The 113,345-nt window shown below is 59.2% G+C and carries 112 protein-coding genes, 3 tRNA genes and 2 pseudogenes (2 of these 117 only partly in view); 70 read left to right on the top strand and 47 right to left on the bottom strand.

What is annotated here, in order from left to right; genetic code table 11:
- The 8 genes from BLW01_RS05245 to BLW01_RS05210 form a co-directional block, all read left to right on the top strand.
- Positions 1-255, top strand: partial view of an aspartate kinase gene (locus BLW01_RS05245; RefSeq protein ID WP_092568430.1) — the 3' end only. The gene continues 996 nt to the left of window position 1, outside the view; the window shows 255 of its 1,251 coding nt (coding positions 997-1,251); its start codon lies beyond the left edge, outside the window; the stop codon is at positions 253-255.
- A gap of 202 nt (positions 256-457) precedes the next feature.
- Entirely contained in the window at positions 458-649 is a 192-nt protein-coding gene (gene csrA, locus BLW01_RS05240) for a carbon storage regulator CsrA (RefSeq protein WP_092568429.1), read from the top strand.
- Positions 650-726: 77 nt separating this feature from the next.
- A tRNA-Ser gene (locus tag BLW01_RS05235) sits at positions 727-819 on the top strand.
- Positions 820-870: 51 nt separating this feature from the next.
- A tRNA-Arg gene (locus BLW01_RS05230) sits at positions 871-947 on the top strand.
- 81 nt (positions 948-1,028) lie between these two features.
- Positions 1,029-1,105: transfer RNA gene (locus BLW01_RS05225), tRNA-Arg, on the top strand.
- Positions 1,106-1,684: 579 nt separating this feature from the next.
- The gene (locus BLW01_RS05220; protein ID WP_092568428.1) at positions 1,685-1,930 is read left to right on the top strand and encodes an OadG family protein; all 246 of its coding nucleotides are present in this window, start codon (positions 1,685-1,687) and stop codon (positions 1,928-1,930) included.
- 93 nt (positions 1,931-2,023) lie between these two features.
- Positions 2,024-3,856 carry a sodium-extruding oxaloacetate decarboxylase subunit alpha gene (gene oadA / locus BLW01_RS05215; protein ID WP_092568427.1) on the top strand — a complete coding sequence of 611 codons (1,833 nt, stop codon included), beginning with the start codon at positions 2,024-2,026 and terminating at the stop codon, positions 3,854-3,856.
- A gap of 10 nt (positions 3,857-3,866) precedes the next feature.
- Positions 3,867-5,189 (top strand): sodium ion-translocating decarboxylase subunit beta, encoded by a 1,323-nt coding sequence (locus BLW01_RS05210; protein WP_092568426.1) that lies wholly within the window; start codon positions 3,867-3,869, stop codon positions 5,187-5,189.
- A 60-nt stretch (positions 5,190-5,249) separates the two neighbouring features.
- On the opposite strand, the gene BLW01_RS05205 is transcribed toward BLW01_RS05210, so the two are convergent.
- The 8 genes from BLW01_RS05205 to lexA all read right to left on the bottom strand — a co-directional run bounded on the left by BLW01_RS05205 (position 5,250) and on the right by lexA (position 12,475).
- Complete coding sequence (locus BLW01_RS05205; protein ID WP_092568425.1) at positions 5,250-6,857, bottom strand: gamma-glutamyltransferase family protein; 1,608 nt, start codon at positions 6,855-6,857, stop codon at positions 5,250-5,252.
- Positions 6,858-6,883: 26 nt separating this feature from the next.
- Positions 6,884-8,395, bottom strand: a complete 1,512-nt coding sequence (locus BLW01_RS05200) for a tripartite tricarboxylate transporter permease (RefSeq protein ID WP_092568424.1) — start codon at positions 8,393-8,395, stop codon at positions 6,884-6,886.
- 16 nt (positions 8,396-8,411) lie between these two features.
- The gene (locus BLW01_RS05195; protein ID WP_175529775.1) at positions 8,412-8,882 is read right to left on the bottom strand and encodes a tripartite tricarboxylate transporter TctB family protein; all 471 of its coding nucleotides are present in this window, start codon (positions 8,880-8,882) and stop codon (positions 8,412-8,414) included.
- Positions 8,883-8,957: 75 nt separating this feature from the next.
- Positions 8,958-9,947: a Bug family tripartite tricarboxylate transporter substrate binding protein gene (locus BLW01_RS05190; protein ID WP_229806386.1), complete on the bottom strand. Its 990-nt coding sequence runs from the start codon at positions 9,945-9,947 to the stop codon at positions 8,958-8,960.
- A gap of 166 nt (positions 9,948-10,113) precedes the next feature.
- Positions 10,114-10,644 (bottom strand): chromate transporter, encoded by a 531-nt coding sequence (locus BLW01_RS05185; RefSeq protein WP_092568423.1) that lies wholly within the window; start codon positions 10,642-10,644, stop codon positions 10,114-10,116.
- A complete protein-coding gene (locus tag BLW01_RS05180; protein WP_092568422.1) occupies positions 10,644-11,204 on the bottom strand; it encodes a chromate transporter in 561 nt (186 codons plus the stop codon). The genes BLW01_RS05185 and BLW01_RS05180 overlap by 1 nt, the downstream gene beginning before the upstream one ends.
- Positions 11,205-11,390: 186 nt before the next feature.
- Positions 11,391-12,005, bottom strand: coding sequence for an IMPACT family protein (locus tag BLW01_RS05175; protein ID WP_092568421.1), 615 nt, complete (start codon positions 12,003-12,005; stop codon positions 11,391-11,393).
- Complete coding sequence (gene lexA, locus BLW01_RS05170) at positions 12,005-12,475, bottom strand: transcriptional repressor LexA (RefSeq protein ID WP_092568420.1); 471 nt, start codon at positions 12,473-12,475, stop codon at positions 12,005-12,007. The genes BLW01_RS05175 and lexA overlap by 1 nt, the downstream gene beginning before the upstream one ends.
- A gap of 253 nt (positions 12,476-12,728) precedes the next feature.
- Between lexA and ccmA the strand changes: the two genes are divergently transcribed.
- The 13 genes from ccmA to BLW01_RS05105 all read left to right on the top strand — a co-directional run bounded on the left by ccmA (position 12,729) and on the right by BLW01_RS05105 (position 27,600).
- On the top strand, positions 12,729-13,367 hold the full coding sequence (gene ccmA / locus BLW01_RS05165; protein WP_092568419.1) for a cytochrome c biogenesis heme-transporting ATPase CcmA: 639 nt from the start codon (positions 12,729-12,731) through the stop codon (positions 13,365-13,367).
- Positions 13,360-14,076, top strand: a complete 717-nt coding sequence (gene ccmB / locus BLW01_RS05160; RefSeq protein ID WP_092568418.1) for a heme exporter protein CcmB — start codon at positions 13,360-13,362, stop codon at positions 14,074-14,076. Before ccmA ends, ccmB begins: the two co-directional genes overlap by 8 nt.
- 43 nt (positions 14,077-14,119) lie before the next feature.
- Positions 14,120-14,857 carry a heme ABC transporter permease gene (locus BLW01_RS05155; RefSeq protein WP_092568417.1) on the top strand — a complete coding sequence of 246 codons (738 nt, stop codon included), beginning with the start codon at positions 14,120-14,122 and terminating at the stop codon, positions 14,855-14,857.
- The gene (gene ccmD, locus BLW01_RS05150) at positions 14,857-15,060 is read left to right on the top strand and encodes a heme exporter protein CcmD (RefSeq protein ID WP_092568586.1); all 204 of its coding nucleotides are present in this window, start codon (positions 14,857-14,859) and stop codon (positions 15,058-15,060) included. Before BLW01_RS05155 ends, ccmD begins: the two co-directional genes overlap by 1 nt.
- The gene (gene ccmE, locus BLW01_RS05145; protein ID WP_092568416.1) at positions 15,050-15,517 is read left to right on the top strand and encodes a cytochrome c maturation protein CcmE; all 468 of its coding nucleotides are present in this window, start codon (positions 15,050-15,052) and stop codon (positions 15,515-15,517) included. Before ccmD ends, ccmE begins: the two co-directional genes overlap by 11 nt.
- A gap of 10 nt (positions 15,518-15,527) precedes the next feature.
- Positions 15,528-17,525: a heme lyase CcmF/NrfE family subunit gene (locus BLW01_RS05140; RefSeq protein WP_092568415.1), complete on the top strand. Its 1,998-nt coding sequence runs from the start codon at positions 15,528-15,530 to the stop codon at positions 17,523-17,525.
- Entirely contained in the window at positions 17,522-18,049 is a 528-nt protein-coding gene (locus BLW01_RS05135) for a DsbE family thiol:disulfide interchange protein (protein WP_092568414.1), read from the top strand. The genes BLW01_RS05140 and BLW01_RS05135 overlap by 4 nt, the downstream gene beginning before the upstream one ends.
- Positions 18,040-18,507 (top strand): cytochrome c-type biogenesis protein, encoded by a 468-nt coding sequence (locus tag BLW01_RS05130; protein WP_092568413.1) that lies wholly within the window; start codon positions 18,040-18,042, stop codon positions 18,505-18,507. The genes BLW01_RS05135 and BLW01_RS05130 overlap by 10 nt, the downstream gene beginning before the upstream one ends.
- A complete protein-coding gene (gene ccmI / locus BLW01_RS05125) occupies positions 18,504-19,748 on the top strand; it encodes a c-type cytochrome biogenesis protein CcmI (RefSeq protein WP_092568412.1) in 1,245 nt (414 codons plus the stop codon). The genes BLW01_RS05130 and ccmI overlap by 4 nt, the downstream gene beginning before the upstream one ends.
- Positions 19,748-23,248: a chromosome segregation protein SMC gene (gene smc, locus BLW01_RS05120; RefSeq protein WP_092568411.1), complete on the top strand. Its 3,501-nt coding sequence runs from the start codon at positions 19,748-19,750 to the stop codon at positions 23,246-23,248. The genes ccmI and smc overlap by 1 nt, the downstream gene beginning before the upstream one ends.
- A gap of 160 nt (positions 23,249-23,408) precedes the next feature.
- Positions 23,409-25,175 (top strand): cell division protein ZipA, encoded by a 1,767-nt coding sequence (zipA, locus tag BLW01_RS05115; protein ID WP_229806385.1) that lies wholly within the window; start codon positions 23,409-23,411, stop codon positions 25,173-25,175.
- 125 nt (positions 25,176-25,300) lie between these two features.
- Positions 25,301-27,337, top strand: a complete 2,037-nt coding sequence (gene ligA, locus BLW01_RS05110; RefSeq protein ID WP_092568409.1) for an NAD-dependent DNA ligase LigA — start codon at positions 25,301-25,303, stop codon at positions 27,335-27,337.
- The gene (locus BLW01_RS05105; protein WP_092568408.1) at positions 27,334-27,600 is read left to right on the top strand and encodes a YheU family protein; all 267 of its coding nucleotides are present in this window, start codon (positions 27,334-27,336) and stop codon (positions 27,598-27,600) included. Before ligA ends, BLW01_RS05105 begins: the two co-directional genes overlap by 4 nt.
- A 76-nt stretch (positions 27,601-27,676) precedes the next feature.
- Here the strand turns inward: BLW01_RS05105 and BLW01_RS05100 are convergent, their stop codons facing one another.
- Entirely contained in the window at positions 27,677-28,978 is a 1,302-nt protein-coding gene (locus tag BLW01_RS05100) for a 2-hydroxycarboxylate transporter family protein (protein WP_092568407.1), read from the bottom strand.
- Between the two features lie 242 nt (positions 28,979-29,220).
- Here BLW01_RS05100 and BLW01_RS05095 point away from each other — a divergent pair, with 242 nt between their 5' ends.
- Together BLW01_RS05095 and BLW01_RS05090 are read left to right on the top strand one after the other, a co-directional pair.
- The gene (locus tag BLW01_RS05095) at positions 29,221-30,831 is read left to right on the top strand and encodes an ATP-binding protein (RefSeq protein ID WP_175529774.1); all 1,611 of its coding nucleotides are present in this window, start codon (positions 29,221-29,223) and stop codon (positions 30,829-30,831) included.
- 3 nt (positions 30,832-30,834) lie between these two features.
- Positions 30,835-31,551, top strand: a complete 717-nt coding sequence (locus BLW01_RS05090) for a response regulator (protein WP_092568406.1) — start codon at positions 30,835-30,837, stop codon at positions 31,549-31,551.
- Here BLW01_RS05090 and mnmC read toward each other — a convergent pair.
- On the bottom strand, positions 31,546-33,570 hold the full coding sequence (mnmC, locus tag BLW01_RS05085) for a bifunctional tRNA (5-methylaminomethyl-2-thiouridine)(34)-methyltransferase MnmC2/FAD-dependent 5-carboxymethylaminomethyl-2-thiouridine(34) oxidoreductase MnmC1 (protein WP_229806384.1): 2,025 nt from the start codon (positions 33,568-33,570) through the stop codon (positions 31,546-31,548). The two genes, BLW01_RS05090 and mnmC, sit on opposite strands and share 6 nt — an antisense overlap.
- 164 nt (positions 33,571-33,734) lie before the next feature.
- Entirely contained in the window at positions 33,735-34,034 is a 300-nt protein-coding gene (locus BLW01_RS05080; protein WP_092568405.1) for a YciI family protein, read from the bottom strand.
- Between the two features lie 127 nt (positions 34,035-34,161).
- Here BLW01_RS05080 and BLW01_RS05075 point away from each other — a divergent pair, with 127 nt between their 5' ends.
- From BLW01_RS05075 to BLW01_RS05065, 3 genes are all read left to right on the top strand, one after another.
- Positions 34,162-35,058, top strand: a complete 897-nt coding sequence (locus tag BLW01_RS05075) for a PHP domain-containing protein (protein WP_373294049.1) — start codon at positions 34,162-34,164, stop codon at positions 35,056-35,058.
- A 114-nt stretch (positions 35,059-35,172) separates the two neighbouring features.
- Positions 35,173-35,796 carry an L-threonylcarbamoyladenylate synthase gene (locus tag BLW01_RS05070; RefSeq protein WP_092568403.1) on the top strand — a complete coding sequence of 208 codons (624 nt, stop codon included), beginning with the start codon at positions 35,173-35,175 and terminating at the stop codon, positions 35,794-35,796.
- A gap of 94 nt (positions 35,797-35,890) precedes the next feature.
- Positions 35,891-36,676, top strand: coding sequence for a 5'-nucleotidase, lipoprotein e(P4) family (locus BLW01_RS05065; protein WP_092568402.1), 786 nt, complete (start codon positions 35,891-35,893; stop codon positions 36,674-36,676).
- A gap of 30 nt (positions 36,677-36,706) precedes the next feature.
- Here the strand turns inward: BLW01_RS05065 and BLW01_RS05060 are convergent, their stop codons facing one another.
- Both BLW01_RS05060 and BLW01_RS05055 read right to left on the bottom strand, forming a co-directional pair.
- Complete coding sequence (locus BLW01_RS05060; protein ID WP_175529773.1) at positions 36,707-37,594, bottom strand: ion transporter; 888 nt, start codon at positions 37,592-37,594, stop codon at positions 36,707-36,709.
- Positions 37,595-37,625: 31 nt separating this feature from the next.
- Positions 37,626-38,504 carry a CYTH domain-containing protein gene (locus tag BLW01_RS05055; protein WP_092568401.1) on the bottom strand — a complete coding sequence of 293 codons (879 nt, stop codon included), beginning with the start codon at positions 38,502-38,504 and terminating at the stop codon, positions 37,626-37,628.
- A gap of 115 nt (positions 38,505-38,619) precedes the next feature.
- Between BLW01_RS05055 and BLW01_RS05050 the strand changes: the two genes are divergently transcribed.
- From BLW01_RS05050 to glrR, 8 genes are all read left to right on the top strand, one after another.
- Positions 38,620-39,300, top strand: a complete 681-nt coding sequence (locus BLW01_RS05050) for a TIGR00153 family protein (RefSeq protein WP_092568400.1) — start codon at positions 38,620-38,622, stop codon at positions 39,298-39,300.
- Positions 39,301-39,379: 79 nt separating this feature from the next.
- Entirely contained in the window at positions 39,380-40,645 is a 1,266-nt protein-coding gene (locus tag BLW01_RS05045; protein WP_092568399.1) for an inorganic phosphate transporter, read from the top strand.
- Between the two features lie 94 nt (positions 40,646-40,739).
- On the top strand, positions 40,740-41,753 hold the full coding sequence (locus tag BLW01_RS18455) for a hypothetical protein (RefSeq protein WP_175529772.1): 1,014 nt from the start codon (positions 40,740-40,742) through the stop codon (positions 41,751-41,753).
- Between the two features lie 5 nt (positions 41,754-41,758).
- Positions 41,759-42,415, top strand: a complete 657-nt coding sequence (locus tag BLW01_RS05030) for a Fe2+-dependent dioxygenase (protein ID WP_092568582.1) — start codon at positions 41,759-41,761, stop codon at positions 42,413-42,415.
- Between the two features lie 82 nt (positions 42,416-42,497).
- Positions 42,498-43,811 (top strand): amino-acid N-acetyltransferase, encoded by a 1,314-nt coding sequence (argA, locus tag BLW01_RS05025; protein WP_092568397.1) that lies wholly within the window; start codon positions 42,498-42,500, stop codon positions 43,809-43,811.
- A 922-nt stretch (positions 43,812-44,733) separates the two neighbouring features.
- Positions 44,734-46,218 (top strand): sensor histidine kinase, encoded by a 1,485-nt coding sequence (locus tag BLW01_RS05020; protein ID WP_092568396.1) that lies wholly within the window; start codon positions 44,734-44,736, stop codon positions 46,216-46,218.
- A 25-nt stretch (positions 46,219-46,243) separates the two neighbouring features.
- On the top strand, positions 46,244-46,783 hold the full coding sequence (locus BLW01_RS05015; RefSeq protein WP_092568395.1) for a hypothetical protein: 540 nt from the start codon (positions 46,244-46,246) through the stop codon (positions 46,781-46,783).
- Positions 46,780-48,156 carry a two-component system response regulator GlrR gene (glrR, locus tag BLW01_RS05010; protein WP_092568394.1) on the top strand — a complete coding sequence of 459 codons (1,377 nt, stop codon included), beginning with the start codon at positions 46,780-46,782 and terminating at the stop codon, positions 48,154-48,156. The genes BLW01_RS05015 and glrR overlap by 4 nt, the downstream gene beginning before the upstream one ends.
- On the opposite strand, the gene xseA is transcribed toward glrR, so the two are convergent.
- The 5 genes from xseA to BLW01_RS04985 form a co-directional block, all read right to left on the bottom strand.
- Positions 48,157-49,497 carry an exodeoxyribonuclease VII large subunit gene (gene xseA, locus BLW01_RS05005; RefSeq protein WP_092568393.1) on the bottom strand — a complete coding sequence of 447 codons (1,341 nt, stop codon included), beginning with the start codon at positions 49,495-49,497 and terminating at the stop codon, positions 48,157-48,159.
- 117 nt (positions 49,498-49,614) lie between these two features.
- Complete coding sequence (locus BLW01_RS05000) at positions 49,615-50,874, bottom strand: TRAP transporter large permease (RefSeq protein WP_092568392.1); 1,260 nt, start codon at positions 50,872-50,874, stop codon at positions 49,615-49,617.
- Positions 50,874-51,329, bottom strand: a complete 456-nt coding sequence (locus BLW01_RS04995; protein WP_175529771.1) for a TRAP transporter small permease — start codon at positions 51,327-51,329, stop codon at positions 50,874-50,876. Before BLW01_RS04995 ends, BLW01_RS05000 begins: the two co-directional genes overlap by 1 nt.
- Before the next feature lie 16 nt (positions 51,330-51,345).
- Positions 51,346-52,332: a TRAP transporter substrate-binding protein gene (locus tag BLW01_RS04990; protein WP_092568390.1), complete on the bottom strand. Its 987-nt coding sequence runs from the start codon at positions 52,330-52,332 to the stop codon at positions 51,346-51,348.
- Positions 52,333-52,391: 59 nt separating this feature from the next.
- Positions 52,392-53,129, bottom strand: a complete 738-nt coding sequence (locus BLW01_RS04985) for a GntR family transcriptional regulator (protein ID WP_175529770.1) — start codon at positions 53,127-53,129, stop codon at positions 52,392-52,394.
- A gap of 88 nt (positions 53,130-53,217) precedes the next feature.
- Here BLW01_RS04985 and BLW01_RS04980 point away from each other — a divergent pair, with 88 nt between their 5' ends.
- Positions 53,218-54,009, top strand: coding sequence for an amidohydrolase family protein (locus BLW01_RS04980; protein ID WP_092568388.1), 792 nt, complete (start codon positions 53,218-53,220; stop codon positions 54,007-54,009).
- A gap of 136 nt (positions 54,010-54,145) precedes the next feature.
- Here the strand turns inward: BLW01_RS04980 and BLW01_RS04975 are convergent, their stop codons facing one another.
- From BLW01_RS04975 to BLW01_RS04965, 3 genes are read right to left on the bottom strand one after another with little or no spacing between them, the layout of a single operon-like run.
- On the bottom strand, positions 54,146-55,675 hold the full coding sequence (locus BLW01_RS04975) for a tripartite tricarboxylate transporter permease (protein WP_092568387.1): 1,530 nt from the start codon (positions 55,673-55,675) through the stop codon (positions 54,146-54,148).
- A 12-nt stretch (positions 55,676-55,687) separates the two neighbouring features.
- Positions 55,688-56,137, bottom strand: a complete 450-nt coding sequence (locus BLW01_RS04970) for a tripartite tricarboxylate transporter TctB family protein (protein ID WP_092568386.1) — start codon at positions 56,135-56,137, stop codon at positions 55,688-55,690.
- Positions 56,134-57,123: a Bug family tripartite tricarboxylate transporter substrate binding protein gene (locus BLW01_RS04965; RefSeq protein WP_092568385.1), complete on the bottom strand. Its 990-nt coding sequence runs from the start codon at positions 57,121-57,123 to the stop codon at positions 56,134-56,136. The genes BLW01_RS04970 and BLW01_RS04965 overlap by 4 nt, the downstream gene beginning before the upstream one ends.
- A 138-nt stretch (positions 57,124-57,261) precedes the next feature.
- Here BLW01_RS04965 and BLW01_RS04960 point away from each other — a divergent pair, with 138 nt between their 5' ends.
- From BLW01_RS04960 to BLW01_RS04935, 6 genes are all read left to right on the top strand, one after another.
- Positions 57,262-57,930, top strand: coding sequence for a response regulator (locus BLW01_RS04960; RefSeq protein WP_092568384.1), 669 nt, complete (start codon positions 57,262-57,264; stop codon positions 57,928-57,930).
- Positions 57,927-59,330: a sensor histidine kinase gene (locus BLW01_RS04955; protein ID WP_092568383.1), complete on the top strand. Its 1,404-nt coding sequence runs from the start codon at positions 57,927-57,929 to the stop codon at positions 59,328-59,330. Before BLW01_RS04960 ends, BLW01_RS04955 begins: the two co-directional genes overlap by 4 nt.
- Positions 59,327-60,355 carry an ABC transporter substrate-binding protein gene (locus BLW01_RS04950; protein WP_229806383.1) on the top strand — a complete coding sequence of 343 codons (1,029 nt, stop codon included), beginning with the start codon at positions 59,327-59,329 and terminating at the stop codon, positions 60,353-60,355. Before BLW01_RS04955 ends, BLW01_RS04950 begins: the two co-directional genes overlap by 4 nt.
- Positions 60,356-60,571: 216 nt before the next feature.
- Complete coding sequence (gene guaB, locus BLW01_RS04945; RefSeq protein WP_092568382.1) at positions 60,572-62,041, top strand: IMP dehydrogenase; 1,470 nt, start codon at positions 60,572-60,574, stop codon at positions 62,039-62,041.
- Between the two features lie 160 nt (positions 62,042-62,201).
- Positions 62,202-63,779 (top strand): glutamine-hydrolyzing GMP synthase, encoded by a 1,578-nt coding sequence (gene guaA / locus BLW01_RS04940; RefSeq protein ID WP_092568381.1) that lies wholly within the window; start codon positions 62,202-62,204, stop codon positions 63,777-63,779.
- A 75-nt stretch (positions 63,780-63,854) separates the two neighbouring features.
- On the top strand, positions 63,855-64,859 hold the full coding sequence (locus BLW01_RS04935) for a virulence RhuM family protein (protein ID WP_092568380.1): 1,005 nt from the start codon (positions 63,855-63,857) through the stop codon (positions 64,857-64,859).
- A gap of 310 nt (positions 64,860-65,169) precedes the next feature.
- Here BLW01_RS04935 and BLW01_RS04930 read toward each other — a convergent pair whose 3' ends face one another.
- From BLW01_RS04930 to BLW01_RS04910, 5 genes and pseudogenes are all read right to left on the bottom strand, one after another.
- Entirely contained in the window at positions 65,170-65,778 is a 609-nt protein-coding gene (locus tag BLW01_RS04930) for a hypothetical protein (RefSeq protein ID WP_092568379.1), read from the bottom strand.
- Position 65,779: 1 nt separating this feature from the next.
- Positions 65,780-66,265, bottom strand: a complete 486-nt coding sequence (locus BLW01_RS18340) for a hypothetical protein (protein WP_139243915.1) — start codon at positions 66,263-66,265, stop codon at positions 65,780-65,782.
- Positions 66,217-66,552 (bottom strand): PAAR domain-containing protein, encoded by a 336-nt coding sequence (locus BLW01_RS18960; protein WP_092568377.1) that lies wholly within the window; start codon positions 66,550-66,552, stop codon positions 66,217-66,219. Before BLW01_RS18960 ends, BLW01_RS18340 begins: the two co-directional genes overlap by 49 nt.
- Positions 66,553-66,727: 175 nt before the next feature.
- Positions 66,728-67,114 (bottom strand): annotated as a pseudogene (locus BLW01_RS04915) (IS30 family transposase); the annotation flags it as partial.
- Positions 67,115-67,339: 225 nt separating this feature from the next.
- Complete coding sequence (locus tag BLW01_RS04910; protein ID WP_092568376.1) at positions 67,340-68,179, bottom strand: EamA family transporter; 840 nt, start codon at positions 68,177-68,179, stop codon at positions 67,340-67,342.
- Between the two features lie 100 nt (positions 68,180-68,279).
- Between BLW01_RS04910 and BLW01_RS04905 the strand changes: the two genes are divergently transcribed.
- On the top strand, positions 68,280-69,215 hold the full coding sequence (locus BLW01_RS04905; protein WP_092568375.1) for a LysR family transcriptional regulator: 936 nt from the start codon (positions 68,280-68,282) through the stop codon (positions 69,213-69,215).
- Positions 69,216-69,275: 60 nt separating this feature from the next.
- On the opposite strand, the gene BLW01_RS04900 is transcribed toward BLW01_RS04905, so the two are convergent.
- Complete coding sequence (locus tag BLW01_RS04900) at positions 69,276-70,145, bottom strand: LysR family transcriptional regulator (RefSeq protein WP_092568374.1); 870 nt, start codon at positions 70,143-70,145, stop codon at positions 69,276-69,278.
- Between the two features lie 89 nt (positions 70,146-70,234).
- On the opposite strand from BLW01_RS04900, the gene BLW01_RS04895 reads away from it, so the two are divergent.
- Positions 70,235-71,467: an MFS transporter gene (locus BLW01_RS04895; RefSeq protein ID WP_092568373.1), complete on the top strand. Its 1,233-nt coding sequence runs from the start codon at positions 70,235-70,237 to the stop codon at positions 71,465-71,467.
- A gap of 385 nt (positions 71,468-71,852) precedes the next feature.
- Here BLW01_RS04895 and BLW01_RS04890 read toward each other — a convergent pair whose 3' ends face one another.
- The gene (locus tag BLW01_RS04890; RefSeq protein WP_092568372.1) at positions 71,853-73,034 is read right to left on the bottom strand and encodes an MFS transporter; all 1,182 of its coding nucleotides are present in this window, start codon (positions 73,032-73,034) and stop codon (positions 71,853-71,855) included.
- 111 nt (positions 73,035-73,145) lie between these two features.
- On the opposite strand from BLW01_RS04890, the gene BLW01_RS04885 reads away from it, so the two are divergent.
- From BLW01_RS04885 to BLW01_RS04870, 4 genes are all read left to right on the top strand, one after another.
- Positions 73,146-73,997: a helix-turn-helix transcriptional regulator gene (locus tag BLW01_RS04885; RefSeq protein ID WP_092568371.1), complete on the top strand. Its 852-nt coding sequence runs from the start codon at positions 73,146-73,148 to the stop codon at positions 73,995-73,997.
- Between the two features lie 211 nt (positions 73,998-74,208).
- Entirely contained in the window at positions 74,209-74,790 is a 582-nt protein-coding gene (locus BLW01_RS18955) for an MFS transporter (protein WP_092568370.1), read from the top strand.
- The gene (locus BLW01_RS18855) at positions 74,759-75,442 is read left to right on the top strand and encodes an MFS transporter (protein WP_092568369.1); all 684 of its coding nucleotides are present in this window, start codon (positions 74,759-74,761) and stop codon (positions 75,440-75,442) included. Before BLW01_RS18955 ends, BLW01_RS18855 begins: the two co-directional genes overlap by 32 nt.
- Positions 75,443-75,728: 286 nt before the next feature.
- Entirely contained in the window at positions 75,729-75,932 is a 204-nt protein-coding gene (locus BLW01_RS04870; RefSeq protein ID WP_229806382.1) for a hypothetical protein, read from the top strand.
- Between the two features lie 34 nt (positions 75,933-75,966).
- Here the strand turns inward: BLW01_RS04870 and BLW01_RS04865 are convergent, their stop codons facing one another.
- On the bottom strand, positions 75,967-76,893 hold the full coding sequence (locus tag BLW01_RS04865) for a LysR family transcriptional regulator (protein ID WP_229806381.1): 927 nt from the start codon (positions 76,891-76,893) through the stop codon (positions 75,967-75,969).
- Between the two features lie 104 nt (positions 76,894-76,997).
- On the opposite strand from BLW01_RS04865, the gene BLW01_RS04860 reads away from it, so the two are divergent.
- From BLW01_RS04860 to BLW01_RS04830, 7 genes and pseudogenes are all read left to right on the top strand, one after another.
- On the top strand, positions 76,998-77,990 hold the full coding sequence (locus BLW01_RS04860) for an IS30 family transposase (RefSeq protein WP_092568367.1): 993 nt from the start codon (positions 76,998-77,000) through the stop codon (positions 77,988-77,990).
- Between the two features lie 148 nt (positions 77,991-78,138).
- On the top strand, positions 78,139-78,879 hold the full coding sequence (locus tag BLW01_RS04855) for an SDR family oxidoreductase (RefSeq protein WP_092568366.1): 741 nt from the start codon (positions 78,139-78,141) through the stop codon (positions 78,877-78,879).
- A gap of 29 nt (positions 78,880-78,908) precedes the next feature.
- Entirely contained in the window at positions 78,909-79,130 is a 222-nt protein-coding gene (locus tag BLW01_RS04850) for a tautomerase family protein (RefSeq protein ID WP_092568365.1), read from the top strand.
- 293 nt (positions 79,131-79,423) lie between these two features.
- Complete coding sequence (locus tag BLW01_RS04845) at positions 79,424-80,038, top strand: LysE family translocator (RefSeq protein ID WP_089683708.1); 615 nt, start codon at positions 79,424-79,426, stop codon at positions 80,036-80,038.
- A gap of 98 nt (positions 80,039-80,136) precedes the next feature.
- Positions 80,137-80,307 (top strand): annotated as a pseudogene (locus BLW01_RS04840) (PhzF family phenazine biosynthesis protein); the annotation flags it as partial.
- Between the two features lie 286 nt (positions 80,308-80,593).
- A complete protein-coding gene (locus BLW01_RS04835; RefSeq protein ID WP_092568364.1) occupies positions 80,594-81,058 on the top strand; it encodes a YchJ family protein in 465 nt (154 codons plus the stop codon).
- Between the two features lie 50 nt (positions 81,059-81,108).
- The gene (locus BLW01_RS04830; protein ID WP_092568363.1) at positions 81,109-81,942 is read left to right on the top strand and encodes a CPBP family intramembrane glutamic endopeptidase; all 834 of its coding nucleotides are present in this window, start codon (positions 81,109-81,111) and stop codon (positions 81,940-81,942) included.
- 111 nt (positions 81,943-82,053) lie between these two features.
- On the opposite strand, the gene BLW01_RS18450 is transcribed toward BLW01_RS04830, so the two are convergent.
- Together BLW01_RS18450 and BLW01_RS04825 are read right to left on the bottom strand one after the other, a co-directional pair.
- Positions 82,054-82,218 carry a hypothetical protein gene (locus BLW01_RS18450; protein WP_175529768.1) on the bottom strand — a complete coding sequence of 55 codons (165 nt, stop codon included), beginning with the start codon at positions 82,216-82,218 and terminating at the stop codon, positions 82,054-82,056.
- Positions 82,219-82,488: 270 nt separating this feature from the next.
- The gene (locus BLW01_RS04825; RefSeq protein WP_092568362.1) at positions 82,489-83,496 is read right to left on the bottom strand and encodes a Rossmann-fold NAD(P)-binding domain-containing protein; all 1,008 of its coding nucleotides are present in this window, start codon (positions 83,494-83,496) and stop codon (positions 82,489-82,491) included.
- Between the two features lie 106 nt (positions 83,497-83,602).
- Between BLW01_RS04825 and BLW01_RS04820 the strand changes: the two genes are divergently transcribed.
- Positions 83,603-84,232, top strand: coding sequence for a TetR/AcrR family transcriptional regulator (locus tag BLW01_RS04820; protein WP_092568361.1), 630 nt, complete (start codon positions 83,603-83,605; stop codon positions 84,230-84,232).
- Entirely contained in the window at positions 84,232-84,309 is a 78-nt protein-coding gene (locus BLW01_RS04815; protein WP_092568580.1) for a DUF2256 domain-containing protein, read from the top strand. Before BLW01_RS04820 ends, BLW01_RS04815 begins: the two co-directional genes overlap by 1 nt.
- A 329-nt stretch (positions 84,310-84,638) precedes the next feature.
- Here BLW01_RS04815 and BLW01_RS04810 read toward each other — a convergent pair whose 3' ends face one another.
- The 3 genes from BLW01_RS04810 to BLW01_RS04800 all read right to left on the bottom strand — a co-directional run bounded on the left by BLW01_RS04810 (position 84,639) and on the right by BLW01_RS04800 (position 87,855).
- Positions 84,639-84,926, bottom strand: coding sequence for a sll1863 family stress response protein (locus tag BLW01_RS04810; RefSeq protein WP_092568360.1), 288 nt, complete (start codon positions 84,924-84,926; stop codon positions 84,639-84,641).
- A gap of 205 nt (positions 84,927-85,131) precedes the next feature.
- Positions 85,132-85,872 (bottom strand): dienelactone hydrolase family protein, encoded by a 741-nt coding sequence (locus BLW01_RS04805; protein WP_092568359.1) that lies wholly within the window; start codon positions 85,870-85,872, stop codon positions 85,132-85,134.
- Positions 85,873-86,058: 186 nt separating this feature from the next.
- A complete protein-coding gene (locus tag BLW01_RS04800; protein ID WP_092568579.1) occupies positions 86,059-87,855 on the bottom strand; it encodes an NAD(P)/FAD-dependent oxidoreductase in 1,797 nt (598 codons plus the stop codon).
- 326 nt (positions 87,856-88,181) lie between these two features.
- On the opposite strand from BLW01_RS04800, the gene BLW01_RS04795 reads away from it, so the two are divergent.
- Positions 88,182-90,161 (top strand): sigma-54-dependent Fis family transcriptional regulator, encoded by a 1,980-nt coding sequence (locus BLW01_RS04795; protein ID WP_092568358.1) that lies wholly within the window; start codon positions 88,182-88,184, stop codon positions 90,159-90,161.
- A 65-nt stretch (positions 90,162-90,226) separates the two neighbouring features.
- On the opposite strand, the gene BLW01_RS04790 is transcribed toward BLW01_RS04795, so the two are convergent.
- From BLW01_RS04790 to BLW01_RS04775, 4 genes are all read right to left on the bottom strand, one after another.
- On the bottom strand, positions 90,227-90,433 hold the full coding sequence (locus tag BLW01_RS04790; RefSeq protein WP_092568357.1) for a cold-shock protein: 207 nt from the start codon (positions 90,431-90,433) through the stop codon (positions 90,227-90,229).
- Between the two features lie 251 nt (positions 90,434-90,684).
- Positions 90,685-91,347, bottom strand: a complete 663-nt coding sequence (locus tag BLW01_RS04785; RefSeq protein WP_092568356.1) for a metal-binding protein ZinT — start codon at positions 91,345-91,347, stop codon at positions 90,685-90,687.
- Positions 91,348-91,585: 238 nt separating this feature from the next.
- Positions 91,586-92,215 (bottom strand): Vgb family protein, encoded by a 630-nt coding sequence (locus tag BLW01_RS04780; protein ID WP_092568355.1) that lies wholly within the window; start codon positions 92,213-92,215, stop codon positions 91,586-91,588.
- 35 nt (positions 92,216-92,250) lie between these two features.
- Positions 92,251-93,471, bottom strand: coding sequence for a helix-turn-helix domain-containing protein (locus BLW01_RS04775; RefSeq protein WP_092568354.1), 1,221 nt, complete (start codon positions 93,469-93,471; stop codon positions 92,251-92,253).
- A 119-nt stretch (positions 93,472-93,590) separates the two neighbouring features.
- Here BLW01_RS04775 and BLW01_RS04770 point away from each other — a divergent pair, with 119 nt between their 5' ends.
- Positions 93,591-94,388 (top strand): DUF899 domain-containing protein, encoded by a 798-nt coding sequence (locus tag BLW01_RS04770; RefSeq protein WP_092568353.1) that lies wholly within the window; start codon positions 93,591-93,593, stop codon positions 94,386-94,388.
- Positions 94,389-94,417: 29 nt separating this feature from the next.
- Here BLW01_RS04770 and BLW01_RS04765 read toward each other — a convergent pair whose 3' ends face one another.
- Positions 94,418-95,515 (bottom strand): putative sulfate/molybdate transporter, encoded by a 1,098-nt coding sequence (locus BLW01_RS04765; RefSeq protein WP_092568352.1) that lies wholly within the window; start codon positions 95,513-95,515, stop codon positions 94,418-94,420.
- Positions 95,516-95,697: 182 nt separating this feature from the next.
- Between BLW01_RS04765 and BLW01_RS04760 the strand changes: the two genes are divergently transcribed.
- The 3 genes from BLW01_RS04760 (at position 95,698) to BLW01_RS04750 (ending at position 98,174) form a co-directional block, all read left to right on the top strand.
- Positions 95,698-96,177 (top strand): nucleoside deaminase, encoded by a 480-nt coding sequence (locus BLW01_RS04760; protein WP_092568351.1) that lies wholly within the window; start codon positions 95,698-95,700, stop codon positions 96,175-96,177.
- 118 nt (positions 96,178-96,295) lie between these two features.
- Positions 96,296-97,171 carry a glutathione-dependent disulfide-bond oxidoreductase gene (gene yghU, locus BLW01_RS04755; protein ID WP_092568350.1) on the top strand — a complete coding sequence of 292 codons (876 nt, stop codon included), beginning with the start codon at positions 96,296-96,298 and terminating at the stop codon, positions 97,169-97,171.
- A gap of 109 nt (positions 97,172-97,280) precedes the next feature.
- Positions 97,281-98,174, top strand: a complete 894-nt coding sequence (locus tag BLW01_RS04750; protein ID WP_092568349.1) for an alpha/beta fold hydrolase — start codon at positions 97,281-97,283, stop codon at positions 98,172-98,174.
- A gap of 153 nt (positions 98,175-98,327) precedes the next feature.
- Here BLW01_RS04750 and BLW01_RS04745 read toward each other — a convergent pair whose 3' ends face one another.
- Positions 98,328-99,158, bottom strand: coding sequence for an arginase family protein (locus BLW01_RS04745; RefSeq protein ID WP_092568348.1), 831 nt, complete (start codon positions 99,156-99,158; stop codon positions 98,328-98,330).
- A 286-nt stretch (positions 99,159-99,444) separates the two neighbouring features.
- Here BLW01_RS04745 and BLW01_RS04740 point away from each other — a divergent pair, with 286 nt between their 5' ends.
- The 3 genes from BLW01_RS04740 to BLW01_RS04730 are packed head-to-tail and all read left to right on the top strand — an operon-like array spanning position 99,445 to position 101,997.
- Positions 99,445-100,416 (top strand): DUF2157 domain-containing protein, encoded by a 972-nt coding sequence (locus BLW01_RS04740; RefSeq protein ID WP_092568347.1) that lies wholly within the window; start codon positions 99,445-99,447, stop codon positions 100,414-100,416.
- Positions 100,413-101,483 (top strand): DUF4401 domain-containing protein, encoded by a 1,071-nt coding sequence (locus BLW01_RS04735; RefSeq protein WP_092568346.1) that lies wholly within the window; start codon positions 100,413-100,415, stop codon positions 101,481-101,483. The genes BLW01_RS04740 and BLW01_RS04735 overlap by 4 nt, the downstream gene beginning before the upstream one ends.
- Positions 101,476-101,997, top strand: coding sequence for a GDYXXLXY domain-containing protein (locus tag BLW01_RS04730; protein ID WP_092568345.1), 522 nt, complete (start codon positions 101,476-101,478; stop codon positions 101,995-101,997). Before BLW01_RS04735 ends, BLW01_RS04730 begins: the two co-directional genes overlap by 8 nt.
- On the opposite strand, the gene BLW01_RS04725 is transcribed toward BLW01_RS04730, so the two are convergent.
- Positions 101,978-102,748 carry an HAD-IIA family hydrolase gene (locus BLW01_RS04725; RefSeq protein ID WP_092568344.1) on the bottom strand — a complete coding sequence of 257 codons (771 nt, stop codon included), beginning with the start codon at positions 102,746-102,748 and terminating at the stop codon, positions 101,978-101,980. The two genes, BLW01_RS04730 and BLW01_RS04725, sit on opposite strands and share 20 nt — an antisense overlap.
- A 157-nt stretch (positions 102,749-102,905) precedes the next feature.
- Here BLW01_RS04725 and BLW01_RS04720 point away from each other — a divergent pair, with 157 nt between their 5' ends.
- Both BLW01_RS04720 and BLW01_RS04715 read left to right on the top strand, forming a co-directional pair.
- Complete coding sequence (locus BLW01_RS04720; protein WP_217635489.1) at positions 102,906-104,147, top strand: dicarboxylate/amino acid:cation symporter; 1,242 nt, start codon at positions 102,906-102,908, stop codon at positions 104,145-104,147.
- Between the two features lie 9 nt (positions 104,148-104,156).
- On the top strand, positions 104,157-104,714 hold the full coding sequence (locus tag BLW01_RS04715) for a sugar O-acetyltransferase (RefSeq protein WP_229806379.1): 558 nt from the start codon (positions 104,157-104,159) through the stop codon (positions 104,712-104,714).
- 57 nt (positions 104,715-104,771) lie between these two features.
- Here the strand turns inward: BLW01_RS04715 and BLW01_RS04710 are convergent, their stop codons facing one another.
- Positions 104,772-105,890, bottom strand: coding sequence for a class I SAM-dependent methyltransferase (locus tag BLW01_RS04710; RefSeq protein WP_092568342.1), 1,119 nt, complete (start codon positions 105,888-105,890; stop codon positions 104,772-104,774).
- Positions 105,891-106,124: 234 nt separating this feature from the next.
- On the opposite strand from BLW01_RS04710, the gene BLW01_RS04705 reads away from it, so the two are divergent.
- Complete coding sequence (locus BLW01_RS04705) at positions 106,125-106,754, top strand: TetR/AcrR family transcriptional regulator (protein WP_217635484.1); 630 nt, start codon at positions 106,125-106,127, stop codon at positions 106,752-106,754.
- Positions 106,755-106,819: 65 nt separating this feature from the next.
- Here the strand turns inward: BLW01_RS04705 and BLW01_RS04700 are convergent, their stop codons facing one another.
- Complete coding sequence (locus BLW01_RS04700) at positions 106,820-107,950, bottom strand: aldose epimerase family protein (protein WP_092568341.1); 1,131 nt, start codon at positions 107,948-107,950, stop codon at positions 106,820-106,822.
- Between the two features lie 215 nt (positions 107,951-108,165).
- On the bottom strand, positions 108,166-109,209 hold the full coding sequence (locus BLW01_RS04695) for an aldo/keto reductase (RefSeq protein ID WP_092568340.1): 1,044 nt from the start codon (positions 109,207-109,209) through the stop codon (positions 108,166-108,168).
- A 258-nt stretch (positions 109,210-109,467) separates the two neighbouring features.
- Here BLW01_RS04695 and BLW01_RS04690 point away from each other — a divergent pair, with 258 nt between their 5' ends.
- Both BLW01_RS04690 and BLW01_RS04685 read left to right on the top strand, forming a co-directional pair.
- Positions 109,468-110,361, top strand: a complete 894-nt coding sequence (locus BLW01_RS04690) for a helix-turn-helix transcriptional regulator (protein WP_175529766.1) — start codon at positions 109,468-109,470, stop codon at positions 110,359-110,361.
- Between the two features lie 110 nt (positions 110,362-110,471).
- Positions 110,472-110,870: a DUF4870 family protein gene (locus tag BLW01_RS04685; protein ID WP_092568338.1), complete on the top strand. Its 399-nt coding sequence runs from the start codon at positions 110,472-110,474 to the stop codon at positions 110,868-110,870.
- Positions 110,871-111,039: 169 nt separating this feature from the next.
- Here BLW01_RS04685 and BLW01_RS04680 read toward each other — a convergent pair whose 3' ends face one another.
- The 3 genes from BLW01_RS04680 to BLW01_RS04670 form a co-directional block, all read right to left on the bottom strand.
- A complete protein-coding gene (locus tag BLW01_RS04680) occupies positions 111,040-111,426 on the bottom strand; it encodes a septal ring lytic transglycosylase RlpA family protein (RefSeq protein ID WP_092568337.1) in 387 nt (128 codons plus the stop codon).
- A gap of 201 nt (positions 111,427-111,627) precedes the next feature.
- The gene (gene thpD / locus BLW01_RS04675) at positions 111,628-112,578 is read right to left on the bottom strand and encodes an ectoine hydroxylase (protein WP_092568336.1); all 951 of its coding nucleotides are present in this window, start codon (positions 112,576-112,578) and stop codon (positions 111,628-111,630) included.
- A gap of 230 nt (positions 112,579-112,808) precedes the next feature.
- Positions 112,809-113,120 (bottom strand): hypothetical protein, encoded by a 312-nt coding sequence (locus tag BLW01_RS04670; RefSeq protein ID WP_092568335.1) that lies wholly within the window; start codon positions 113,118-113,120, stop codon positions 112,809-112,811.
- Between the two features lie 221 nt (positions 113,121-113,341).
- On the opposite strand from BLW01_RS04670, the gene BLW01_RS04665 reads away from it, so the two are divergent.
- A protein-coding gene (locus BLW01_RS04665) for a transglycosylase SLT domain-containing protein (protein ID WP_217635488.1) crosses the window boundary here: on the top strand, positions 113,342-113,345 show its beginning. It continues 605 nt past the right edge of the window; 4 of the gene's 609 nt are visible here — the first part of the coding sequence; its start codon is at positions 113,342-113,344; the stop codon falls past the right edge of the window.

Here is a 113,345-nt window from a genome sequence, read left to right as displayed (position 1 = left end):
GACCTGGGCAGCGGTGAGCTACGTGGCGACGATAATATCGCCAAGGTATCACTGGTTGGTGTGGGGATGCGCTCCCACGCCGGGGTGGCGTCGCGCATGTTCCGAGTCCTGGCAGATGAGAATGTCAATATCCGTATGGTATCGACATCGGAAATCAAGATCTCCGTGGTGATCGATGAAAAGCATATGGAGCTGGCGGTCCGTGCCTTGCATACCGCGTTTGGTCTGGATAAACAGGACATCGAGCCCGAGTGATCCGGACAAACGGCATCGCCGACGGGGGGCTACGCTAGAGAAAGAGAGCATAAAGGGCGATGCCTGGGCTTTCTTTCAACGTCATTATCGTCTGTTATTGTACTGAGCATTTGGCCGTAAGCGATGCATGACGCATAATCGTCCGCCACACATCGCAGTAAGCTAGGCATCCCGTTGGAACAGTCTGAGAAGGAGATCAGCTATGCTCATCCTGACCCGCCGAGTCGGCGAAACCTTGATGATCGGTGACGACATTACCGTGACGGTATTGGGAGTCAAAGGCAATCAAGTACGTATTGGAGTCAACGCACCCAAGGACGTCGCCGTCCATCGTGAAGAGATCTATCAGCGCATCCAGCGTGAACAAACCGACGATGATGACGTACCGTCCTGAAATCGCCCGGCAAAAAGTTCCGGTGAGTGTTGGACAACGAGCGGTATAAACGGTAAGATGCGCGCCGTGTTGATGAGGGAGAGATGGCCGAGTGGCTGAAGGCGCTCCCCTGCTAAGGGAGTATGGGGTTGATAGCCCCATCGAGGGTTCGAATCCCTCTCTCTCCGCCATTTCCGCGCTCACTCAGAGAGTGAGCCATCAATACAGTGCAGGAATGATCCGCGCCCGTAGCTCAGCTGGATAGAGTACCTGACTACGAATCAGGTGGTCGGAGGTTCGAATCCTCCCGGGCGTGCCATCATCCTCTCGGGATCTTGCTTCCCTTTACCTGTGTTTGCGAGCCATTACTGAATGGTTGTCAGCTCAGGTCGTGTATTAGGCGCCCGTAGCTCAGCTGGATAGAGTACCTGACTACGAATCAGGCGGTCGGAGGTTCGAATCCTCCCGGGCGCGCCAGATTGCGACCCGTCCTCACTATGAGGGCGGGTTTTTTGTTATTGGTCAGTCGAATCCGCCGGACCTTTCCCTCAGATGCCCGTGGCGCCCCGCCTTGATTCCCTATGCTCTACTCGCCAACGCGGTATCCAGTCCGGGGCAGTGGCTCGTGCTGAAACCTTGCGGTTCCACCATCGTTTTACTTGCAAGGCCTTCACTTGTTTAGGAAGTATGCTACGCTGCAATGCGGTATAACTGCTGACGATTCTTGATGGATCGTGACGATCAACGACCGGTAGTAAGCGAGGTGTGCGCCTGCAATCCCGATCATATCGCGAATGGTGGCTTATCAGGTGTCGTTCTGTTGCCTCCGGGAGTGTTAGCCTTATACTCTGTAAATGTAGTAATTTAACAACGTAATGGTTGGCTTCAGCTTCAATCGATGCATTGTCGGCATCATGATATTTGCCGTCGCGGAGGGGTACGCCACCAAGGTGCCATTGCATGACGCGGGAAATCAGGCAAGTTATTGTATGAGTCGGTGATGGCCTGTCGTGTCGTCACGGTTGGCCACAACTATCAGTCAGGGGAACCATAATCATGCAGGATCCGCAGCTGCTACAGGAAGGTCTGAGCCTCATGGCCTTCGGTATGGGCTTCGTGTTCGTTTTCCTTACCGTCTTGGTCGTGGCGACGACCTTGATGTCGTCCTTGGTGAGCCGTTTGACACCGGCGCCGGCACCCACCGAGTCCGGCTCTCGAGAGGCCGGGGCTGCCGATGACCATGACGGCGAGTTGATGGCGGTGATCAGTGCCGCCCTGCATCGCTATCGCCGCCGCCGCTAGTTCAGTAGAGAGCGCCGAACTGTCGTCCTCCACCGAACGGTCTCGCGGTCTCCAACGCCATTTCATGAGAGAGATATACATAAGGACAAGGTCATGAGTGAGACCCAACGCCCGCTAGGCATCACTGACTTGGTGCTGCGTGATGCGCATCAGTCGCTGTTCGCCACTCGCATGCGCCTCGATGACATGCTCCCGATCGCCGCTAAGCTCGATCAAGTCGGTTTCTGGTCGGTGGAGTCCTGGGGTGGCGCGACCTTTGATGCCTGTATCCGTTATCTGGGGGAGGACCCGTGGGCACGGATACGTGCGCTGAAGGAAGCGATGCCCAATACGCGGCAACAGATGCTGCTACGTGCACAGAATCTACTGGGCTATCGCCACTATGCCGACGATGTAGTCGATAAGTTTGTCGAGCGTGCGCGGGTCAATGGCGTCGATGTCTTTCGTGTGTTCGATGCCATGAACGATCCCCGCAACCTGGAGCGGCCGATCAAAGCGGTGGTCGATCAGGGGGGGCACGCACAGGGGGCGATTTCCTACACCGTGAGTCCGGTGCACACGATCGAGGGCTGGATCGATCTGGCCCAGCGACTCGAGGGGATGGGTGCCCATTCCATAGCGATCAAGGATATGGCCGGGCTGCTGACGCCATATACCGCTTTCGAGTTGGTCTCCCGGCTCAAGAAGGTGTTGTCGGTTCCGGTCCATCTACATAGCCATGCAACTACCGGCATGTCCACGGCGGCGGCCGTCAAGGCCGTCGAGGCGGGCGTCGACAATGTCGATACCGCGATCTCTTCGATGTCCATGACCTATGGCCACAGTCCCACCGAGTCGATAGTGGCCATCCTCAAGGAAACCGAACGCGATACCGGTCTCGACCTCGAGCTCCTGGAAGATATTGCCGCCTATTTCCGTGAAGTCCGTAAGAAGTATGCCGCGTTCGAGGGGGCGCTCAAGGGTATCGATTCCCGCATTCTGGTCGCCCAGGTTCCCGGCGGCATGCTCACCAATATGGAGAACCAGCTCAAGGAGCAGGGGGCTGGTGACAAGCTCGACGACGTGCTCACCGAGATTCCCAAGGTACGAGAGGACCTGGGGTTCATTCCTCTGGTGACACCGACGTCGCAGATCGTCGGGACCCAGGCGGTGATGAATGTGATGATGGGCGAGCGTTACAAGTCGATCTCCAAGGAGGTTCAAGCACTCTTTCGTGGTGAATATGGCGCGGCCCCTGCACCTTACAACAGTGAGCTTCAGCAACGCGTGCTGGACGGTGAAGCACCGATAACCTGTCGTCCGGCCGATCGCCTGGAGCCGGAAATGGAACGCTTGCGCGAAGAACTCAAGGGCAAGGCGCAGGATGAAGGAATCCGCCTGGAAACGGGGGAGCGCGAAATCGATGATGTGCTGACCTATGCCCTGTTCCCGCAGATTGGCCTGAAATTCCTGCAGAACCGGGATGATCCCGATGCCTTCGAGCCTGCGCCTCAGGCACCGGGGACGGAGGATAAGGCCGGTACACTTCCTGCTACGACAACGACGGCCTCGGTTCCCTCGGCCTCGTCAGGACCCGAAACCTATACCATTACCGTCAACGGCAAGCAGTACGTAGTCGAGGTGGCCGAAGGGGGCCAGATCGAGCAAGTCCAGGCAGCGGGTGAGCCAAGTGGCCAGCCAGCCCAGTCGGCCGGGCAGACAGCGCCTGCACCAAGTGGAGAGGCCATCACTGCACCGCTGGCCGGCAATATCTTCAAGGTCAACGTCAAGCCCGGGGACAGCGTGGCCGAAGGGGATGTCGTGATCATCCTCGAAGCCATGAAGATGGAAACCGAGGTGCGCGCGGCCGGTGCCGGTACCGTGTCCGATGTCAAGGTCAAGGAAGGCGACAGCGTTGCCGTTGGCGATACGCTGATCGTGCTTTAAGGACAGCCGCATGGAAAAACTGCTGACACTCTGGTACGGATCGGGGCTCTACAACCTGGATTGGGGACAGGCGGTGATGATCGTCATCGGCCTTCTCCTGTTGTATCTGGCTATCAACAAGAAATTCGAGCCGTTGTTGCTTGTACCGATAGGTTTCGGTGGCATCCTGGCCAATATTCCGGAAGCCGGGTTGGCGCTGTCTGCTGCGGAGCAGGCGGCCCACCTGGCCCGCCCCGAGATGATCGAGCGACTAGCCGATATCCTGGATGTGCGCCTGGAGGCCGGTGCCGGAATCGATGCCTGGCGACATGGGGTATCAGAAGCCCTGCATGGCGAGCTATCGCCGGTACAGTTGCGTGAAGCCAATGACATTGCCAAGGAAGCCGGATTCACCCATGGCATGCTGTATCAGTTCTACAGCGTTGCCATTGCCTCGGGTGTCGCCCCGCTGGTGATCTTCATGGGCGTGGGCGCCATGACCGATTTCGGTCCTCTGTTGGCCAATCCTCGTACGCTGTTTCTCGGTGCGGCGGCCCAGTTTGGTATTTTTGCCACGTTGTTGGGTGCCGTCGGTCTGTCAGCTACGGGCTGGATGGACTTCTCGCTCAAGCAGGCGGCGGCGATCGGTATCATCGGTGGTGCGGATGGGCCGACCTCGATTTATGTCTCGAGTATTCTGGCGCCCGAATTGCTGGGGGCGATTGCTGTGGCATCCTATTCCTACATGGCCCTGGTCCCGTTGATTCAGCCGCCGATCATGAATGCGCTGACCTCCCGGCGCGAGCGACAGATCGTCATGACGCAACTGCGCCCGGTCTCCAAACTGGAGAAGATCTGTTTCCCCTTGGTGCTATTGATTCTGGTCGTGTTGTTCCTGCCCGATGCGGCACCACTGCTGGGGATGTTCTGTTTCGGCAACCTCATGCGCGAGTGTGGTGTGGTCGAGCGTCTTTCCGATACGGCTCAGAATGCACTGATCAATATCGTGACCATTTTTCTGGGGCTGTCAGTAGGGTCCAAGCTGGTTGCCGAGCGTTTCCTGGCATTGGAAACACTGGGTATTCTCGGATTGGGAATCGTGGCATTCGGTATCGGAACGGCGTGTGGGGTTCTCATGGCCAAGCTGATGAACAGCGTCAGCCGCATGCCGATCAATCCGCTCATCGGCTCAGCAGGGGTTTCTGCCGTGCCGATGGCGGCACGTGTCTCCAATAAGGTCGGGTTGGACAACAATCCGCACAACTTCCTGCTGATGCATGCCATGGGACCCAATGTCGCTGGTGTCATCGGCTCTGCGGTGGCCGCCGGCGTGATGATCAAGTATCTCGGCTAGGCCAGCACCGGTTGTTGTCCCCATATGGCGCCCATTGGGCGCCATTGTTACCTCATTGCCTCACCAGGGTACGGCCGCACCGTCGGTCCGTGGCTCGGTGCCGGCGCTCAACACGCCGGTGACAGGATCCCGGCAAATGATCTGGCCACGGCCGAAACTCAACCCGTCGACTCGTTTGACGATGTGATGCCCGCGTCGTTGAAGCGCTTGGGCAAGGTGGTCGGGAAAATCGGGCTCCACTTCCACCGTGGTGCCTTCCGTCCATTTCCAGCGCGGCAGATCCAGGGCGGCCTGGGGGTTCAGGGCGTCGTCGAGCATGGCACTGACAACCTGGACATGTCCTTGCGGTTGCATGAAGCCTCCCATGACGCCGAACGGACCGACCGCCTCGTTGTTGCGGGTGATGAAGCCTGGAATGATCGTGTGGTAAGTGCGCTTGCCGGGAGCCAGGCAGTTGACATGATCAGGAGCCAGCGAAAACGAACAGCCCCGGTTCTGTAGACTGATGCCAGTGCCAGGTACCACGATGCCGGAACCGAACCCTTTGAAGTTGCTCTGAATGAACGACACCATATTGCCATCATTGTCGGCTGTGGCCAGATAGACGGTGCCGCCGGTGATCGGATTGCCGGGTTCCGGATTCAGGGCGCGCTCGCCGATCAATCTGGCGCGTTGCTCCAGGTAACCGGGCGAGAGCATCTGCTCGACGCTGGCCGTCATGTTATCGCGCTCGGTGATATAACGCAGACCGTCCACGTAGGCGAGTTTGGTGGCTTCGATGCGCTGGTGCAGTGTCTCGACGAGACCACGGCCAGGTTGTCCCAGGCTCTCCAGCATGCCGAGTGCCTGCAAAGCAATCATGCCGCAACCATTTGGTGGGATCTCCCAAACATCGCAGCCCCGGAAACGGGTGGCAATCGGCTCCACCCACTCCGGTCTGAATGCCGCTAGGTCCTCCTTACGCAGAAAACCGCCATGTTCGCGGAAGAAGGTATCGATTCGCTCGGCCAGCTCGCCCTCGTAGAAGTCACGCGCGTTGCTATCGGCAATGGCCTGGAGTGTACGGGCATGATCCGGTGCGCGCCACATGTCTCCGGGGGCCGGTGCGTGACCCGCAGGGGCGAAGGTATCGAACCAGGGTGCAAAGACGGCATCCTCATAGGCACGGTACTCACCGAATGCCTCAGACCATAGCTGATGAACGACGGGCGAGACCGGAAAGCCCTGCTCGGCGATATCGATGGCAGGGGCCAGCAACTCGGCGAAAGGCAGTTTGCCAAACCGCTGGGAGAGTGCCGACCAGGCAGCTGGGGCGCCGGGAACGGTGACCGGGGTCATGCCGTGGACCGGCATGCACTCGTGTCCCTGTGCGCGTACGGCGTCAGGGCTGATTGCCTGGGGGGACGGGCCACTGGCGTTCAGGCCATGCAACTTGCCATCCATCCAGACAATGGCGAAGGCGTCGCTACCAAGGCCGTTGGAGGTAGGCTCAACGACGGTCAGAGTCGCAGCGGTGGCAATCGCGGCATCCACGGCATTGCCCCCGCGAGTGAGGATGTCACGTCCGGCCTGTGCCGCCAGCGTTTGCGACGTGGCCACCATGCCCCGCCGACCGTAGGTCAGCATGCGTCGCGAGGTGCCTGGATAATAGAGTGGATCGTACTGCATGAGATGTCTCTCCTTGAACGAAGTGGTCAGCCGTTTTCGGTAGCGCTGAGTTTGTTGGCGATCTTTCGGTTCTGGATCAGGGCGACGACGACCGATACGGCGGCGAGGATGAAAAATGACGCAGACAAGGGCCGGGTCAGGAAAGTCAGCCAGCTATCATCGAGCTCCATGGCTCGGAATACTTGACTTTCCAGGTTGTTGCCCAGCACCACGCCGAGGATCAACGGTGTCAGTGGTACCCCGGCTTTCCACAACAGATAGCCAATGATGCCGAATCCGAACAGGACCCAGATGTCGAACAGGTTGTTGTTCAGGGCATAGGAGCCGACGGCACACAGCATCAGCACGACCGGCACCAGAACCTGTTGCGGGATCTGCGATATCCTGGCGAACCAGCGCACCAGAAGCAGCTGAAATATCACCATGATGACAGCGCCCAGCAACAGGCTGGCATAGATGGCTCCAACAAGAATGGGGTTCTGTTCGAACATCAGTGGACCGGGCTGGATGCCGTGAAGTATCAAGACACCCATCATGATGGCCATGGGCAGATCGCCGGGAATGCCTAGCGCTAAGGTTGGTACGAAGGCTCCTCCGACGACGGCATTATTGGAGGCTTCCGAGGCGACGATCCCATCCGGAATCCCTTTGCCGAAGCGTTCAGGATGACGGGAAAACTTACGTGCCTGGTCGTAGCTGATGAAATTGGCCACTGTACCGCCAGTACCCGGTAACGCACCGACCAGACTGCCTATCAGTGATGAGCGTAGCGTGTTGAGTTTCTGCTGGCCGATATCACGGACGATATGGCGATAGGGAATGTTGACGCTGGCATCGGGTGCTTGGGTGTCTTGGTGAGTCTCCTCCTTCAGTTTCTCGATGTTTCCCATCAGCTGGGTAAAGGCGAAGACACCGATCATCACTGGCAGGATTTCGAAGCCGGAGGAGAGGAAGGCAAGGTCGAAATCGAAACGAAGGTTACTGTTGCGATCGAGACCGACCGTGGTGATGAACAGTCCGATCAATGCTGCCAGCAACCCCTTGAGCATGGCGCCATTGGAAAGACCGGCAACCAGTGTCAACGCGAACACGATCAGCCCTGTGATTTCCCATGGCCGAAAATGCATGCTCATTTGGGCGATGAGGGGACCGAAGAAGACCAGAACGGCAATGCTGATCAAAGTGCCGAAGAACGATGCCAGCATGCCGATGCCCAGGGCGCGCCCCGGCTCGCCATTCTGTGCCATGGGGTAGCCGTCGTAGACGGTCGTGATCGACGATGGCGTTCCGGGAATACCCAGCATGACGCCGGACACGATACCTCCGGAGTATCCCCCGACAAATACGCCTATCATCAGGGCGACACCACTGATCGGGTCCATGGCAAAGGTGAAAGGAAACACCACGAGAATGGCCATGGTGACCGTGAAGCCGGGAATGCTTCCCCCGATGATACCAAACAGTACACCGATGATGATCAGTATCAGGACGCCTGGGGTACTGACTGCCAGCAGCGCTTGAAGGAATGAGTCTGCCATCGTGTTTCTCCATGGATCAGGGGAGCCAGACGTTCAGTCCGTACTGGAAAATGGCATAGACCAATGGTACCAGCGTGAACGTAATGCCCAGATTGATCAGCCATTTTCGACGTGTGTCGCACCCGAGTAGTAGTCCTTGGGAGCTGACCATGAACAGTGTGGTGCTAATCAGGTAGCCAAGCATGGGCAACAGTAGCGCATAAAGGCCGAATAGCCCGAACAGTGCGATGATGATGCGGTAGTGACGGAACCAGCCGGCCAGCGAATGGAAGGTTGCTGTGCTTTGAGGCGTCGCTGGCTTTGCCGTCAGGAAAGAACGGACCAGGAGGACCAGCGACAACAGGGCAATCAATGCCAGCAGGAATCGGGGATACATAGCCGAGCCATAAGGTTGCCAACTCGACTTGCCCGGAATGTCGCCCGACTCGATCAATAGGATACCGACGATCACCAGGGTGGCGATGGCCAGATAGCGATCCTTGTTCATGATGTTCACCATATGGGGCACGCAATGACACGCCGCCCGTCAGGGCGACGCATCAGACAGGCCGCAGACTGTATATCAGTTGTCGAATTCGATATCTTCCGCTGCCTTGGCCAGGTTGGCCTCGTTTTCATCGAGGAATTCCTGATAGTCCTCGTCGGTCAGGAAATTCGTGATCGAACCGAACTCTTCCTCGATACGGCTTTGGATTTCCTCGTTTTCCAGGGCCTTGCCGAAGGCGTCCTTGATCACATCCAGGCGCTCTTCGGGGGTACCCTTGGGAGCAAACAGGCCTCGGCTGGTAGCATGTTCGAGTTCGATGCCTTGTTCTTCGAGCGTGGCGACGTCACTGATCGCCTCAAGCCGTTCATTGTGGGCCACACCCAAGGGGTGAAGGGCGCCCTCTTCGTAGGCAGACCCACCTGAGGGCAGGTTCAGCATGGAAAAATCGATCTCTTCGGCGCGGAGTGCGGCGACCTGCTCACCGGTATCCGGATACCCGATCAACCGGACATCCGACATGTCGATGCCCGCTTCCTGGAAGAACTGTGCCCAGAAGAAGTGATCGGTGGAGCCGGGGATCATGCTGAAGCGGACATCCCCAGGGTTGTCCTCGACATATGCGGCGATCTCGTCGGCGCTTTGCACCTCGTGATCTGCGTAAGTGGAAGGGATGTTGATCGTTTGCGTCAGTAGGGCAATCGGTTCGAAGGCGTCGTAGGAGTAATCGACAGTACCGGCAAGCTTGGAGAGCGCGATGGTATCGTGACTGCCAAGCAGGGTGTAGCCGTCAGGTTCTGCGTCCTTGACCTCTCGAGATCCTCGGGTGGCACCTGCCCCCTCCATATTGACGGGGACAATGGATTCATCGAGGTATTGTTCGGCTTCTTCGGCGATCAGGCGAAAGATGATATCGGTGGCGCCGCCCGGGCCGTAGGGAATGACGAGACGGACTTCCTTTTCCGGATAATCGCCATCCTGTGCTGAGGCAGTCGTGGTGAAGGCCATACCTGAGGCAAGGCCCAGCCCGACCAGGATGCTGGTGAATCTGCTATTTGTCAGTGTCATATCGGGATACCTTTGTTGTCGATAGTCAGTATCATCATTGGCTGAAGGTGAACCGAGGGATGTCTCCGGTTCGTGGGAGGCAGAGCGTCTTGTGGTCTGCCCGTCGAGAGCGCGTGTCCCGAAAACGGTTTGTTTATTGTTGTGTCGACTCATGTTCTGGTATGAGTCAGCCCAGAAACAGGCCGCCGTATATCACGGCCCCGGCCACGACGAATGCCGGGTGGACCCTGAAACACAAGAGAGCGATGGCCGCACTGGTACCGATCACCCCGGTATGCAGGATGCCGGCACTGTCGACGCCTTCACTGAAAAAACTCCAGGCCAGCCATACCATCATCACGGCGATGACGGGTCGTACCCATTGGCTCATGCGCTTTACTCGTGGCGAGTTGCGATACCGATAAAGCACACCCAGGGCACCGAGCATCAACAGCAGTGAGGGAACGACCGTCGCGAGCACGGCAGCGACGGCGCCGCCGATCCCGGCAACCTCGAAACCGACTTGCCCCGCCATCTTGGTGGCGATCGGACTGGGCAGGGAGTTGCCCAGTGCCAGGGTTTCAGCGAACTCCTGGCCGCTCATCCAGCCATAGCGACCAACGACCTCCGCTTCGATCAGTGGAATGATTGCCGGACCACCGCCATAGCCGATGATGTTAGGGATGAAGAAAGCCAGGAACAGGTGCCAGTAGATCATCATGACACTCCCTTGCCCGAGGCGGTGGGGCGGAGCAGGGCTGCAGCGAGGAGAGCGCCGACGACGAGTCCGGGATGGATGCCGAGCCAGTAGATAAAACTGCCGGAGACGATCATCATGACCATCGTGGTCATTGCGCCGAGAGAGAGGCGGGACTTATGCCAGAAATCCCAGGCCAACTGGGCCATCATGATCATGACGACAGGGATGACGCCTTGACCCATGCCATGTATCCAGTCGACGTCTCGATAGTGGTCGAGAAGACCCAGGAGCAGAATCATGGCGAGGATCATCGGCAAGATGATCGCCAGGACGGCATTTGCACAACCGGTGATGCCACCGACGCGATAGCCGATATAGCCGGGAATCTTGGTAGCGATGGGGCCGGGCAGGGTATTGCCGATCGCCAGGATATCCGCGAACTCCTCATCGTCGACCCAGCCGTGTCGAGTCACGACTTCAGCGCGAATCAGGGGGATCATGGCCGGGCCGCCGCCGAAACCGAGCAGCCCGATGCGCAGGAAAGACCAGAACAGGGCAGGTTGCGTTGCCGACATCATCTCCAACGTTCCTTGTTGCGGATGGTCCCCGTCTGAGGGGATTCTTGATCGATTGAACTTGGTTTCACTGATTTTTCTGGTTTCATCGTTTAGATAGGAAAAAATCGATTATTTGAGGAAGCAATATAGATGCAGCCCCAATGACAGGTCAAGGGCGCATTGGGCAGGAAACCGTGCACTGATGGATCAGTCGTGTAGGGAGAGACGTCCTTTCAGGCGGGAGTGCAGTGTATCGAGCGCAGGGGCATCCCCCTCTGGCCAACCGATAGCCAGGGTGACACCGGCACTGTCGTAATCGGCCTGCTCGATGGGAATGCCCTGATCGGCCAGCCAGGCACGCGCTTCGGCTTCGCCAGCAAAATCGACCTGTAGATAACGGCGCTGGCGGGCGGTGAAATCGCGTCGAGGGACTGTCGTCAGGGCATGATTGACTGCCTGGGCATAGGCCCGGGCCAAGCCGCCGGTGCCCAGCTTGGTGCCGCCGAAATAGCGTATGACCACGCAACCGATCTGGCCCAATCCAGCGCCCTCCAGTACGCGGAACATTGGGCGACCGGCAGTCCCGCCTGGCTCGCCATCATCGGAAAAACCGGTAGCGTGCTGTTCTCCGGGGGCGCCGGCAATGAAAGCGAGACAGTGGTGGCTGGCATCCGGGTGACGTTGCCTGGCTTGTTGCAACAGCGCGTCGACGTGTGCCTTGTCGGGGGTATGGGCGATCCAGGCGATGAACTGGCTCTTCTCCACCTCCAGTTTGCTCTCGTGCCACTGCCCGGTGGCGAGGTCGGGAATGGGGTAACGCATCAGGCGGCTATGGCGGGTTGTCGCATGACGCCCATCACCAGCCCCAGGACCTGGATGTCGTCATTTTTCAGATAGATGGGCGCCATGTCCCGGTTGGCGGGCTGAAGTCTGACCCCGGACTTCTCGATGTAGAACTTCTTGAGCGTGACTTCCTGATCATTGATCATGACGACAGCCGTCTCGCCATTTTCGGCGCTTTCCCGACGTTCGATAATAATGACGTCGCCATCATGAATATTGCTGTCGATCATCGAGTCGCCACACACCCGCAGGGCATAGGTGTTCCGTTTCACCATTTGCGAGGGCACCGCGACATGGGTTTCATCGGGGCAGGCTTCGATGGGTAGACCGGCAGCGACGCGACCCAACAGGGGAATGTCGACCAGATCATCAGCTTCGACCTCTTCCCAGGCGTCTCTGATGGGCAGGTTGGGCTGTCGGTACAGGTAATGCGGTGCCGTATGTGACATGATCATTACTCCCTGAACGCAATGCAGGCCTGTCATGAAGAATGCATGGTGACCTGTTTATATTTACAGTTCTTTGCCAGCTTAGCAATTTTTTGCCATCTGGCAAGGCCAGTACGTTTCTCCCGACGCGGGACGCTCGTCGGTGAACGTTGACCTTACACTAAAGTCACCGCCTGAGGCAGGCTCGGGCACTGGTCCGGAAAACGGTTTCCATGTAGAGTGCCGGGCGGGTTATCAATGCTGGGAGAGACTCTTGAACTTTTGCCTGAGAGCCCGGGGGCTGGCCTGTGAGCGCGACGATCGCTGCCTGTTCCGTGATCTCGATATTGACGTGGGTAGCGGTGATCTTGTTCGCATCGAGGGGCCCAACGGGAGTGGCAAAACAACGTTGCTGAAAATCCTTTCCGGACAGTTGGACGATTATCAGGGAACGCTCTCCTGGTGCGATCGGGATATGACAGCGGTGCGCGGGGACTTTCATGCCAATCTGCTTTACCTGGGACATGCACCAGGAATTCATGCCGGTCTGACGGCACTGGAGAACCTGGCCTGGTATCAGGCGTTGGGCGGCGAGTCGGGCCGAGAGTCCGACCGGATGGCGGCATTGGCGTCGGTAGGGTTATCCGGGTTTGAGGATGTTCTGGTCGGACAGTTATCGGCAGGACAACAACGCCGTGTGGCACTGGCACGTCTGGAATTGACGCCTCGCCTTTTGTGGATCCTCGATGAACCGTTCACCGCGATCGACAAGGCAGGTGTCGCGGCCCTCGAAAGGCGTTTGCTGACGCATGTCCAGTGTGGCGGTGGAGTGCTGATGACGACGCACCATGAGATGCCTTCGCTGGGGGATATCCGCTCCATCCATCTGGGTGGGGGAGCTGTCGATGCGTGAGGTCGATCTTGCGGTGCTTCGGGAACCTGGCGGCGGACTGGTAGTCGCATGGATGGCAACCCTGCGCCGAGACCTGATGTTGAGACTGCGTCGGCGCAGCGAAGTGATGAATCCATTGGTGTTCTTCGCCCTCGTCATCACGCTGTTTCCCTTGGGGATTGCTCCGAAAGCGGACTTGTTGGCGACCATCGCTCCGGGGCTGCTTTGGGTGGCGGCACTGTTGGCGACACTACTTTCGATGGATTCCCTGTTTCGTGCCGATTTCGATGATGGCAGTCTTGAGCAATTGATGCTTTGTCCCCAACCGCTGGCGTTGATGGCGCTGGCCAAGGTGGCAGGGCACTGGCTGTTGACCGGGTTACCACTGGCGTTGATGGCACCGCTGCTGGGAATTCTGCTGTCATTGCCGACAGGAAGTTATGGCGTGCTGAGCCTGTCCCTTGCCGTGGGCAGTGCCAGCCTTAGTTTGGTGGGGGCGATTGGCGCGGCACTCACTGTCGGTCTGGTTCGGGGTGGGGTGTTATTGTCACTGCTGGTGTTGCCGCTCTACATCCCAGTATTGATTTTTGGCACCGGCGCGGTACAGGCAGCGGTGGCGGGAAGTGACGTTGCTCCGCATCTGGCGATTCTCGGTGCAATGCTGGCGGCGGCGCTGATGCTGGCGCCCTGGGCCATTGCGGCGTCGCTGCGCATCAGTATCAATGGGTGACTGTGTGGTCGGATTCGCCGGGACATCGAGGGCTAGCTAGGCTATGTGGCGCATCATTCATCAATTCGGCTCCCCAAAGGGGTTCTATGATTTCAGTGCCAGGCTGCAACCCTGGTTCTGGGCAGCTGCCGTGCTGTTGCTTCTGACCGGCAGTCTTTGGGGGTTGTTGTATGCGCCCGCCGATTATCAGCAGGGAGACAGCTTCCGTATTATTTATGTACATGTCCCGGCGGCTCTTCTGGCGCAATCGGCTTTTGTCGGTCTGGCGGTTGCGGCAGTGATATTTCTGGTCTGGAAGATCAAGGTCGCGGATATGGCAGCGTCGGTCATGGCCCCGTTCGGTGCTGCCATGACCTTCGTGGCGCTGTTTTCCGGTGCCGTCTGGGGCGTGCCGACCTGGGGGACCTGGTGGGTATGGGATGCCCGCCTGACCTCGATGCTGATTCTGCTATTCCTGTTCTTCGGTATCATCGCCTTGCGGGGGGCGTTTACTCATCGGGATAGCGGTTCACGGGCGGCATCGGTACTGGCCATCGTCGGCGTGATCAACATTCCGATCATCAAGTATTCGGTCGAGTGGTGGAATACGTTGCATCAACCCGCCACCTTCAGTGTCACCGAGCGTCCCTCGATGCCTGCGGAAATGTGGATGCCGCTGTTACTGATGGTGCTGGGATTTTATTGTTTTTTCATTGCCCTGACGTTGATGCGTACACGTAACGAGATACTGCGGCGGGAGTCGAATAAACGCTGGGTTCGTGAATTGGTGAGGGGGCAATGATGGCTTTCGATTCCGTGTCGTCGTTTCTCGCCATGGGGGGGTATGCCCCCTACGTATGGGCGGCCTGGGGCGTGACACTAGCATTGATGGTGGGCGCCGTGCTCCATGCTCGCGCCGAGCGGCGTTGGTTGCTGCGCGACTTGCATCGCCGGGAACGCCGTCAGGCCAACGCGGCGGTAGGGAACAACAGCAATGCATCCTAAACGCAAGCAGAAGCTATTCATTATCCTTGGCTTGCTGTCCCTGGCGGCCATCGCCATCGGGTTGACTCTGTATGCCTTGCGCAGCAACGTCAACTTGTTCTTCAGCCCGGTGCAGATAGCCGATGGCGACGCACCGGTCGGTCGCCAGATTCGAGCTGGCGGGATGGTCAAGGAGGGAAGCGTTGAACGCGACGACGAGAATCTGGACGTCGTGTTTACTGTCACTGATTACGTGGATGATCTGGAAGTACGTTATAGCGGTATCCTGCCCGACCTGTTTCGCGAGGGGCAGGGTGTAGTCGTCGTCGGGGAATTGAGTGAGTCGGGGCACTTCGAGGCTAACGAGGTCATGGCCAAGCACGATGAGAATTACATGCCCAAGGAAGTGGCAGAGGCGCTCGAGGATTCCGGTTACTCCCCCGAAGATTATGGCGTGAAGGTCGAGGGGGCGGATTAATGGAGTTGCCATGCTGACCAGGATGATTCCGGAAATCGGCCATTTTGCCCTCATCATCGCGGCATTGATGGCAGTCACCCAGGCGATCGTGCCACTTGCTGGTGCCGCTACACGGCGTCCATTGTGGATGGCGTATGCCGCCCCCATGGCGTTGGGGCAGTTTGCATTCGTGCTGTTGGCTTATCTATGTCTGACGGCCAGCTACATGCTGGATGACTTCAGCGTGGTGAATGTGGCCGACAACTCCAACTCGATGCTGCCCTGGTATTACAAGTTCAGCGCTGTCTGGGGCAATCACGAAGGTTCGGTGTTGCTCTGGAGCCTGATGCTGGCTACCTGGGGGTTTGCCGTCAGCCGCTTGTCGCGGGGATTGCCGCGTGACATGGTTGCTCGGGTGCTGGGCGTGATGGGGTCGGTATCGGCCGGTTTCCTGCTGTTCGTGCTGATCACGTCGAATCCCTTCGAACGCTCACTCCCCAACATTCCCGAGGATGGTGCCGACCTCAATCCCCTGTTACAGGATTTCGGCCTGGTCATCCATCCGCCGATGCTCTACATGGGCTATGTCGGCTTCTCGGTCGTGTTCGCTTTTGCCATCGCGGCCCTGCTCGGGGGGCGGCTGGATTCCGCCTGGACTCGCTGGGCGCGTCCCTGGACCAATGTGGCCTGGGCCTTCCTGACGGTGGGCATCGCACTGGGCAGCTGGTGGGCCTACTATGAACTGGGCTGGGGAGGCTGGTGGTTCTGGGACCCTGTGGAGAATGCCTCGTTGCTGCCCTGGCTGACGGGAACGGCCTTGATTCATTCCCTGGCGGTGACCGAGAAACGGGGTAGCTTCAAGAGCTGGACGGTACTGTTGGCGATCTTCACCTTTTCGTTGTCGCTGCTGGGCACCTTCCTGGTGCGTTCGGGCGTGCTGACGTCGGTGCATTCATTCGCCAACGATCCTTCACGCGGCCTGTTCATCCTGGTGCTGCTTGGCATCACCGTCGGCCTCTCTCTCCTTGTGTTTGCCCTCCGTGCGCCGCGTGTGAGCCACGCCGTGGGCTTCGGGCTGGTTTCACGGGATTCGTTGCTGCTGGTCAACAACATCCTGCTTGTCATCATGACTGTCACGGTGCTGCTGGGAACGCTGTATCCGCTACTGCTCGATGCGTTCGGTCTCGGCAAGATCAGCGTGGGGCCGCCGTACTTCAATGCCTTGTTCGTACCTCTGACGGTATTGATGTGTGTTTTCATGGGATTGGGGCCCATCGCTCGCTGGAAGCGTATGGCGGGCAGCGAGTTACGTCGTCGGCTCTGGCTGGCGGGGTTGGTCGCCTTGGTCATTGCTGCCCTGATGCCTTTGATCTATGGCGGGGAATGGAATCCATGGGTCTCGCTGGGGCTTGTCGCCGCGCTGTGGATTGTCCTGCCGCTGGTGCGCGACTTGATCGACAAGGCGCGCAAGGGGGCTACCCCCTTGACGGGGTTGCGGCGCCAATCGTTGGCTTACTGGGGAATGGTGGTTGGCCATCTGGGCATGGCGATAACGATTACCGGCGTCACGGTGGTGTCCAATTACAGCGTCGAAGAGAACGTGCGAATGTCACCCGGGGATAGCGTCGAGGTTGCTGGATACACCTTCTCCATGCAGGAATTGAAACAACGCCGCGGAGCCAACTTCCTGTCCGATATCGCGGTTATCGAAGTGGTCGGCAGTGATGGTGAACGCCGCTTCGTCATGGAACCCGAGAAGCGCCTGTACCTGGCTCGAGGCATGCCGATGACTCAGGTCGCGTTGCGTCCAGGTCCGTTACGTGATCTGTATGTGGCGATGGGTGAAGAGTTGGGAGACGGTGCCTGGGCCATGCGGATTCAGTACAAGCCCATGGTACGCTGGCTATGGTTGGGGGCTGTATTGATGGCTTCAGGCGGGTTGTTGGCTGTCGCGGATCGTCGCTATCGCCGTCGAGCGAGTCAGTCGCAACAGCGTGACGTATCGGCGGTGCAGGAGGCCACGGCATGAAGCGGCGTCTGCTGTTGTCGTTGCCGTTGGTCGGCTTCATCGGCCTGGCGATCTTCCTCTATATGGGACTGTCGATGGATCCCTTCGGTCGTGACTCGGCCAGGCTGTCCGATGCCTTTCCGTCGTTCGAATTGTCGACGCTCGACGATCCTGATCGTCGGGTCGATGAATCGCTGTTCGAAGGTGAGGTGACGCTGGTCAACGTGTGGGGTGAATGGTGTCCGACCTGCAAGCAGGAGATGCCGCAACTGCTCGATCTGGCTGATCGGGGCATTCGCCTGGTCGGTATCAATTACAAGGACACGCGTGACAAGGGGCGTGAGTTTCTTGATGAGTTCGGCAACCCCTTTGAGGTCAACATTTTCGATCCCGAGGGGGATCTGGGGTTCGAATTGGGCGTCTATGGGGCACCGGAAACCTTCCTGGTCGATGCGGATGGCATCATCCGCTATCACCATACCGGCTACATCAAGCCCGAAGATGTGCGCGATACCATTCTGCCGGAGGTTGAGAAATGGCAGTGATATCTCGATGTCTGGCGGTGATTTGCCTGTCATTGGTGGCCGGCATGGCGGTTGCCGATGAGGTGCGTGAATTCGGCCACCCGGTGATGGAGCAGCGATACCGTGAATTGACGGCTTCACTGCGCTGTCCCAAGTGCGAGAATCAGGCGATCGACGACTCCAACTCGCCCGTGTCGGCAGATATGCGTGACCGTGTCTATGCCCTGCTCCAGGAGGGGCGATCGGATCGTGAGATCCAGGACTTCATGGTCGATCGGTTCGGTGATTATGTACTGTATAATCCTCGCCTGGAGGGGCGAACGTACCTGCTCTGGGGACTTCCCGCCGTACTGGTTGTCGTCGGTGCCATCGTCGTGCTGCTGATTGTGCGAGCCCGCCGGCGGGCATCCGCGCAAGCGCTGTCAGCCGACGAACGCGCCCGGCTCAACGAGCTGATCGACCGCGAGAGGACTGAATGACGACACTCTGGCTTGCTTTCGCGCTATTGTTGTTGCCGGCGCTGTGGCTGATGGTTCGACCGTTACGGTTGGCAGGCAGGCTGCGCGATACCCAGGCGACCTATGAAGCCGACGATATGACGGCCCGACAGAACGTGGCCATCTATCGTCGCCGACTTGCCTCGCTGGAGGCCGCCCGCGATCGTGGTGACATCGATGCGGCGCGTTTCGAGGAGGATCGCCTCGAACTCGAGCGTAACTTGCTGGACGATACGCAGGATATCGCCCGGCGCCCCTTGAAGATTGCCACCTCGGGTCGAGTCATCGTACCGATCGCCATGCTTGCCATGGTGATCGTGAGTGCCGCGTGGTATCACCAGCAGGGCAGTGAAGGGGACCTGTCGCTGTATGCGACCCAACAACAGGTCCGCGATGCCCCCGATGCCTCGACCGCCACGATGATCTCGGCGCTGGAAGAGGAAGCGGCGTCGCAGCCCGATAATCCCAATGTCTGGTCGTCACTGTTCCCGCTTTACCGTGAAACGGGCCAGGCATCGGAAGCGATTCAGGCCCTGCAACGGTTGATCGAACTGGAAGGTCGGCACCCGTCACTACTGGCCCAACTCGCCCAGATCCAGTATTTCGCGGCTGACCGCACCATGACCGAGGAAACCCGAGCACTGGTGGACGAAGTGCTGGAAGAGGATCCCCGCGAACCCACGGTGCTCGGCATGCTGGGTATCCAGGCCTTCGATGAAGGACGCTACGAGGACGCCATCGAACATTGGCGTCGAGCGATTGCCGGCTATGACAATCCCGAGGCCGCTGCCTCGCTTCGGGAAGGTATTACCGAAGCCCAGCGTCGTCTTGGCGTCTCCGCCAGTGACATCGAGGCGGAAATGGCCGAGGGGGCGGCGGTTCGGGTTCGGGCAACGCTCGATGAGTCATTGGCTGATCAGGTCGACGATGACGATACCGTTTTCGTGATGGCCCGTGACCCTGAAGGTGAGGGGACCCCTCTGGCGGTCATGCGTGCCCGAGCCGATGAGCTGCCGCTGACGGTGACGCTCGATGACGCCAGTGCCATGAGCGAACAGGCCCGACTGTCCGATGCCGAGGAGGTCCGCTTGATGGTGCGTGTTTCTGCAAGCGGTGACGCCACGCCTCAGGCGGGCGACCTGTTCGGCGAACACGATGCCGTTCCGGTTGGCAGTGGCGATGATGAACCCGTTGAGGTGGTCATCGATCGGGTATTCGAGTAATGCGTCTGAAATCCATCAAGCTTGTAGGCTTCAAGTCGTTCGTCGATCCGGTGACGGTCCCTTTCGATGGCAACATGACCGCCATCGTCGGTCCTAACGGTTGCGGCAAATCCAATATCATCGATGCGGTGCGTTGGGTGATGGGCGAGTCCTCGGCGAAGACATTGCGCGGCGAGGCCATGACCGATGTCATCTTCAATGGATCGACGGCGCGCAAGCCGGTCGGCCAAGCCTCTATCGAACTTCACTTCGACAATCGCGATGGCAGCATGGGCGGTCCCTATGCTCAGTATGCCGAGATCGCCGTCAAGCGACAGGTCACTCGTGATAGCCAGTCGACCTACTTTTTCAATGGCCAGAAATGTCGCCGTCGCGATATCGCGGACCTGTTTCTGGGGACCGGCCTTGGGCCCCGCTCCTACTCCATTATCGGCCAGGGGATGATTTCCCGGCTGATCGAGGCGCGCCCCGAAGAGCTGCGCGCGACGCTCGAAGAGGCGGCGGGAATCTCCAGGTACAAGGAGCGTCGTCGCGAAACCGAGAATCGCATGCGACGCACCCAGGAGAACCTGGAACGTCTCGATGACATCCGCGAGGAACTCGACAAGCAACTCGAGCGACTCGAACGCCAAGCCGAGGCTGCCAGGCGCTACCAGACACTGCAACAGCAGCAGCACCGGCTGAAAGGCGAACTCGCCTTGCTGCGCGCACGAGGTCTTCGCACCGAACAGCAGGAGCAGGAACAACGTATCAGAGAGCAGGAAACAGCGATCGAACGAGAACTGCTTGGTCAGCGACAGTGCGAGACACGTCTCGAACAGGCACGAAGCGAGCATGACAAACTCGCGGAGGAACTCGAAGGACACCAAGCCCGCTTCTACGAAACCACGACGGCAATTACCCGGATCGAGCAGGAGCTGGCGCATGCCCGTACACGTGAGTCGCAACTCGCCAGTGACCTGGAATCGGCCCAGCGGGAATTGGCGGAGCTCGATGAGCTGAGCGCGGCGGATGCCGAACGTCTGGCCGAGGTGGATGAACGCCTGGCCGAGTTGGCCCCCGATCAGGAAGCGGCCGCCGAAGCCCTGGCACAACTCGAGAGCGAACTCGAAGCGGCCGAGACACGTCATGTCGACGTGGTCGAGCGCTGGGAAGCCCTCAATGAGTCGCATCGTCAGGCCGGTCACGAGGCCGAACGGGCCCAGGATCGGGTGCGTCACCTGGAGCAGGCACTGGAGGAACTCACTGCCGAAGAACAACGCCGTCGGCAGCAGTATGGTGACTTGCCCGATGTCGAGACGCTACGGGCTCAGCGTGAAGAGCTCGCCGGTCAGTTGAGCGAGGCCGAGGTGGCCTGTGAGAGCGTCGAGCAGCGGCGGCGCGAACTGCAACAGCAGCGCACGACCTTGCAGGAGCGGATCACCGATGCCGAGCAATCTCGCGAATCGCAGCGTCAGGTTCGTAGCCGCCTGCAAGGGGAATTGGCGTCACTGGAAGCGTTGATCGAAGCGGGGCTGGCCGACAATGACTCGGCGCTGGAGACGTTGCTGGCCAACCGGGGGCTCGATACCACACCGCGCCTCGGGGAGTGTCTGGATGTCGACCCCGAGTGGGAGGATGCCGTCTCCTGGGTGCTATCTCCCTGGATCGGCGCGCGTGTGGTTTCCGAGGATCGCTGGCGGGATACATTGGAAGCGCTCGATAGTGGCGAGCTTCCCTTGCTGGCGGAAAATGTCGGAGAGACCTCTTCGCCGGCCGATCACCTGGCTGCTCACGTTCGTGGGAATGATGCCGCGTGCAGCCTGCTGCTCGGCATCCGCTGTGTCGCAACGCATGACGACGCATGGCAGCAGCGTGCTGTGCTGAATCCTGGTGAAAGCGTCATCACGGCCGACGGTCTCTGGCTGGGACGTGACTGGGTCCGCCGGCGCTGTTCGACGGAAACCAAGGACAGTCTATTGGCAAGTCGTCGTCGCCGTGACGAGGTGGCCGAGGAGCTGGCTACGCTCGATGCTCGACTGCAGGAGCAGGATCACCACCTCGAAGCGGCCCGAGAGCAACTCCGGGAGTGTGAAATGGCGTTGGAGCAGTGCCATCAGGCGTCGCTCGAACATGACCAGCAACGCCAGCAACTCCAGCTGCGTGAAGGTAATCTGGCGACGCGGCTCGACCACCTTGCTTCACGCGCCAGGGAGCTCGATGACGAGTTCGAGCGACTGGCCGAACAGCGTGAAAGTCGCCGTGCCGAACTCGAAGAGGCTCGCAACCAATGGCAATCGGTAATGGCCTCTCTTGATGACACCACGCATCAACGCCAGGTTACGGACGAGGAGCGCCGTGGCGCCCAGGAACATCTTGATGCTCTGCGTGACCGTCACCGGACGTTGTCGGAGCGTTCCCAGCAGCTGGCACTCGACCACCAGCGCCTGACCACCGAGCGTTCGGGGCTGGTCCAGCAGATGCAGCGTGCCGAGCAGTCACGTGCCCGGCTGGAAGAGAAGCATGAAGCATTGCAAGCGCAACGCGAGCAGCTCAACGAGCCGGGAGAAGATAACCGAGAGCGGCTCGAAGAACTACTGGAGCAGCGTGAGCAGAATGAACGGGCGTTGAACGACTGTCGTGATCGGATTGCAGCGCTGGCGGAACAATTGCGTGAGGATGAACAGTCGCGTCATCGCCACGAGCAGGAATTGGAACGATTGCGGGAGCGGCTTCAGGAATCCCGGTTGCAGGTTCAGGCGCTGGCACTGAAGGCCGATACTCAGGATGAGCATCTCGCTGAGTTGGGCCATGATGCCGAGGAACTGGCCCGTAAAATGGCGGCTGAGGCCACCGAGTCGGCCTGGCAGAGTCGACTTGACGACGTCAGTGACAGGATTCGTCGGCTCGGCGCCATCAACCTGGCGGCTATCGAAGAATACGATCAGCAGGCTGAACGGCGTGATTATCTGGAAGCACAGCATGCTGAATTGAGTGAAGCGCTGGAGACATTGGAGCGGGCTATCCGCAAGATTGATCAGGAAACCCGGACCCGTTTCAAGCAGACCTTTGACAGAGTCAATACCGGACTGGGCGAACTTTTTCCCAAGGTCTTCGGTGGTGGAACCGCATGGTTGACGCTGACCGACGATGATTTGCTGGAGACGGGTGTCGCAATTATGGCACGCCCTCCCGGCAAGAAGAATACATCCATTCACTTGTTGTCGGGGGGAGAAAAGGCACTGACGGCATTGTCGTTAGTTTTTGCTATCTTTCACCTCAACCCGGCGCCGTTTTGTTTACTCGATGAAGTCGATGCGCCGTTGGATGATGTCAATGTGGGACGCTATGCCAACCTGGTTAAAGAGATGTCCGAGTCGGTTCAGTTCATATATATCACCCACAATAAGATAGCGATGGAATCCGCGGAACGATTGATGGGTGTTACCATGCAGGAACCCGGAGTATCTCGGATGGTCTCGGTCGGTATTGAAGAAGCCGCAGAGTTTGCCGAGGCATGAAAGGCTTGCATTAACCCACCTAACCGGTTTACAAGGAAAGACGACCGATGAAGTTCAGGGACTACCGAAGGGCGATTGCTCTGGGCGCAAAAAGTTCCCCACTAGAAAATCATGGAACTTGACATTCAAAAAAAGTGGCCCTTTTTTTGGAATTCGCGCTATGCTGTTGACGAACAATGTACAGGCATGGCGCCTTAGCAAACAGGCAAGACGACCCATGGAACTACGAGAGTGGCTTATCATCCTGGGGCTGGCGCTGGTGACGATCATCGTTATTGATGGTGTACGTCGCCTTCAGCGCCAGCGTAAAGTACCCCGCTTGGACCGTGTCGACAAAGCGTCGGCCGACCCGGACGGGGAGGAACCGGTGGATCCCGAACAGGCGGCCCGCGAAGCGGAAGTCAATTGGGAGCTGCCTAATGGTGGGGCGAGGGTCGTCAAACCGGCAGAGTATGACGTCAAGCCCAAACCCAAGATAAAACGTCAGGATCACCCGGGTCCCTCCCGGGTGCTATCGGAATGGCGGCAGCAGTATAGTGAATCATCCGAGGCGCCCTTCAGCCAGACACGAAGGCCGTCTGCCGATGCCGTGCGCGACACGCAATCGGCAAGTCAGCCTGAGTCGGCGAACCGAGCGCCGGGTTCGGAGCACGTTGAACGTGCCGACGATAACGTGTCGCAGAGCGATTCCCGAGCCGAGGCTGCCACGAAAGCGACGCATGATGACCCCGTGGCGAAAGATGCCTTGGCTAAAGAGGAAGGCATAGGCGCCGACGGTGAGTCTCGAGTCGAGACACCGCATTATCGGGATCAGGCCCAGCCGGAACATGCCCGGAGTGCTGAGCCCACGGATGATGAGCGTCGTGAACCTACCCTGACGTCTGTCTCGTCCGACGAATCCAAGCCACCGGAGAATGCCGATATGCCACTCGCGGCAGACCCCGGGGATCATGATGAGTACCATGATGCCGAGCGGTATCGGCTTGTCGACGTGGAGGGGATGGCGGATTCCCTGAAATCGAAATCGCTCAAGGTCGGCTCCTCCATGCAGCGTTTCGGCGCCTCCCTCCAGAAGGGATTGTCGGAACGCAAGGAGCAGCGAAAGAAACAGAAACTTGAGAAGGCTCAGGTCAAGGCTGAGGAGCAGGCACGCAAGAACAGCCGACGGCAGCAGGCCCAGGCCGAACAGGAAACGCGCGAGAAGGAAGCACGTCTGGCTGCGGAACGAGAGCGCCATGAACGTGAGTCCATAGAGGCACAGGATTATGACGACCCGCTCTTTGTGCCGCGTCGCCCCCGTGCAGATGAGGAAGCCCGCATGGCGTCCCGCGATGATGGCGGTCGGGACGACGAGCCAGCCATGGCACGCGGTGACGATGAGCATGTTGGTGAAGGATCATCGCGTGTTGCAACGCATCCCTCCTTCGAACGGGTGCTGCGCAATGATGTGAAAGCCGACCATGCCCGTGAAACACTGGTCAATGCCGAGGAAGTCATCGTCATCAGTGTCATGTCCCATGAAGAAGAGGGGTTTTCCGGGGCAGCGCTGCTGGATCTGATGCTGGCATGTGGCTTGCGCTACAGCAGTGATATGGGTGTCTTTCACCGGTTCGAGACCGAGGACCCCAACAGCGAACTGCAGTTCTCGATGGTCAATGTGGTGAAACCGGGCACTTTCCCTCTCCAATCGATGGATGATTTCCGCACGCCTGGGGTGACATTGTTGATGCCACTCCCGTGCGCTAGCGACACGCTATCATCGTTCGAAGCGATGGTGGAGACGGCCATGGTGGTCGTGCGCCATCTGGGCGGGGAGCTCAAGGATGAAAACCACAGCGTCATGACCGCCCAGACCGTTGAGTTCGCCCGCCAACGAGTCCAGGAATTCGAGCGGCGATACCGGCTGCACCGTTACCAGGCGACATAGTGTCGTTGCCTGCACGCATCGATGACGATAACAACCCCGTGAATTGCTCACGGGGTTGTTTTCTTGCAGGCAAATATCAAAAATCGTTGACCGACGTCATACTCCTCTGACCGAGACAGCACAGCATGACCCAGCCCGACACGGAAATGCGCGATGAAGCGGCACGCTTGCGTCGTGAACTGGAAGACGCCAACTATCGTTATTATGTCCTCGATGATCCGGCCATTCCCGATGCCGACTATGACCGCATGCTGCGTCGCCTGCAGGAAATCGAGTCCGCGTACCCCGATCTCGTAACGTCGGATTCGCCGACTCAACGGGTAGGGGCGGCACCGGCCGATGGCTTCCCTGAAGTCGAGCACGCGGTCCCCATGTTGTCGCTGGATAACGCCTTCGATGAGGAGGAACTGTCGGCGTTCGTCAAGCGCTTGGGTGAACGGCTGGAGCGGGATGCCGAACAAATCGCCTTCTGTTGCGAACCCAAACTGGATGGGGCAGCGGTGTCGCTGGTATACGAAGACGGGATGCTGGTCAGTGGTGCAACGCGCGGCGATGGTCGCACCGGCGAGGGCATTACCACTAACCTGCGCACGCTACGCTCCATTCCTTTGCGGTTGCGTGGTGAATCGCTACCGGCACTGATCGAGGTGCGTGGCGAAGTCATCATGAGTCATGAAGGATTCGAGACCCTCAACGCTCGGGCTCGGGAGCATGGTGACAAAGTATTCGCCAATCCACGTAATGCCGCAGCGGGCAGTCTGCGTCAGCTCGATCCACGCATCACGGCAACTCGGCCGCTGGAATTCTGCGCCTATCAGGTGGCGCGTCTCGATGACGACATGAGTTCGGGCAGCCACTCGGCGTTGATGGAGCGCCTGCGAGATCATGGTTTCCGCACCAGTCCTGGCCTGGAAGTCGTCAAGGGCACTCAGGGGTTGATCGATTACTGCCGCTGGCTGGGAGAGCGACGCGACAGTCTCGGTTACGATATCGACGGTGCCGTGATCAAGGTCGACGATCTGCGTCTGCAGCGTGAGCTGGGGTTCGTTGCTCGTGCGCCGCGTTGGGCAATCGCTTACAAATTCCCCGCGCAGGAGCAGAGTACATGGGTTCGGGGCGTTGAGTTTCAGGTCGGGCGTACCGGTGCCATTACGCCTGTGGCCCGGCTGGAGCCGGTCGCGGTGGGAGGTGTCACGGTTTCCAACGCCACCCTGCATAACCAGGACGAGATCGCTCGTCTGGGCGTCATGATCGGCGATAAGGTAACTATTCGACGTGCAGGCGACGTGATTCCCCAGGTCGTTCGAGTCTTGACGGGGGAACGCCCTTCGGACGCCAGGGAAATCGTCTTTCCCGAGCACTGTCCGGTCTGCGACTCGCAGATCGAACGCCCCGAGGGCGAGGCGGCGGCGCGTTGTTCCGGTGGTCTCTATTGCCCGGCGCAACGCAAGGAAGCGTTGAAGCACTTTGCCAGCCGTCGGGCGCTGGATATCGACGGTCTCGGCGAGAAGCTGATCGACCAGTTGATCGAACGCGAATGGGTCCAGACTCCGGCGGACCTGTTTCGCCTGAAAGCGGAGTGGCTGGCTGAGCTGCCGCGAATGGGCAAGAAGTCATCCGAAAACTTGATCGCGGCATTGGAGAAGGCCAAGCAAACGACGTTGCCGCGCTTCATCTATGCGTTGGGCATTCGCGAAGTAGGCGAGGCCACGGCCAATACCCTGGCACAGCACTTTGGCACCCTGGAAACGCTGATGCAGGCTGATAGGGAAGCGCTCGAGGCGGTGGAGGACGTGGGACCGGTGGTCGCTCGTCATATCCATACCTTCTTCCGACAGCAGCATAATCTCGACACCATTGCCGAACTGAGAGCGCTGGGTGTGGAGTGGAAAGAGGAGGAGGTCGACGAACGGCCTCAACCGCTGGCAGGCCAGACCTGGGTTCTCACCGGCACACTGGAATCCATGACCCGCGATGAAGGCAAGGCCCGCCTTCAGGCACTGGGTGCCAAGGTGTCGGGCAGTGTATCGAAGAAAACCGCCTGCGTCGTTGCCGGTCCTGGCGCCGGAAGCAAGCAGTCCAGGGCGGAGGAACTGGGTGTCGAGCTCCTTGATGAGCAAGAGTTTCTGCAACGTCTCAACGAATGGGAGAGCCAGTCATGAATGGGCGTTTCGTCGAGGTGCCCCATACCATGTTGCCATCCGACACCCTGGATGCACTGCTGGAGGCTTTCGTCACCCGTGAGGGCTATGACACCACTGATACCGGCGAGGGGATGCATGGCTGGGTGAGGACGTTGAAGCGCCAGCTCGAACGGGGCGAATTGCTGATTGCTCACGATCTCCAGACCGAGATGACCGAAGTGATGACGCTGGCACAATGGCGTGCGTTCGGGCGCGACATCGGAGATGACGAGGAAGGGTAATGGCTCCGGCCAGGCCAGTGATAGTGCCCCCGAGCGGGCGTGCTGCCCGCTCGGGACATCTCGGTGGTGTGGCCGGTTAGAGAAGTAGTGGAATACCCGTTCCTGCCATTAGAAGGATCAGGGCACCCCCCAGGCGGGAAGAGATCTGTGCGAACGGCATCAGCTGCATGCGGCGCGCTGCGGAGAGCACGGCTACATCACCGGTACCTCCCATGTTGGCCATGCAGAGCCCTGCAGTGATGGCCGATTCGATCGGATAGAAACCGACCACTTTCCCCAGCAGGCCAGCGCCGAGGGTGGCACCGGCCACGACCGCGAAGACGATCATCACATAGGTGGGCGTGAGCGCCTCGAGGACCGTTCCCAGGTCCGTATAGGCGACGCCGATGCCGAACAGCAGGGCAAATGTCCAGTTACGGGCGACGAAGCCATACCACTGGCTGGCGGCATCCGACAAGGTGTCGGGGACCAGACCGCTGATCTTGAACACGGCAACCAGGATGATCATCAGGGCGTATGGGTGCAGCGGCACGAGCTGACCCAGCAGTTGTCCACTGACATAGAAGCTCAATGCCATCATCACGCCGATCCCCATGGCGCCGATATCCAGCCGGGACTGGTTCTCCTCGAGCTCGACCCCGGCCATGATCTGGCCATTCCCGGTCAGATGGGGATAACGTTCGCCGAGCTTGGACAGCAGGCTGGCAACAACGATGGCGAAGACGTTACCCAGCGCCAGGGCGGGCACCAGCAGTGAAATGTAGTAACCGGCCGACTGACCCAGCAACTGTTCATAGACCTGGCTCATTGGGACAGCGCCGGCGCCCATGCCTCCCCCCAGGATCGGCAGCGTGATCACCAGCACCGCATCGCTGATACTGAAACCGACCAGCAGCCCGACCAGGGCAGCCAGCACGACGGCACCGGCAACAGCACCGAGGATCGGCACGAAATAGCGGGTTCCGATCTGTACCAGCGCCTTGGGGTCCATGCCCAGAATACTGCCGGTGATAAGAGCGGCAATATAGAAATTGAGAAAGCCGCCATCCTTCATGAAGTCGGTGATGGTGGTCTCGACACTCCCCGGCATGACCGGGAAATACATCAGCGTCGCCGCGCCGAAAATGGCAAGAATGGCACCACCGCCCAGATAGGTGCGAACGATCGGCAGTCGGTCACCGATGAAGCCCAGCGCTTCACCGAGTATCATCATGACCAGCAGTCCACCAATCATGCCTGCTGGCAGGGTGTCGGTGTAAATGGCCATCAACAGGATAACGACCATCAAGGCAAAGGCCGGTAGCGGCATGCCGGCAATACGAGGCCAGGTCGGGCTGACACCAGTCCGATCGGCAGATGGGTTCAGGGTATGATTCATGACAATTCCTCCAGACTTCCGCTACCGATGGTCAGCGGTGGGTCCGTTGGTCGGTGTGAGAATGAACGCGTGCCGGCGAGCATAAGCGCTGAGCCGCTGTAACCAAGATTGGCAAAGTTTCTAAACCGTTTTGTCATTTTTGAAAGTGTGCAGAGGTTTGACGTCAGAAGGCCGAGGAGTAGCCAATACCACCTTGGTCTGATTACCCTCGCCGGTTCGATGGGTGACACCCCTATGACGAGATGACGCCGTTGCGACTACGACTGAACATTCTGATCTCTCTTCTGGCGGCATTGATGGTGATCCTGTCGCTGGGGATGGCACTGTGGCTGTTCACGGCGCAATTGAACGAGACGGCCGAGCAGGATCAGGCGACGCGCGTGACCGACCTGGCGCGCAGCCTGGCCGATCGCGGCAGTGTCCGCCGGGCACTGCGTGGTAACGGCGAGCCGGCGTCGTTGCAGGCGTCGATCGATGGTCTGCGTCGTGAGCTGGGCGTCGATTTCATGGTGGTGATGGATGATCAGGGCATCCGCTTGACCCATCCCGAGCCGAATCGTATCGGTGAACCCTTTGTCGGCGGTGATGAACAGGCTGCGCTGGCGGGGGAGCACTATGCGTCACGGTCGCGAGGAACCCTGGGAACCAGCATTCGCGGATTTGCGCCGGTACGAGATCAGGATGGTGAAGTCCTCGGTGCCGTCGCCGTCGGAGTGACGCTGGACTCGTTGTCTTCGCTCGTGGCGGACAATCGCCAGCGTGTCGTTCTGGGGGTGTTGATCCTGATGGTGCTGGGTATCCTTGCTGCCACCTTGCTGGCGCGTTTCATCAAGCGCGTGCTGCTTGATCTGGAACCCGATCAGATCGCCCGCCTGGTGCGTGAGCACCGCGCTCTACTGAATTCGGTCCATGAAGGGATTCTCGCTATCGATGGCCAACGTCGATTGACACTCATCAATCCGGCAGCCCAGCACTTGTTGACTCGGGCTGGCGTGTCACCGCCGACGGCGGGGCAAGCGGTCGATGACTGTCTGCCGGGAACGGGGCTGGTCGAGGTGCTGACCAGTGGCCGTCAGATCTTGGACCGGGAAGTGAACGTCAATGGCTATGTGATGATCGCCAATCGTGTCCCGATCATGGAGGGAGCACGGGTGGTTGGAGCACTGGCGACCCTGCGTGAACGGGGTGAGGTGCAACGTCTCGCCGAAGAACTGACCGGCGTGCGACGTTATGCAGAAGCTCTGCGAGCGGCCAGCCACGAATTCAAGAACCGCCTTCATGTGATTCTGGGGCTCGCTCGACGCGGTGATCTCGACGCGCTGCGACAGTACCTGGGGGAAGTGAGTACACTGCGCTCTCCGGGCGAGGAGGGCGTCACTTCGCGGTTGAACGACCCGGTGTTGGCCGGCTTTCTGCTCGGCAAGCATAGCGAAGCGAGAGAGAGGGGGATCACACTGGAGATCGATGTCGACACACCGCTACCTCCACCCGCCGATAGTGCACTGACACATACATTGGTCACTGTCATCGGTAACCTGTTGGAGAATGCTTTCGAGGCCTTCGATGATCACACGCCACGCCGTGTCAGGCTGGTAATGTCGCTGGATGAAGCCATGCTGTCGTTGCAGGTGGAAGATACTGGACAAGGCATCCCCGTCGACCGACAGGCCAGTGTCCTGGAGCGGGATGTCTCCAGCAAGGGAGAAGGCCGGGGCCTGGGGTTGGCATTGGTACGGGAGAAGTTGGAGGCTTGGGAGGGTCGGCTTTCCCTGTACTCGACCCCGGGTCGGGGCACCTTGGTGGAAGTCGAGGTCCCCTATGAGATAGCCACTGGTGTCAACCGGGAGGAGTGAACGATGCGCGTGCTGATCGTCGAGGACGATCCCATGGTCATGCGGTTGAATGCCGACTACCTGCAGCGGATTCCCGGAGTCGTGATCGTCGCCCGTTGCCTGGATGTGCCTCGAGCCCAGGAGGTTCTGGAGCAGGAAGCCGTCGACCTGGTGCTGCTCGACATTTATCTTCGTGATCGCAGTGGATTGGAGATCGTGACCTGGCTGCGCAAGCGGGGGCGCGAGGAGGATGTGATTCTGATTACTGCGGCGGATGAAATGGACACCGTACGCGCGGCCCGACGGCTCGGCGTCAGCGATTACCTTGTCAAACCCTTCACCTTCGAGCGCTTCCGTAACGCCGTGCAGGCGTGTGCTCAGTCGCGAACTGCCTTGGCGTCACTGCCTGAACGCGTCGAACAGCGTGATATCGATTCTCTGTTCAATCCGCCGCGTCGAATGGCATCGCTACGCCGTGACGGCCTGCCCAAGGGGCTGACTCCGCAAACCCTGGCCCAGGTGGCCGAGGCCGTGCTGTCTCAGGGGGAGGCCCACTTCGCCACCGAGGCTCTGAATGATGCGACCGGCATGTCACGGGTGTCATTGCGCAAATACCTCAAATACCTCGTCGAGCAGGGCGTACTCGAAGAGGCTTTCCACTATGGGCAGGTGGGACGCCCCTCGTTCACCTACCGTTGTCGGGATCGTCAGGCGCTCGAAGCGTTAACGGCCTCGTCATGACCCATGGCCGCGAATGATGTCACGGAGCAGGCGTCGACCGGGGTTCAGGTGGTCGACCAGGGCACGTTCCAGCGGCATGGGTTCATCGCACAGGCGGGAGGCGATCACCTCGGCACACAACGGGGCGCTGGTCAGCCCCCGTGAGCCGTGGGCGGCACTCACCCAGAGTCCGTGATGATAACGGCCATGGGTGATAGGGACCCGGGTGGCATCCTTGGCGAGCACCGCATAATCCTCGTGCCAGGCATGGGCATCGGGAACCGGACCGGCATAGGGCGTCTTATCCGGGCTGGCGGCACGGATGGCGCTGCGGCCCTGCAGATGTTCGGCGTCGAGATCGGCACCAACCTGTCGCAGTGCCGCCATATAGTCCGGCAGAGTGCGCTCCAGTTCGACCAGGTTAGTGTCGTGGTCGGCCTGTCGTGATGTGTCGTCGGTATCGTTGGGATTGAAGGTGGCACCAAAGCTGAGGATGCCACCGCAGGGTGGGGGCACATAGCCGCCGGCACACACCACCCGCTGTAATCCAGGTGCTCCCGCGGGCAATGATAACCAGGATACCTGGCCACGTACCGGCTGGCAGGGCAGCCACGACAGCTCGGCAAAGCGGCTCGCCTGCCAGGCGGTGGCGACCACGACATGCTCGGCCGTCAGCGACTTGCCATCGGCCAGAGCGATCTGCCAGCCATCGCGATCCCGGCTCAACGCCATGACCGTCGCTTGTCGCCATGTCACCCCGGGGGCGGTTGCCAGGCGTTCGCACAAGGCATCCGGGCGAACCCACCCCGCCTGGGGATAATCGAGACCGCCATGTGTCAGCGGCGTACCGGCCAACTCGCTCGCCATCACGGCATCAACGCCCTTTACGATCTCCGGCGGCAGGGAGTGATTGGCCAGAAATCGTTGCTGACGTCGCCGCTCCTTCTCATCGAGTGCCAGTTGCAAGACGCCGCAATCGTTCCACAGCGTTCGCTCGGGATCGAGAACCGATAGCCAGCGCCGGCTGAACATGAGCCCGGCCAGGTAACAGCGGCTCTGCAGATTCGTCTCGGCGGCCAGTTTGATGTAGAGCGCGCCCTGACGATTGCCTGAGGCACCGGCCCCTGGGGTTTGCCGATCCAGCAGGGTGACCTCGACACCCCGTCGGGCCAGGGCATGGGCGACGGTTGTACCGGCCAATCCGGCACCAATGACCACGACGTGACGGGGAGTGCGGGAGCGGGGGGGCTCGTACCAGGGCGTGGCATCGTGTGCCGGATCCCGTGGCGGCGTCTCGATGGCGCCGGCCAGCATCTCACGCTTGCGGCCGTATCCGGGACGTTTGTGCCAGTCGAAACCGGCGGCCTTGAGTCCTCGCTTGACGATGCCCGCGCAGGTGAAGGTGGCGAACGTTGCTCCCGGCCGACTCTTGTGTGCCATCTGTTCGAATAACGAGGGGTGCCACATGTCGGCATTCTTCGCCGGCGCGAAACCGTCCAGGAACCAGGCATCGATCCGGCCGTCGAGGTGACTCAGGCAGGTGGTACTGTCACCGAAATGGAGATCGAGAGTGACTCGTTCATCCAGCCACAAGCGATGGACGCCCGCAACCGGAGCAGGCCACTGCTCGATCAGGCACCGGGCTTTCGCCGCGAAGTTCGGCCAGGAGGCAAGCGCGCGTGCCAGGTCTGCCTGTCGTAACGGGTAGCGTTCGGTGGAAATCAGGTGCAGTCGCGCCGTCACCGGGGCATGGCGTTCGAAGCAATCCCAGGCGCAGAGCATGTTGAGGCCGGTCCCGAACCCGGTTTCGCCAATGACGAATGGCCGTGGTGCCGTCCAGTCGGCGAGACGCTGCGGTAGATCGTTGCCTTGCACGAAAACGTGTTCGGTCTCGGCACGGCCATCGTGGCGCGAGAAGTAGACATCACCGAAGGCGGTGGAGTTGGGCACTTCCTGTCCGGTGTCGTCCTGGTGCCAGTCGAGAGTGGCGGTTTCCAGGGCGCTCAGCGGGGGCAGTTCATCGGGGCGGGCATCAGACACCGGGAGTCGGCTCCTCTCGAGGCTGTTCAAAAATTGATCGATAAAAACATGGCGGCGCCGTTTCCGGACAGGAAGAAAACGTCCGCCGTGTTTCAACAGAGTTTTCCACAGTCACTGTGAACAATGCGATTGTGGAAAACTCTGAAGGCATGTCGTCGATACGCCTAGGGAAGGACTTTCTTGAACGGTTTCACCGTCACTTTCGAATACACACCGGCGATCACGAACGGATCGGCGTCGGCCCAGGACTGGGCGGATTCGAGATCGTCGAACTCGGCAACCACCAGGCTACCGCTGAAACCGGCGTCGCCGGGTGTTTCCGCGTCGACGGCGGGATGGGGACCGGCCAGTACCAGACGACCCTCGTCGCGAAGCTTTTCGAGTCGGGCCAGATGATCGGGACGAGCCGACATACGTTTTTCGAGACTGTCTTTGACATCCTCGCTGATGATTGCGTAAAGCATCGTTGGATTCCTCGTATGAGTGGATGACATTGGGGCATGCGCTCCCGTCAGAGCCATTGACCCCTAACGTCGGGACGCGCACCATAGCCAACTTATTTTGACAAAGACGTCTCTCGGCGTCATGCCAATGACTCTTTCGAATAGACTGCCCGATACGCTCACCGACGCCCGGCATATCGACCTGCACATGCATTCCACTGCCTCGGATGGCGCCCTGTCACCAGCAGAACTGGTCGCGCTCTGCCATCAGCGAGGGCTGACGCATATGGCGTTGACCGATCATGACACGGTAGCGGGTGTCGAAGAAGCCAGGTCGGCCGCCGAGCCGTTGGGAATGGTGGTTCTGGCCGCCACTGAGCTGTCCTGCCAGTGGCGAGGCATCAATATCCATGTGGTAGGCCTGTTGCCCGATGGTGTGCAGGGAGCCTTGATCGAGGGGCTGGTCCGGCAGTCCGAGGCGCGTCGTACGAGAGCGGAAGAGATCGCCCGTCGTCTCGAAAGAATCGGCTTGGCCGACGCGCTGACACGGGCACGAGAGCAGGCCGGCACCGAGCGGCCGCTGGGCCGCCCCGATTTCGCTCGCGCCCTGGTGGATGCCGGATTGGTACCGGACATGGCTAGTGCCTTCAAGAAGCACCTCGGCGCCGGTAAACGGGGAGACGTCAAAATGCATTGGCCCTACCTCTCCGAGGTGGTGGAGTGGATCTGCAGCGCCTCGGGCGTGGCGGTCATGGCCCATCCCTTGCAGTATGGCTTGACCCGGCGCAAGCGGGGCCAGTTGCTGAATGACTTCATGGCGGCCGGAGGTGAAGCCTGCGAATTGGTCAATGGTTTCCAGAATCCCGATGTCACACGGGATCTGGCCCGCCAGCTCGATGATCGCGGCCTGTTCGGCTCGTTGGGGAGCGATTTTCACTATCCCGGAGGGCCGATTGCGCCGGGTACCATGAGCCCGTTACCGCGTACCAGCTTGCCTCCGGTCTGGACACATCCGACCTTGCTGGATGCCATGGTGTCCCGATGAATGCCGACACGTGTCGGGGTTGGAAAGCATCAGGCGAGGATCCCGCGTGGCCGAGACCGGCGGTTCTCTCTTATGCTGGTAAGTGCCATGTTCCACTGGACGCAAGGAGAGACCATGAGCCAATTCTTCCAGATGCATCCCGAGACGCCACAGAAGCGGCTGATTGATCAGGCCACGGCCATCATCCGTAACGGTGGTGTGATTGCCTATCCGACGGACTCCGGTTATGCCCTGGGGTGCCACCTGGGCGACAAGAAAGCCATCGAACGAATCAAATGGCTGCGTTCGCTGGACGACAAGCATAATTTCACTCTCATATGCTCGGATCTGTCCCAGATCGGCACCTATGCCAAGGTCGACAATGATGTCTTCCGCCTGCTCAAGACGTATACACCCGGTCCATATACCTTCATTCTCAATGCCACGACCGAGGTGCCGCGCCTGTTGTTGCACCCCAAGCGTCGTTCGATCGGCGTGCGCGTCCCCGATCACCGTATTGCGAAAGCGCTGCTGGAGGCACTGGGTGAGCCGCTGATGAGCGTGACCCTGATCCCGATCAGTGAAGAGCTGCCGATGACCGACCCCGAGGCGATCCGGGAGCGTTATGGGGCGCATCTGGATCTGGTGATCGATGGCGGTGCCTGCCATCTCGAGCCCACCAGTGTCATCGACCTGCGGGATCTGCCGCCGACGATCGTTCGTGAAGGCCGAGGCGACGTGGCACCGTTCCAATTGTAATGGTCTCTTTTTAATTTGAATGACCGATCAACTTAACGTAGGGTCAGTTGGGTAAGTGTCGATAATAATGTCCGGATAATAAGGAGGCATTCTCATGAGAATGCTGCATCACACAGCCTGGCTTGGTGCTTCCGTCCTGACCGCTCTGGCCAGTCTACCCCTGGCGGGTAACGCGCTTGCCGAGGATGACGACGACAGCAAACTGTGCGCTCAAGCCGCCTACGCCATGGGTCTTCGCTATCAGCAGCAGTCTGCCGAAGTGGTGGCCTTGCAGCGACAGGGCTATGCACTGGCCAAATATCGCCTCGAAGACAAGCTCGAGCAGCATGGCGACGACGAGGAGCTCGCGCTCATCACCGATGTGGACGAAACCGTTCTCGACAACAGTGCCCTGCTGGCTCGCGACATGGCGAAGTGCCATGACTACACCACCTGGGATACCTGGAAACACTGGGAACGTGAAGGCGATCCCCGACTGATTCCTGGCGCCAAGGATTTCCTCGAGTTCGCCGACGAGCAGGGCGTCGACATCTTCTACGTCTCCGACCGTTATGAGGAGAACAAGGACGCGACGATAGCTACGCTTGAGGATTTCGAGTTGCCTCAGGTCGGGGAGGACAACGTCCTGCTGCTTGGGCCGCCCAAGGCGGAGCGTCGGGCCGCGGTTACCGAGGATCACACCCTGGTGATGCAACTGGGCGACTCGTTGCATGATTTCGACGGTGAGTTCGCCGATGCCGACCTCGAAGGTCAGCGCGATCTGGTCGAATCGAATGCCGATCGCTTCGGTGATGACTGGATCATGTTCCCCAACGCCTCATACGGTGACTGGGATGAGGCGGAGCTCGACGCCTGGGATGCCGATCTCGAAGTCGAATGATCGACGCATGACATGCCGGCGTGATGCGCCCTATGTCTCCTCGGCATCGGGCGCATCGTCTTGCTGGGTTCGCGGATCCGGTGTGTCCTCGTCCAGCCAGGTACCACAACGCAGGCAGTAGCGTGCCTTGTGCTCGTGCCGGTCGTAGCCACAGCCAGGGCAGGCTTCGTCGGAGTAGCGGTCGGCACGAATCGAGCGAATCACCTCGGCGGAGAACACCCCGGTCGGCACCGCGATGATCGAATAGCCGAGCAGCATCACCGCCATCGAGACGAACTGTCCCAGCGGGGTGACCGGCGTAATGTCGCCATATCCTACGGTCGTCAGGGTCACGATTCCCCAGTAAACGGCGCGGGGTATGCTGGTGAAACCGGCATCGTCGGGTTCGATCAGGTAGACCAGCGACCCGAAAATGGTGACCAGCATGAATACCGTGAACAGGAACAACAGAATCTGATGTGAGCTGCGCTTGAGGGCTTCGACCAGTAGCCGTCCTTCACCGACGAACTGCATCAGCCGCAGGACGCGGAAGATGCGCAGCACACGCAGGATACGCACCATGACCAGCGATTGGGCGCCCGGTATCACCAGCAGTAGCCAGGTCGGCAATATGGCCAGAATATCGACGATGCCGTAAAAGCTCTTCAGATAGAGCCAGGGCCGCTCCAGGCAGTACACACGCACCGCCAGCTCGATGGTGAACACGATGGTGAATCCCCACTCGGCCCAGTAAAAGACCGGGCCATACGCTGCGTGCCAGACGGGAACGCTATCGAGCATGACCACGGCGACACTGGCGAGTATCAATGCCATCAGCACGATGTCGAAGCCCTTCGCCATGGGCGTGTCGGATTCGAAGATGATCTGGAAAAGCCGGGTACGCAGACCTTCGCCACCGGGCTTGAGATGGGGTAGCACGTAACGGCTCCTTATGTCTTTCCTGATACGATCAGCATGGTGTCTCGTACAGGGCGCGCGACAGTGACAGGGCAGTCCGGCCCGTCTCGTGGTTCCACCAGTGAATGTCTTGCATGGCCGCCGCCAGTGACGCTGCCAATTGGCGCGCCATCGGCGTCATGGGTGGCGTCTCGCTTTCCGCAAGCTCAGCGAGTATCGCCCGAGCCTGTGCCTGAAAGCCAGTCTGGCCACTATCTCGGGCAGCATCCAATGCAGCAATCGTGAATGCGAACTTATCGCTGGGTGTGTCGAGGCAGGTGGGCAGTGACCATGCTCCGGCAAGTAGCGACGCGCCCCGGGCGGCCTTGCTGGCAGCTGCCGGGCGAAGCGTGACTGTCCGGGCCAGTCGGTCTGCAACCTCCCATAGAGCGCCGGGATCGCCCGATTTCAGCTCCAGCTCGATTTCGTGAATCGGCAGGTGACGATCACCCGTCTGGATTTCTCCCTTGTCCCAGGCCATTTCGATCCGACTCCCATCGTGCTCGAGTTGCCATGTCGTGCGTTCGAAATCAGTGGTGAAACGAGGAGTCAACGCGTCGAGAACGCTGGCGCCGAGTGTCCGGAAGGGGGGCAATGCCGCCAGTCCAGACCTGTCCAGGTCGTCGCCCTCGATCGGCCATTCCCATTCACCCCGTACCGTGAGCCCGGAATTGGCATCGCCGGCGGTTTTCAGGGTTTGAACATGGCCGGCGTCGGTTCGGCGTATTCTCAGGGCGACTCTGGCCCGCTCTAGTGCGCCGTCCGGGGTGTCGTAATAGGTGTTGCCCAACCGTTGGTGTCGGCTTTCGGTGTTCTCCAGCCAAGCGATATCGGTCGGCGTCTCGTTATTTTGTGGAGGAAGGGCGAGTTTCAGTTCGACTTCCTGGCTCATGACGTGGGTATCCGATGGATGAATTTTTCGTGATGTTTAGGTGAATTTTTCATGACGATGGCGTTCTCAATCACTATACTGACGCCGCCATTCATCACGTGCACGACAGAACGCTATGGTGACTACCAATCCTTTTTCGGCGATGTTCGGCCGTTCGCCATTCCAGCCGCTTCTAGCGCATATCGTCAAGACGAGCGAATGTGCCGATGCGCTGGTGCCATTCTTCAAGGCCACGCTCGATGGCAATTGGGAAGAGGCGTCCCGGCATCGCGAAGCGATTACCCGTCTCGAGCATGAAGCCGACGAACTCAAGACCGATCTGCGCCTGAACCTGCCCAACACCATGTTCCTGCCGGTATCGCGCACGGATCTGCTCGACCTGATCAGTGTACAGGACAAGATCGCCAACAAGGCGCGCGACATCACCGGCATCATGATGGGACGCAGCATGCAGGTGCCTGAACCATTGGCCACGCCGATGAGTGAGTATCTGCAGACCGCCGTGGCATCCGTCTCGCAGGCACGCAAGGCACTGGAAGAGTTGCAGGATCTGCTTGAATCGGGATTCGGACGCAATGTCTCCGATGTCATGCAGAACCTGATCCGCGAACTCCATACCCTCGAACATCAGGCTGACGATCAGCAGGTGGCGATTCGTCGGCAACTCTTCGAACTCGAGAGTGAACTCCCTCCCGTGGATGTGATGTTCCTCTACAAGATCATCGACTGGATTGGCGAACTATCGGACCGCGCCGAGCGTGTCGGCAGCCGCCTGCAGATTCTGACCGCCCGTTGATCCAGACACCCGCCGATTCGGCGGGCGTTTCGTTTTTGGGTACTTCCATCTGACCGACAACCTCATAGGAACCGTCCCTATGTCGATCATTGCGCAACACGGCGATATCTTCCTCATCCTGGCATGTGCCTTCGGCTTCTTCATGGCCTGGGGCGTCGGGGCCAACGACGTAGCCAATGCCATGGGTACCTCGGTGGGGTCCCGGGCCATCACCATCAAACAGGCGATTCTCATCGCCGTGATCTTCGAGTTCCTCGGCGCCTGGCTGGCGGGGGGCGAGGTCACCGACACCGTACGCAAGGGCATCATCGATCCTGAGCTGCTTGAGGATGACCCGCAGCTTCTGGTCTATGGCATGATGGCTTCTCTGCTGGCGGCGGCACTCTGGTTGCTGATTGCTTCCAATCGCGGCTGGCCGGTATCGACCACACACTCTATCGTCGGCGCGATCGTCGGTTTCGGCGCCGTCGGTCTGGGCATGGAGGCTGTCGGCTGGGGCAAGGTCGGTCAGATCGCTGCCAGCTGGGTGGTTTCACCACTGATGGCCGGCTCCATTGCGTTCATGCTGTTCAAGAGCGTTCAGCATTTAATCTTCGAAAATCATGACCCGTTCACGGCCGCCAAGCGTTACGTACCTTGCTACATTTTCCTGGTCGGCTTCGTCGTCGCCATGGTCACGTTCACCAAAGGCCTCAAGCACGTCGGCCTCGATGTCGGTTTCGGGGCCAGTTTCCTGATTTCCGTCCTGATCGGCCTGGTGATCATGGCATTGGGCGTGGTGCTGGAGCGTCGTCTGGAATACAAGCGCGGTAAAGAGGATGTCTTCGGCTTCGGGGGCGTCGAGCGTGTCTTCGGTGTCCTGATGCTTTTCACCGCCTGTGCGATGGCGTTTGCCCACGGCTCCAACGATGTCGCCAATGCGGTCGGTCCGCTGGCAGCAGTCATCAGTGTCGTCGAAAGCGATGGTGCTGTCGACACAGCAGCCCTGGTGCCGTGGTGGGTGCTCGTCCTTGGCGGTGGCGGCATCGTGGTTGGTCTGGTGACATACGGTCACAAGGTCATCGCGACCGTCGGCACCGGTATCACCGAACTCACGCCGAGTCGTGGTTTTGCTGCGACGCTCGCGGCGGCGACAACGGTCGTTCTTGCATCGGGTACCGGCCTGCCGATATCCACGACTCATACCCTGGTCGGTGCAGTACTGGGCGTCGGTCTGGCCCGCGGCATGGCGGCACTCAATATGCGCGTCATCGGCACCATCGTGATGTCGTGGTTGATTACACTACCGGCCGGTGCCGCTCTGGCGATCCTGTTCTTCTTCATGTTCAAGGGAATGTTCGGGTAAGCCCACTGCACCGACATCATGTGGCTTGTTGGATCAGAGATGTCGTGATACTTTTTCAAATGCGAGTGTTTTTCATTGGCATGGAGAGGTAAGCATGGCAAATCACGATAACAAGCCACGACGCGTCGTGGCTGCGCGCCGCGTGTTGGCGGTAGGCACGCTGGCCGCCGCGGCATTGGGCAATATGGCTCACTCCGATAACACGACGTCGATGAACACCAGTGAGGCTTCTGAAAGCCTGTTGCTGGCCGCCGCCGAAGGGGAAGGAGAAGGTTCCGCTGCCGCGGGTGGTGAAGGCGAAAGCGCTGTTGCCGGTGAAGGGGAAGGCGCATCCACTGCCGGCGAAGGAGAAGGAGAAGGAGAAGGAGAAGGAGAAGGCGAAGGAGAAGGCGAAGGAGAAGGCGAAGGAGAAGGCGAAGGAGAAGGAGAAGGAGAAGGAGAAGGAGAAGGAGAAGGAGAAGGCGGCGGTGCCGACCTGGCACCAGAAGTCTCCTTGATGCGGGACCTGGGCTTCATGACCGGTCATCTCCGCGCAGGCATGGCGTTGTATGAAGCCGGCGACCTGGAAGCCGCCAAGACGCACATGGGACACCCTATCGAGGAAAAATACGACGCTGTTGCCGCGCCATTGAAAGAACGTGGCTTCGAGGATCTGAAAGATCGGCTCATGGCGTTGAGTGCTGCTGCAGAAGACGAAGCCGAGGTCGAGGAAGTTCGGCGCCTCTTCGATGATGTCATTGCCGGAGTCGATGACGTCCGTGCGGATTCGCCGGGAACGCCTGCAGATCAGTTGATGGGGCTGGCGGCGCTGACGCGCGTGGCGGCTGACGAATATGATGTGGCCATCGCCGATGACGGTTCGATCGAGAATCTCCATGAGTATCAGGACAGTTGGGGTTTTCTGAGAACGGTCGAACGGGAAGCGACCCAGTGGGCCGAAATCGACGATGCCGAGATCGCGGATGCTGCCAACCGGTTTCTTGAACAAATCGACGCTGTCGAGACGGTTTTCGGGGATCTGCAAGGCAACGACATCGAGACACCCGACTCCAGCCTGATCTATGGCGCGGCGGCACGTATGGAGTTGGCTGTCATTGCGATGGAATGATGCCCATGATGATCATCGGCAATGTCCTGGATCAGCATGAAGTGGTGGCCTTGCGAGAGGCCGCCGAGTCGATTCCTTATGAAGATGGTCGGAAAACCGCAGGCCGTTATGCACGCGAGGTGAAACACAACACTCAAGCCGGTGCGACGACCGAACGCGACGCCATTCTGGCCAAGGTCAAGAAGGCATTGAATCGGCACGAGGTGTTTCAGAGCGCGGCAAGACCGCGCCATTTCGCTCGCATGCTGGTATCGCGATATCGACCTGGCATGGCGTATGGGACGCACGTCGACGACCCCATCATGAAGGGCAGTCGAACCGATCTGTCGTTTACCCTGTTTCTCTCCGAGCTCGACGCATACGAGGGCGGCGGCCTGGTCATCGAAGATGCTATCGAAGAACGGGTGTTACGTCTGCAGCCGGGAGATCTGGTGCTCTATCCCACCAGTGCCTTGCATCGCGTGGAGCCCGTGTCATGGGGAGAACGGCTGGCGGTGGTCGGTTGGGTGACCAGCTGGGTCAGAGACCCGGCTCAGCGTGAGATCCTGTACGACCTTGATGAAACCACGCGGGCCATTTTCGACGCGTATGGCAAAACCGAAGCCTTCGATCGGCTCTTCAAGGCCAAGAGCAATCTTTATCGAATGTGGGCGGAAGGATAGGCACCCGCCAGTAGTGCCGTGACCAGGGGTCCTTTGCTATAGTCGGTGTTTCCGATTCACTCGTAAGCGCCGGAGAGGGCCCTTGAATACCGCGTTGCCGTTCGTTGACTGGTTCCGCCATTCATCCCCATACATCAATGCCCATCGTGGCCGAACCTTCGTCATCCTCATCGAGGGCGAGGGGATGGTCTGCGATCATGGCGAGCAACTGGTCCAGGATCTGGCATTACTGCACACCCTGGGCGTGCGACTTGTCGTGGTCTTCGGGATTCGCCCCCAGGTCCAAACCGCGCTGTCCGAGGCCGGTATCGAACCCCAGCGTCATGAAGGTCGCTGGATTGCTGATGCGTCGATCATGGCGCATGTCGAACGGGTGGCCGCCGAACAGCGCTTGTGGCTGGAAGCCCGGCTGTCGCTCGGTCTCCCCAATACACCGCTTCATGGCATCGAACTGACGGCGGTTTCCGGCAACCTGGTCATGGCTAAGCCGCTGGGCGTGCGCGGTGGCATCGATTTCGATCACAGCGGCGAGGTGCGCCGCGTTCGATCCGTCGCGATCGAAGGTCTACTCGATCAAGGCGCCATGCCGGTCCTGCCACCATTGGGCTATTCCAGTACCGGTGAGGTCTTTGACCTCGAGGCAGCCGAGGTCGCCCAGCAAGTCGCCGTCGCCCTCAAGGCCGATAAGTTGATCCTGCTTGGCGATGCCGAAGGCCTTCACGACGACCAAGGTCGGCTCTTGCGTCAGATGAGTCCTGCAGAGGCCGAGCCGCAGCGCCGTCAAGCTGACGTCGACAGTGAAATATCACGCCATCTATCCGCGGCTTGTGCCGCTGCCCGCCATGGTGTGGCGCGTACGCACCTGGTCTCCTGGCGCGATCGGGACGCCTTGCTCGGTGAACTATTCACTCGCGACGGGGTGGGTACCATGATTACCCAGCACCGCTATGAGCAGTTACGGCCCGCCGAGTTGGGGGATGTCGCCGGCTTGCTTGAATTGCTTGAGCCTCTGGAAGCCAGGGGCATGTTAGTGGCGCGCTCGCGTGAACGCCTCGAACACGAGATCGATGATTATCTGGTTATCGAGCGCGATGGCATGATCATTGGCTGTGCGGCCCTCCACACCTATCCCGACGAAGCGATGGGTGAACTGGCCTGCGTTGCGGTTCATGACGATTACCGGGGAGGCAAGCGGGGCGAAATGCTGCTGACCGAAGTCGAGCGACGGGCACGTCGGCAGGGAATGACCCGGCTGTTTGCCCTGACCACACATACCAGTCACTGGTTCTTCGAGCACGGCTTCCAACTAGCTGATCTCGCCGATCTGCCGACGCTCAAGCGGGATACCTACAATCAGGCTCGCCGGTCGAAAATCCTGCTCAAGTCGCTCGGTTGAACCTTCTGTTATCCAACATGCCGGTATCGCCGTCCGACGATCACTGACGACGTTGGGTGGTTGGTGTCGCGAGGGGTGTTGTCTTGTCGCTACAGTCGCCGCTGACATGTCTCAAATTAGAGACATTATAACTTTATGATTTTAAAGGGTTAAATAAATAGCGCTGATTTTGTGTTGCTTGTTGGCGACAGGTTGCCCCGCCTGGGTCGCAGATTTTTCCTGCTTCTTTCGGCTTCTAGAGTGGTTTGAGGTTTTTTTCATTTTTAAGTTACTGTTTTTAAATAGAATTGCTGTTTTTGGCACGATGGTCGCAATAGGTAAAGTGAGCAACAGGGAAGCGGTTCATTACGGCTCGAATCGTTTCTCGGTCGACAAAGAGAGGGGAGGTCAACACCACCCTGTGCTACCAACCCGATCGAGTCGGCCGCGTCTGCTCCACGCGATGTGTGACTTAGGTTGCGATGAGACAGGTACCGCCTACTGGCAAGGATGTGTACCGGTAGGGCAAGGATGCCCTGGCAAGGATGCCTCTCCCCTTCGGGGGATCGAATTTCGGTGGCGGCGCTACGGCGGTGTCACCTACTGAAGAAGCCGGATGGTCCGCCATCCGAGCACAGTGGAAAGTTCCTGGTCGGCTATGACTCCACTGTGCGGCTTCGGGGCCTCGGGCCCATGAGTGAATGTTGATGAGGTCTTTCGACCAGGCGAAGGCAACACGGCATTCTCTTACCCTTCAGTTCCCTGCGTACCTTGGGCCGGCCCTGCCGGCCCCCTTTTTTTGCGCAATCAGTAGCCATCGGACCTGAACCATGTTGACAGTCGGTAAATGAACAATTGGCACCGCGGTTCGGGGAAAGGTCTGTTATCCTGAGTGAATTACTCCATGACTTCGCATTTCCACCTGCTACACAGAACGATTGTCATGACCACCCAGGTTTCGCGCCGTTGGCGCCCGCGTTCGCTCTGGCAACTGGTGCTGCTGGCCTTCTTTGCGGTCATGCTGCCGCTTGGAGTGCTGATGTTCCAGGCCAGTCAGGCACTATCGGAACTGACCCGCTTGGCGGATGTCAGCGCACGTCAAGCCGTGGAAGAAACACGGCGGGCACGCACGTTGTCGACACTGGCCCTCGAAATGGAGCGCAGTGCCCGTCAGTATGCCGTGGTCGAGCAGGAAGGGTTGCTCGATATCTTTTCGGATCGGTTGCAAGAATTCAGTGACCTGCTCGATCAGCAGCGCCAGTTGTTACCCAATAACCCCGATGTAGCTGCACTCGATCGGCAGATCGACGAGCTGGAACAGCTCCCTGAGCTGCCCATCGAGGAGTTTCGTGACGCACTGCCCCTCTTCACAACCTTGGCCCAGCATACCGATGCCGTGAGAGTGGCAACCAACACCCAGATCGACAGCCGTATCGAGTCGATTCGTGAGCGAGCCAGTGCCGTCCAGACACGGGTCTGGTTGCAGACCGGCGCTTTGGTCTCGGCCAGCCTGCTGTTGATGCTGCTGTTTTCGTGGCTGATCAATCGACCGGTGCGCCAGATCGAACGCCGTATTCTCAGTCTGGGCAATATCGGCACCAAACCGGATCCGGTGCCGATCCAGGGGCCGGCCGAGCTGGTCAGTCTGGGCGATAGACTGGACTGGCTGTCGTCGCGACTCTCGGAACTGGAAGCGCAGAAACAACAGTTCCTTCGGCATATGTCACACGAGCTCAAGACCCCGTTGGCCAGTGTCCGCGAGGGGACGGCGCTGCTTGACGACGATGTGGCGGGCGAATTGACGCCCCGGCAGCGTGAGATCGTCGACTTGATCGATCGCAGCAGCCAGGAGCTCCAGACACTGATCGAGGAATTGCTGGATTACAATCTGCTGCAGCATCAGCGCGCGCTGGGTGGTGAGCGCTTCGATCTGGCGACCGTGGTCAAGGAACTGCTGGCCAAGCACCAGCTGGCGCTGGAGCATAAGGGCATGCAGGTCGTCTGGTTCGATGCCCCGTTGGAATGGCAAGCCAACCGGGCCGCAACCGGACGCATTCTCGATAATTTGTTGTCAAATGCCATTGCCTACGGAGAGGATGGGGGATATCTGGAAATTCGGGCCCACTGCCGGGGAGATACCCTGGTCGTGGAGGTGGCCAACAGTGGCGATGCGATAGCCGAAGCCGACCGTTCACGCCTCTTCGAGGCGTTCTATCAGGGGCGGGTCAAACGCAAGGGACCGCTGAAAGGCTCCGGTATCGGCTTGTCGGTAGCCGCCGACTGTGCCGCTGCACAGCAAGGAAGACTGCAACTGGTCAATGATGACCGACTGCCGGTGTGCTTCCGGCTGACGCTGCCCTGGTTGCCGGTGGAACCGCAATCAGTTGATTCCGATACGAAACCGCCACTGACGGTGGATTCACATTAGCGTCGACGCAAGGAACCAATGACTCATGCAATATCGTGTGCTGTTGCTCACGCTGGCGGCCGTATCGCTGGCGGGATGTGAAGGGTTTCCCCTCAATCTGGAAGAGGAGAAACCAGCTCAGGAAGTTGCCGTTCCGGCCCATTGTGATGGTGAAATTCCGACTCTGGATGACAACGACTGCCTGGTGGATTCCTGGATAGAATTCGGCTTGGCCGCGCAACGTTCCGACAGTGAATGGCGTGATGAACAGTTGGACAAGCTGGATGAGGAATCGCCGCGCGATCGCCTGGCACGAGCCACGGTGCTGGCCTGGGGCAGCGAGCAACAGTGGGATGCGGCTTCCGAGCTTCTCCAGGAAGACCTGCATGCCGCTCCCGGTGATCTGCAGCCCTTGTTGCGCTACTGGCTCAACGAATTGGAAGGGCGGCGTAGCCTCCATGAGCGCTTGCAAAGCAGTGAGGCCAGCCGTAACCAACTGGCCAATGAGAACGAGGAATTGACCGAGAAGCTCGATGCCCTGACGGCGATCGAGCGCAGTATGAACTTGAGGCAACAGATGCCATGACGCGACCGGCCCATATTCTTCTGGTAGACGATGATCCGAGCCTGCTGACTCTGCTGGGCATGCGCCTGGAGAGCAAGGGCTTTCGAGTGACCACGGCGGAAAGCGGACGCCAGGCCCTGGATAGCTTGACGGAAAGCCGCCCGGACGTGGTCCTGTCTGACCTGCGCATGGATGAAATGGATGGTATGGCGCTGTTCCAGGAGCTTCAGCGTCGTGCCCCCGGAATGCCGGTGATCATCCTCACGGCGCATGGGTCGATCCCCGATGCGGTAAGCGCCACGCGCCAAGGGGTGTTCAGCTTCCTGACCAAGCCGGTGGATCGTGATGAGCTTTTCACTGCCATCAACGAGGCGTTATCACAGGCCCCGACGCCCGGCTCGGACACCGACAGCGCCTGGCGCGATTCGATCATTACCCGTAGCCCCCAGATGGAGCGCGTCCTCGAGCAGGCCCAGATGGTAGCGGGCTCCGATGTCAGTGTGCTCATCACCGGCGCCTCGGGGTCCGGCAAGGAATTGCTGGCCAATGCCATCCATCAGGCCAGCAGCCGTTCCGACAAGCCATTCGTGGCCATCAACTGTGGTGCGTTACCTGAACAGTTACTGGAAAGCGAGTTGTTCGGTCACGCCAAGGGCGCGTTTACCGGCGCGATAAGTCAGCACCAGGGGCTGTTCCAGGCAGCCGAAGGCGGCAGTCTGTTCCTCGACGAGATCGGCGATATGCCTCTGACGTTGCAGGTCAAGCTGTTGCGTGCGATCCAGGAACGCCAGGTACGGCCGCTGGGTTCGACCACCTCGGTGCCGATCGATGTACGTATCATCTCGGCAACGCATCGCGACCTGGATCGTGCCATGCGCGAGGGCGACTTCCGCGAGGATCTGTATTACCGCCTCAATGTCGTCAACCTGAAGCTGCCGCCGCTCAAGGAGCGCGCCGAGGATATCCCGCTACTGGCCAAGCACATGGTTGCCCAGGCGGCGGAACGCCACAAACCCTTCGTCAAGGGGTTCTCGCCCGAGGCACTCAATCTGTTGGCCTCCAGTGCCTGGCCGGGCAATGTGCGCCAATTGCTGAATGTGGTGGAGCAGTGTGTGGCGCTGACCAGTACGCCGATGATTCCGGAGGCATTGGTGTCGCAGGCACTGGCGGCCGAAGAGAATGCCCTGCCGTCGTTCAACGAAGCGCGTTCCAGCTTCGAGCGCAGCTACCTGATCAAGGTGTTGAAGATCACCGAGGGCAATGTGACTCAGGCCGCACGCATCGCCGGGCGCAACCGCACCGACTTCTACAAGCTGCTGTCGCGTCACGAACTCGAGCCGGGCAGCTTCAAGCCCGGTGGTGACGCGCCGATGGGCAAGGCCGAGCATATCTAGTCACGATGACGGGAAGCGCTGTTTGACCTCCACGTTCAGGTGGCCTTCACCGAGCCGGGCGGTCAGGTCCTGGCCGGGATGGGCGTCGTCGGCACGGCGAATCACCTGGCCCTGTTCATCCTGCAGGATCGCGTAACCCCGACCCAGAACCGCCAATGGGCTCACCGCCTGCAGCTCCCGCACCAGGGACGACAGCCGTGCCTGGTAGGCTTCCAGTTGTCTGGGCATGGCAGTCTGCAGGCGCATATCCGCCTGGGACAGGCGCTGTCGGGCCAGTTGTAACTGCTGTTGCGGGTCGAACACATGGAGACGCTCACGCACATGACGTTCCCGCTGCCGTTCACTTTCCAGCCGCGACGACATGGCGCGTTTCAGCCGTAACGTGAGCTGTTCCACGTGGCGCTGCTGTTGGGCAAGGCGCTCTCCGGGATGGCGTAACCTGGCGCGCAGATGATCCAGGCGCTGGGCGGTCTGGTTCAGTTGCCCCTGTTGGGCGCGAGTCAAACGACCGAGCATGACATCCAGCCGCTGGCGCAGGTCGCGTCTGTCCGGCACCAGTTGTTCGGCTGCGGCGGAGGGGGTCGGTGCACGTCGGTCGGCGGCGAAATCGGCCAAGGTTACATCCGTCTCGTGGCCCACTGCCGACATGACCGGCAAGCGTGAGTGGAAGATCGCCCGTGCCAGGTGCTCATCATTGAACGCCCACAGAACTTCCAGACTACCGCCTCCGCGGGTGATCAGCAGGCAATCCCGTTGCGGGTCGAACCGAGCCTCCCGATTGAGCATGGCCAGGGCGCGAATCATTGCGGGTGCGGCTTCCAGCCCCTGAACGGGGACAGGCAGGATGCTCACCCGGCTCAACGGCCAACGTGCCGACAGCACCGCCATGACATCGCGAACCGCCGCCCCGGTGGGTGAGGTCATCACGACCAGATGGCGCGGCGGATAGGGCAGTGGCCGAGCATTGGCAAACACGCCTTCGCTCTGGAGTTTCTGCTTCAATTGCTCGAACGCTGCCAACAGGTCGCCTGCGCCAGCCGGCTGCACCGCCTCCACGATCAACTGATAATCGCCACGCGGCTCGAAGAGCGAGACCTTGCCGCGTACCCGCACGCGATCGCCATCGCGCAACGGTGTGGCGGCGAAGCGTGCCCGATTGCGAAACAGTGCACATCGCAACTGGGCCCGTTCATCCTTGAGGGTGAAGTAGACGTGCCCTGACGCCGGTCGTGCAACCCCCGACAACTCACCTTCCACCCATATCTCGCCGAAATCGCGTTCCAGCAACAGGCGCGCACGGCGGTTGAGTTCGCTGACGGTGAGGGTCGTGTCGTTGGTCATGGCTATCGCTGTACCTTAGGCAGTGTCGAATGAGTCTAACATGTCGCTACCACTGCCCTGCCAATGAACAGCGCCCTTCCTGAAGGCGAGGGCGCTAGTCATGAAGGAGTGCTTCGTTTATCTGAACCACAACGCGGTCATCGGCGTGAATGTCACGAACAGCAGGACGGCGAACATGGCAAGGAGGAACCATTTGCAGTATCCCATGACCTGTTCGATCTTGAGGCCTGTGGTTGAACAAACGGTAAGTAACACGCTGGCCACCGGAGGTGTCTGCTGACCGATTCCCAGGTTGAGGCAAACGATCACGCCGAAGTGCACTGGATCGATGCCGAGTTCGAGCGCCATGGGCAGCAGCAGCGGCACTACTACGATGATCGCTGCGCTGGCATGCAGGAACATGCCCAGCAACAGCACGAAGACATTGATGATCAACAGGTTGAGGACGTAACTGTCGGTAATGCCTCCCAGAGCACTGGCAATTTGCTGGGGCAACTGCTCATTGGCCAGGTACTGACCCAGGATGGCCGAGCCGGCCACGATCATCATCACGACAGCGGTCTGGCGGGCTGTTGTCACCATGAGTTTCCAGATGATCCGAGAATCCAGGTCGCGTGTAATGAACAGACCGAACAGCAAGGCGATCATGACCCCGATTCCGGCCGCTTCGGTCGGGGTATAGATACCGGCAATCAAACCTCCGACCACGATGACCGGAATCGCCAAGGGGATCAGGGCACGCTTGAATGCGGTGCCAACTGCCTTGACTTCGAAGTTGCCTTCGCGTGGATGGTTCTCGCGACGAGCGAACAGCCAGGATGTCAACATGAACGCTGCTGCCAGCAGCAGGCCCGGAACGATTCCTGCGATGAAAAGGTCGCGGATGGAGGTGTTCGTCGTCACCCCGTACAGCACCATGGGAATCGAGGGGGGAATGATAATCCCGAGTGTAGCGGATACCGCCGTAACCGAGGCGGCAAACGGTTTCGGATAGCCGCGCCGTTCCATCTGTGGAACGAAAATTTTCGACATCACGGCGGCATCGGCAACGGCGGAACCACTCATCTCGGCCATGAACATCGAGGTGACGACATTGATGTGACTGAGTCCTCCCCGAAGCCAGCCTACCAGCGATGCGGCAAAGTCAATCAACCTCTGAGCGATGCTGGTGGCGCTCATCAATTCTCCCATCAGAATGAACAGGGGAATCGCCAACAGCACCAACGAGTTGGTTCCCGAGTAGATCTGCACTGGAATCATCAATAGATTGATATCCGCGATCCACATGGAAAGTGCAGCGGTGACCATCAGGGCAAAACCGACTGGAACACCCAGCAGGATGATGCCGAATAGCATTGCAACAACACCCCAGGCCATCAGAAATTCCTCCAACGTTGAACAAGACGAACGCTTAATGCTACGACCATCAGCGCACTCGCGAGCGGCAGTACGCTCATGAATACGCCTTGTGGGATGGGTAGTGTTTCGATGGAGCGGCCACCAACACGCTCGATCATCTGCCAGGACATGATGCCGAGAAGTACGAAGAAACCGATGACTGCCATGTCGCCAACCACCTTTACGACCCGCTTTAGAAGCGGGGGGAAGGATTCAAGCAACATGTCGAAAGCAATGTGACCTTGTTCTCTGGCGGCCAGGTAGGCACCCAGGAAAGCGATCCAGACCAGCAGGAATCCCGGTACTTCATCGGCCCATACCAGCCCGGATCCGAGCACATAGCGATAAAAGACATTCAGACAGACGGCAATGGCGGTGAGGGCCACCAGGGCCCCCACTATGATCTCGATCAAACGATCCAGATATCTCAGCATCGTTGCGCTCCAGGTATTACTCGGCGTCGGCGGACTGATGGACGGTCTCCAGCCAGTCACTTCCATGGCGGTTCACATAGTCGTCGTAGACGGACTGTACCTGTTCCCGAAACGCTGCCAGGTCGACGTCGTTGATCTCCAATGAGCTCCGCATCGCATCGAGATTGGACTGCTCGATTTCGGCAGCCTGTGCATAAGCATCATCACGCATGTCATTGGCGACGTCGGCAAAGACCGCCTGCTGTTCATCACTCAACGAATCCCAGAAACCGGGAGAAGCCAACAGGAAAGAAGGCGTGTAGACATGGCGAGTCAGTGATAGAAAGTCCTGCACTTCATACATTTTCTGTCCATAGAACCCGTAGGTTGCGGCTTCGGCTCCATCCACCACGCCGGTCTGCATGGCGGTAAAGGTTTCTCCCCACGCAACCTTGGCCGGTGCCGCGCCCAGTGAGGCAAAGATCTGCTGGCGGAAGTCGCCGCCGGAGATACGTATCTTCATACCCTCCAGGTCGGCAGGCTCCTCGATGGGATGACTGGAATTGATGATATGCCGGAACCCGTTTTCATAGATGCCCAGCACCTTGGCGCTCATGCTTCCTTCGATCGTATCGACCAACGCGTCTTCGAGACCGTCAGCCATTGCCTGTTGTACATGCGCGCGATCCTCGAACAGCCATGGCAGGTCGAAGAACCCCAGCTTGTCGTCAACCTTCATGACGCCTGAAGCGACATTGACCATCTCGACCGTATCGAGCTGAAGGTTATCGATGAGTGCAGACTCCTTGCCCAACTGACCGTTAGGGTAAAGTTCGAAGTCGAATTCACCGGGTAGCCGTTCCTCGATTCTCTCGGCGAACATTTCCGCCTGCTTGGCCAGTGGCGATTGAGCCGACACATGTGTGGCAATGCGGACTTCTTGAGCGGCATTGGCGTGCGCGCAGAGTGCGAGCCAACTGATTCCGGCAAGGCCGGTTAGCAGGAAGGTCTTGTTGTTGCTCATGGCGTTGCTCCTTGAAGGGGTGTCATTGGGCTGCAGTGGCAGGGGACAGAGCCATCCACCTAGCGGATATCGAAGCTGTAATGGAACCAGTCGAGACGACCTCGGCTCAGTCGCCACTCCAGTGGTCGTTCGTCATAACCTCTGGCCAGACGAGCGATTTCGATGACCTGGACTCCGGGGGGGAGGTCCAGGTGATGTGCCGGAGATTCCGGTACCGGGCCGACGGAGAGTGTGTCGGTTGCGCGAAATACCACTTCGCCGCATACCTGTTCATACAGGGGATAAAGCAGGTCTCCCCAGGCATCGGGAGGCAGGTTCAGCAAGGACTGGAAACGCGTCCGGGACAGATAGATGACTTCATGTAGCAGGGGCATCTCATCCACGCGTCGCACACGCTCGATTTGAATGAGCTCGCTGTCATCGGGCAGGTCGAGGTGATGACAGATATCAGTCGTTCCCGGCACGACCCTGATATCCAGCAATTCGCTTTTCGGGTGCAGTTGCACACCTTCGCGATCGGTCAGCCGAAAGAAGCGGGCAAGTGAGTGGCTGAAATCCGCCCGACGCACGAAGGTTCCCTTCCCATGCTGGCGTTCCACCCAGCCGCGGTCGACAAGCATGTCGATCGCCTTGCGAGCCGTTCCCGGTGCGACGCCGTATGACTGGGCGATGTGCATCTCCGATGGCAGCACATCCCCTGGCTTCAGGCTGCCTTGCTGAATGTCGGACAGCATCGCCTGGTAGATTCGGTAATAGCGCGGGCTGCGAGGTTCGTCTTGCTGAAGGTTGGCTTGCATGGTCATATGCTCTAGTGTACTTATAGTCTTATATATGAGTTGATATCTATGACATGTAATTCTCTCGAGGACAAGCCGGATTCGACTAATGTCTAAAATCGTTGATGCCCACGCCCACGTTTTCACCGATCGCTGTCGCTTCGCGGACAATCCCCGCCACCGTCCTCGTTATGAGGCACCTTTGGCCACCTATCTCGATTTACTGGACCACTGGGGGATTGACTGCGGCGTGCTTGTACAACCCAGTTTTCTCGGCACTCACAATGACTACCTCATGGAATGTCTGCGCCGGCATCCGGACCGACTCAGGGGCGTGGCGGTTATCGATCCTCGAGTGAGTGATGTCTCGCTGGATGATATGGAGTCGTCGGGAATCCGAGGGACGCGATTGAACTGGATCGGGAGAACGGTAGACGAATTGCAGACGGCAGGGTGGGCGGATCTATTCACACGCCTCGAGTCGCGATGCTGGCACGTGGAGGTCCAGGCCGAGGGGCGTACCCTGTTAGCCATCCTCGATCTGCTGTCTCGCTGGGAACTGGATCTGGTGATCGACCATTTCGGCCGGCCGCAAACCAATGCCTGGCGTGATCCTGTCATCGAACGGCTGTGCACGGGAACGGCAACCCAGCGCTACTGGGTCAAGTGTTCGGCCCCCTACCGCAGCCAAAGCGATGGCTTTGCCGACGTCTGTAAACGGCTTCTCGAGTCACTGGGGCCGCAACGACTGATGTGGGGCAGCGACTGGCCCTGGACGGAGCATGAGCATCTCTATAGTTATGAGAAAGCACTGCACGACATCGAGCAGTGGATACCCCAGCCGGCGCTGGAACAGGTCATCCGCGAGACACCGCGGCAGTTCTATGGTTTCGATACCTGACGTGACAGCGCAACGTTCGCGATGAATCCGGCCTATGGTAATTCGACTCAAGCTGCCCCGGCCTGCAATGGCCTGGATGTCGAAACAACGAGCCCGCCTTGACATAGGCGGGCTCGCGAGGCGTGTGAAAATGCTATCAGTCGTCTTCGACTTGCGCCATTGGCCTGTTGCTGGGTTGCAGCTTCGTGATCAGTTTGGGCAACAACCAAGGCAGTACCAAGAGTGCGGCTGCGGCGATCCAAAGGCCTATGGAAATGCCGGACCTCCAGAGAATGTCGATGTCGCCGCCGCTGGCCGATAGGGCACGGCGCAGGTTCTGCTCCATCAGTCCACCGAGCACATAACCGAGGATTACAGGTGCCAGGGAGAATCCCAGTTTGCGCAACAGGTAGCCAAACACCCCGATGATCAGCATCAGGAAGATGGCTGTCAGATCAGAGTGCAGCTGATAGACGCCAACGAACGACAGAATGGCAATGCCGGGTACCAGCACCCATCGTGGAATGGTAAGTATCCGCGCAAAGACGCCGGCTAAAGGCAGGTTGAGGGCTAGTAGTACGACGTTGCCGATATACAGTGAGGCAATCAATCCCCCTGCCACTTCAGGTCGCTCACTGAACATCATCGGGCCGGGTGTGATGTTATAAAGCATCAGAGCACCGAGCAGTACGGCGGTGGTTCCTGATCCAGGTATCCCCAAGGTCAACATGGGTACGAATGAGCCGGCTGCCGAAGCATTGTTGGCGGCCTCGGGGGCGGCGAGTCCGCGCATGTCGCCCGTGCCAAAGGTGCCGTCCTTGTCGCTTATCCGCTTCTCCGTGGTGTAGGACACGGCTCCGCCGACTGAGGCGCCGGTACCTGGAAGAATGCCGATAATGAAGCCGATCAGCCCGGAACGCACCATGGCGCCTTTACAGGCAAGCACTTCCTTGAGGCTGATGAACACGCGGCCAAGTGGCGGAATGTCGTCTTCGTCATCCTGGCGATTGGCATGCTCCAACATCAGAAGAATTTCGCTGATGGCGAACAGGCCGATAATCATTACCACGAAATCGATACCATCGTAGAGTTCCGGCATGCCGAAGGTATAGCGCATGACACCGGTGCTTGAATCCACCCCGACCGTACCGATCAATATGCCCAGTACTGCCCCGATAGCGGTCTTGATGGGATCTTTCCCCATCATGACCGACATGGAGGCAAAGGCGAATATCATCAGTGCGAAGAACTCGGCAGGGCCGAACATTACGGCCACTTCGGCCAGCAGAGGGGCGAATAACGTCAGCCCAAGGATGGCGATGGTGGCACCGACAAAGGAACTGACCGCTGAAAGGCCCAATGCCGGCCCCGCGAGCCCTTTCTTGGCCAGGGGATGCCCATCGAGGGTGGTCATTACTGCGCCCGCGTCGCCGGGCACATTGAGCAGAATGCTTGACATGCGTCCACCATACTCGGCCCCGGTGTAGATGGCGGCCAGTAGAATCAATGCCGACTCGGCCGGCAAGCCCAAGGTGTACGCCAGCGGCATCAAAATAGCGATACCATTGATCGGGCCGATGCCGGGCAATGCGCCGAACATCGTTCCCAGCAAGGCGCCTAAAAAGGCAAGCCCCAGATTGAGGGGAGTCAAGGCGACGCCGAAACCATGAATGAGAAAATCGAACATGTTGGCGCTCCTTTAAAACCAGGTTTCCAGCCAATAACCACCAGGCAAGGAAATGCCCAAGGCATCAGTGAACAGGAAGAAACTGCCGACCGACATCACAACGCCGGTTATCAGTGCCCTGTTCCACGAGGCATCAAAGATTCTGGCCAGCATGGCGACAGTCATCAGCGTCGTGATGATAAAACCCAGGCGAGTAAAGAGGAGGGCATAGATCAGCATGACCCCCAGGACCAGAAGGATCTTGAGGGTCAGTGCCCGATGAGGCCATTGCCCATCTTCGCCAGGCTTGAATACGAGCACCAGCGACAACATGGCGAGCAGTATCGCCAAACCCAGAGGAAAGGCCTTGGGGCCCACGGGGTCGTAGCTGATCGGCACATTCAACCTGAGGGCCTGGACGGCGATGAACGCCGCCAGACCGGTTAGCACGATGCCTAGCAATCGGTCGGCGGCAAGTTTCATTGCTTCAAACCTACTTCATCGGCCAGGGATTCAAAGGTTTCGACCTGTTCCAGAACATAGTCATTGAAGTCATCGCCGAAGCGTGACATCGGGAAGAGGCCGCGATCTTCACGTAATTGGCTGAACTCGTCCGATTTCGAGAGCTCGGAGAGGCGTTCTGCCCACGCTTCATAGGCTTCATCGTCGACGTTGGGGCCCATGTAATAGCCACGCCAGATCGGCCATTGAACGTCATAGCCTTGTTCTTCCGCTGTCGGGATGTCGGCATAAGGGCCTTCCATGCGTTCTTCGGAGAGCGATGCCAGGACTCGGATCTTGCCGCTTTCCAGTTGCGACTTGAGTTCGGAAAGGTCGCCGGTGAATACCTGGATATGGTCGCCCAACAACGCCGCCAGGGCTTCACCGCCACCTTCGAACGCCACATAATTGAGGCTCTTGGGGTCAATATCGGCGGATTTGGCTGTTAACGCCGCTTTCATCCAGTCTTGGCTGCCAACGGTACCACCGGCACCAAAGGCAATGTCGTCCGGTGAATCACTGAGATCTTCCATGAGCTCATCGAGGTTTTCCCATGGGGCATCGTCCTTGACGACTATGGCGCCGTAATCGACTCCCAAGGCGCCCAGCCAGCGCACGGCATCAGCCTCGTATTCACCAAACTTTTCCAGCGCCAGGTTGACGGCTGCGCCGGTACTGGCAGCCACGATGAGGTTGGGATCATCATTACGTACGCCATTGACATGGTTGTAAGCAACAGCACCAATGCCGCCAGGCATGTAACTCACGGCCATCGGTTGATCGATCATGCCTGTTTCTTCCAGCCCATTGGCTGCCAGTCGGCAGGTGAGGTCATAACCGCCACCTGGTTTCGCTGGAGCAATACACTCGGTTGCCTCTGACTGAGCATGAACATTACCAGCAGCAAGCGCACCTCCGATTAAGGTCAGCATGCCGGCATATTGATGGAAAGCCTTATTGATCTTCATGGCGAACTCCTGTTCTCTTGTTTTGCAATCAAGAGGGTGATCTCTTGTGTCATCTCTGCGGATGACAACGCTGGATGCTAGGCATGCAACCTTTCATCAACCTGTCATTTTTCTGTCGCCATATGAGACATTGGTCGTATGCGTTTGCTTGTTATCGAGGATGATCCTCTTATCGCCCGATCACTCGATCAGGCACTTACTCCTCTGGGCAATACCATCGACGCCTTTACCCATTGCGCCGAGGCCGGTGCTGCTTTGCAACGGGGACACTTCGACCTGGTGATCCTCGACCTGGGGCTGCCCGATGGCGATGGTCTTTCCTTGCTCGAGGCGTTGCGAGAGCGTGGTGATACCACGCCCGTGCTGATTCTTACTGCCCGAGATGGCGTCGATGATCGCGTCCGTGGCCTGGACCTGGGTGCTGATGACTACCTTGCCAAGCCTTTCTCGCTGGCTGAACTCGAGGCAAGAGTGCGTGCATTGCTGCGACGTAGTCAGCAGCGTGCCGACAACCGGCTGTGTTTAGGGGCCTTATGCTTCGATCAGGAATTAGGGGTGGCTTCACTGCATGGTGAGCGTCTGGACTTGCCGCGTCGCGAATTGTGCCTGCTGGAGGGCTTGCTGTTGCATGCCGGCAGCATCACGCCACGAGAAATGCTCGAAAATCGGTTGTTTGGCTTCGGTGAGGTCGGATCCAATGCACTGGAAGTCTATGTCAGCCGTCTACGTAAACGGCTGCAGGGGAGTGGGCTGACCATTCGTACCTTTCGGGGCTTGGGCTATCGACTCGAGGAAGGCGTTCGGTGATCACGGTCGATGGCTCATTGAAGGCACGACTAGCCATATGGCTACTGGTCACTGTCAGTGCGTTGGGAGCCCTGTTGCTGGTGGAAGCCTATTTAAGTTCGGAGCGTGCCGCTGAACGGGCATATGACAGTCAACTGGAGTCAGCGGCACTCACCATCGCTGAAGCTGTGCAATGGGAGGGCGGCGAACCGGTGGTGGAAGTTCCTGCCGCCGCACTGCAGATACTGGCAACCCGGCATCAGGAACGGGTGTTTTATGCCGTTCTCGATGCTGATGGTGATATCGTCTCCGCCAATCTTGAAATGTCCATTCAACCTGAGTGGCGCAGGCAAGTGACTGAGAGAACGGTGTGGATGCACGTCGACAATCAGGATGTCGACTGGCGGCTGCATGGCCGTGAATTCGATTCGGCCGGTTGGGAATCCCAGGACCCCGTGCAGATTTGGGTCGGCCACACCACAGAAGGGCGGCAGTCGTTGACCGACGAGTTGTTCGAGCAGGCCGTGACGCGCTTCCTTGCCATGGTGCTGTTGGCAGGCCTTCTGATGTTGCTGACGATGCGGGTTGCTCTGAACCCCATGCGTCGTCTGCGGCGGGTGTTACGGCAGCGGGAAGCCGATGATATGCGACCGCTCGATGCTCGGGTACCGGAAGAGTTGCGGGAATTGGCCGAGACGCTCGATTCGCTGTTCGCCCACCAGCGTGAGAGTCGTGATGCGCTATTGCGCTTTACCGCCGATGCGAGCCATCAACTCAAGACCCCGCTGGCTGGTTTGCAGAGTACCAGTGAACTGGCGCTGAAAAGCGACCAGCCCGACGAATGGCGACGCGCCCTGGAAGCCGTTCACAGTGGGGCTGGACGCACCAGCCGCCTGGCCAGTCAACTACTGAGCCTGGCACGGTTGCGTCATGTTGCCGATGGCAGTGCGATGGTTCGGTTGGATCTGGTGATGCTGTTGCGCGATACCGTCATGGACTGGGCCCAGCGTGATGTTGCCAGTGGACATGACCTGGGACTGGCCGAACTGCCTGATACGGCGCAGTACATCCATGGTGAAGCGCTTTCCCTGCGCGAACTCATCGGCAACCTGATCGATAATGCATTGAGCTACACACCGCCTGGCAGCATGATCACCCTCGGCCTCGTTCAGCACGACCGCGATGTGGAACTGTTCATCGAGGATGATGGCCCTGGCGTCTCCCCGGAGGCACTGGAACGTCTTCACCAGCCATTTGAGCGTGGTGGTCGACAAGATACCGAAGGGTCCGGGCTTGGGCTGGCAATCGTCGACTCCATCGCGCGGCGGCACGATGCCAGGCTGAGCCTGGTTCCCAATACACCGCAGGGGCTCAGAGTCTGCATCGTTTTCCCGTTGACCGCACAGGAGGCGTCGCCGTGATCGCTCGACCGCTCATGATACTGGCGCTCGCCGCGCTGGCGCTGATAGCCACACCGGCTGGCGCCAGGACCGAACTGGTCGTCGACGCGGCACTCGATAGAGAGGTCGTCGAACCGCTGTTGAGGGCATTCGAGCAGGCGCATCCCGACATCATGCTGGATTTTCGCGACAGCTCGACCCTGGAAGTCGACGAACGCGTTGCCGAGGCTGATCCTGCACCGGATGTGGTCATCAGTTCGGCCATGCCGTGGCAGATGTCACGCGTCAACGAGGGGTTTGCTCAGCCACTGGTATCATCCGAAGCTCAGGACTGGCCGGCCTGGGCCAAATGGCGCGACGAAGTGTTCGGCTTCACCTTCGAGCCGATCGTCATGGCGTACCGACTGGATCTGACGAGTTTCATGAAGCCGCCGGCGACGCATGCCGACTTGCACACGCTGCTGACGGAGCAACGGGACCTGCTACGTGGCCGGGTCACGACCTATTCACCCTCCCGTAGCGGTGTAGGTTATACGCTGTTCCAGCAGGATGCTCGTTACACCACGCGCTTCTGGGACCTGGTCACCGCCATGGGTAGTGCCGATGTCTCGCTCGAGGAGAGTACCCGCGACATGCTCAAAGGCATCAGTGAGGGACGTTACTGGTTGGGCTATAACTTGCTGGGCTCTTACGCCATGGTATGGGCTCAGGATCATCCCGAAGTCATCGTTCAGGTACCTCAGGATTATTCGCTGGTAATGATGCGCATGGCGTTTATCCACCGTGACGCTCCGAACCCTGCCGCCGCCCGTGTGTTTCTCGATTTTCTGCTCAGCGGTGATGGTCAGCGGGTGATTGCCGGCGAGACGCCCCTGTTCAGCGTGCGTCCCGATGTGGTCGGCCCATATACTGCACAGCGACTGCGTGACCAGGTGGGCGACCGCCTATACCCGATACCCATCGATGCGTCGTTGCTGGCTTTTGTCGACCCACTTCGGCGTAAAGCCTTCATGGAACGATGGCGGCGCGAATTCGGACAGCGTTAGTGGTGATTGCTGCTAGCGGACAGTTGATGGGAACCTGGGATGGACCAAGCCAAGCTTGACGAGCGTGTGAATGGCCCTCGCCAGGTCGGCCCTGCCATACCCCCTGTAACGTGCCAGCCAGCAGCCCACCTCGCATTGCCCGTTCCCTTTCATACCCGTTATAATGGTTGATTAACTTCCTCGCCGTCCTCCATCAGTTCAATGGGTGTTGCCGCTATGTTACGTATGGCCCAAGAAGCGCTTACGTTCGATGACGTATTACTCGTTCCCGGCTACTCCGATGTCCTGCCCAAGGATGTCAGCCTCAAGTCCCGCCTGACCCGCAACCTCGAACTCAACATCCCGCTCGTCTCCTCTGCGATGGACACCGTGACCGAAGCACGTCTGGCGATCGCCATGGCCCAGGAGGGCGGTATCGGCATCGTTCACAAGAGCATGACCATCGCCGGTCAGGCCGCCGAGGTGCGCAAGGTCAAGAAACACGAGAGCGTGATCGTCAAGGACCCCGTCACCGTAGGGCCCAAGGCCAAGCTGCAGGACCTGCTGGCGATGGCCGACGAATATGGCTATTCCGGCTTCCCGGTGGTGGAGGGCGACGCCCTGGTCGGGATCGTCACCGGTCGCGACATGCGCTTCCAGCCCGATCACAGCGATAGTGTCGAAGCGATCATGACGCCTCGCGACCAGTTGGTCACCGTACCGGTGGGGACGTCGCTGGAGGTCATCAAGGGCAAGATGCAGGAAAGCCGCATCGAAAAGATCCTGATCGTCGATGACGACTTCCATCTGCACGGCCTGGTCACGGTGCGCGACATCGAGAAGGCCAAGACCTATCCACACGCCGCCAAGGACAGCGATGGCCGTCTGCTGGTCGGTGCCGCCGTCGGCACTGGGCCGGAAACGCCCGAGCGCATTGCCGCCCTGGTCGAAGCCGGCGTCGATGTGATCGTCGTCGACACCGCCCACGGCCACTCCCGAGGCGTGATCGATCGCGTGGCATGGGTCAAGGAGCATTACCCCGACGTGCAGGTCATCGGCGGCAACATCGCGACTGCCGACGCTGCACGTGATCTTGCCAAGGCCGGCGCCGACGGCGTGAAGGTCGGCATCGGCCCCGGCTCCATCTGTACCACGCGAGTCGTTGCCGGTGTCGGCGTGCCTCAGGTCACGGCCGTAGCCAACGTGGCGGAAGCCCTGAAGGAGTACGACGTTCCACTGATCGCCGATGGCGGTATCCGCTTCTCCGGCGACCTGGCCAAGGCGATCGCCGCCGGTGCCAGTTGCGTGATGGTCGGCGGGCTGCTCGCCGGAACCGAGGAAGCGCCGGGCGAGATCGAGCTCTATCAGGGCCGGACCTACAAGGCCTACCGCGGCATGGGCTCGATGGGCGCCATGGCCCAGACCCAGGGCAGTGCCGACCGCTATTTCCAGGACAAGGACGCCGGCGCCGAGAAGCTGGTACCGGAAGGCATCGAAGGTCGCGTGCCGTACAAGGGCGTGATGAGCGCCATCGTCCACCAGTTGATGGGCGGTCTGCGCGCCTCGATGGGCTACACCGGCTGCCGAGACATCCAGGAAATGCGCACCAAGCCGGAATTCGTGCAGATTACCGGGGCCGGCTTCAACGAGTCGCATGTGCATGATGTGCAGATCACGAAGGAGGCGCCGAACTACCGCGCTGGTTAGCAACGCCGCTGGACTGGCGCCATGCGTTGTTGAAAACGGCCTCAGCATGCTCATTGACACCTACGTCAACTCCGCTGCTTTGGCCGTTTTCGCCTAGCCTGACGCTCAGCCAGCGACGCTGCCGATACACATACCGCCCGCCGCCATAAGAGACGCTCAGATGACCGACATTCACGCCCACAAGATCCTGATCCTCGATTTCGGCTCCCAGTACACCCAGCTCATCGCGCGCCGCGTGCGTGAGATCGGCGTCTATTCCGAAGTGCGCGCCTTCGATATCACCGAGGCCGAGATTCGCGAGTACAACCCCAACGGCATCATCCTTGCCGGTGGCCCTGAATCCGTGACCGAGCTGGATTCGCCGCGTGCACCGCAGTGCGTGTTCGAGATGGGGCTGCCGGTGCTGGGTATCTGCTACGGCATGCAGACCATGGCCGAGCAACTGGGCGGCCAGGTCGAAGGCTCGCAGAAGCGCGAGTTCGGTTATGCGCAGATCCGCATCGACGCCGAGACGGCACTGTTCAAGGGCATCAAGGATCACGTCGATCACGACACCGACAAGGCGCTGCTCGATGTCTGGATGAGCCATGGCGACAAGGTCGCCAAGGTGCCGGCGGAGTTCACGGTGACCGCCTCCACGCCGAGCTGCCCGATTGCCGCCATGGCCTGGGAAGCGAAACGCTTCTACGGCGTGCAGTTCCATCCCGAGGTGACCCACACCCTGCAAGGGCAGCGCATCCTCGAACACTTCGTGCTGGATATCTGCCAGTCCGAACGGCTGTGGACTCCGGCGCAGATCATCGAGGATCAGGTCGCCCGCGTGCGCGAACAGGTCGGCGAGCGTCACGTCTTGCTGGGGCTCTCCGGCGGGGTCGACTCCTCCGTGGTGGCCGCACTGCTGCACAAGGCGATCGGCGATCAACTGACCTGCGTGTTCGTCGACAATGGCCTGTTGCGCAAGAACGAAGGCAAGCAGGTGATGGAAACCTTCGCCCGCCACATGGGTGTGCGGGTGATTCGTGTCGACGCCGAGGAGCAGTTCCTCTCCAAACTGAAAGGCGTGGACGACCCCGAAGCCAAACGCAAGGTCATCGGCAACACCTTCATTGACGTGTTCGACGATGAAGCCGCCAAGATCGAAGGCGTCGACTTCCTGGCCCAGGGCACCATCTACCCTGACGTGATCGAATCCGCCGCCTCCAAGACCGGCAAGGCGCATGTGATCAAATCGCACCACAACGTCGGCGGCCTGCCCGAGACGATGAAACTCTCGCTGGTCGAACCGCTGCGCGAGCTGTTCAAGGACGAAGTCCGCAAGCTCGGCCTCGAACTCGGTCTGCCCTACGACATGGTCTACCGCCACCCCTTCCCGGGGCCGGGCCTCGGCGTGCGCATCCTCGGCGAAGTGAAGAAGGAGTACGCCGACATCCTGCGTGAGGCCGACGCCATCTTCATCGAGGAACTGCACAAGGCCGACTGGTACCACAAGACCAGCCAGGCCTTCGCCGTCTTCCTGCCAGTGAGATCGGTCGGCGTGGTCGGCGACGGCCGCCGCTACGAATGGGTCATCGCCCTGCGCGCCGTCGAGACCATCGACTTCATGACCGCCCGCTGGGCGCACCTGCCGTATGAGCTGCTGGAGAAAGTCTCCAACCGCATCATCAACGAGCTGGAAGGCGTCTCGCGGGTGACCTACGACGTCAGCAGCAAGCCGCCCGCGACGATTGAGTGGGAGTGAAGGCCAGGCTTTGCTAATCTATCAAGCCCGCCAAAAAGGCGGGCTTTTTGGTATCTACCTTGATAGGGCGGGCTCATGGGTAACAGTGAACTGATCCTCTACCGAACCGATGATGGACGTAGCGCCGTACACTTACGTGCCGAGGATGGGAGCGTATGGCTGACCCAGGCCGAGCTTGCCGAACTGTTTGCGACGTCGAAGCAGAATGTCAGTTTGCATGTTCGTAACATCCTGAAAGAAGGTGAGTTATCTCGAGAAGCAGTTGTCAAGGAATCCTTGACAACTGCCGCTGATGGGAAGCGCTATAAAGTCAACTGGTATAGCTTGCCGATGATCTTGGCAGTGGGATACCGGGTGCGCTCGCCGCGCGGAACGCAGTTCCGTCAATGGGCCACAGCCAATCTCAGCGAATACTTGGTCAAGGGCTTCGTCATGGACGATGAGCGTCTCAAAGAGCCCGGCGGCTGGGATTATTTCGATGAGCTGCTGGCGCGTATCCGCGATATCCGTGCCTCGGAAAAGCGCTTCTACCAGAAGGTTCGCGATCTATTTGCCCTGAGCAGTGACTACCGCACCGATGATAGTGATGCTCATCGCTTCTTTGCCGAAGTGCAGAACAAGTTGTTGTACGCCGTTACAGAGCAGACTGCCGCTGAAATCGTGGTCAACCGTGCTAATCCCGACGAGCCCAATATGGCACTGACCTCTTGGCAAGGCGCGCGGGTGCGCAAGCAGGACGTGACCATAGCTAAGAACTATCTGACCGCTGACGAGGTCGATACGCTTAATCGCTTGGTGGTGATCTTTCTGGAACAGGCCGAGCTACGCGCCAAGGAACGTAAGGATCTCACGCTGGATTACTGGCGTCGCAATGTCGACCGCCTATTGGACTTCAGCGAACGCCCTATTCTGGATGGGGCTGGCACTATCAGTGCCCACAGAGCCAAGGCCATCGCCCACGAGCGCTATGGCCAGTTTGATGCGCACCGCCGCCAGGCAGAGGCTTTGGAAGCGGATGCAGAAGACCTGGAAGACCTAGAAGCGCTTGAAGAACAAATCAAACGCAATCGTGACAAATAAAGCTGTTTGTCATGTGTTGGCGAGTCGCTGTTTAGAGATGGCTATTCATTTATTTCAGTGGGTTAGGCGCCATCTCCAGCCCGCCGAAATGAAACAGGATCGCCGTCTTGAAGCGCATTTTTGCTGCGATATCCCTTGGCCCGACGAAGGGCCATCATCAATCCAATGACAGTGTTGCACTCAGAGCCTGCATCCGCCCCTTTATAATTAAACGTGCTGGTCAGGTGGTCTAATAATTCTTCTCTACTCATGCCAACCTGGACAGATAATGATACAGCTTGCTGCGGTCGCCCGCGACGACGGCCAAGCACTACCGCATCAACACTTGGTCCACATAGCTTCCATCTTGGAGGCTCTCGATTGTCATCTCGGCCATCTCAGCTTCCAGTTCACCCTTGTCCTTTTCCTGCTTAAGAAAAGCCTCGATCAGCTCTGGAGCCGCATGGCTATCACCTAGAATGGTCGCGCCTACCCAATTGGCAGAGATCTGGCTGTCTTCCCTATGCTGCTCGACGTAACTTTCCTCTACCGCTGAGTAGCATTCCTTCCCGCTGTTCTCCCCTTCGACTTCCTCTATCAGCATGCATCGAAAAAGCGGTAGCGAGTCATGGTTCGGTGCGATGTTGAAAGCGCTTTCCACATTACGCAGTGCGATTTCGTAATTCTGCCGATAGACGGCAATCTGGGCTCTGGTAAGTAGTGCGGCATGATTGTTCGGATCTGCTGCCAGTGACTGCTCTATTAGATCTATCGCCTTGGACAGCCTGTCACTATCGCTTTCTGCCATGCCGAGGGTAGCTTCCTCATTGGCCTGCCTTTGAAGCTCGACAGACTCATCATGAAGGTCATTGCCCCCGCTTTCTTGGTAGGCAGTTATGAGAAAAGCCATTGGCAGGATAAGGAGTATTTTCTTCAGCATGTTATTTCGCTACCGCCTGAATGGAAATCGTCTTGCTAGTGCTGGGCGGCATTGGTGAGACAGATCCCGAACTGGTCTGATAAATAAATGTGCCTTGGAGACGAAGCGATATCTTCTTGCCAGCCTGTGGCTCCGGTAGGCGGATGGTGGCGTGGCCTCTTGGGGTGTACCTAGGATCGTCTGGCCAGGCATTAACACCGCTGTTCTCCAGAGCAGCAGCTTCAACAAGCAGGTCGCCATCCCTTAGCTCAGCACGCATGTTAAAAACGGCGGAGCTTGATCCAGGGGCTTGGGTTGAGGGGGCCCAACCTTGCGACGATACATGGAGGGTATTCCCTCTGATAGCGATATGATTCCGAAAAGAATAGCCACCATTCATGCCAACGCCTTCCACCAGAAGATAAGCTAGCTGATGCATGGTGACTTCTGATTCTTCGGCTACATATTCGTATACGGTTTCTGGGTTGTTCTCGGCAAGCGTACCCATGGAGGCGTTGCCCGCGCGCCTGCTGTGGTGGGGGAGCCGGTTACCACAGTAGAAGCTGCTTCGATAAACCCGCCACATGAGGTAGTACTGCCGTGGATGGCGGCTGGAGCTCCCTCAATCGAATACCAGTCTGCTCCTGTGGTAATGGCGGCGCCACAAGAACTCTTGTCGCCTACTCTGGCAATCGGTATGCCATCGACCGTAGCTGTGGAGGCACCGGAAATAATGCTATGTGGTCCACCTTTACACTGACAGACAACTCTGTCGCCTACCTTGGCAAGATCCATCGGACATTCCTTATCCATAGTGAATGAGGCAGGCTATCACTCATGTGATCGCTATGCTACTTATATGATGGCATTCTAATAATGGGCGGATGCAGGCTCTGAGTGCAACACTGCCATTGGATTGATGATGGCTCTTCGTGATACTTCGCCATCAGTTCACCCATCATTCCTGAATTCAAACATTAAGCGCAGCACCTGCGGTTTTCAGCGCCCCTGAATGCTCTCCCAGGAACACCTGTGCCGGTGTCCGATACCCCAAGCGTTTTCTGGGTCGATTGTTCAGCTTGGCAACGACTTTCCTGAGTGCTGAGTCGCTCACCTGTCGGCAGTCCGTCCCTTTCGGGAAATATTTGCGAATCAGGCCGTTGATGTTCTCATTGCTGCCCTGTTGCCATGGGCTGTTGGGATCGCAGAAGTAAATGGCCACGCCGGTGTTCTGGGTGACCTCCGCATGCTTGGCCACTTCTCGCCCCTGGTCATAGGTCAGGCTCTTGCGCGCGGCCAGCGGCATGCGATTCAGTGCCGCACTGAAGCCTTCCACCGCGGAGGTCGCCGTAGCATCGGTACTGACAGTGGTGGGGCGACAGGGAGGTATTCAGGTGCTAGCCCTTGAGAACCCAAGGCGCTTCAAGGCCCAAGCCGAGGGTCAGAATCTGGGTGCCGTCCATGCTCTACCTCCTTATCTGTCGATCAAAAACAGGGACGAAAGCAGTTGCGAGATCAATGAAGCAAATGAACAGTACTGTGGCAGTTATTGAAATCTACTCAAAACCTGCTTGTCTGGTGTTTAACTATTCCCCGCCATAATCAATACCATCGCCAAAATTGAAAGCACTATTCCCACCATACTTGCGCCGCTAACCCTTTCCCTGCGCACCAGCGAGCCAAACACGACGGGAATCATTGGGTACATCGACACAATCACGATGCTGATAATGGCAAGCTGGCCTTCCCGTGATATCGCATACAGCGTTAGCCCTAGTGCACTGATGCCGCCCGCTGCTGTTGCCAGCAGTGGAAGGCGTTTTCGTGCTAGGTGTGCGTGTTGATAAAAGGGCAGACAGCATACGGCGCCGCTGAACATACAGAGTGCGATACCGTAAAAAGCAGCATGGTCGGGCACTTGGCCCAGTAAGTGAAGCTGCAAGGCAAACCCCAAGCCTGCGCCTAAACCCAATAGCAGGCCCGCTTGGGTGCTGCTATTCACCCGTGCCTTGTTCGGTTTGCCCCCACCCGCTGTTAACCATATGGCGGGCAGGGCGATCATTACACCTAGCCATACCCAGGCGTTGGGTCGTTCGCCAAGAAACACCAGCGATAGCGCAAGGGCGATGGTCACCATTGAGACCGCGCTAACGGGCACGACGAGAGCAAAGGGAGCCTGGGATAAGCCTTTATAAAGCAGCAAGGCGCCCAGGGCTGAGCCGAGACCGGCGATAGCGCCCCATTTCCAGGCAACTGGCTCCCATGTGGAAAAGAGCAGTGCACCTGCGAGGCTGACAAGCGCTCCACCCAGATGGGTATAAAAACCAATATTAAGCGGCGGGTAAAAACGGGCGAGCAAGCCATTGATGAAGTGGGTACTGCCGAGCAATAACATGGCGGTAAGCGCAAGGGCGATGGACATGCGGTTTCCAGGTTAGGATGATAAATGGAAGGATCAGCCTATAAGGCGCTCACGTGCGGCCGGAAACCCAGGTAGCTCATGGTGACCATGAGGAGATGTGATGATTAGAGGCGCAGATATCTCTATCGCCCAACTGCGTGTATTGCTCACCGTGGCAGATGAGCAGTCCTACACGCGTGCTGCGGCGCGCCTTGGCGTTAGCCAGTCCGGTGTCAGTCACTCGATGCAGGCGTTAGAAAAACTGGCCGGTGGCCCGCTTATTTCAAAAGCCGCGGAAGGTTTGGAGCCAACGGCTTTGGGTGAGTTAGTGCTTGCTAGCGCCAGGAAGGTGGTGGGAGAGCTTCAGGTATTAAGCCAGCAAGTGGCCGAGTTCCATGATGAGGTGGATGAAACGCTGAAAATTGGCGTTATACCCAGTGCGTTAACGGGATGGTTATCGCCGCAACTTTCGAGCTTAACAAGCCGCTACCCGGAGGCTATTAGCCTTGTACTGGAAGGCATGGAGGAAGAGATCAAGGAGTGGGTGGAAAGCGGCGTGGTCAATATGGGCGTAACCACTGATGTGACGCAGCTTAATCTCACCTACTGGCGTGAGCACTTTGATTGGCAGCAGTTAAAAAAAGACGAGATAGTGGCCGTGCTGCCCGAACACCACTCCCTCAGCAAACAAGCCAGCGTGACGGTGACACAGTTAGCAGAGCACCCGCTTGTTATGTCGTCAGGCGGTTGTGAGTCGCTTATCCAGCAGATATTTGCGCACTCATTGGAAGAGGCCGAAACTTTCCAGGTGGATTTTTGGGTACGCGATACGCGGACGTTATTGCAGATGGTTGCTGGCGATGTCGGGGTTAGTTTTGTGCCCACATTGGCGTTAACAAGTAAGCCAATGCCTGGTGTGGTGACGCGCCCTTTATCGCCGAGGCGGGACCGAAATCTGATCGCGTTTTGGCCGAAAAAGCAGCCGCTTAACCAGATAGGTAGGCAATTTCTAAAGAATATACAGGATGAGGGGCTATCAGTTGAGCACAGCCAATAACGGGTTTGCTGCAGTGTAAGATAGATGCCCAAACCAATCTCATCGCAACGAATGGTAAAGTTATTTAGCGCGATCTTTGCAGCATGCACGCACATAGTTTAGAAACTCGGTAACTGTTTGAGAGGTTCTTAAATCGGTATGCATTAACCCCCACATGGCCGTGCTCAATTCAGGGATGATAGGGCTGATTCGTTTGATGCCAGCGCCTTCTTTTTCCAGGTAAGTCGGTAACACCGCTGCATAGTCGTAATTGGCGACCATGAAGTAATCCATAAGAATGGAGTTGCTTTTTAATAGCCTGCCTTTAAGTTGATTGTTTTTTGAAAACCATTCGCTGAGTAGTGGGTAATGCATTTCGCTATTGGGCGCAATCCAAGAGATACCTTTCTCTCGCCAATCGGTGAATCGACTTTTCTGTGAAACATAGACAGCCTGGTTAATAGGCAGAATTTTCTTGCCGATAAGCGTTTCGTTCGGGTTGACCACGGGGCGAAACGCGATATCTGCGTCACGTGCTTCCAGGCTCATGAGTTTATTGCTAACGATGACGCTTATATTCAGTTCTTTGTATTTGCAATTGAAGTCGTGAATGATGTTGCCCAACAGGCCATACATCAATGTGTCTGTGGTAGTGACTGTCAGGTTGCCGGATAATGTTTCTTTGGCAGAGTAAAGCTTTCGCTGGGCGTAAAGCACTTGTTTTTCGATTTCCTTTGCACTTCTCACCAGCTCTAATCCGGCAAGTGTTGGCACATAAGCATTATCTTCACGATGGAAGAGCTTTACGCCACATTTGCTTTCAATGTCAGCCAGTCGCCTGTAGATGGTGGGTTGGCTGACATGGAGCTTGCTCGCGGCCTGTCTAAGTACTTTCTCTTCAGCAATCGCCAGCACAACTTTAAAGTCATCCCACTTTAGATTCTCAATCATGAAAAACTCGTTATCATTAATGATAGTTTACATGCTAGCCATGGGTGGATAGCGTTTCAATAAATGCTTTAACAGAAGTTAATATTGCCATGAGTGAAACGCAACAAGCTTTTCAACTGATTTCTGCACAGCAGAAATTCAATGCCATTCTGGTTGCCGCTCTGTGTGTTGTGACTGCCGGTAGTTATGTAACCTTGTCGGGATTGTTGACGTCACAGCTAATTGAGGAGCTTGGCTGGTCGTCTCTGAATACAACCTTTGGCATCACCGTTAATATGATCCTATATGGTGCGACGGCACCCTTCGCCATTCATTTGATGGAAAAGCATGGGATCAAGAAAATTGTCATCGCAAGCCTTGTGATACTGTTGGCTGGCGCTTTGTTATGTATTCTGAATTCAAAGATAATATTCAATCTTGCATGGGGTGTTTTGGTTGGGCTGGGTTGTGGCGCGTTAACGATGTCATTTGGCGCTCTTTTTGCTCGCTCCTGGTTTGAGAAAACGGGCTTGCCGACAGGCATATTGACGGCTTCCTCGGTGACGGGTCAATTTGTGTTACTCCCCATGTGGGCAAAGCTGGCTAATGACGTTGGCTGGCGAGCGCCGTTAATAGGCTGTGTTGTCTTGACCCTGATCACATTGTTAATCGTGTGTTTTCTTCTGAATGAGAAGTTCTCGGCCGTGAGAACGGTGACGGCTCATCATATTAAGCCGAATAGTACATTTCTCGATGTCTTTATCAACCTGAAAGGATTTGTGAAGAACAAGAAGTTTTGGGTAATCTCATTAGCCTTTGGAATGTGTGGCGCTACCACGAATGGTCTGATGTGGAGCAGTTTTACCCCGGCGGCAACGCTGGAGGGAATATCGGTGGCGGAATCATCTTATCTGCTCCTGATAATCGGCCTTTTGAATATACCGGGCACAATTGGAGCAGGGTGGCTTTCAGATAAAATCAATAAGCAGTCGCTGCTGGCCGTGATCTTCTTTTTGCGGGGCGCGAGTTTGATTTGGCTGCCTTTTATTTTATCGCAACCCGTTGGCTGGGAGCTGATAGCCTTTGCCGTCGTGTTTGGCGTATTTGATGTTGCAACGGTTCCACCGGTGATTACTTTGTGTAACCACATATTTGGTGATCAAGGGCCTTCGGCTTTTAGCTGGATCAACGTGGCTCATCAGGTAGGCGCTGGGTTGGCTGCTTTTTTAGGTGGTTTAATTGCCTTTATTACCGGGTCTTATTTCGCATTGTGGTTTATTGCAGGCGGGATTTGTTTCCTTGCCGCTGTGATTGTACTGAGTCCTCATCATGGCGAGAAGTGAAAGGTCCAGTGCTGACGATCCTCTCGGTAGTGGGCACCATCGCCATGCCTTGGGTAGGTGGGCATATCCTTGATGGTCAATCTGAGTATACACGGTCACCGGATGGTGTCAGTTTTTCGGTATCGAGCTTTCCTCGTGGCCGGCGCTGGCGAGCTATGTGGCGCGGGTCGGAGACAGGCCGGCTGTGCGGGCGGCACGGCAAGCCGAGGGCGCCTAGTCTGCATTGATGCGCGATCTGCTGTTCGGTTGAGGTATCGGGCGGTATGGAACCGAGGCAATCCCTAGGCGTTACGTTGCTGCCCACCATGCTGACTACCTCGAACCCCATTGGTAGCACTGAACGCCGTCCGGTCGGCGGCGTTCAGTATCACGGAGTGTGGTGAGTTCACGAATCGTGGCAGACCTTGCCGCGTAAATGGGCTTGCTTCCACAGCCATGCCTGCACGCCCATGCCCGAGAGTGCCACGAGTCCGGCGACGACGGCTAGCATGTCGATAGATATCTGCAGTGCCAAGGCCAGGCCGCCGAGCGAGGCGCCGAGGGCGCTGCCGAGATAGAGGGCGGATTCGTTCAAGGCCACCGCGAGATTGCCGTCGCCCTGGACTTCGCGGGCCTTCATCAGTTCGTTGTTCTGGGGTACCTGCAGCGCCCAGCCCACGGCGCCCCAGAGCGCGATCGGGATCAGCGCCAGCCAGGGACTGATGCCGAGCAGCAGCGGCAGGGCGATCAGCGCGATACCCAGCAGCAGCATGATGGCGAAGGTGAGCCTGGGGCCTGAGAAGCGGTCGACCAGGGCGCCGATCAAGAAGCTGCCGAGTACGCCGCCCACGCCCCACACCCACAGGTAGGGCGTTACCGAGCGCTCGCCGTGCGCGCCGATCAGCGGCGCGATGAAAGTGTACATACCCAGGCTGGCGATGGCGGCCAGCAGTGAGATGCCGAGCAATCCGACCACCCGGTGGTCGATCAGGATGGAGAGCTTGCGGCGCATCGGCACCACCTGGGCGGCGGGCATGGGCGGCAGACGGTAGATCAGGCCGATCAGCGCCACTAGCCCGATCAGCGCGATCAGCCACAGGGCGGCCTGCCAGCCCCAGTGCTCTGCCAGCAGCAGGCCGAGCGGCACGCCGAGTACGGTGCCGCTCGCCATGCCGCCCATGATGATCGAGATCGTCTTGCCGCGTGCCTCCGCCGGTGCCACGCCAACGGCCGCTGCGATGCCGATGGCGAGATAGGTGCCCGCCGCCATGCCGGCCAGCACGCGCCAGACCATGAGGGCGGCGAGACTGGTCGTCAGCGCGCTGGCTGCGTTGGCGATCACGAACAGCCCCAGCATCAGAAACAGCCCGCCGCGCTGGCGATTCGCGGGCAGCAGGGCGACACACAGCGGCGACCCCAGTCCGTAGGCGAGTGTGAAAGCGGTGACCAACTGGGCGGCCACGGAAACGGAGACCGTGAATTCGGCCTGGATCAGCGGGATCAGCCCGGCGGTAACGTAAGAGGCCATGCCCAGCGCGAACGCGCCGATGGCCACCAGGTAGGTGGTGCTATGTGAGCCGCGTGCCATCTGTACTCTCCTTGATACGTCGAATGGTGTTGCAGGGGAAGTGCGGAGAGTGTGCGGTGGGTTTTAAAGGGTTACAATTTAATCGTTTATGCTATTACTAAAGGCAACAGCATGGCTCAGGAACGCACGCTTGCACGCACACGGCCCGAACTCGCCGAATTTCTGCGCACCCGTCGCGAGCGGATCTCGCCCCAGTCGGTGGGGCTCCCGGCGGGCGCGCGTCGGCGCACGCCGGGGCTGCGGCGCGAGGAGGTCGCGACCCTCGCGGGTGTGGGGGTGACCTGGTACACCTGGCTGGAGCAGGGGCGCGAGATCGGCGTGTCGTCGGCCTTTCTCGACAACCTGGCGCAGGCGCTGCAACTGGATGCGGCGGAGCGGCGCCATCTGTTCCTGCTGACTCACCAGCGCCCACCGGTCGAGCCGGGCAAGACCTGGTGTCAGGTGCCGCCCCTGGTGAAGCGCCTGATGAACGACCTGACGACACGTCCCAGCTACGTGCTGAATCTGCGCTGGGACGTGCTGGCATGGAACGACGCGGCGGCACGGGTGTTCGGCTTCGACCGCCAGCCGGCCGAGTATCGCAATCTATTATGGATGCTGTTCGACGACGCCGAACTGCGCCGGGTGATCGCCGACTGGCCGACTCAGGCGCCGCGCATTCTCTCCAGCTTCCGGCGCGACTACGCGCGGGCGGACGACGACCCCGCCATCGGCAATCTGGTGAAGGAACTCTCCGCGCACTCGCCCGAGTTTCGCCAGTGGTGGCATCGTCACGAGGTGGATGCCCCGTGCCAAGGCGTGCGCGCACTCGATCTCGATGGCCTGGGCGAGGTCGGTTTCGAGCACACCAGTCTAATCGTCGACGAAGGGCGGCATCTGCGCCTGGTGGTCTACGCCGTACAGGAGATGGACCCTCAGGCCGAGGCTTTCGCCCGCTGGATGACTGGCGAAAGCAAGGAATAGCCGAGTAGCCGTCGCTTATAGCTAAACAAGGCCGGAGGTTGCATGAGTGGAAATCGTCTATGTCACTTCACTTTTACGATGCGGCATGGTTAATAAAATCTTGCCCGGTGGGGTTTGCGTTGTCAGAGGTTTACGGAAATTATGATCGGTCATCTTTCACACAAAATCTCCCAGGATGTTGTAAATTTATCAAAAAGATGAGTAATTTTGGATGTTTTCAGGAAAAAATGTAACGGAAGACAGGTTAATAACAGTTGGGGCGACACTGCTCTTCACAAGCTATATTACATCGACATATGGTTTTGGAATATACCTATTCCCTGCCATGATTGAGCAAGTAAAGAGTGACCTTGGTTTTAGCTATGCCGCCTATGGTACAGTCGCAGCGATAGTCCAAGCTGGGGCAATGGTTTCAGCATTATTTAGCGGTTTTTTAGCTGTATGGTTTGGTTCTAGAGTCGTCGTTCTAGCCTCGATAACTACAAGCGCGCTATGTCTTTTTGGAATGGGATTCACCCATAGTCTGGTCATTTGCGCTGTGCTATTGACGATCCTTAGCATATGTTCATCGGCGGTGTGGATACCAATCGTAGACCTCTCAGGTGTTGCGATACCATCTAAGCATCGGGGTAAGTCATTAGGATTAATATCATCTGGAACTAGTTATGGAGTATTTTTGAATAGTTTATTATTGCTGTTGCTACTCCCACTTGCTGGGTGGCGTTCTGTATGGATCCTAGCGAGTATATTTGTGAGCTCGATTGCAATCACAAGTTTTTTTTTGGCTTCCTAAGATAGATCATAGACCTGAGGGCGTCCGTAATCACAATACTCAGAAAGTAAATGCATCCGTGATCCAGCAGCTTAAGTCGCTTCCAAGAAAACAGACAAGCTTACTGCTTATTGCAATGTTTTTGAGTGGCATTGCTTACAGACCCTTTCAGATTTATCTGTCCTCATATGCTAAAACTAACTTGACTTCTGAAGAAACGGTATCAGCTTACTCTTGGATGATAATTGGTGCTGTAGGAATGGTGAGTGGTCTAGCAGTCGGCTATTTGGCTGATAAAATATCAATCCGGCGTGGCATTATGTTTGTATGTACACTAATGTCTCTATCATGCGGATTTCTTATATTAGGAGCCGAACGCGACGCTTCATTATTTTTCTACTTATCCTCTTTTTTGTTTGGTGCTTCATTTTATCCAATTTTTGGTCTTTTCCCAGCCTACATAAGCCGTTGCTATAGTCAGAAAAGTGCAGCTCTGGCTTTTTCTTTTGGAAATTTTGCTTTGGGGGCAGGGGGAGTGATTGGAAACTTTGTAGGCGGGGTGACTGTAGATATGACAGGATCTTTTACGCTGGCGTATTTGATCATGCTGATATCAGTTGTTTTCTCATTAGTAGTCGTTGCTTTCTTCCCGAAAGAAGACGCTCACGATTAAAAATGGAGGCACAGTGAAAACTCAAGAAAAGCAGCTATTGGTGGCTGGATTAAAGATGAAAAGCCTTATTTGCCTAGAGTCTATAGGGGGTTGAGCAGTATCCCTCGGAGCCAGTTAAGTCATGAACGACTGGCTTATTTTGAGGACTATCGAACAAGATATTTTTACGACGAAATAAAACCCAACCAAGGTTGCGAAGAAATCTTGTGCATGCTTCATCAGTTTAGTGGCCAGCCTCAGTGTTGGATAGCCCCCGGCGCTGCTGTGACAACGCTGTTCTGGGGTATTGCTGTCGGGCAGCGATAGCACTCTGGGCGCCTGGTATGCGGGGTATGTGGATCTGCGGGCCTTGCTGGCGCTGGCGGTAGGTTCATGGCTCGGTATCCGCCTGGCCTCGCTATGGATCGGGCGCATTCCCGATCACATTCATGCCGGGATGTACCTGGTACTACTGACGGTAGTGCTGGTGGTGATGGTCGTCATGCACTGATCATTGACTCAGTGCGCCTGGCCGTTGGCCTGGGCTAGCCCTCTTCAGAAAACTCTTCTGTCACGCCTGATGCGGAGACGAGGTGGGCCCCAAACTTCTCCTCGTAGATCTCGCTGATCCAGTCGACGAACACCCGCACACGCGGCGACAGATGCCGCCGATGGGGGTAGAGCGCCGAAACCGGCAATTCGGGGCTCGGCCATTCGCTCAGGACCTCGACGAGTCGCCCTTCCCCTAGGGCTTCTTCGACATGGTAGCGCGGCACCTGGATCAGGCCGCAGCCACGCAGGGCGCACGCGGCGTAGCTTCCCGCATCGTTGACCGATATCCAGCCGCCCGCCGTGAACTCCTGTGCTTCGCCATCGATGATGAGATCGAAACTGTCATCGGTGGCTCCGCCACTGGAGAAGAATTTCACTGCTTGATGGTTGGCCAGCTCGTCGGGGTGACGCGGCGTGCCGGCCTGGGCCAGATAGTCGGGGCTGGCGCAGATGACCTGCGGCATCGCGGCCAGCCGGCGTGCGACGAGGGTCGAGTCGTCCGGGGTGCCGGCGCGGATCGTGCAGTCGACGCCTTCACCCACCAGGTCCACCAGCCGTTCGCCACTGCCGAGGACCAGCTCGATGCCGGGGTAACGACGGCGGAAGTCGTCGATGCGCGGCAGCACGATGTGAGTGGCATGAACGCTGGGCATGTCGACCCGTAAGCGTCCCTGCGGATTGGCGACCGTGGGTTGTAGCGAGGCTTCCGCCGCTTCCAGCTCGCTGAGTACGTCAACGCAACGCTCGTAGAAAGCTTGGCCGTCCAGTGTCGGGCGCACTTGGCGTGTGGTGCGTTCGAGCAGCCGGACACCGAGCCGTGTCTCGAGCTGCTGGATGGCATGGGTGGCGGTGGCACGTGGGATGTTCAGTCCGTTCGCCGCGCGGGTGAAGCTGCGTGTTTCCACGATGCGGGTGAACAAGGCCTGGATTCATAGAATAACCGCAGCACTTTGGATCAGACAGTAGAGGAAGGAGGGCCAGCGCCGGTACCCTCTCGACTTTACCGACCAAAGTGAAGCAGAGCATGGGATACCGACAGCTGACCCAGGCCCAACGATACCAAATTTTCGCTTACCTTGAGACCGGCATTAGCCAGCGACAGATAGCCAAGGCCATTGGGGTCCATAGCAGCACCATTAGCCGAGAGATAAAGCGCAACGGGCTGACCCGTGGGTATGCGCCTGAACAGGCCCAGTCAGCAAGTAATCAGCGCCGACGCACCGCCTGGAAAGTGACGAAGCGACTGCCCAGCCTGATTCGGTGGGTCACTGATCAATTGATGGACGAATGGAGTCCTCAGCAAATCAGTGGCTTCATGGCCAATGCCAACGGAGTTTGCGTCAGCCATCAGTGGATCTATACGTTAATCTGGGACGACAAGAAACACGGCGGCGAATTATGGAAGCGACTTAGGCTACCACGCCAGCGGCGCTATCAGCGCCAGTTGGCCAAGTGTGCGGGATTGGGCAAAATCCCACACCGGGTGGGCATTGAACAGCGCCCCGATGACGTGGAAGAAAGGCGCCATATCGGCCATTGGGAAGGCGATACGGTACTCAAGGGCCACAAAGAATCCGGCTTGGTAACCCTGGTCGAGAGACGCAGCGGTTACCTCTTGGCAGCGCGCCTGCCGAAGATCACGGCTACTGGAACGGCCAAGGCGATGACCCGGTTATTAGAACCACGCCGAGGGGCAGTGCAGACCATCACCCTAGATAACGGTTCGGAATTCGCTGAGCACCGACAGGTTGCCAAGGCCGTCTCGGCCAAGACCTATTTTTGTGACCCGTACCGCTCATGCCAGCGTGGTACCAATGAAAATACCAACGGCCTGATTCGCCAGTATTTCCCGAAAGGGACGGACTTCCGAAAGGTGAGCGACTCAGCACTGAGAAGAGTTGTAGCCAAGCTGAACAATCGCCCCAGAAAACGCTTGGGGTATCGGACACCGGCACAAGTGTTCTTGGGAGAGTATTCAGGGGTACTGAAAACCGCAGGTGCTGCGCTTAATGTTTGAATTCAGGGGTCAGTGCGTCGAGTCGGTCCATGTCAGGATTGTTTATCCAGGTTGAATAGAGAAGTCATTTTAGACGCATTTATCTCTCTAGGTGGAACGACAAGAATGCACTCCTGTAAGCCACTCAACACGGGAGCAGGAGTTACCCATGGACAATGCGACACAGCGCACCGCTATCGTCACCGGTGCATCGCGCGGCATCGGGCGGGCCATCGCCCTGCGGCTGGCAGCGGACGGCCTGGCCGTCACCGTCAATTACGCGGGCAGCGCCGCCAAGGCGGAGGAAACGGTCGCGGCCATCGAAGCCAACGGCGGCCAGGCGATCGCCGTTCAGGGCGATGTCGCCGACCCGCCGGACGTCGAGCGCCTCTTTCAGGCAACGTTGGAGGCGTTCGGGCGCATTGATGTGGTAGTCAACAGTGCCGGCATCATGCACATGGCGACCATCGGCAGTGACAATCTGGAGACCTTCGACAAGACCATCGCGACCAACCTGCGCGGCACCTACCTGGTGCTGGCTCAGGCGGCCCAGCACCTGGGCGAGGGTGGGCGCATCGTGGCGCTTTCCTCGAGCGTGCTCGCCAAGTCATTCCCCGCCTATGGCCCCTATATCGCCAGCAAGGCCGGCGTGGAGGGGCTGGTGCACGTGCTCGCCAACGAGATGCGCGGGCGCCGGATCACTGTCAACGCGGTCGCCCCGGGCCCGGTGGCCACGGAACTCTTCTTCAACGGCAAGACGGAGCAACAGGTCGAGCAGATTGCGGCGCTTTCTCCGCTGGAGCGTCTCGGCCAGCCCGAGGAGATCGCCTCGGCAGTGGCATTTCTGGCGGGGCCAGACGGCGCCTGGGTGAATTCGCAGGTTATTCGCGTCAACGGCGGGTTTGCGTGACGACTCACTGATTCAAGAGGAATACATACATGCCATTTGCCAACTTCAAGTTTCCCGAAGGCATCGTCGATGCTGCGCGCAAGGAAGACATCATCCTTCGCACGACCGATCTGTTCGTCGAGTACTTCGGCGAGGAGGTACGGCCCTACACCATGGTCCTGGTCGAGGAGGTCGCCGATGGCGGCTGGGGACGTGCCGGCGAGACGCTGACGCTCGAGAAGATGGGACTGCCACCCAAGACGACGTCGTAAATCGCAAGGTGTGGCAGCGGCCAATAAGGTGGCTGCTGCCTTCCTCACAAGAACCGATCCCGCCATCCGCGCCGAAGCGGCCTACAGCGTGGAAACCATCGAGGCCATCGCCGTGGCGGCCTTTCGTGAGGCACCGCATACCGGCCATACCGCGCAGCATATCGTGCACCTCCACCGCCACCCGACCGATGGCCGTGTTGCTTTTCCATGTGGCGCCAGTGATCCTTTACGGACATGTTCATTTGCTGATCGTCACGGACATGACCCACTGAACGTCGTACGAGGAACACGTTATGCCCTTGGAACTCTGGCTCTCCTTCTGCCTGGCCTCGCTGTTGATCATCGTTTCTCCCGGTCCCGCCGTGGCCCTGCTCGTCGCCACCGGGGTCAACCGAGGACGACGGGCCGCCCTGGCCATGCTTCCCGGCTTCTTCGTGGGTGACCTGCTGGCCATGACTCTGTCGTTCGCCGGGGTGGGCGCACTCCTGATGACCTCCGCCGAACTGTTCCAGATTTTGAAGTGGACCGGGGCCGCCTATCTGCTGTACCTGGGCATCAAGATGTGGCGTGAGGCCGGCCGGCTGGGCGATCTTCAACCTTCGGGCACGGACATCCGGCTCGGCACGGCCAAGGCGTTTCTCGTCACCGCGCTGAATCCCAAGAGTCTGGCCTTCTTCATGGCCTTCATGCCCCAGTTCGTGGCGCCCAGCCAGCCCCTGTTGCCGCAGTTGGCCATCCTGTTCTCGACCTTCCTGGTCATCGGCGTGCTCAGCGATCTCGCCTACACCTTTTTGGCCACCACCGGCGGCCAACTGCTGAGCGCTCGTTTTCGCCGCATTCTGCACCGTACCGGCGCCGGCAGCCTGATCGGGGCGAGCGCCCTGGTCGCCGCCATGCGTCGACCCTGAGGGGCCCGGCAGGAAGGCCGTTACGCTCTCCTGATCATTGCATTGCTTCTTGTCTGCTGGCAGGTTGTTTTCTCCAAATCACAGGCACCAAGGATCCCATGGAAATCGATCTCTACCAGGTGGATGCCTTCACGCGTCGTCCCTTCGAGGGCAATCCCGCGGCGGTATGCCCGCTGACCGAGTGGCTGGACGATGCCACCCTGCAGGCCATTGCGGCGGAGAATAACCTGTCCGAAACCGCCTTCTTCGTGCGCGAGAGGGCGGGGCATCGGTTCGGCGCTGGTGGAGGCGCGCCTGCAGAAGCGTGGCGCCCGGGGCTGCGTGGTGCTGGGTGAGCCCGGCTACTACTCGCGCTTCGGCTTTCGGGCGGTGCCGGGCCTCATCCTGCCCGGGGTGCCGCCGGAATACTTCATGGCCCTCGCTTGGGGCGACGACGTCCCCCAGGGCGAAGTCGCCTACCATTCGGCCTTTGCGGCCACGGCCTGATGATTGGCGGGCCTGCTTTTGCGGCAACGAAAGTCCTGTACGGATGGAACACAGAAGGTTACGTCTTGTATGACACACTCCGACCGCACCGCTTGCCCCTGCGGCAACGGTAGTTCGCTCGCCGGCTGTTGCGGGCGCTATCACGCCGGCGAGCCGGCACCGACCCCGGAGGCGCTGATGCGCTCGCGCTACAGCGCCTTCGTGCTCGAGCTTGCCGATTACCTGCTGGCGACCTGGCACCCGAGCACCCAGCCTTCGAGCCTGGAACTGGACGACTCTGCGACCGTCTGGAAGCGTCTCGAGGTGCTCGAAAGCGGCGAGAATGACGAGCGGGGATGGGTGCATTTCCGTGCGACTTTCCTGGAGGGGCGGCGCTGGTCGGTGCTGGAGGAGTCGTCGCGCTTCGTGCGCGAGGCGGGGCGCTGGTTCTACCTCGATGGCAACCCCGCCGTCCATCGGCTCAAGCCCGGCCGCAACGCGCCCTGCCCGTGCGGCAGCGGTCGCAAATTCAAGGCCTGCTGCGGGCTGGCTTGATCGGTGCAGCTATGTGCTCGCTTGAGCATGGATGATGGCAGGGAGGCCGGATGCTCGCCTTTGGTATCACTTACTCTCTCATCCTGATTCTGTTGGGCCTATGTGCCGAGCCGCGTTGGCGTCATGGCGGGGCGTTGGGCGTGCTGCTGCTGGCGGGTCTGGTCGGCTATGCGACCTGGCCGTTCGTGCTGCTGGCGCTGGGCTATGTGGCACTCACCGCCTGGATGCAGGGGCAGCGGCTGCCGCCCTTGGCGCAGGCCGCGCGGATCGTCGTCTGGCTGGTGGCCAGCACGGCCCTGATGCTGCACACCTTCCCCGGCCATGAAGGGCTGGTCGTGGCGGAGCAAGCTGTGTTGAAAGAGGGCAGCGTGCCCTTCAGCCTCTATTTCAACCACGACAAGGTGCTGGTGGCCTGGGCGCTGCTCGGCTGGGTGCCGCTGTTCGGGCGCAGCCAGGCGCCGCGCGGAGGGCTGCCGCCCTGGGCGTTGCCTCTGTGCATCGCGGCCGGGGTGAGTCTGCTGATGGCGCTGGCCGCGGCACTGGGGTTGGTCGACTGGCGGCCGGGCTTGTCCACCGGCTTTTGGGTCTTCGCGGTCGCCAACCTGCTCAATACCTGCCTGGCCGAGGAACTGCTGTTCCGCGGCCTGCTGCAGCGCTGGCTCACGGCCCGTTGGGGCGCCATCGTGGCTCTGGCGGTGGCCAGTGTGCTGTTCGGCATCGCCCATTTCCCGGGCGGCGTCGCCTTCGTGCTGGTCGCCACCGGCGCCGGCCTGCTCTACGGGCTGGTCTATCTGTGGACGGGGCGGTTGGTCTGGGCGGTGCTGGTGCACTGGGGCCTTAACCTCACCCACCTGCTGCTGTTCACCTATCCCATGAGTGTCTGAGGAGCAGGGCGTCATCGCCTACGTATGCCTGCTGCGAGAGGGGCAGGGAGGGTGAGGGACTCACCGCTTCAGGGGGTCAGCCACTCAGGGGCATACTCGAAGCGCAGCGGATCAGCCTCGAGGCTGACGCCGACGTTGCCGGCTCAATGGCGCGGCAAGGCGTTGCGAAATCCACCGCCAGGCACCGCCAAATAGCTTGGCAAAGAATCCGGCACGCAACTGGGCATTGCGCTGCTCGATTTCACGCATTTTCGGATCCGGGTTATGGAAGGCCATGACTGTCACCTCGGCGCTGCGGTAAGCACACTGGAGGCATACCACGGGGCCGCAGCGCTGTCGAGAGAACCCGGGTATGGGATGCGATCGATACGGCGGGTCTGAGCGTGCAGGAAGCGACGACAGCCTGGGATGAAGTCACCAAAGCCGTGGGAGCATGGCGTTCCATGGCCAAGGAATTGGGCATGCGAAATCGGGATTTGACCGATTTTTCGCCCGCCATTGATCCTGATTCTTGATGACGTGTGACTGTATCGTAGGCGGAGGCCGTTACCCCCCGTCGAGCTCCACGAGCCGCCCGCCGGCTTGTGCGAAGCGCTCGAAGTAGTCTGCGGGATCGAGTAACTGATACGGAAAGTAGAGCCCGGCCGGGGTGGCAGGATTGCCATCGAGCCCGGTAAGCCGTTCGAGCACCATGGTAACGCCGAGTCCTGTGAGCGGCATTTGCCCTTCGGGATGGGTGACTGCATGGCGGGTGCGAAGTGGATGTCCTGAATGATCTTCTCCCGCGAGCTCAATGATGATCTCGGTCGACATCGGCTCGCCACGACGGCGGCTCGAACTGACGCCTATGGCCAGGTTGAATTCGACGTTGGATGCACCGGTCACGGTGGCTAGGCCGAACACGTCGTGAGGCGATAGCCCGGTAGCTTGCAGCGTAGTCCCATCGGCTGCGCGGAAGCTGGTCTTGAGATAGTCGCCGCTGCGCCAGATCCAGGCTCCATGTCGACGAACCTGCACGGCAGGAATGGCCTGCGTCTGACGCTCCAGATCGTCGAAGGAGGCCGGGCCGCCTTCGTCCTGCTCATCCAGCAAGGCGCCGATGCGAATCGTGTCGATGCAGCGGAATGTCTTGGCCAACTCGAGCGTAGGAATCGTCGTCGCTCCCACCAGCCATTCGGTCCCCAGAACCACCGGGGCAGCGTCCGGTCGGTGCATGTAGGCCGCGACCTCGGGACCGGTTTCATACATAGCAGGCGAGATGCTGATGTAAGGCACGCCACGTTGCTGAGCGAATCGGAGCGCGGCGGTGGTCGTGTCGGTAAAAAAGATTGCGATGGCGCGGATAGGGAGCTCACCGAGTCCGAGGTCGTCGGTGGTAAGGTCGACCGTCACGCCCTCGGCATCGCCGATGTCGGCGGCCGCGCGTTGTGCCTTGGCGAGATCCCGCCCGCCAATCAGCAGGGGGAGTCCCGGGTGAGTCTCACGCAGGAAGCGTGCCGCCTGGCGACCGACGATACCGGCGCCTCCAATGAGCAGGATGGGATCGAGTGTCATGAATGTTCTCCGGGTTGAGGATTAACCTACTGATAGTAGGTTTTTGAATATTAACCTACTCGTGGTAGGTTTTCAATTTGCCAGGGAACGTAGACGAGAGCGGAACATGAAGCGCAATACACGCAAGTCGAGAGCCGGCAATGGAGAAGAGGCGAAGAGGGCTCGACGGCTCTCCGGACCCGAACGGAAACGCCAACTACTGGATACGGCGCTGCGGATCGTGCGGGAAGAGGGCGCGGATCGACTGACGCTAGGCTATCTGGCCTCACGTGCCGGCGTTTCCAAGCCGGTCGCTTATGATCACTTCGGGACGCGCTCGAAGCTGCTGATCGAGCTGTACAGGCTGATCGACCGGCGGCAATCCGATGCGCTGCGCGAGACGCTGACCACCGAAGGGCGAAGTTTCGAGGAAACCGCGTCGCTGCTCGCGGCCGCTCACGTGCATTGTCATGCCGACACCAGCGGCGAGTGGCATGCCATTGGCGCCGCGCTGGCAGGAAGCGAAGAGAAGGAGGCGGTCTATCAGGAGCTGCTCGACGGCTACGTCCAACTGTTCGCGACCGTGTTGCGGCCCTATTTTGCGCTTGAGGATACTGAGCTCGAACGTCGCTGTGTCGGCTTGATCGGTGCGGGTGATGCGCTTTCGGCGGCCATGGTACGCGGCCATTGCAGTGAAGCCGACGCGGCAAAGACGTTCGCCTTGTTGATACGCGGTGGGCTTCGGGAGATGCCTTGATGCCTCATCGAAAACCTCACTTCCCCACCAAAACCTGTCCTGTCTGCCAGCGTCCCTTCACGTGGCGAAAGAAGTGAGCGCGAGAAAAGGCCACGCGACTCATTAACGTCATACCTCCATCTGGCGCAAGCGCAGCGCAGACGATGAAGACACCCGGAGTCGAGACCTGATAGGAGAGCATACGGCAGACCTGTGGTGTTCTTGTCTTGGCGCGCTCGGTGTTTTATTCCCACAGTCACACATAGGGATCAGCGTCCATTGCTTCTAATTTTTCCGTTGAACTCAAGCAATGGAGTCTCCAGGAACTCCGGGACGGCTCAGGGGCCTCGCGAGGTTGCGACTCGGGCCAGCCAATGGCGGGAGGAGAGGGCGCCGCTGATACGGGCGCCCGAGCGGGGGCATAGAATCATTTGAAGCGGGAGCGGGCCTTTTCGAAGGACGCGCTCAGCGAATCCCAGGCGCGCTCCGCGCCGTCCTTGATGTCGTCCCAGGCGTCATCGCTGGAGTTGCGCAGCTCGTCGAGCTTCTGGCGCACTTCCTCGCGCTTCGCCTCAAGACGGTCAGCCTCCTCTTCCCGTTCGATGCGGGCATCGGCCTCGTTGCTCTTGGCACGGGCCCTCAGTTTGTCGATCTCGGCCTGCCATTCGTCCAACTTGGCCTGCAGCTTCTGCTCGTAGGCTTCCCTGTTGCTCATGGGGCTCTCCTTTCCGTCTATGGTGTGGAACCTTCACGATAGCCTGTCGTCGGGCCGACAGGGAACTATCTGCTCAGGGTGGCATATCCAGCCGGGGCTACCGCAAGGGCACAAGGCATGACAGTCCGCAGAGGCTACGCGACATCACCCGTCAACGCGGTCCATACGGCGGGATCGCTGATGAAACGAGGATGGCACGGCATCGTTACAGCGTCTCTTCCAGGAGCTGGGACAGGCGCCTGTGATGCAGGTCATCGGCGGCTGTATCGTAAGAGGGCGCATCCTTGGCCGTGAAGCCATGGGCTGCGCCCTTGTAGAGCTCGGTGGTGAAGTGCACGCCGGCTGCGGCCAGTGCCTCGTCCATGCGGGCGATCTGCTCGGGAGGCAGCAGTTCATCCTTGTCGGCGTGGCCGAAATAGACGCGCCCTTCGATGGTGCCGACCACATGTACGGGGCTGTTCGGATCGTCCGCCTCGGCCAGCCGAGCCGAATGGAAACCGGCCGCAGCAGCAACACGGTCGGCGTGTTCGGCTGCCATGCGCAGCGCGAAGGCTCCGGTCATGCAATAGCCGACCACGCCTATCTTGCCGTTCGCGAATTCGGCCTCGTTATCGATGCTGTCCAGCAGGGCGACGAAGTCGCGGGATTGCGCATCAGGTGTGAGGTGGCCGGCATACTCTACCAGCGTCGGTCGCACGTCCGGATCGCGGAAGGACTTGCCCTCCGGCACGATAGGGCCGCTCGCATCGCGGTAGTAGACGTTGGGCATCAACACGGCATAGCCATTGTCCGCGATTCGTTGGGCTTTCTCGTGATAGCAGGGGCGCAGACCGCCGATATCGGTGAACAGCACCACGGCCGGAAGAGGGGCGTTGGTGCCACCGGGGGTGAAGACATGCGCGTCGATGGTGCCGTCGGCGGCGGGGATTTCGATAACACGAGACATGAATGGACTCCGGGCTGTCGAGAGTGAATGGATGTCGCCAGAGGCGAATGTCACTGGAAACGAATCTAACCGGAGAGAGGCCCCGTTGACGAGGCCAATACTCTCCCGCTCCGATGATTATCCGCAGTGCCCGGAGCTCAGCCGTTTTCAATCCGAGCCGGCACGTGCGCACCGGCCCGTTGTGGTTCAGGCGAGATGATGCACCTCCTGCAGGCCGTATACCGGTGTAGGGATACCTTCCATGCGGGCCTTGAGCTGCAGCGCCAGGTAGTGGGAGTAGTGGCGCGATTGGTGGAGGTTGCCGCCGTGGAACCACAGCGCTTGTTGTTGGGTGGGTTTCCACATGTTGCGTAGTTCACCTTCCCAGGGGCCGGGATCCTTTGGGGTATCGGAGCCCAGTCCCCAGCACTTGCCGACCTTGTCGGCGACGTCCTGCGAGATGAGGCGTGCCGCCCAGCCGTTCATGGAGCCGTAGCCGGTGGCGTAAACGATCAGGTCGGCAGGTAGTTCGGAGCCGTCGGTGAGCGTGATCGAGCGCGGGTTGATGCGTTCGATGCTTACGCCGCTGCGCAGTTTGACCTCGCCGGAGGCGACCAGGTCGCAGGCGCCCACGTCGATGTAGTAGCCGGAGCCGCGTCGCAGGTACTTGAGGAACAGCCCGGAGTCGTCGCTGCCGAAGTCGAGCAGGAAACCGGCATCCTCGAGCTGCTTGTAGAATTCGGCGTCGCGCTCGCGAATCTGGTCGAAGGCGGGACGCTGGAAGTCGGGCAGCACCTTGTAGGGAATCGAAGCGAACAGCAGGTCGGCCTTGTCGTGGCTGATGCCGCTTTGCACCGCTTCCTCGGAGTAGAGCGGGCCGAGCACTTCCTCCATCAGCGAGTCCGACTTCACCACGTGGGTCGAGGAGCGCTGCAGCATGGTCACGTCGGCATCGTTCTCCCACAGTGCGGCGCAGATGTCGTGGGCGGAGTTGTTGGAACCTACTACGATGCACTTCTTGCCACGATAGGCATCCGGCCCGGGGTGCTGGCTGGAATGCTGCTGCTCGCCCTCGAAGGTTTCGGCGCCGGGGAAGTGGGGCACGTTGGGCATGCCCGACATGCCGGTGGCCAGGATCAACTGCCTGGGCCGCAGCGTGACCCGCTCGCCGTCACGATTGACGTTCACCGTCCATGTGCCACTCGCTTCATCGAAGCTGGCGCTCTCGCATTCGGTGGCACTCCAGTAGTTCAGTTCCATCACCTTGGAGTACATTTCCAGCCAATCGCCGATCTTGTCCTTGGGTGCGAACACCGGCCAGTTCTCGGGGAAGGGGATATAGGGTAGGTGGTCGTACCATACCGGGTCGTGCAGGCACAGCGACTTGTAGCGGTTGCGCCAGGAGTCGCCGGGGCGAGGGTTCTTCTCCACCACGATCGTCGGCACGTTCAACTGGCGCAGGCGTGCGGCGAGCCCGATGCCACCCTGGCCGCCACCGACGATCACGCAGTAGGGCTGGCGAGTGTACCCGAGTTCGCGCTCCTCGCGCTGGCGTGATTCGAGCCAGGTCTCGCGCGACTTGTTGGCGCCGTGCTCGGCGCCCTTGGGGCGATGCGGGCCGCGTGGTTCGGGGTAGTCCTTGAGTTCCTGCATGGTGGTCAGCAGGGTCCAGCACCGGTCGCCCTTCAGGCGCAGGAAACCCTTGCCGTGGGCGACCCCGGTCTCGAAGGTGAACCAGGCTTCGGTGATGCCGTCCGCTTCCGTGGCCTCGCCGTCGATCTGCCAGTTGCCGGGGCGCGTCTCGCTCAGGGTGGCGTTGAGCATCGACTGGATGGCGTCCTTGCCCTCCAGCGTCTTGAGGTTCCAGGTGAAGGTGACCAGGTCGCGCCAGTAGCACTCCTCGCCGAAGAGCTGCATGACCCGCTCGATGTCACGTTGCTCAAGAGCGGTTTCGAAGTTGCTCAGCCAGTGTTGGACGTGTTGGGTTGGCGTGCGTGTCGTCATCATTGTTTTCCTCATGGTTCGTGGAGACACGCCACACCCGAGGCAGGAAACGTGCCAGCCGCATCAACCTTGCCGCAATAGATGCCAACTAGCTGAAATTGCGAGGTATTTAGTGCCACGTGAAGGGGGAGAGGGAGCGTCTGAGGGGTGTAGCACGCGTAACAACTGTCACGTGATGCCAAGGGATACAGCGTTACACCTGTAACCCTCCGACCAAGGGCGAAGACGCCAGCGATTGACTCCCGGCCGGGTCGGCATAGGCTGAAGGTAGGCGTGGAGTATCGCCACGACAAGAGCGAACGGGCGAAACGGGCCGTGGAGGCTGCATGGAATTGCGCCAGGAGCAGCGCCAGCATATCGACACCCTGGTCCGGCTTAGCGAAGGCCAGGCGATCGGCTTGGGTGGATGCCGCGAGGTGATCCGGCGTTCCTGGGAACGCTGCGTCGGCGAATATCGCCTCGATCCCGGTCGTCCGCGCCCGGTGCGGGTATTGACCCAGCAGGCGATCAACGAGCATCGCGAGTCGGTGGATGAATTGCTGCACGTGGCTCGCGCCGGGGTCGATCAGCTCTTCGCCCAGGTCGCGCCGCTGGGCTATGTGCTGCTGCTCACCGATCGCCGTGGCATCACCGTGGAGTTTCGTGGCCAGCGCGAACAGGATCGGGCCCTGCGCCGTGCCGGTCTATATCTGGGGGCCGACTGGGACGAACGCTATGCCGGTACGTGTGCGGTCGGTACCTGCATTCATGATGCCCACGCAATCACTTGCCATCAGCGAGAACACTTCGATGCCACGCATATTGACCTGACCTGTACGGCCGCTCCCATCACCGATCCACAAGGGCAGGTCATCGCCGTGCTGGATATCTCGGCGTTGCAATCGCCACGTGCCCTGGAGAGTCAGAATTTTGGCTTGCCCTTGGTCAACCTGTATGCGCGGATGATCGAGGACGCCTACTTTCTGCACCGCTACCGTGACTGCTTGATCCTGCGCTTCGATACCGACCGTGAGTTCGTCCACCTCAACGGTCGAGGGCTGATTGCCATCGAGGAGGATGGCAGTGTGATCGCCGCCAATGGTGAAGGGCGGGCTCTGATCGACGCACACCTGCGTCGCTGGCCACCTTGGTCGGCGGGCAGGATGCCGAGTGCGACGCAACTGTTCGACAGCGAGATAGGCGACCTGCTTGGCCTGCCGGCCGCCAATGACGACCAACTACGGGCTTTCCGCGTGCGCGCCAATGACATGACGTGTTTCATGTCTCTGATCGAGCCCCGTCGACGACATATCGCGTCGCGCAGCATGCCTTCATCCCCCACGCCCATTCCGGTGCTGGATCGGCTGGCTTCCGACGACCCCGCCATGTATCGCGTGCTCAAGCTGGCCCGGCGCTTGCGCAATGAGTCGGTGAGCGTGCTGATTACTGGAGAGACAGGCACTGGCAAGGAAGTATTGGCTCGTGCATTGCACGATAGTGGCTCGCGGGCCAAGGGGCCGTTCGTGGCGGTGAACTGCGCCGCAATTCCTGAATCGTTGATCGAAAGCGAACTGTTCGGCTATCTGCCCGGCGCCTTTACCGGTGGGCGTAGCAAGGGCATGCGTGGGCTGATCCAGCAGGCCGATGGTGGCACGCTGTTCCTGGATGAAATCGGTGACATGCCGCTGTCGCTGCAAACCCGCCTGCTGCGCGTTCTGGCCGAGCGCGAGGTGATGCCGCTCGGCGCCGAGAGAGCCGTGCGTGTCGATATTCGCGTCATTACCGCCACCCACCGCGACATGACCGGTTTGATTGCCAACGGCCGCTTTCGTGAGGATCTCTACTACCGCTTGAATGGCGCCCAGTTGCGATTGCCGGCGCTGCGCGAACGGGCTGACAAACACTATGTGATCCGCAGTGTCTACGACTCGCTGGTGGCGGATCGTGGTGCTGACATCCGGTTGCGCGCCGATGCCATGAGTGCACTGCTGGCTTACGCTTGGCCGGGCAACATTCGTCAGCTCAAGAACGCGCTGAGTTTCGCCCTTGCGACGGTCGATGGCGACGAGATTACCGTACATGATCTGCCGGAGGAGTGTCAGGGAGGGTTTGTCGGTGTGCCGCAGATACTCGAACAGGCGCCACAGGCACCGGCAACCGACGAAGGTCGGTCACTGCATGCGTTGCTGCAGGAGGCAAGCTGGAACGTCAGCCTCGTCGCACGGCGGCTCGGTGTCTCGCGACCCACGGTGTATCGGCGTATGCGACGCTATGGGTTGGTACCGCCGAATCAGCGAGAGACATTGTCTGCGCAGGCAGTCTCATAACGAAACGGGGCCCGCTGATGCGGGCCCCGTTTTAACGAACCGTAGAGGTTCGTGAGCGCTCGTTATCAGGCAAGCGTCTTGATATTCGAAGCCTGGAGGCCTTTCTTGCCCTGAGTCACGTCGAAAGAGACGCTTTGACCTTCCTGCAGGGATTTGAAGCCTTCGGCCTGAATCTCGGAGAAGTGGGCAAACACGTCATCGCCGCCATCGGCAGGAGAAATGAAGCCGAAACCCTTGGAATCGTTGAACCACTTGACGGTACCAGTAGTCATGATAAAAATCCTTTCGCGCTTAGCGCCTTGCTAAAGATCCTGGTGTTACCCAGATGAGTAGCGGGTAAAACAAGAATGATAATTACAGGCCGTCGAAAGAATTCGAGTACTGCTGAAACCATGCTGCTTGCCAACCTACTGACACACACAGTCTCATGCCTGGTGGCCTGGGTCAAAGGTTTTCGTGTTTTATTTTCCCCGCCTGCCGAGTACGCTCCTCCGGCTCTCGGACCTCGAGCGACTACCGCCACTCAGTGCGCCCTCATTTCATGGACGATTTCCTGTCCATCCAGGTCGGATGGGTAGTAGGTCGGCCAGTTCGTGACTTCCTCCAAGAGGGCGTCGCGGTCGTCGCCCCAGTACAGATGGAAGTGATCGGCATCAGTCGGGAAGATGGCATGGTCACTGAATTGAATGTACTGGGGAAGCCCGTCAGCGTCTTCGGCGAGTTCGAAGATATACCTGACGCCGCGATTGCCTGCTTCGTACGTCAGAATTTCGTAGCCGTCATAGGTGTACTCGCCAGATCGTTCTTCATCGCCATCTGGATGGAAAGTGACGGTCTGTCCGTCAATGACGATACGATCCATGTCCGTCTGATACCCGGTCTCGTAGTATGCCTTGTACTCGTCGGCCGTCTTGTCACCCTCGTGTTTCGCCTTATGAGCAAACACCTCATCCAGGGTGCCGTTTTCGAGGTAGGGATAGACGGATTGCCAGTCCCCCTCCCAATCGGACAGCGAGCGGTCTTCTACCTGGCTGTCTTCGAAATAGCCGGCATAGATGTCCTCGTCATGGTCGTGGTTATGATCATGACTGTGCTCATGCTCGTCCTGCGATGCCGCTGCACTCTGGCCACCCGCCAGTGCCAGTAAGCTGACGGCTAACACGCTTGCCCCTTGTGTCAGTACCATTTTCACTATCAACGCTCCTTTTTCTGCAATGAGATAGGATTGCCCTAAGGCATCAACGAAAGATACGTTATAACATAACAATAATCAATGCCAGCAACTCCCTGATGTTGTCGTCCTCGGGTTGCGTGAGTGGCAAGTGATCCCTTGCTTATGCGGCTAGAGAGCGTCAACCTTCGCCGGTCGGCCGATCAGCGAAGGTTGCTTGAGTAAAGATAGGACTACCGCCAGCCAAGGCGCCTCACTTGGGTCGGCGTGCGACTCGCAACGTGCCGCTGCCTCCGCCACCACAGAAGAACCGATCGTGGCCGTTGGACTCGAGCCCCGATATACCCATTCCCGGCGGCATTTCGAGACTCTCCAGGACGTCTCCCGTGCGCGGATCGATGCGTCGTAAATCGCTTTCGTCACTTTCCCAGGTGCCGTGCCATAGCTCGCCGTCGATCCAGGTGACCCCGGTCACGAAGCGGTTGGACTCGATGGTGCGAAGCACCTCGCCGCTGTGCGGATCGACTTGCTGGATCGTCCGGTCCCGATATCGTCCCACCCAGAGCATGCCTTCAGCCCATGCGAGCCCTGAAACACCGCCTTCGGGGGCCGGAATAGTGTCGATGACACGGCCGCTTTGCGGGTCGACCTTCTGGATGCGGTCTTCGGCGATCTGGAACAGATGCTCTCCGTCGAAGGCGGTTCCCGCATTCGCGGTGACAGCGAGGGAGCGCAGCGTCTCCCCGCTCGCTGGATCCAGGGCGGTCAGCGTGTCGCCGGTGGCAAGCCAGACATGCCGGCCGTCATAGGTGACGCCATGCACGCAGTCGATGCCGGGGAAGGGGCCATGTTCGCTGAGGATGTCGGCTGGTGAGCGGTTCATGTGTCTGTCCTGGTTGCTTGGTTGGTGACTATAGCCTAGCTACCTGGATAAGGGCCGGGGAGTAACAAGGTTGTCGTGAATCCGGGCACGGGCGACGTCATCCAGCGACGCGCCCGCCCACGACCGAACGATTGCACCTTGTCTGCGGCTAAGAGCGCGTCGAGGGCTCGCTGTATGGTGCGCTGGCTGGTGCCGAGCGCCAGTGCCAGGGCCGAGCTCGACCATGCTTCACCGTCGTCAAGCAGGGCGAGTAGCGCGGCATGCTTCTCATCGATCGGCCGTGCCAGCACCACGACGTCGCCTGTATTGTGCGGCACCAGCTTGAACCCCCGTTGCGTCGCGCTCACATCTGCCAGTGTGCCGAGCTCTGAGCGTAGTCGCCCGATTTCGACCCGCAAACGCGCGCGATGCGTGTCATCGGCGAACCGGGTGCGGAAGGCGTGCGCGATGAGCGTGCCCCTCGGCACATCGTCAGGCCAGGCTTCGCCCAGCAAGCGTGCGAGTGAGAACAGTACCGGGCGCCTGGCGAGCGAGACCACCGTGTGAGCATTCCGCACGACATGGCGACAGGCGTCCACGACGAGTGCCTTCGATGCCAGTAATGCCTCGACCTCTTCCAGTAACAGCAGCCGCTCTTCGCCCTGATCAATCAGGCGCGCGGCTGGGGTGTTCAAGGCGAGAAAGGCACTTTCCACTTCCGCCGTCAGTGCAGGAATCCCGGCATGGTGCGCGACGCCTTCGGCCCGGGTGAGCGCCGCGCGTGCCGTTGTCGTCTGCAGGCGGCGTATGGCGATCCCTGCCACCACGAGCTCATGGGCTGTCCTCAGTGCCGGTGGGAAGGGGCTGGGATCGAGATCGGCGAGCATATGCTCTGCCTCGTCCAGATGCCCGGTCAGCAGCAGGTGTCGGGCTTCGAGGTACCGTGCATGCGCCGCGTTCACCCGGTCGCCATACTGTTCGAGCGTCGCCCGCGCCGTGCCGAGCGCCTGCGTGGGCCAGTTCAGGTTGCGTGAGACGAGCGCGATCTCGGCCTCGGCGATGACACACCTGGCACAAGCGACGGCTTCTTTGGGGCCGAAGGCGCGCACGGCTCGTCTCAGCAGCGCTTTCGCGCGCTCGAAATCGCCAAGCTGGGCCATCGCGATCCCTCGCAACGCTAGCGCCGGTGCATCGTCGCGCAGTGCGATCCGGTTCAATGCGCCGAAGGAATCACCCGCCGTCAATGCACGGGCTGCGGCCGTGATCAAAGAGTCCATCGCAATCCCGCCACACTTGTTACTCCCATCGTGAGGTCACCCGGATTCACTATATCTCATGACCGCGAAGGTTATATCGAGAACGTAACAAGGACATTTGACGAAAGGGGAGTCAAACCATGACGACACATATCACCGGGACGTACGAGGAGTGGCTGGCCGCGCGGCTTGAGCTGCTCAAGGCCGAGAAGGAACTTACGCGAAGAAGCGATGAGCTGGCCCGCCGGCGGCAGGAACTGCCATGGGTTCGTATCGACAAGGCGTATCGTTTCGAGACCGATAACGGGCGTGCCTCGTTGGTGGATCTCTTCTGCGGGCGTTCGCAGCTCCTCGTTTACCATTTCATGTTCGGACCCGATTACACGGCGGGTTGCCCGTCCTGCTCGGCGATCGCTGACGGCTTCAACGGTATCGTCGATCACCTGGCCAATCATGACGTCATGCTGTGGGCGGTGTCGCGAGCCCCGTTAGCGACATTGCAGGCCTACAAGCAACGACTGGGATGGACCTTTCCCTGGGCGTCCTCGCATGGCAGCGACTTCAACTTCGATTTCAATGTCTGGTTCAGCGAAGCGCAACAGCGTGAGGGGAGTATCGAATACAACTATCAGCGCGAGCCGGCGGATCAGTTACGCGACAGCGAGCAGCCTGCCGCCGACATACCCTCGCGATCGACACCCGACGGGGCGACTATCGGTGCTGCCATGAGCGGAACGGACAAGGCCACATACACGCGTGAAAGGCCCGGCATGAGCGCATTCGTGCTCGAGGAGGGGAGCGTCTACCACACCTATTCCACCTATGCACGCGGACTGGACGGTTTGTGGAGCATGTACCAGTGGCTCGATCGCGCACCGAAAGGACGCAACGAGACAGGCATGTGGTGGCGTCGCCACGATGAGTACAATCAGAGCTGAACGGGGGTGACGACTATCCGCAATGGACGTTACTCCCCGGTTGGGGCACCGCGGCGGCGGATGAGCATCTTGCGCAGTTTCTCGGCGATCAGGCCGGCAATCAACCCCAGCAGTGCACCGCCAAAGAGGGTGACGCCGGCCGTGATGGCGATCACGGGGCGGCAGTCCGGGCGGGCGTCGAATAGGCGCTTGCTAAGCATCAGTTCGACCGCTGCATAGGCGAGCAGGGCACCCACGACCGGCGTAGGAATAGCGGCAAGCCAGGCGATCACCGTGGGACCCTGCAAGGCGGCGAGGGCGCAGACACCGGCCATGACCAGGGGAGCCACCAGGCTACGGGCGCCGAAACGGTGATGGGCGGCAATGCCGCCGGCACCATGACACATCGGCATAGCGCCAAGTGGCGCCAACGCCAGGTTGAGCAGCCCGCTGGAGGCCGCCAGTCGACGTTCGTTCACTCGGTCCGCCCGGCCGGGGTAGAGCGAATGGGCCACCGCGGCGGCTACCACCACGGCATTGAGTAATGTCAGCGGTAATTGTGCCATGACGCCGGTGGCGACGGCCCGAGCCGAGAGGTCGGTATCGGGTGGTGGCACGGCCGGGTCGAGCGGCTCGGTCGGTGTGCCCAGCAGCAACGTTGAGGCCACGACCAGCAGGGCCCAGGGGCCGCGTGGCCAGACCCAGGATAGTCCCAGTGCCGCCAGCGCCGGCAGAGCGATGAGCCAGCCTTCCGCCATCATCGACAGTGCCATGGCGCCAAGCATCAGGCCGAGGCCGGCCTGCAGACCGGTGACGATGGATTGGGGCAAGGCGCGAGCGACCTGGGTCAGGCGTGGCGTGGCGGCCAGCACCAGAAGGATCAGCCCAATGAGCGCGCCCGCCCAGGCGGTTTCGCTGGCAGTGAGTCCGCCGGTGAGGATGACCGCCCCCAGCGCCTTCATGGGCTGAACGGCGACAGGCAACCGATAGAGCAGGGCGACCAGCAGATAACCTGCGGCGAAGCCCAGGAATACCGGCGTGGGGGCAAGCACCCCCAGGCCCAGGGCGGCAATCACGTAGGGCAACAAGGTGCCGAGGTCGCCGAACGCCCCGGAAACATCGCCGGTCACATCCTTCAGCCGCTGCATGGAAACCGTGCTCCACCGCTTGTCATACCGCTACTCTAGACGCCGAGCCCATGGCTGTCCTTAAGCGGTTCGTCGGTCACCGTATCGCGATGGTGGTGGTGTGCCACACTTTATGCATCGATCATGCAGGATGAACGATTGACTGTCATAGTGGGAAATAGTCGGGAAGCGAGGGGCACGCCATGGTCGTAGAGAGCGAGTATTGCTATCTGGAGCGTTGTCTTGAATTGGCGGCCGAGGCCTTGACGGCAGGTGACGAGCCGTTCGGCAGTGTACTGGTCGATGAGGCGGGTAACGTGCTTGCCGAGGACCGCAACCGCATCGCCGGGGGCGATTCCACCCAGCATCCGGAGTTTGCGCTGGCGCGCTGGGCGGCCAATCACATGTCACCCGAGGCCCGTGCCAAGGCCACGGTGTACACCTCCGGCGAGCACTGCCCGATGTGTGCGGCGGCACATGGCTGGGTAGGGTTGGGACGTATCGTGTATGCCAGCTCGTCGTCTCAGTTGCGGCACTGGCTCGATGCCATGGATGTCGGGCCACCGCCGGTGGCGACGCTCCCCATTCAGACGATCGTGCCGGGATTACCTGTCGACGGCCCGGTGGAAGGCTTTTACCAGCGGGTGCATGAGTTGCATCGTCAACGACATGGATGGGCGTAGCAGCGAGGGCGGGATCGGTAGTGGCGATAGCGTGCGATGATCGGGTCGATCAGTGGTGGATGGCAAAACGTTAACACGCTATCGTTTGCCTGACTGTTCATCCGATCATGGAGTTCACATGAGCCAAGAGACTGACTACACCCCACCGCAAGTCTGGACCTGGGAAAACGAGAGTGGCGGCACCTTTGCCAGCATCAACCGGCCCATTGCCGGCCCGACCCATGAGCGAGAGCTCCCGGTCGGCGACCATCCGTTCCAGCTCTACTCGATGGGCACGCCCAATGGCGTGAAAGTGACGGTGATGTTCGAGGAGCTGCTGGCACTGGGCCATCGCGATGCCGAATACGATGCCTGGCTGATCCGTATCGGCGAGGGCGATCAGTTCGGTAGCGGTTTCGTCGAGATCAATCCCAACTCCAAGATTCCGGCGATGGTGGATTACAGCACGCCGGAGCCCACGCGGGTGTTCGAGTCCGGCGCGATCCTGCTCTATCTGGCCGAGAAATTCGGCGCCTTTCTACCCCGCGAGCCTCAGGCTCGCACCGAGACGCTGAACTGGCTGTTCTGGCAGATGGGCAGTGCGCCGTTCGTCGGTGGTGGGTTCGGCCACTTTTACTCGTATGCGCCGGTCAAGATCGAGTATGCGATCGACCGCTTCACCATGGAAACCAAACGTCAACTGGATGTGCTCGATCGCCGGTTGGCGGAGACCCGTTATCTGGCCGGCGATGATTACACCATTGCCGATATGGCGATCTGGCCCTGGTACGGCCAACTGGTGCTGGGACGGCTCTACGATGCCGGTGAATTCCTGCAGGTGCACACCTACGAGCATGTGGTGCGCTGGGCCAGGGAAATCGACGACCGCCGGGCCGTTCAGCGTGGGCGCATGGTCAACCGTACCTTCGGCGAGCCGGAAACCCAGCTTCACGAACGCCACGATGCCAGTGACTTCGAGCGAAAAACGCAAGATAAACTGGAATCGGTCGAGTAAACGTCATTCTGTCGTGGTGCGCCTGCCGAACAACTATCAGGGACGATAGGTTGACGAGCTGGTCGTGTCCAAGCCATACGATAGCTGCGGCCAATAGAGGAAGAGAGCTATGCCTGCACATGACAAAGTCGAGCTCGGCGGCAAGGTGTTTACTCACTCGATGGTGGAAGCAGAAGGCATCCGCTTTCACACAGTTTCCGGGGGACAAGGGTTTCCGGTTCTACTGATGGCGGGTTTCCCGCAAAGCTGGTATGCATGGCGCCGTGTCATGCCTCTACTTTGCGAGCATTTCCATGTGGTTGCGATTGACCTGCCTGGGCAGGGGGATTCCGACAAGCCGATAGATGGTTACGATACGCGAACAACGGGAGATCGCGTTCATGCATTAGCGAAAACGCTTGGCTTCGAACGCTATCATATCGGCTCGCACGATATTGGTTCGTGGGTGGCTTATCCCTTTGTCGTGCGCTTTGCCGAGGAAGTGGGCCGGCTTGTGATGCTGGATGCCAATATACCCGGCGTCACGCTAAAATCGACCATCGAGGTTGGCCCCCATAACTGGAAAGCTTGGCATTTTTTCTTCCACCAGGTAGCAGACCTGCCCGAGATATTGATTACCGGCCGCGAGCGAAGTTACATAGAGTGGTTCTTCCAGAGGAAAACCTACAATCCAGCCGGCACTTTCTCGCAGGCTGATATCGATGAGTATGAGCGCGTTTACAAACAGCCCGGTAACTTACGAGGTGCGCTGGCATATTATCGGGCCGTGCTGGAAGACGTTGAGCAAAACAAGTCGTTAGCGACGACAAAAATAGACACCCCGACACTCGCGCTGGGTGGAGATGTCGGGATGTCCCCGGACATCTTCGAAGCCATGAAACCGTTAACGAGCCATATTGAAGGTGGCATCGTGCGTAATTGCGGCCATTACATGCCTGAAGAGCAACCTGAAGAGATCGGGGAGAAAATGATCGATTTCTTTAAGAAGGATGAAAACGGCTAAATGCCTGAGCCGACTATTCTCATAGGGATGACCAACCAAGTCGTGGCCTTAGCCACTTGCATGATGGCGGCCGTACTTAGCTTTCTGGCTACTTACTAGTGACATAGAGCTCCGGGCATACAGAGACGCTGTCACCATGCTTGTCGGGCTGCTCTATGGCCCGGTCCCTCTATGGATGGGGCATGCTGCCAAGAGTGTACTGGCCAATGGAGACGGGTCGAACAGTGGTGACGTTTCCTGCCGGCGAGACTCGAATTCGGCGACCTGTATGCCGAGAATTTGTTGGTTTCGGCTAAGGTGTCTAAATAAAGTGGATAAAGTCTCCAGTGTTATTCCTCCTGGACAGGCATACTCAGTTGGAACATGACCCGGTTCCAGGACATCGCAATCGAGATGGATATAGCAGGCAACATCCCCCAGCATGGCTAACAAGCGCTCGACGAAATCCGTTCCTGGTGGTACATGCTTTGGTGCGCCGGCATCGATCAATTGTCGTTCGCATGGGTCGAGTGCACGTGCGCCTGCCAAGATGATGTTATCGAGCGACCACCCGGTGCCAAGCCCCGAATTCCACTGTCCGGCTGCAGCGCTGACTACCATGCCGCCAAGGTAGCCTGACTCCGAGTTTCGAGGCGTGTTCAAGTCACCATGGGCATCCAACCACAGTAAAATGGCGTCAGGATGATGACGGGCGATCACTGGTAGAGTTCCCAGGGCCGCGGCACAGCGTGGGAGTACGGTAATAGGAAAGCGATCATGGTCGAGGGTGTCAGAAAGCGTATTACCCAATTGCCGTAATACCGGCCGTGTGTTCATCAGTTGCCGGTGCCAATCGCCATGGAGTAGAGGGCCTGATTCGCCAATATGGATAGGCGCGACCGAGATGCGATCGGATAGAACTTCTGCTAATCGACTGGCTCCCTCCATGCCCAGTGTGTTGCGATCGGCCGTGGGAGAGTGGAACAACAACAGATCCATTGTCATAGAAACACCTTTGAACTGGACCACGATGCGTAGCGCCGTACCTATGGAGACTCGAACATCCTATATTGCCGGCTCGGGATGGTATAGCCACTTCACTCGCTGTCACCGTGAGGATTGGCTGAGATATGACCCGCTATGAGACTGCGTATGGACGGTGACGGTCTGATCATGGGGAAGTGAATTGTGAACGATAATCGTCAAGGAAGCAGAAACCAGAGCGGCAACTGGCTAGTGATGGGACCATGAAGTACGCTTCTCCCTGTCGGAGACAACGCAAGGGAATGACATGGCTTCGATTCGTCAGCAATTGATGGCATTGATCGAGCAGGGTGCGATACCGGGCGAGCAGGTGACGCATGCCGTACGCCACGCTGGCCTCTATCCTTCGGGCCGGGGCTGGCTGATCTTTCTGGATCGTCTGCTGCTGTGGCTGGGCTGCCTGGCGCTGGTCTGTTCGGTGCTGTTCTTTATCGCGTATAACTGGGCCGACATGGGGCGCTGGCTTCGTTTCGGGCTGGTGGAAGCCGCCTTGGTACTGTCCGTTGCCGCCTACTGGATTGTCGATGGACGCGGCGTGGTGGCGCCGGTGGCGTTGACGTCGGCGACGTTGCTGCTGGGGGTGCTGCTGGCGCTGTTCGGGCAGGTCTACCAGACCGGTGCCGATCCCTGGCAGTTATTCGCCATCTGGGCGTTGCTGATATTGCCCTGGACGCTGGTTGCTCGTTTCGCCGTGCTCTGGATACTTTGGTTGGCACTGCTCAATCTTGCCATCCTGCTCTACTTCCAAGTGTGGGGCAGTCCGTTCGGTATTCTGTTCGTGGGCGATGCATCCGCCCTGTGGGGAGCATTCCTGCTCAACTCGCTGGCGCTGGCTGCCTGGGAGCTAGGCGCCATGCGCTGGCATTGGCTGGCGACCGGTTGGGCCAGGCGCTTGCTGGCACTGGGTAGCGGGATGCCTCTCACGCTGCTGATCATGTCGATGATCATCACTGAACGTGGCGGCGCGTCACCGGAAGCGATGGTGTATCCACTCTGGCTGGTGGCGCTCTATGCTGTCTACCGTCACTGGAAACCGGAGCTGTTCATGCTGGCAGGAGGCTGCCTGTCGGCGATCGTGGTGATCACCCTCTTTCTCGCCAGACACCTGATCTGGGATGCCGGTGCGGGTAGCTGGCTGTTCATGGCCATGGCGGTATTGGGGCTGGGCGCCGCCGCCGTAAGCTGGCTCAAGCGGTTGCACACGGAGTGGCACTCATGAGTCGCGCCACGCCATCACTAAGAGAGACACTGGCGCGCGCCGGCATTGCCGTGGCGGGCAAGGAGGCGCTGCCGTCATTGGAGGCTCCCTGGTACGTGCGTGCACTGCAGGCGTTATCGGGCTGGTTGGCGGCGTTATTCCTGCTGGTATTCATTGGCCTGGCGGCGATACCGCTGATCGAGAGCAGTCTCGCTTCCATGGTGATGGGGCTGACGATGCTCGCTACCGCCTATGGACTGTTGAGGAAGACGCCGGGCGATTTCGGTGAACACTTGGCGTTGGCCATCAGTCTGGCAGGACAAGGGCTGGCAGTGTGGGCGGTCGGCACTTTCCTGGGAGCAATGAGCGTCGGCCTATGGTGGGCAGTGCTGGCGCTGCAGGCGGTGCTGGCGACGGCGATGCCGAGCTCCACACACCGGATTCTCTCCGCTTTTGCTGCCAGCCTGGCACTGTACATGGTCATGGCGCAGAGCGGCATTCCCTATATCGCCAGTGGGCTGATACTGCTGGCCTTGACCTGGCTCTGGTTGAACGAGTTTCGCTGGCCGGCCCGAATGCGGCACATGCAGTCACTGGGATACGGCTTGTTGCTGGGGGTGCTCACCCTGCAACTCGTGGCGTATTTCGGCCAGCCACTGATGGGATGGTGGTATGGTTTCGATACTGCGCTGTGGAGCTGGATGGGGCCGTGGATGGCGGATGTTCTGGCCATGCTGGCGTTACTGCTGCTCCGAGGCGTGTTTCAACACCATGAGAGACCCATCGAGCCGGTGATACGCATCGTGGCCTATGGTGCCGTGGCGGTGCTGATGCTGGTGTCGTTCCAGGCTCATGGCGTGCTTCAGGGAGGCGTGGTGGTGGCCTTGGGATTCGCTATCGGCAACCGTGTCGTGGCGGGGCTTGGCGTGATATTGCTGCTGTCGTCGATTGGCAGTTATTACTACCTGCTTGATGTCACCTTGCTGACCAAGGCCATGACTCTGTTCGCCATCGGCGTATCGTTGCTGGCGATGCGCTGGCTGCTGAGGTATCGGTGGCAGCCCGCGGAGGGGGATGTCGATGAATAAGATCATCGCAGCCGCGGCCACGTTGGTGATATTGGCGGTGGTCAACTGGGCGATATGGGACAAGGAGCAACAGCTGGCGGAAGGCGAAGTGGTGTACCTGGCATTGGCGCCGGTGGATCCCCGTTCACTGATGCAGGGCGACTACATGGCTCTGAACTTCGAGATCGGCAACCGGATCCGCGAGGCGCTGCATGAGCGGCAATCCGGCGAGGGTGCGCTGCGTGCGGCGGACGGTCATGTCATCGTGACTCTGGATGAGCAACGCGTTGCGCACTTTCAGCGCCTGGATTCCGACCAGCAAGCGCTGGCGGACGATGAAATGCGGCTTCGCTATCGAGTGCGCAACGGGCGGGTCGAGTTTGCCACCGACGCCTTCTTCTTCCAGGAAGGGCATGCCGAGCGCTATGAGCCGGCGCGCTATGGTCGATTCCGTGTCAACGAGCAAGGCGATCCTTTGCTGGTCGCCCTGTACGACGATGACTTCGAGCGTCTGATTACTGCAATAGCTCGCTGATGGAGTCGAGTATCTCGCGGGGGCGGTAGGGGTAGCGTTCGACATCTGCGCGGGTCGCGATGCCGGTCAGTACGAGGACCGTGTGCAGACCCGCTTCGATGCCGGCGATCACGTCGGTATCCATGCGGTCGCCGATCATTCCGGTACGTTCCGAGTGAGCGCCGAGCTTGTTCATTGCCGAGCGGAACATCATCGGGTTGGGCTTGCCGACATAGTAGGGATCGCGTCGGGTCGCGGCGGTGATCAGGGCGGCGACCGAGCCGGTGGCAGGAAGCGGGCCTTCCGGGCTGGGGCCGGTCACATCGGGGTTGGTGGCGATGAAGCGTGCGCCATCGTTGATCAGTCGAATCGCCTTGGTGATCGCTTCGAAGGAGTAGGTGCGTGTCTCGCCGAGAACGACGAAGTCGGGCGCGACATCGGTCATGACGAAGCCGGCTTCATGGAGGGCGGTGGTCAGCCCTGCTTCGCCGATCACGAATGCCGAGCCGCCGGGCGCCTGATCGCTCAGGAATGCCGCCGTCGCCAGGGCGGATGTCCATAGCTGCGCTTCGGGTACCTCGATGCCGATGCGCGTCAGGCGGGCGCTGAGGTCGCGGGGCGTGTAGATGGAGTTGTTGGTGAGTACGAGGAAGGGGGTCCCTTGCGTGCGCCATCGGTCTATCAATTCGGCTGCACCGGGCAATGCCCGGTCTTCACGAATCAATACGCCATCCATGTCGGTCAACCAGCAGTCGATTGCGCGTTCGGTCATCGTCGTGTCCTGTTCACCCGGTGAATGGAACCAGCATAATGGTAATGCGCTAGCTCCGCAGCCTTCAGACAGGATTCGGCGTTAGCAAGGCGAGCGGGAAGACAGTCACTGCGATACAGAGGGAGACGGCTCGGTGAAATCACTGTTACAGGCTTACATGAATGTCTCGTTGATACTGCGAGTCACGATCGCGTTGGTACTCGGGGTGATCGTGGGGCTGGTCGGCGGACAGACCGTGGCCAACTGGCTGGCACCGTTTGGCGATCTGCTGTTGCGGTTGTTGCAATTCCTGATCGTGCCTATCGTGTTGTTCACCCTCATGGTCGGCATCAATCAGGCTAGCCAGGGCAGTATGGGGCGTATCGGTCGGAAAGTGTTTCTCTATTACGTCGGTACGTCCGCACTGGCGATTACCGTTGGCCTGGTCGTCGCCACATTGTTCAGTCCCGGTAGTGGCATGACGCTGGATGAGAGTGCCGAGGTGTCGGTACCCGACAATCCCGGGTTCGTGCAGGCGTTACTCAATGTCGTACCGGACAATATCGTGTCTGCCTTCGCTGAGCTGAATCTGCTTGGCATCATTTTCACGGCGATCGTGTTCGGGGTGGCACTCCTGAAACTGCGCAACTCGGAATCGCAGGCGGCGCTCGGCGAGCATCTCTATCGAATGGTCGAGGGGCTCAAGGAAGTGACGCTCAAAGTGATGTCTGGCGTGCTTCAATACGTGCCGATCGGTGTCTTTGCCATCGTTGCCGAGACGGTGGGCGAGCAAGGGGTGGCGACGCTACTGTCACTAGGCGATATGGTCATGGTGCTCTATATCGCGCTCGGCGTTCAGTTACTCATTTACTGCGGTCTCATGGGGCTGTTCGGCGTGAAGTTGGGGGCTTTCTTCCGTGAGGCGCGTACCCCCATGGCCACTGCCTTTGCCACCCAAAGCAGCTCCGGGACTCTGCCACTGACGCTTGAGGCCGCACGACGCCTGGGGCTGTCGCAAGGTGTTTACGGGTTCAGTCTGCCCCTGGGGGCGACCATGAATATGGATGGCGCAGCGATCCGCATCGCCATCTCGGCCGTCTTTGCCGCCAATGTGGTCGGGGCACCCCTGGATTTCATGAGCATGTTGCAGATCGTTCTGATCGGTACGCTCGTTTCGATCGGAACGGCCGGCGTTCCCGGTGCGGGCATCATCATGATTGCCACCGTGTTTTCCCAGGTAGGACTACCGATAGAGACAGTAGCCCTGCTGACCGCCATCGATGCCCTGGTGGGCATGGGCTGCACGGCACTCAATGTGACCGGCGATCTGGTGGGGACCTCGATCATTGCGCGCAGCGAGGGGGAAAATCTGACGGATTCCACGGAAACTCCTGCAACCGATAGCGGCGCGGCAGGTTAAAGGAACGGCATGTCGATGACAGAAAAAGAGAAGATGCTTGCCGGTCTGCCTTATCTCTCCACCGACCCGGCGTTGATGGCGGAGAGTCGCCATGCCAAGTCGGTCTGTCACCGTTTCAACATGATGGACCCGCTGGAACCGGAGGCCAGAATGGCGGTGCTGGCGTCGTTGTTGACGATAGAGGGGCAGGCGTATATCGAGCCGAGTTTCTATTGCGATTACGGCTACAATATCTGCCTGGGGGACGGGTTCTTTGCCAATCACCATCTGACCATTCTGGATGCCTGCCCGGTAACGATCGGTCGGCATGTCATGTTCGGCCCGCATGTACTGCTGTCCACGGCAACGCATCCGCTGGAAGCCGGCGCGCGTCGCGAAGCCGAGCATGCGATGCCCATCACCATTGGCGATGATGTCTGGTTGGGGGGCAATGTCTCGGTCATGCCGGGCGTGACGATCGGCGACCGGACCGTGATCGGCGCCGGTAGTGTCGTCACTCGCGATATCCCCGCCGATTGCGTGGCCGTGGGTAACCCCTGCTGCGTGTTGCGGTTTCTGGAAGCGTAAGAACAAATCGGCTCCGTCCCATCTTTGGCTTCGAACAATCGAACGGGGCCGCAAGCGTTATGTCACAGTCATGCTGGGCCGGCAGACATACCAGTAGTTCTGAAAGTCGTGTTCGAGTTCATGGACTTCAATATGGCTGAAACCGGCTTCCCGGAAGTAAGCCAGCGCCTTTTCACGGCCCCACATTGCGCCCAGCCCCTCGCCGCCGTTGGCGAGAGATACCGTCATGCAGTGCATGCAGGACAGTGTATAGAGCAGCGGCCCGATCGGGTGATTCTGGTCCAGGTGATGATGGCCGGAGCCCTTGATGTCCTGGGCCAGATAGACGCCATCCTCGGTAAGTGCACGGCGAATACCCCGCAATAGTGCATGAGGGTTCGACTGGTCATGGACGGCGTCAAAGGTCGTGATGAGTTCGAATGATGCCGGTTTGGCACTATGCTCGAATGTGGTGAGGTCGCGAACCTCGAAGTTCACGTTGGCGTTGTGGGATTCGCGGGCTTCCGCGCGGGCCAGAGTAATGGCCTCTTCGGCGAGGTCGTAGCCGGTGAAGCGACTGTTCGGAAACAGTGACGCCAGTTTGTTGATGGCCTTGCCCCGCCCGCATCCGGCATCCAGCACACGGATGCCTCGTTCAAGCCTCTCCCTGAGACCCGGGATCAGCGGCAGAATATGGTCTTCCAGCGCCGGTACAACGGATTGGCCGCTATCTTCGGCCATGATCTCGTGGAAACGCCCGAACCGCTCGTAGGGCACACCGCCGCCGTGCTGGAAACAGTGTACGATGTCATCCTCCACCGTCCCCAGCAGAGGGATATATTGGGCGAATACGGCGATATTGTCGGTGGGTGACGCCCGGCTGAGGCTCGCCGCGTATTCCTGTGGCAGGTGATAAGTGCCATTGTCCGGATCATGTTCGATGACACTTCCCACCGTCATCGCACCCAACCACTCACGGACATAGCGCTCGTTGAGGCCGGCACGATCCGCGATTCCCTGGCTCGTAGACGGCCCTGAAACGGCTAGTGTATCGAACAACCCGGTGCGATGACCGATCGAGATCATCAGGCTGAGTGCTCCCGCATTGAGAATATCGACCATGCGATCGGTAAACGCATCGGCTCGCTGGTTATTGAAGTCGGGGACGGCGTGAACCGCATTGGCTGGCTCGGACATGAGAGGCTCTCCGTCTGGGTAATGGGGATCATGGAGTGGTGCCGGCACTGTCAATAAGAATGGCCGGCGATACATCGTCCCGCTAGTAAACTCATGGTCCGGTTTTCGATAGGGAGGCAAGCCGCTTCTATAATCAAAAGCATACCCTGGGTTTGCGGATCGTGAGAGCGTCTGTGACGCGAATCGAGATCGTTGAACTTCACTCGCGGTACAGTCTTTTCGGGGCAGGCAATCATGATGATGGGGAGAGGGGCGGCGACGCGTGAGCGAATCCTGGCCATTACGGAGACCGCGGTGCTGGCCAAGGGGTTCGGAGCGACCTCGATCGAGGAGGTCATTGCAGAGGCAGGCATCACCAAGAGTGGCTTCTTCTACCATTTTCGGGATAAGAACGAGCTCGCGCGCGCATTGTTGCAGCGATACATGGAGCGTGACGATGCATTGCTCGACGATGTCTTTGCGCGGGGGCGGGAACTCGCGACCGACCCGTTGCATGGGTTCCTGGTCGGACTGAAACTGCTGGCGGAAACCATGGCAGACCTTCCGGGGGGCCATCCCGGGTGTCTCGTGGCCACCTACTGTTATCAGGAACGCCTGTTCGATCGGGGAGTGCGCGAGCTTTACCAGAACATCGTGTTGCACTGGCGGGCCCGGTTTCGCTTGCTCCTGTCGGAGGTCGTGGCGCAAGCGGATGTTGACGAGCCCGTCGACCTCGATTCTCTGGCTGATATGGTATCGACGGTCATCGAGGGTGGCCTGGTGCTGGGCCGTGCTACGGGAGATCCGGAGATTCTACCCAATCAACTGATGCTGTTGCGCGATTACATCAGACGGTTGTTCGAGCCTGTGGAAGCGGCACCTTGACCTCCCTCGAGTCATACCCTCCAGTCAGGTGGAAAGCCGGGCATACTGCCTGAAAAAGCGGACGACTATCTGGGCTCCTGATCCGTGCTGAAACGGTATCTGGTGCGTGACACGTAGGTGTCACCGGGCCGGAGCCGAGCAGTGGGGAAATGGGAGTTATTCGGCGAGTCGGGGAAGAGCTGGGTTTCCAGTGCCAGTCCACTACGCGGTCGGTAGGTCTGGTTCGACTTGCCGATCAGGCTGCCATCGAGAGAGTTGCCCGAATAGAACTGGATACCCGGCTTGCTGGTCGCCACCTCCAGTTGCCTGCCGCTATCGGGCTCCCAGAGGCGTGCCGCCAGCCTCAACTCGTCAGATGGCGGTGTCTGCCAGGCCAGTACGAAATTGTGATCGTAGCCTCCAGCCAGCTGGAGTTGCTCGTCGGGAGCCTCGATACGATCGCCGATGCGAGTCATCGTGGTGAAATCGAATGGCGTATCCGCGACAGAGCGTATCTCGCCGGTGGGGATCAAGCCACGGTCGATCGGTGTGAAGGCATCCGCATTGAGCTGTAGATAGTGGCCTTCGATGCTGCCACTGCCCTCGCCTGCCAGGTTGAAGTAGCTGTGCTGGGTCAGGTTGACCGGCGTGGTGCGGTCGGTAGTGGCGCGGTAATCGATCGTCAGCGCCTTGTCGTCATCGAGTGTATAGGTGACATCGCATTCCAGGCAGCCGGGATAGCCTTCTTCGCCGTCGGCGCTGATATAGCGCAGGCGTATGCCCACGCCATCATCGTGTTCGAAGGTCTCTGCCTGCCAGAGTCGTTGGCTGAATCCTCTTGCGCCACCATGGAGGTGGTTATCACCGTCATTGACGGTGAGCCGGCAGGTAGTGCCATTCTCGGTAAAGCACCCGTCGGCGATACGGTTGGCATAACGGCCGATCAAAGCGCCGAAGTAAGGATTGGCCTGTTGATACAGAGGTGACAGGTAGCCATCCAGATCAGGAAAGCCGAGTACGATATCGGCCAGCTTGCCGTCGCGGTCCGGCGCATGGAGCGAGACGATGATACCGCCGTAATCGGTCACGCACATGCGTAGGCCCTGGCGATTGGCGAGGCGAAATAGTGAGACAGGTCGGCCATCGGGCAAATGGCCAAAAGCCTCCCGGCTAATGCCGGGGGCGACGGTATCGGATGAAGCGCTCGAGGACATCATGAACTCCGCTCGGGACCGGTAAGGGGATTCGATGGTGGTTCCGGGCTATTCGGCCACCGATAGACGTACCCTGTGATAATTGAGTGGGTCCAGCTTACCCTGGACGGCACCGCTTGCAATATCCACACCCTGGCCGGGGATGTGTGATACGTCTGGCCCCAAAACACCCCATACCGCTCGGGGCGTATGGGGTGAAATGCCGAGGGGCGACGTTTTCAGCGCTTTTGCGCCGCCAACTGTTCTCTCCGATAGGCACCCTGACGCTCGAACATCCAGCCCGGGTATTCGGGGGGCAGATCGCTGACCCGATTGAGTTCGGCGAGTTCGTCGTTGCTGAGTTCGACCTGCGTTGCGGCGATGTTGTCATCCAACTGCTCGGTTCGCTTGGCACCGACGATGATGCTGGTCACGGCATCCTGATGCAGCAGCCAGGCAAGCGCGATCTGGGCGACGGAAACTCCTTTTCCTTCGGCGATGCCACGCATGGTATCGATGCAATCGTAAGCGCGTTCCATCTCGACGGGGGGGAAATCGAAGTGAGTGCGTCGGCTACCTGTTTCCGTCTGGCCTTCACGCGTGTACTTTCCGCTTAGCAGCCCCCCGGCCAGTGGACTCCAGACCATGAGTCCCAGGCCTTCGTTCTGCAACATGGGGATGATTTCACGCTCCAGGTCGCGACCGGCGATGGTGTAGTAGGCTTGCAACGATTGAAAATGGGCCAGGCCCTGGCGGTCGGCGATGCCGAGCGCCTTCATGATCTGCCAGGCCGCCCAGTTGGAAACGCCGATATAGCGTACGTAGCCATGTTGAACCAGGGTGTCGAGTGCATGCAGTGTTTCCTCGATCGGCGTGGCCGGATCGAAACCATGCACCTGGTACAGATCGATGTGATCTACCTGCAGGCGCTTCAGGCTGGCCTTCACGCCTTCCATGATGTGATAGCGTGATAGTCCTCTTGCATTGGCGCCCGGCCCGGTCTCGCCGAATACCTTGGTGGCTAGCACTACGTCCTCGCGTGGCACCTGGAGATTTTTCAGGGCCTGGCCGGTCATCTGCTCCGACAATCCTTCGGAGTAGACATCAGCGGTGTCGATGAAGTTGATGCCGGCGTCGAGCGCCCGACCGATCAGCCGGTCGGCGTCGTTCTGCTGCAGGTCACCGATCTGGCTCCATAGCTCGCCTTGGCCGCCGAAGGTCATGGTGCCCAGGCAAAGCTCGGAGACGAACAGGCCGGTATTGCCGAATTGGCGGTAACGCATGGTGGTACTCCTGTTGCTACTTGGTGGTTACATCGCCCAGCGGGATGCAATCGTGGTGCCGCCGGCGTTGGAATTGCTAGGGTGCGCCTCGAGTGTAGAAAGGCCAGTCGTGGTTTGTGATGAAGACCATATATTGGCTGTGAGTATGGAATAAGGAAGGCTCTATACTGGTATCCGCACTTCCCCCTCAATTGCTCTGTCTGAAAACGACTTGCGCATCGCTCGGCGATTGTTCAGCAAACCAGAAGGAGTCACGCAGTGCTTAGTAACGACCGTCGTAGCGAGATCGCTACCTTCCTGAGAATTCGGCGTGCTCGTCTGCAGCCCGAGCAGATCGGCCTGCCGCGCGGTACGAGGCGGCGGACTCCCGGTCTGCGTCGCGAGGAAGTCGCCGAACTGGCCGGGATCAGCACGGAGTGGTACGCGTGGCTGGAGCAGATGCGTGATGTACATCCGTCGATGGATACGTTGCAGCGTATCGCGCGTGCGCTGAGACTCGAGCCAGCCGAGCAGCAGCACCTGTTGACACTGGGCGGATACGGGCCGGAGAACGGTAGTAATGGTTCAGCGCGCGAAGCGGTAGTGAGCCCGCAGCTTCAGCGGTTGATGAACCAGCTCGAATTCTGCCCGGCGTGGATCACAGGGGCGCGTTCCGACATTCTGGCCTGGAACAGAGCCGCGACTGCCATCCATGGTGACCTCGATGCCATGCGGGGAATCGAGAGGAACGGTGTCCATCAGTTGTTCCTGAACCCACGCATACGCCGCATGCTCGTGAATTGGGAGTTGCATGCACGGGACTGTGTCGCCAAGTTGCGCCTGACCTATGCGAACTACATCGACGATCCTTGGTTCAACGTGCTGATCGGATTACTGCTCGAGCAAAGCCCGGAGTTTGCCGAGTGGTGGGAGGAGCACAACGTGCAGCTTCCCCAGGATGGCGTAAAGGCTTACGAGCATCCCGAAGCGGGGCGGCTGACCTTTGACTATGCAGTACTGCAGGTGGCCGGGGGTAATGGCCTCCCTGTACAACTGATTACCTACATTCCTAAAAGCGATACACCAACCCAGGCAAAGATGGAAGTCCTGATGGGGAATGCCGGCTATCCGGGGGAGGACGTGGTACAGGAATCCGGCGAGGCAAGCGGGTAGATGGTCATCTGTCGTCACTGTATACCGGCAATTTCAGGCTGCAATATCATGAATGTATGTTAGATTAGCTCGCTGTTTCTCTAGGGATTGCCATCAAAAGGAACTTATCAATGAGCCAAGATCCAACCTCTGAACATGAGCCTCAGGAAACGGCTTCTACGCCGTCAGAGGCGACGCCTTCTAACAATACTTCCCAGCCCGAGCCCGATAAATCGTCAGTCTTCATCCTGTGGGCGCTCTATGGCGTTGGGGTCATCAGTGGAGGCTTCGTCACCCTTTGTGGTGTCATCTTTGCTTATATCAAGAAAGGCTCTGCCAGGAATGCGTTCGAAGAAAGCCATTGCCGTTACGCTATCAGGACGTTCTGGTATTCACTGCTCTGGACGGTGATAGGTCTGGCCCTCTCGTTTATCGGCGTAGGGGTGTTCATTCTCGTGATTGCGGCTATCTGGTATATCTACCGCGTTATCAAGGGGTTGATTAGAGCGTCCGAGGGCGCTGAAATCTAAGTCATGCCGTCCTGGGCAGGCTTGTCGTAAGCATGCCTATCGGGACTCCCCTTCGCTTCACTTGACGCATGCTGATAGCCAGCACTGGGGAGTGTCCATGCGGGAGCCGAGGGTGGCGTGTTGCGTCGGCATAGAGAGTCCAGACGCGCAGTCTCGCTGCGAATCCGGCTCACTCCACTGACGTCACCAGGACCGGTGCGACACCGCGGTGAAGCATGCCGAGTTCCCTGGCAGCGCGCTTGGATAGATCGATGATACGACCCTGAGCATAGGGGCCACGGTCATTGATCAGCACTTCAACTTCGCGACCGTTGTCCTGCCGGGTGACCACGACCTTGGTGCCGAGTGGCAGGCTGGGATGGGCGGCTGTGAGTGCCTGCTGGTCAAACGGTTCGCCACTGGCGGTGGTTTGTCCCTGGAAGTTGTCGCTGTAGTAGGAGGCGACGCCTTCTTGGGTTTCCGCTGTCGTTTCGTGGGCTTGCCCTTGGCTGGCACAGCCGGAAGACAACAGCACGAGGAGACTACCGATGAAGATCAAGCGGGAGCGTGTCTGCATGACATTCCCTCATGACAAGCGTTGCGTCGAACACTCTCTTCCTGCGGTAGAGCGTCGGCTGGTTGGTTGAAGGACAGTGTTTCGTTACCGTCGGGCATGGTAACGGTCTTGTCGAGAAACGGCAACTTTTTATGCTGCGGTGCAATGTCCCCGCCGGCGGGTCATCACCAGGCGGGGTACGTAGAGAAGTGAGCGGCGCCGTTATTGCAGAGGCTTGACCCCTTGGCCAGTGAGCTCGGGGAAGTCGTCATGCATGGACAACGGCTCGACGGTTTCCCGTGCTCCCAGATACTCGGGACGTCGCATCGGTGCGGCGTAAGGCTCATCCAGGGTGTTATCTACACTGTTGTAGACAAAGAACAGGTTGGAACGCGGCCAGGGCGACATGTTCTCGTTCGAGGCATGCAACACATTGCACTCGAACAGCAGCAGCGACCCGGCCGGTCCCTTGGGTGCCTCGATGCCGCCATGCTCGGCCAGTCTGGCCAGCGCTTCCTGATCCGGTACGCCGATCTTCTGGGCCTTGAGCGATGCTTTCCAGTTATATTCCGGTGTTTCGCCCACGCAGGGGATGAACTCCCGATGCGAACCGGGGATCAGCATCAACGGACCGTTGAACTCGTTGTTGTCGGTCAGCATCAAGGAGGCACTGACGGCGCGCATGCGGGGCATCCCATCCTCGGCATGCCAGGTTTCGAAATCCGAATGCCAGTCGAAACCGCTGCCTTCGAAGCCGTACTTGTCGTTGATACGCGACTGGTGGATGTAGACTTCGCTGCCGAGGAGCTGACGCACCATACCAAGGATGCGTGGATCGCGAGTCAGTTTGTCGAAACGCTCGGAGAGGTGGTGCATGCCGAATACGGAGCGGATGGCACCGCTGTTGGGGTCGGTGATGACCTGGTCGGAGCGCATCAGTTCATCGTCCTTGGCCATCGCTTTGAGCTCTTCGAAAAACGGTTCGATGATGTCCTTGGAGAAGAACCCTTCGAACCAAAGGTAGCCGTCACGTTCATAGCGTGACAGCGCCACCTCATCGAGTGGCCCCTCCCAGCGTTTCTGGTTGCGCGCATGGACGATAGGGTCTTGGCGCGGAATGGGCTTGCGATACGCCTTCAGGCGTGAGGGATAAAGGTCCAGATGATCACTCATGTGGTATACCTCGCTTTCGTGATTCCAATATACAGAACGAAACGAGAACTCCCCCACGAGGCCGTGCCGTTACACCGCCCGGGGGGAGTGTGTTTCGGCTGGTATTTAAAACCTGAGGACGGTGTGATGCGATTTCAACACCTGGTATGGAAACCAGGAGCCATCGATATCGGTGGGGCATGGGGCGCCATTCAAGAATGGTGTGAATGGCACCCCATCAAGGTGCGATGTCAGTATGGTGCGTCGGATTCGAACAGTTCCGACTTGGCATCGCGCATGACATCCTCACAGGCTGCCTGCTGGGCCAATTGAGTGAGTAGGCTCTGGGTCACGGCAAAGCCCTTGCCCAGGCAGGAGTCGACGTCTTCGCGGCTCACTGCCGGCGTGACGTTGTAGTCGATCTTGATCGTTCTTCCACTGCCATCCAGCTTGTCGGCCAGCTCGCGAATACGCCAGGCAAGGCGCATTTTCCAGTTGGCCGATTCTTCGACACCTTCATTGACATTGAAGGTACATCGCCACTTAGGTTGGTAGACCCTCATGAGAACCTCCTGTGCTGGCTTTGAAAGAATGATCTGTCGTGTTGACTACTCCATTACTGATAATCTTGCACAGACACTATACACCGTTTATGTCGTCGCATCAGCTAAAGAGTGTTGCAGGGCGTAAACAGGCTGGGAAAGGGGAGTGAGGCATGAGCAGGGGAGAGGGGTCATCCAATGGGTATCGGCCGGGCATCAACGTTGGCCGGTGGTTGCTGATCATGC

Source organism: Aidingimonas halophila (assembly GCF_900106955.1).
Classification (GTDB): domain Bacteria; phylum Pseudomonadota; class Gammaproteobacteria; order Pseudomonadales; family Halomonadaceae; genus Aidingimonas; species Aidingimonas halophila.
This window is presented reverse-complemented; position numbering and strand designations above follow the sequence as displayed.

Bases quoted from the DNA above. Each gene is read 5' to 3' on its own strand.
- BLW01_RS04905 (WP_092568375.1), top strand. From the start codon at position 68,280: ATGATTAGAGGCGCAGATATCTCTATCGCCCAACTGCGTGTATTGCTC.
- BLW01_RS05140 (WP_092568415.1), top strand. From the start codon at position 15,528: ATGCTGACCAGGATGATTCCGGAAATCGGCCATTTTGCCCTCATCATC.
- ligA (WP_092568409.1), top strand. From the start codon at position 25,301: ATGACCCAGCCCGACACGGAAATGCGCGATGAAGCGGCACGCTTGCGT.
- BLW01_RS05220 (WP_092568428.1), top strand. From the start codon at position 1,685: ATGCAGGATCCGCAGCTGCTACAGGAAGGTCTGAGCCTCATGGCCTTC.
- oadA (WP_092568427.1), top strand. From the start codon at position 2,024: ATGAGTGAGACCCAACGCCCGCTAGGCATCACTGACTTGGTGCTGCGT.
- BLW01_RS04810 (WP_092568360.1), bottom strand. From the start codon at position 84,926: ATGAGCAACAGGGAAGCCTACGAGCAGAAGCTGCAGGCCAAGTTGGAC.
- BLW01_RS05015 (WP_092568395.1), top strand. From the start codon at position 46,244: ATGCAATATCGTGTGCTGTTGCTCACGCTGGCGGCCGTATCGCTGGCG.
- BLW01_RS05205 (WP_092568425.1), bottom strand. From the start codon at position 6,857: ATGCAGTACGATCCACTCTATTATCCAGGCACCTCGCGACGCATGCTG.
- BLW01_RS05055 (WP_092568401.1), bottom strand. From the start codon at position 38,504: ATGAGCCAGGAAGTCGAACTGAAACTCGCCCTTCCTCCACAAAATAAC.
- BLW01_RS04775 (WP_092568354.1), bottom strand. From the start codon at position 93,471: ATGGACTCTTTGATCACGGCCGCAGCCCGTGCATTGACGGCGGGTGAT.
- BLW01_RS04985 (WP_175529770.1), bottom strand. From the start codon at position 53,129: ATGCAAGCCAACCTTCAGCAAGACGAACCTCGCAGCCCGCGCTATTAC.
- BLW01_RS05100 (WP_092568407.1), bottom strand. From the start codon at position 28,978: ATGAATCATACCCTGAACCCATCTGCCGATCGGACTGGTGTCAGCCCG.
- BLW01_RS04670 (WP_092568335.1), bottom strand. From the start codon at position 113,120: ATGAGGGTCTACCAACCTAAGTGGCGATGTACCTTCAATGTCAATGAA.
- BLW01_RS18960 (WP_092568377.1), bottom strand. From the start codon at position 66,552: ATGGATCTTGCCAAGGTAGGCGACAGAGTTGTCTGTCAGTGTAAAGGT.
- BLW01_RS05130 (WP_092568413.1), top strand. From the start codon at position 18,040: ATGGCAGTGATATCTCGATGTCTGGCGGTGATTTGCCTGTCATTGGTG.
- ccmD (WP_092568586.1), top strand. From the start codon at position 14,857: ATGGCTTTCGATTCCGTGTCGTCGTTTCTCGCCATGGGGGGGTATGCC.
- BLW01_RS05050 (WP_092568400.1), top strand. From the start codon at position 38,620: ATGGTGACTACCAATCCTTTTTCGGCGATGTTCGGCCGTTCGCCATTC.
- BLW01_RS04790 (WP_092568357.1), bottom strand. From the start codon at position 90,433: ATGACTACTGGTACCGTCAAGTGGTTCAACGATTCCAAGGGTTTCGGC.
- BLW01_RS05175 (WP_092568421.1), bottom strand. From the start codon at position 12,005: ATGCGTTACCCCATTCCCGACCTCGCCACCGGGCAGTGGCACGAGAGC.
- BLW01_RS04930 (WP_092568379.1), bottom strand. From the start codon at position 65,778: ATGCTGAAGAAAATACTCCTTATCCTGCCAATGGCTTTTCTCATAACT.
- ccmB (WP_092568418.1), top strand. From the start codon at position 13,360: ATGCGTGAGGTCGATCTTGCGGTGCTTCGGGAACCTGGCGGCGGACTG.
- BLW01_RS05190 (WP_229806386.1), bottom strand. From the start codon at position 9,947: ATGACACTGACAAATAGCAGATTCACCAGCATCCTGGTCGGGCTGGGC.
- BLW01_RS05210 (WP_092568426.1), top strand. From the start codon at position 3,867: ATGGAAAAACTGCTGACACTCTGGTACGGATCGGGGCTCTACAACCTG.
- BLW01_RS18340 (WP_139243915.1), bottom strand. From the start codon at position 66,265: ATGGGTACGCTTGCCGAGAACAACCCAGAAACCGTATACGAATATGTA.
- BLW01_RS04680 (WP_092568337.1), bottom strand. From the start codon at position 111,426: ATGCAGACACGCTCCCGCTTGATCTTCATCGGTAGTCTCCTCGTGCTG.
- BLW01_RS04760 (WP_092568351.1), top strand. From the start codon at position 95,698: ATGGTCGTAGAGAGCGAGTATTGCTATCTGGAGCGTTGTCTTGAATTG.
- BLW01_RS04805 (WP_092568359.1), bottom strand. From the start codon at position 85,872: ATGTCTCGTGTTATCGAAATCCCCGCCGCCGACGGCACCATCGACGCG.
- BLW01_RS04895 (WP_092568373.1), top strand. From the start codon at position 70,235: ATGAGTGAAACGCAACAAGCTTTTCAACTGATTTCTGCACAGCAGAAA.
- BLW01_RS04795 (WP_092568358.1), top strand. From the start codon at position 88,182: ATGGAATTGCGCCAGGAGCAGCGCCAGCATATCGACACCCTGGTCCGG.
- thpD (WP_092568336.1), bottom strand. From the start codon at position 112,578: ATGAGTGATCATCTGGACCTTTATCCCTCACGCCTGAAGGCGTATCGC.
- BLW01_RS04990 (WP_092568390.1), bottom strand. From the start codon at position 52,332: ATGAGCAACAACAAGACCTTCCTGCTAACCGGCCTTGCCGGAATCAGT.
- BLW01_RS04745 (WP_092568348.1), bottom strand. From the start codon at position 99,158: ATGACAATGGATCTGTTGTTGTTCCACTCTCCCACGGCCGATCGCAAC.
- BLW01_RS04785 (WP_092568356.1), bottom strand. From the start codon at position 91,347: ATGGTACTGACACAAGGGGCAAGCGTGTTAGCCGTCAGCTTACTGGCA.
- BLW01_RS04850 (WP_092568365.1), top strand. From the start codon at position 78,909: ATGCCATTTGCCAACTTCAAGTTTCCCGAAGGCATCGTCGATGCTGCG.
- BLW01_RS04995 (WP_175529771.1), bottom strand. From the start codon at position 51,329: ATGCTGAGATATCTGGATCGTTTGATCGAGATCATAGTGGGGGCCCTG.
- BLW01_RS05030 (WP_092568582.1), top strand. From the start codon at position 41,759: ATGATGATCATCGGCAATGTCCTGGATCAGCATGAAGTGGTGGCCTTG.
- BLW01_RS04975 (WP_092568387.1), bottom strand. From the start codon at position 55,675: ATGTTCGATTTTCTCATTCATGGTTTCGGCGTCGCCTTGACTCCCCTC.
- BLW01_RS05200 (WP_092568424.1), bottom strand. From the start codon at position 8,395: ATGGCAGACTCATTCCTTCAAGCGCTGCTGGCAGTCAGTACCCCAGGC.
- BLW01_RS04885 (WP_092568371.1), top strand. From the start codon at position 73,146: ATGGCTCAGGAACGCACGCTTGCACGCACACGGCCCGAACTCGCCGAA.
- BLW01_RS04855 (WP_092568366.1), top strand. From the start codon at position 78,139: ATGGACAATGCGACACAGCGCACCGCTATCGTCACCGGTGCATCGCGC.
- BLW01_RS04835 (WP_092568364.1), top strand. From the start codon at position 80,594: ATGACACACTCCGACCGCACCGCTTGCCCCTGCGGCAACGGTAGTTCG.
- BLW01_RS04740 (WP_092568347.1), top strand. From the start codon at position 99,445: ATGGCTTCGATTCGTCAGCAATTGATGGCATTGATCGAGCAGGGTGCG.
- ccmE (WP_092568416.1), top strand. From the start codon at position 15,050: ATGCATCCTAAACGCAAGCAGAAGCTATTCATTATCCTTGGCTTGCTG.
- BLW01_RS04860 (WP_092568367.1), top strand. From the start codon at position 76,998: ATGGGATACCGACAGCTGACCCAGGCCCAACGATACCAAATTTTCGCT.
- BLW01_RS04715 (WP_229806379.1), top strand. From the start codon at position 104,157: ATGTCGATGACAGAAAAAGAGAAGATGCTTGCCGGTCTGCCTTATCTC.
- BLW01_RS04750 (WP_092568349.1), top strand. From the start codon at position 97,281: ATGCCTGCACATGACAAAGTCGAGCTCGGCGGCAAGGTGTTTACTCAC.
- BLW01_RS04765 (WP_092568352.1), bottom strand. From the start codon at position 95,515: ATGCAGCGGCTGAAGGATGTGACCGGCGATGTTTCCGGGGCGTTCGGC.
- BLW01_RS04710 (WP_092568342.1), bottom strand. From the start codon at position 105,890: ATGTCCGAGCCAGCCAATGCGGTTCACGCCGTCCCCGACTTCAATAAC.
- BLW01_RS04825 (WP_092568362.1), bottom strand. From the start codon at position 83,496: ATGACACTCGATCCCATCCTGCTCATTGGAGGCGCCGGTATCGTCGGT.
- BLW01_RS05080 (WP_092568405.1), bottom strand. From the start codon at position 34,034: ATGCTTTACGCAATCATCAGCGAGGATGTCAAAGACAGTCTCGAAAAA.
- BLW01_RS04685 (WP_092568338.1), top strand. From the start codon at position 110,472: ATGAGCCAAGATCCAACCTCTGAACATGAGCCTCAGGAAACGGCTTCT.
- BLW01_RS04815 (WP_092568580.1), top strand. From the start codon at position 84,232: ATGCCTCATCGAAAACCTCACTTCCCCACCAAAACCTGTCCTGTCTGC.
- BLW01_RS18955 (WP_092568370.1), top strand. From the start codon at position 74,209: ATGTTTTCAGGAAAAAATGTAACGGAAGACAGGTTAATAACAGTTGGG.
- BLW01_RS05135 (WP_092568414.1), top strand. From the start codon at position 17,522: ATGAAGCGGCGTCTGCTGTTGTCGTTGCCGTTGGTCGGCTTCATCGGC.
- yghU (WP_092568350.1), top strand. From the start codon at position 96,296: ATGAGCCAAGAGACTGACTACACCCCACCGCAAGTCTGGACCTGGGAA.
- BLW01_RS05045 (WP_092568399.1), top strand. From the start codon at position 39,380: ATGTCGATCATTGCGCAACACGGCGATATCTTCCTCATCCTGGCATGT.
- BLW01_RS05000 (WP_092568392.1), bottom strand. From the start codon at position 50,874: ATGGCCTGGGGTGTTGTTGCAATGCTATTCGGCATCATCCTGCTGGGT.
- BLW01_RS04730 (WP_092568345.1), top strand. From the start codon at position 101,476: ATGAATAAGATCATCGCAGCCGCGGCCACGTTGGTGATATTGGCGGTG.
- BLW01_RS04705 (WP_217635484.1), top strand. From the start codon at position 106,125: ATGATGATGGGGAGAGGGGCGGCGACGCGTGAGCGAATCCTGGCCATT.
- BLW01_RS05185 (WP_092568423.1), bottom strand. From the start codon at position 10,644: ATGATCTACTGGCACCTGTTCCTGGCTTTCTTCATCCCTAACATCATC.
- BLW01_RS04800 (WP_092568579.1), bottom strand. From the start codon at position 87,855: ATGACGACACGCACGCCAACCCAACACGTCCAACACTGGCTGAGCAAC.
- BLW01_RS05095 (WP_175529774.1), top strand. From the start codon at position 29,221: ATGACGCCGTTGCGACTACGACTGAACATTCTGATCTCTCTTCTGGCG.
- BLW01_RS04900 (WP_092568374.1), bottom strand. From the start codon at position 70,145: ATGATTGAGAATCTAAAGTGGGATGACTTTAAAGTTGTGCTGGCGATT.
- BLW01_RS04960 (WP_092568384.1), top strand. From the start codon at position 57,262: ATGCGTTTGCTTGTTATCGAGGATGATCCTCTTATCGCCCGATCACTC.
- BLW01_RS05155 (WP_092568417.1), top strand. From the start codon at position 14,120: ATGTGGCGCATCATTCATCAATTCGGCTCCCCAAAGGGGTTCTATGAT.
- BLW01_RS04780 (WP_092568355.1), bottom strand. From the start codon at position 92,215: ATGAACCGCTCACCAGCCGACATCCTCAGCGAACATGGCCCCTTCCCC.
- guaA (WP_092568381.1), top strand. From the start codon at position 62,202: ATGACCGACATTCACGCCCACAAGATCCTGATCCTCGATTTCGGCTCC.
- guaB (WP_092568382.1), top strand. From the start codon at position 60,572: ATGTTACGTATGGCCCAAGAAGCGCTTACGTTCGATGACGTATTACTC.
- BLW01_RS18450 (WP_175529768.1), bottom strand. From the start codon at position 82,218: ATGGCCTTCCATAACCCGGATCCGAAAATGCGTGAAATCGAGCAGCGC.
- BLW01_RS18455 (WP_175529772.1), top strand. From the start codon at position 40,740: ATGGCAAATCACGATAACAAGCCACGACGCGTCGTGGCTGCGCGCCGC.
- BLW01_RS05105 (WP_092568408.1), top strand. From the start codon at position 27,334: ATGAATGGGCGTTTCGTCGAGGTGCCCCATACCATGTTGCCATCCGAC.
- BLW01_RS04700 (WP_092568341.1), bottom strand. From the start codon at position 107,950: ATGATGTCCTCGAGCGCTTCATCCGATACCGTCGCCCCCGGCATTAGC.
- BLW01_RS04890 (WP_092568372.1), bottom strand. From the start codon at position 73,034: ATGGCACGCGGCTCACATAGCACCACCTACCTGGTGGCCATCGGCGCG.
- BLW01_RS05070 (WP_092568403.1), top strand. From the start codon at position 35,173: ATGAGCCAATTCTTCCAGATGCATCCCGAGACGCCACAGAAGCGGCTG.
- BLW01_RS05075 (WP_373294049.1), top strand. From the start codon at position 34,162: ATGACTCTTTCGAATAGACTGCCCGATACGCTCACCGACGCCCGGCAT.
- BLW01_RS05195 (WP_175529775.1), bottom strand. From the start codon at position 8,882: ATGAACAAGGATCGCTATCTGGCCATCGCCACCCTGGTGATCGTCGGT.
- BLW01_RS04820 (WP_092568361.1), top strand. From the start codon at position 83,603: ATGAAGCGCAATACACGCAAGTCGAGAGCCGGCAATGGAGAAGAGGCG.
- BLW01_RS04770 (WP_092568353.1), top strand. From the start codon at position 93,591: ATGACGACACATATCACCGGGACGTACGAGGAGTGGCTGGCCGCGCGG.
- glrR (WP_092568394.1), top strand. From the start codon at position 46,780: ATGACGCGACCGGCCCATATTCTTCTGGTAGACGATGATCCGAGCCTG.
- BLW01_RS04830 (WP_092568363.1), top strand. From the start codon at position 81,109: ATGCTCGCCTTTGGTATCACTTACTCTCTCATCCTGATTCTGTTGGGC.
- BLW01_RS05180 (WP_092568422.1), bottom strand. From the start codon at position 11,204: ATGATGTCGGCAACGCAACCTGCCCTGTTCTGGTCTTTCCTGCGCATC.
- BLW01_RS04935 (WP_092568380.1), top strand. From the start codon at position 63,855: ATGGGTAACAGTGAACTGATCCTCTACCGAACCGATGATGGACGTAGC.
- xseA (WP_092568393.1), bottom strand. From the start codon at position 49,497: ATGACCAACGACACGACCCTCACCGTCAGCGAACTCAACCGCCGTGCG.
- BLW01_RS04725 (WP_092568344.1), bottom strand. From the start codon at position 102,748: ATGACCGAACGCGCAATCGACTGCTGGTTGACCGACATGGATGGCGTA.
- BLW01_RS04845 (WP_089683708.1), top strand. From the start codon at position 79,424: ATGCCCTTGGAACTCTGGCTCTCCTTCTGCCTGGCCTCGCTGTTGATC.
- BLW01_RS04720 (WP_217635489.1), top strand. From the start codon at position 102,906: ATGAATGTCTCGTTGATACTGCGAGTCACGATCGCGTTGGTACTCGGG.
- lexA (WP_092568420.1), bottom strand. From the start codon at position 12,475: ATGTCACATACGGCACCGCATTACCTGTACCGACAGCCCAACCTGCCC.
- BLW01_RS04970 (WP_092568386.1), bottom strand. From the start codon at position 56,137: ATGAAACTTGCCGCCGACCGATTGCTAGGCATCGTGCTAACCGGTCTG.
- ccmI (WP_092568412.1), top strand. From the start codon at position 18,504: ATGACGACACTCTGGCTTGCTTTCGCGCTATTGTTGTTGCCGGCGCTG.
- BLW01_RS05090 (WP_092568406.1), top strand. From the start codon at position 30,835: ATGCGCGTGCTGATCGTCGAGGACGATCCCATGGTCATGCGGTTGAAT.
- smc (WP_092568411.1), top strand. From the start codon at position 19,748: ATGCGTCTGAAATCCATCAAGCTTGTAGGCTTCAAGTCGTTCGTCGAT.
- csrA (WP_092568429.1), top strand. From the start codon at position 458: ATGCTCATCCTGACCCGCCGAGTCGGCGAAACCTTGATGATCGGTGAC.
- BLW01_RS05065 (WP_092568402.1), top strand. From the start codon at position 35,891: ATGAGAATGCTGCATCACACAGCCTGGCTTGGTGCTTCCGTCCTGACC.
- BLW01_RS04695 (WP_092568340.1), bottom strand. From the start codon at position 109,209: ATGCGTTACCGCCAATTCGGCAATACCGGCCTGTTCGTCTCCGAGCTT.
- BLW01_RS04965 (WP_092568385.1), bottom strand. From the start codon at position 57,123: ATGAAGATCAATAAGGCTTTCCATCAATATGCCGGCATGCTGACCTTA.
- BLW01_RS04910 (WP_092568376.1), bottom strand. From the start codon at position 68,179: ATGTCCATCGCCCTTGCGCTTACCGCCATGTTATTGCTCGGCAGTACC.
- BLW01_RS04735 (WP_092568346.1), top strand. From the start codon at position 100,413: ATGAGTCGCGCCACGCCATCACTAAGAGAGACACTGGCGCGCGCCGGC.
- zipA (WP_229806385.1), top strand. From the start codon at position 23,409: ATGCTGTTGACGAACAATGTACAGGCATGGCGCCTTAGCAAACAGGCA.
- BLW01_RS05020 (WP_092568396.1), top strand. From the start codon at position 44,734: ATGACCACCCAGGTTTCGCGCCGTTGGCGCCCGCGTTCGCTCTGGCAA.
- BLW01_RS04980 (WP_092568388.1), top strand. From the start codon at position 53,218: ATGTCTAAAATCGTTGATGCCCACGCCCACGTTTTCACCGATCGCTGT.